The organism is Pontibacter silvestris (genome assembly GCF_020907275.1).
Taxonomy (GTDB): Bacteria; Bacteroidota; Bacteroidia; order Cytophagales; family Hymenobacteraceae; genus Pontibacter; species Pontibacter silvestris.
Map to the genome: position 1 here is coordinate 57,672 of NZ_JAJJWI010000011.1, position 115,343 is coordinate 173,014.

Sequence of the window (115,343 nt, forward strand, 5' to 3'; positions counted from 1 at the left end):
AAGACCTGAAACATATTCCTGGTCCTAAAATATTACACTGCCTTACTGTAAAAGGGAAAGGCTATGCACTGGCTGAGAAAGACCAGACCAAGTGGCATGCACCCGGTACTTTCGACAAGATAACAGGCGAGATTTACAAAAAGCACTACGACACGCCACAGCCTCCTAAATACCAGGATGTGTTTGGACATACGATTGTAGAGCTAGCCGAGCAGAATCCTAAAATAATGGGCGTAACACCCGCCATGCCTTCCGGTTGCTCGCTTAACATTATGATGAAAGCTATGCCCGACCGTGCATTTGACGTAGGCATTGCAGAGCAACATGCTGTTACTTTTTCCGCCGGCCTAGCTACACAAGGCCTTATTCCGTTCTGCAACATATACAGCACCTTTATGCAGCGCGGCTATGACCAGGTGGTGCATGATGTTTGCCTGCAGAACCTTCCGGTTATTTTCTGCTTAGACAGAGCAGGCTTTGCCGGTGCCGATGGTCCTACACATCACGGCGCTTACGACATAGCTTATATGCGTTGTATACCCAACATGGTAGTGTCTGCACCAATGAATGAGCAGGAACTGCGTAACCTGATGTACACAGCCACACAAGAAGGCGCTGGTCCGTTTACCATCCGCTACCCACGTGGGGAGGGTGTTATGCCTAAATGGCGTACTCCATTTGAAAAAATCGAGATTGGCAAAGGCCGCACAATACAGGAAGGAGAAGAAGTTGCTTTACTAACATTTGGCCATATCGGCAATTATGCGGTGGAGGTTTGCCAAAAGTTAGGCAAAAAAGGGATTACGCCCGGCCATTACGATATGCGCTTTGCCAAACCATTGGATGAAGAATTGCTCCACCACATCTTTCAGAAATACGAAAAAGTAATAACCGTGGAAGATGGTTGCCTGCAAGGCGGCTTTGGTAGTGCCGTATTAGAATTTATGGTTGATAATGGTTATACCTCACAGGTTAAACGCTTAGGTATTCCTGATAAGATTTTTGAACACGGCACTCAGCTGGAACTTCACCGCGAAGCAGGGCTTGATCCGGCAGCAATTGAAAGAACAGTTCGTGAAATGATTGGGGTGCCGGTGAAAATATAACTTAGATTCCAGAGTTTTAGATAACAGACAAAAGCCTCACAGCGTTTTCAGAACCTGTGAGGCTTTTCTTTTCTTTTTATAGTAGTAAAACAGTCACTCTCAGGCGCTGTGAATGCTACAAGTGCTTGAGACATTTCTATACTCCTGTTGCATCTTTTGAAAAAGACTGGCATCTTGTGCCGTTTACCTTACGTCCAACACAAAATGGCAAATACCACTTATATAGATGTCGGTTCTGGCGATGCATTGGTTTTCCTGCATGGCTTCTGCGAAAGCAAACAGGTGTGGGCAGCCTTTATGAAGCCGCTACAGCAGAAGTTCAGGACCATAGCTTTAGACCTACCTGGCCACGGCAACAACATTGCTAACATAAGCGAGTACAGCATGGAAAGCATGGCAGAAGATGTTAAGCTCCAGCTAGAGAAGTTGAATGTGAAGCGGTGTATAATGATCGGGCACTCGATGGGTGGCTATGTGAGTATGGCATTTGCTGAGAAATATGGACCAATGCTCAGCGGTCTTTGCCTGTTTCACTCTTCTGCTTTTGCAGACACCGACGAAAAGAAAGAGAATCGCAGCAAGAGCATTGGTTATGTAGAGCGTCACGGTGTCGATAACTTCATCAACCCTTTTGTAGAGCCTCTTTTCTATCGGGAAAACCGGGGAAGGCTAAAGGAGGAGATTAATATGATGAAAGATATTGGCACACAGACTCCTAAAGAAAGTGTAATAGGCGCATTGACTGCTATGCGGGATCGCCCAGACCGTTCTTATATACTAAAAGAGCTAAAGTGCCCGGTGCTTTTCATTTTTGGGAAGAATGATGGTGCAGTACCGTTAGATAAAGCCCTGGAGCAATGCCACTTACCATCTGATAGTATGGTTTACTTTATTGATGAGACAGGACACATGGGTATGTTTGAGCATCCTTTTAAAACAGGTAAAACACTGGAGAAGTTTGCCGAGACTATCTATGGCTGATAGAGTACCAACTGCTAAAGTTCATTTTGAGAGGTTATTAGTTGCCGTATCTTTACAGTTTCACCAGCAGAAACACTCATGAGCCAGGCGGCAACCTTAACAGTACCCAATCGGATTCTTCCAACGCTTGTCTTTTCCCAATTTGCGGGCACCTCCTTATGGTTTGCAGGCAATGCCGTGTTGCCAGAACTACAACGGTCGCTTCAGCTACAGGACCAGGCTTTAGGGCTGCTTACATCATCGGTTCAGTTAGGCTTTATTGTAGGAACTCTCTGCTTTGCGGTTCTTTCCCTGGCAGACAGGGTTTCCCCTCGCCTGCTGTTTCTGATTTGTGCTTTGCTTGGCGCAGGCTTAAATGCGTTAGTACCTCTATTTGCCCAAAGTATAACAGGTGTGCTCTCACTACGTGCTGCAACTGGTTTCCTGTTAGCTGGAATATATCCGGTAGGCATGAAAATAGCAGCTAGCTGGTATAGCAACAGACTGGGTAAAGCCATCGGTTATCTGGTAGGGGCATTAGTACTTGGCACTGCTTTTCCGCATTTTCTTCGGGGTTTGGGCACCTCTTTACAATGGCAAAGCATGCTGTTTGCCATAAGCTTACTGGCAGCGACAGGCGGCGTACTTCTCTACCTGTTTGTGCCTGACGGGCCTTACCTAAGCAAAGGCACTACTTTCGACGTACGAAACATAATCAAGGTATTCGGAAAAAAAGAATTCAGAGCAGCTGCCTTTGGGTATTTCGGGCACATGTGGGAGCTTTATACCTTCTGGGCCTTTGTGCCTTTTATACTGGTTTATGTACTCCCACAGCTTTCGGCACAGCAGGTGTCTGTTTACAGCTTTACAGTGATTTCAACAGGTGCTTTAGGTTGTGTTTTAGGTGGCTACTTCTCTCAATATGTCGGCAGTGGGCGTGTTGCCTTTATACAGTTATTATTTTCTGGCCTTTGCTGTTTGCTGTCAGTTGTTGTTTTTAAGTTTAGTTCCGTTTACACGTTGCTGCCTTTCCTGTTGTTCTGGGGCATAGTAGTGGCTGGCGATTCACCTCAGCTTTCGGCCCTTACTGCCCAAACGGCTCCCTCTCACTTAGTAGGTACTGCGCTTACAGTAGTTACCTCTATTGGCTTTGCTATTACCATTGTAAGCATACAACTTACGGGGTTTGTACTATCACTACTGCCACCATACAATACGTTTATATTACTGGCTGCGGGACCAGCACTCGGATTGCTTTCGCTAAAGAAACTCTTGAAAAAAACAAAGCCGGCACTATGACCGGCTTTAGTATGAATTTGTTTTCTCAGCTACTTTTTTCAATCTGCCTGTAGCAGCATCTCTGATCCGTCAGCAGCCTTCAGGCGCATTTCGTCGTTTGTTAGCTTCAGCACCTCAAAGTTAAGTGTCACGTCCTGGTCCTCAAGCTGTAGTGTCAGACGCCGGGCAGCCTGATCAAAAGACCATGTACCCGTTTGCAGAGTACCGCCACCGCCAAGGGCAAAACGACCATCGGCATAAAACTGCATCGTTTCCTGCTTTTCAGCATCCGTAAGTTTCTCTTTATTACCAACAGCATTTGTCTCTTTCTCAGCCCGCCAGGTTTTGTTACTTGGCCCGGTTAACATACTTTCAGAACCAACCTCATTGCTGTCTCCACAGCTTATAAGTACTATTGCCAGCAGTATGGCTGTTAATGTGCTCCAGGAGTGCATCCATAGCTTAACACTTACTTCCATTTTGTTTATAGCTTCATTCATATATTTTATTCCTGCCTTAAATACAGCAAGATCATGTGCATTTCTTACGGGGCTAACTCCTTTAAAGTTAGTTTGCTACTACTTTACCCACACAACAATGCGCCATAGTTAGCGTATCAATAGAAAGCGGCATGGTACAATTTTATTGCCGCAACTAAAAACGACGTTTTACTTAATAAACTATAAAACTATGGGATTACTTGATTTTTTAAAGAAGGGGAAGGAAGAGCCAGCTAAGCCGGCCAGCAACGTAAAGTCCAAAAACGCACAAACACCAAAGGGCACACAGCCAATAAGTAAAGGGACAGAAAAAGCCAGTATGGCAGCCGGCCATCAGGACCAGGCTTTTTATAGCGAAAAAGATAAGCAGCAGGTACAGGCAACTACAGGTCCTAACCAGGACATATATACAGTAGCAAGCGGTGACTCGCTTTCTAAAATAGCACAGAAGCTTTATGGCGATGCCGACTCCTGGACTAAAATATACAAAGCCAACAAAGATAAGATTGGCGAAAACCCGGATTTAATTCGTCCTGGACAACGATTTGTGATTCCGAGAGATTAAGGTAAGTCGCAAACAACAAGGGCCAGTTCTGTTATGGAACTGGCCCTTGTTGTTTTAGTCTAGCTAGCTAACTTAAATTGAGAGAAGGTAAAGCTTGGCCTGAAAAGGAAGCAACTCAGAAGCAATACTAGTAAATAGCCTTTAGTAGCTTCTGTTCCTTTATCAAAAACAAAAGCCCACTAAACTATAATAGCTTAGTAGGCTTTAAAATCAATAAGTATACTTTAAAACTTAAAAACGCTCTTCAGCAGAGAAAAAGAAGTCTCCTTCTATTTGTGCATTCTCGTCAGAGTCAGAACCGTGTACTGCATTTGCCTCAATTGACTTAGCATAAACTTTACGGATAGTTCCTTCTTCAGCCTGGGCAGGGTTAGTTGCACCAATCAGTTTACGGAAATCTTCTACGGCATTACCTTTCTCCAGAATCATAGCCACGATAGGTCCAGAAGACATGTATTTTACAAGATCGCCATAGAAAGGACGCTCTTTATGCACTTCATAAAATTTTCCGGCACGCTCCTCAGAAAGTTTTGTCTTCTTCATTGCCACAATACGGAAGCCACCTTCTTCAATCATTTTAGTAATGCCACCAATGTGGTTATCAGCCACCGCATCAGGCTTAATCATAGTAAATGTAGTATTTCCAGCCATGTCTCTTAAGCTTATAATTTATGTTTCTGGTTTCAGTATGCAAAAGTATAGCATTTCGGGCAATATTAGCACACTTTTTAGTTATACTTTCATTAAGATGTTGCTGTGGCAGTTACTAAAAAGAGCAGATCAGAGGCAGGCTAAAATTCTAATTTATTGCTTTAGAAGTTATTTCTTCTGAAATTTGCGCCTTATTTCCTTATTAATCAGAGGATTTATACTTATAGTATGCACGATATTAACGCTCTTAAAGAGCTACTTAAAGAACCTAAAGAGGTGATGATCACCACACACCATAAACCAGATGCTGATGCTTTGGGCTCCTCGTTAGGTTTAGCTGGTTATCTTAAAAAGAAGGGACACCGTGTTACGGTGATCACTCCTTCTGATTACCCTGACTTTCTGAGCTGGATGCATGGGAACGATGAGGTTCTAGTGTATTCAGAGCAGAATGATGAACTGGTACACCGTATTATCAATGAATCTCAGGTTATCTTCTGTCTCGATTTCTCGGTTCTTTCCCGCATTAACGAGATGGGAGAATATATACGAGAGGCAAAAGGCACCAAAGTGCTTGTAGACCACCATCTGCAGCCAGAAGACTTTGCCGATTTAGATTACTCCAACACATCTGCTGCTGCCACTGCCGAACTGGTTTACGACCTTATAAAGGCAATGGGCGAAACAGACCTGATTGATACAGCTATCGGTGAATGCCTTTACGCTGGTATAATGACAGATACAGGCTCTTTCCGCCACCCAAGTACTTCTAAAAATGTGCACCTTATTATTGCAGACCTGCTGCACATTGGTGTCGAGACGTCCAATATCCATCGCCTGATATACGATAGTTCTTCGGAACTACGCCTGCGGTTTTTAGGTTATGCACTAAAAGACAAACTGGTAGTGCTGCGGGAATACTCCACAGCTTATATAGCCATCACTGCTGATGAGTTAAAAGCCTATGACTCTAAAACAGGTGATACGGAAGGGTTGGTAAACTATGCACTGTCTATAGAAGGCATTGTTTTTGCAGCTTTGATCATAGACCGTGTCCAAGCAGTAAAAATGTCTTTCCGTTCGGTGGGAGATTTCTCTGTAAACGAGTTCGCACGAGAGCACTTTAGCGGAGGCGGACATAAGAATGCAGCCGGAGGCATCAGTATGGATACACTGGAAAATACCGTAACCAAATTTGAAAGCCTGCTACCCCTTTACAAGGAGAAACTCCACAACGCCATCAAAAAATAAAAATTCTATCAACTTATATCCAAATGCTATCTAAAACTAAATTTTTGCTACCCCTTGTAGCAGGTGCCATGTTGTTACAGTCTTGTAACAATAAAGCTAACGATGAATTTCATACCAGACCTGATGGCCTGAGCTATAAAATTTATGAAATGAATGAAGACGGCGAGTACGAAAACAAAGGCGAAGTAGCTGCCGACGACTCTACAGGTGCTAAAATAGGACAAGTGGTAACACTGAACATGTCTTACAAAAATGCTGATGACTCTTTGCTGTTCAACTCCCGCGACCAGAAGTTCCCGATTATGATTCCTGTGATGGAGCCTAGCTTTAAAGGTAGCTTAGAAGACGCCCTTACTATGCTTTCTGCCGGAGACAGTGCTGTTTTCAAAATAAATGCTGACTCTCTGTTTGCCAAAACTTTCGGCCAGCCAATGCCTCCTTTCATTAAGCCAGGCTCACACCTGACATTCTTTGTGAAAGCAGAAAAAGTACAGTCCAGAGAAGAGGCCATTGCTGACCAGCAGAAAATGATGGAAGAGCAAATGAAAGAAGCTCAGGCTCATGCTGAAAATCAAATTAAAGTAGACGACGAAAAAATTCAGGCTTACATTAAAGAGCAGAATCTACAGAACGTACAGAAAACTTCTTCAGGCGTGTATTACGCTGTAACGGAAGCAGGCAATGGACCGCAAGCTAGTGCCGGTGACCAAGTTTCGGTACATTATAAGCTTTCTTTCCTGGATGGTAAAGAGGTAGAGTCTTCCCGTGATAACCCTATGTCAGGAGGCGAACCATTTAAATTTACACTAGGCCAGGGCCAGGTAATTAAAGGCTGGGACGAAGGTATATCTCAACTTAAAGAAGGTAGCAAAGCTATCCTCCTGATTCCTTCTCCACTGGCTTACGGCGACCAAGACCGTGGCACTCAAATGCCTGCAAACTCTATTCTACGCTTCGATGTAGAGCTTCTTGATGTTAATAAATAGAGTACTTATTAACTTTACTTTAAACTTATGACCCTGCAATCCCTTATTCCCCAGTTAGCGAAAAGCAGCCATCTGCTTAAAGCTCTTCTTTTTTTAGCTGTTGCTGTTTCATTTGTATCATGCTCTTCAGATAGCGACCCTTATGCCGGGTATTATTACCCCACGAATGAAGAACTGGAGCAACAAAAAATTTATGATGATCAGGTAATACACCAATATTTTAAAGATAGTTATCAATTTTTTGTAGATAATAATGTAGATACTACTGATGTAGTAAAAACCAGCACGGGCTTATATTACCTGAAGCTGGAGGAAGGTACCGGGAACATGGTAGTGGCCGGTAACTCTGTAGATGTACATTATGTTGGTAAGCGAATTACTTCTGAAAACGGCAAAGTAGTAGCTAATCAAAAATTTGATTCTTCATATGACAGAGGAGAAGCTTTTAACGTTGTAGTAGGAGCAGGACAGGTTATCAAAGGGTGGGATGAAGGTTTACAGCTAATGCATGAAGGCGAACGAGGCGTGTTATTTATTCCTTCTCATTTAGGATACGGCTATTCAGGCAGTGGCACAATTCCTCCTTATGCCGTTCTTGCTTTTGATGTTGAAGTACTGGATATCAAATAATAGTTTTAAGCTAAACTTCAAAAGGCAATACTGCACTAACAGTATTGCCTTTTTTAATGCCCCTACTACTACTCTGACAGCACTTCTGAAAGTATTGCTAAAGACTTTATCTCTCCTAACTTATCAACATGCAGTTGGTAATAACGAATAAGAATAGCCAATAGCTCTCTGCGTACCTTGCCATTTGGTATGTTTGCCTCTGCTGGCTGCCGCAGCAGTGCATCGAAATATACTTCATAAGCCTGCAATGTAAGTACAGGAGGTGCACTGGTCATTGCCTGGGCATTAGCAGAGAAGGCTACCTGTTCCACAATTTCAGTTCCAGAGCTGGGGCCAAAACCTAAATGGTAGCTTAGTTGCAGGAGAAACATTAAATGGAAGTTCTCGAAGTAACTTTCCTGCTCATCAAAAGCAATAATAGCATTGTATAAGAAGTTAAACAATGGCTGGTTTTCTTCTTCTTCCTTCACGGTTCTGCTTACCATTTCTGACAGAAACAGCAGAATGCTACTTTTCCTGATATCAAAAGGAATAGTTGAGAAAGGATGTGCAGACTTATATTCTGATATGCGCGTAAGCCCTCCTCTGTGGGAGGTGTACACCACCATTTCGAGCAACGTAAATGGCTGGAATAACGCAATGCGGGAACCAGTGCCTTTCTTACGCACACCATTCACAATGTACGACTGGATCCCCAACTGCTCGGTATATACCTTCACAATTACAGATGACTCTCTGAACTTGATGTAGTTTAAGACGACACCTCTTGTTTTAACTAACATAATTGATTAGACGCAAGTATCAGGATACAAGATGTAAGACTTGTTCTTTTCATATAAATCAACAACTTTTAAGTCTTTAAATATACCACTGCTACCGTAAAAGAGCAGTTTAATGGGCTGCACATACGGCTACTAAACTTACTATTCCAGCACAGCTATTTTAGTAACACAGCTTTGCTCTCCGGCTTCATCAGCACTTAACACTAAATATACACCAGCTTTTACGCGCTTACCATTGTAATCCCGGGCATCCCAAGCTATTGTTCCGCCTGTCGCCTGTGTACTATAAACTAACGTGCCAGAAATATCAGTAATACGAACCTGAGCATTGTTAGGTAAACCCGACACTCCTATTAAGCCACTATAGTTAGGCCGTACCGGGTTCGGAAACACAACGGCGCATTCAGCTTTTCCCTCTGTAACAGTTGCTGTTCCTCTATAAGAAGCAATGCCTGCAGCTGTTGCCACAAATACTTCTCCGCTCTGATGCTCTACTGCCACTGAAAGCACTTTGTCAGAAGGCAATGGGCTATTTTGTGTTGTAAAATGATGAATCAACTCGTCTCCATCCCGCCCAAAAAGCCAGAGCCCGTTGTCGGTGCCTATCCATTTCCTGTTAGCTCCGTCTACAGCTATACTTCTTACCACCTGCCCATTCAGCAACGGCCTGCCATCTATTATCGGAATATGTGCATCATTTGCCTGAGATTCAAATATAAAACCCGGATTATAAAAAACGCCTACGCCACTTGCCGTACCTATCCAAACATCACCATTCAGGTCTTTCGCCATACTGTATACAGCATTACTTGGCAAGCCTCCTTTTCCCTCCCCTTCTGTTAAGTTATGCACAAAATTATTCTTATTGTTCCACACCACGATACCTGCCTGAGAACTTGCTGTTCTTGCTACAGAAAGCCACTTCTGGTCGTAATCATCTATCAGTATCTGCTCAAAGTTATTGCTGCTTAAGCCAGGCAGCATAAAGGACTGCCAAGTTTCATCCGGCTTCAGTACGTGAACTTCCGGCGCATTATACTGTTGGTTCCGATTCACGACCCACACGTTGCTTTCGGTGTCTACTGCCACATCCGAAACACGCACGCTTTCTGCTTTATCAGAAGCTGATGTTCCTGATAAGGTGCTGTTGGTACCATTGTATAAGGTTACCTTGCCCAGGCCAGCCCATGCTAATAAGCCACTGCCATAGCTGGCAATATACAGTTTCTTTGTTACAGGACTATAGGCTGCATCTACCACATCTTCTGTATAAGGCAACTGGTTCGTATTCGGATAAAGCTGGCTGTTATAGCTTTCCCACTCACCCTGGCTATACACATAAAAACCATTGGTATTGCCGCTGTTCTGATAGCTGCTTTCATCATAGCCTCCGCTAAAAGCATAAAGCTTACTATTTGCAGCGTACAACCTGAATGCCTCGCCGGCATATGGACCGTTGGGTGCAAAAACGGCTGCATCTGCTCCTGCTTGGTTCAGCCGCACCAGCCCTTGCTTTGCGTCAGCCACCCAAATAACACCCTGTACATCTACAGTGGCATCTTGAGGGCTTTGAAGCGCAACATGCTGAACACTACTAACACGACTCTGTTTGTCCAGCAGTGTTACTCCTGTGGAGGTAGCTAATACCAGATAATCTGCTGAAGTATTGATCGAGGTAATAGACAAGGACGCAGAAATATTACTGTTATCCCATGAAGCAGCAGCCAATTTATAAAGCTCCTCCGTACTTGCAGTGGCATATAATCTTTCATTAAATGCAGCCAATCCTGTAACAGCGCCATCAGGCAAACCTTCATTTATTATATGCCAGCTGTGGAAGTCTTTAAGGTTAGCCTGTACCCGATTTGCCACCAAAACACCTATATCTGTGGCAATATAAATGCTGTCATGCAGTATAGCTGTAGCATGCACATTTAGCTGTTCTCCATTTGGGCCGAGGTTGCTGTAAGTGTCTTTAACTTCTTGCTTTGAAAGGTCCAGTACCACTACTCCAAAAGAACAGGCCAGATAAGCAATTTTGTTATGAATATAAGTGTGGTGGATAACCTTTTCTCCGGAAATAGATTGCCGATAGACACCACTGATATTCGTGATCTTACGGCCACGCAACAAATCTATGCTTGAGCTCTGATAAGCTATAACTAAGGTTCCTGTACTTGTATCATAGCCTAGGCTACTGATTTGCTGCTCCCGTAAACCATCAATCTTAGTTATTGTCTCAGTATTGTTAAACTCCTTGTCGTAGTAAAAAAGCCCCTGCTCTGTAGCCGTATATATTAACTCGTTTGCATCGGCCACAGCCTTTCCCTGCTGATACGGCACATGTAATTGCCAGCTTCCTAAACTAAGGTTGCCTTGCCCATAGCTGCAAACATTACATAGCAATATTCCCAGCCCTGCAACAAACAGCAGCGGGTTTGGATATGGTCTTAGCCAAATTGAGTGTTTGCTTTGCATGGCTTTAATGAGCTGTACCTGTATTAGTCTAATCTGAGAGCAAACTCACTTCTTCAATTTTACTACCCACGGCTAGTTACCTCTTCTTTTTCATTCCTTCGGTAAAGCAATGCCGGCAACGGGCCTCATAAGAGTCTGTTTCCCCTAGAAGCACCTGCTCTTCAGATGCTGCATTTCTATAGGAGTAGTTGGCAATGTCTCCGCACCGCACACAAACGGCATGCACTTTGGTTACATACTCTGCAACAGCCATCAAGGCAGGCATTGGTCCGAAAGGCTTACCCAGGTAATCCATGTCTAAGCCAGCCGCAATTACACGCACACCACTGTTAGCCAGTTTCACGCACACTTCAGCTAAACCTTCGTCAAAAAACTGAGCCTCATCTATACCCACAACATCGCAGCTGCCACCCAATAACAGCATGTCCTGCGCAAAGCCAATAGGTGTGGAACGAATAGAGTTAGAATCATGCGACACAACGTCTAGTTCATGGTATCGTTTGTCTGTGGAAGGCTTAAAAATCTCTACTTTCTGCCTGGCAATCTTTGCTCTTTTTAATCTTCTGATCAGTTCCTCAGTTTTACCAGAGAACATAGATCCGCAGATCACCTCAATCCATCCTTTATGGGAGCTGTGATTATCGTTGCCTACGCGTGGTTCAATAAACATTGTTAATGTAAGTGTGCTAAGAAATTATTTTTTAATTTGTTCCTGATGATTAAAAACAGAACCTATTCATTTGTGAGTGCTCCATCTTATTATTTACAGATGTACTACTACGATCTCTCTAGTTGGTATATGTAAGGTGCGGCAATTTTGTCTGTTCAGGCACTTCCCCAACAATATCACCAGTTTCTAATATACACTGGCACGTTAATCGCTCATTTGCTCTAAGGCGGCCATTGTTACGATATTTGATTTCACTGGCCGTAAGAGGCCCTGTATTTTGCATCCCCTGCAACACAATTACGCGGCAGGAAGTACAACGACCTTTGCCTCCGCAGGCATGCATCCAGTCTATGTCGCCAGCCTGCAGGGCTTTTAACAACGTCTGGCCCTGCTCCACTGCAACTTTGCAGTTAGCAAGGTTTTGCACAGTAAACTTTGGCATATTATTTATAACTTTACAGAAGAAAGAGACTCCAAATGGAAGACAAATATAATCAATTACACCTTCAGCGTTACAGCAAAGAGCTGGCAAATCTACTTTGCGACCGTCACTTTGCCTCTCACGATGTAGTTAACGGGCCTCAGCTTATTGGTTTTACCCCTATAAAGCAAGTAAATCTTTTTGTGATAAAAGAGCTCCTGCTTAAGTGGCACCATGAAATGGCAAACCTCAGAAGCCCTTATTTTGATTATGAGAATGAGGACGTGAAAGAGGCTCTGTTGAACTTCATGAATGTGCTATCGCGCAAAATACTCATGAAACGCAATGCCTTTGAACCACTACTTCAAAAAGCCATTTACGACACCTTTATAGTTGTACTGGCCCCCGTAACCACTTTTGAGGAAATGTTTTTGCGCATTCAGGAAGAAATTACACTTCCGAAACTGCAGGAGAACCTCAGGTACATTGATCTTGATAAGTCTTTTTTTGCAGGTTTTATAGACACTCTGTCTCCCTCTAACCGTGACAGGGACTATATTCTGAGCCGCTTCAGACTGTATGTAAATGCAAATCAGAATAGCCGCACTTCTTTTAGTAGCCTGATTAACCAGTTTAGCAACCTGCTTCCCTTATCTGAGGAGGAGATAATACCAGGAGCAACTACAGCTCCCGCTGAAGCTAAGCCGGCTCCTGTTGCTCCCCAGGAAGAGAAAGAAATAGTTGCGCCTATTCATAATGCACAACGTGAAGCGCCAGTAGCGCCACGGCTGCCGTTTACACGAAAGTCAGAAGATACCGATGAGGATGAAAGGCCATCTGTTCGCCCTACACTAAACGATAATTTCCGTAAGGCAACCACCTCTGCTTCACTTGCTGATGCCCATAGCAACAGGAAAATTGAATCGCTTAAGAACTCTATTTCTATTAACCAACGCTTCAGCTTTATTAATGAGCTTTTTGGCGGTGACAACATAGCCTATTATCAAGCCATCCAAACATTGGACACTTTACCAGATGCAGCGCAGGCGAAAAGTTATGTAACGCAACAATTAGGCAGTAAGTACGACTGGAGCAGAAAGCAAGAGCATGTAGATAAACTACTCAGGTTAATAGAGCGCAAATTTGCTTAAGCAGCTCGCTTGTAACATTTAATGGTGCCCTGAAGCATCCATCTTATTCTATAAAAGAAGAAGCCCCTGCTAAAACAGGGGCTTCTTCTTTTATAGAATATAAACTTATTTCCAGAACAATATTACACGCAGATAACACACTTCTGTCAAAACTTCAGTAACAAGCTCCAAATTGAGCACGTAGGGATTTGTAAATAAGCCGGTGAAATATTAATTATGCACCCGCTTTACTTTTCATAGTTTTATGGATGCGAAAGTAAGCTCTGATTAATTTTATAGCACAAACTCAAAGAGCCTGTATACCCGTAATATCAACTTAAATAACCTTATTATCAGCCATGAGAGACGACTACGACTACGATGATGATTTATCATACAATGACTTCGACGACGAGGATGAGGACGATGACTTTGGGGTGACATTCGAGGAGGATTTGTATCTGATGATACGGGAAAAGCTCCGCGATACCATTCAGGAGTTCAAAGCTAGTTATCCAAGCCTGAAGAAGTTAGAAAGTTCTGTTAGCGCGTTTAGGGTAAACGCTAAAAATACAGATGATTCCAAATTTTATCCTTTAGCGGCCAAACTTCTGAGCGAGCACATTAAACCGCTTACGGATGACTCAGAGGAGATTCAGGAAATTTATGATAACATGCAAAAAGATATTGCTCGTTTTAAAAATCAACGTGCACACGGCTACGAAGGCGAGTTTTATTTATCTGCATAATAATTAAAAAAAACAGCTAAAACAGTCCTCTCCTGCCTTGCAGGAGAGGACTGTTTTTTTTACCTTGCCGGCCGATATACCCAGCCTCTTAAACGGAGGCTACTATTTTAGCCAAGTTTTAACCTTAAATAATTACCGAAAGTATGAAATGCTTTTATAAACACTCCTAATGCAACCCTTTTGTGGCTTTTAGAATCTTATATTTGATTCGAAATTCTAATATGTGGTTCTAACTCTAAAACTTGAAAGCTTTGATACTCGCAAACTTACGCCATCAGCAACTAATCAAACTTAATATATTATCCATTATGGCTGAAAATAAGCTATTTAATGGGGAGCGCTACCTTATTCAGACAGTAGATAAAAGGCTGGCTGTAACCACACATAGAGTAATCCAAAAGCGTATTCCCTGGACGTTGTTTGGCAATAAATCAATCATGCTGGAAGACATTACAGGCTGGGAGGAGAAGCAAACTGGCAAGCCTTTATACCTGTTATTGTGCATTGCTACGGCTTTTATGATCTTTTTTGATAACTCATTCGCCTTACTAAGTGTTTTCTTTGTCCTTCTTTATTTCATGACCAGGCATCGCCGGGTACATGTAATGTCTCCTGATACCACTATGGTACTTCCTTCAGAGATTGCGCAGACACACATAGATAGCTTACTCAATGTAGTGAAACAGGCACAGCAAAGCCGTGTGTCTCATCTAAAGAAAAAGTCACCCAAATCAGAAAAAGTTTCTCTTCAAGCAGCATAACTCTATCGATACAATTTTTTACATAAATTATCAGCATACTGTTTTATCATTATAGCCTTCCTGGTTTACCTTTTTGTTCTCCTGCAAGGCAATAATTTGCCATAAATAACGTATTATGGCTATCTTTAAGGGTTTTATATACCTGAAGTAGCATGGCAGCAGAAGAACTGATTTATCAAGATAATGTAAAGACACACCAGCTAAAGATTAAGCAGGTGTTTAGTGAAGTAGCCAAGGTAGTGGTGGGGCAGTCGTACATGGTAAACCGTTTGCTGATTGGCCTTTTTACAGGGGGCCATATTTTGCTGGAAGGTGTTCCGGGGCTGGCTAAAACACTTACTATCAATTCACTTTCCAAAGCACTTCACTTAGATTTTCAACGTATACAGTTTACACCTGATCTACTCCCCTCTGACCTGATCGGGACGATGATCTATAACCAGAATGCCTCTAAGTTTGAGGTAAAGAAAGGGCCTATTTTTGCCAACCTGATTCTTGCCGACGAAGTAAACCGCTCACCAGCCAAAGTACAGTCGGCTTTGCTCGAAGCAATGCAGGAAAAGCAGGTGACGATAGGCGAAACGACTTATAAGCTAGACCTGCCTTTTTTAGTACTCGCCACTCAAAACCCGGTTGAGCATGAAGGAACTTACCCATTGCCAGAGGCCCAGGTAGACCGTTTTATGATGAAGGTATATATTGACTACCCTAAAAAAGCTGATGAACTGGAAATTATGCGCCGCATGGCGAACATGTCTTTTAGTGGCTCAGTAACTAAAGTGCTTTCAAAAGAAGACATTTTTAACATTAGAAACGAAATAAACCAGGTACAGATTTCGGAAACGCTGGAGCGCTATATTATAGAACTAGTTTTTGCCACGCGCCGGCCTGCCGATTATGACCTGAGCGAGTTTGCCCCTTATATACAATTTGGTGTTTCTCCCCGTGCAAGCATTGCCTTGAACCGCGCTGCCAAAGCGGTAGCTTATTTTGATGATCGGGATTACGTACTTCCGGAGGATATAAAAGAAGTGGCTCATGATATTATGAACCACCGCATTATTCTTAACTACGAAGCTGAAGCCGACGGCGTCAGAACCAAAGACTTTATAGAGGCCATTCTTCGTAAGGTGCCCATCAGTTAAACCTCTGCATACTTTTGACTAAATAATTTCTATCAGCTCCAGTTTACATTATACCTCCTACAGCTGTTTTTAATATACCTTAAAACACTCTTTTAACACCTGCGTAACTCTTAGTCATCTTTGTTGCCATTCTACTTTAAGACATAGCAGCAGAAGTTGTTATCAAACAACCATTAAACTATAAAAGGTATGCTAAGAGGTTTATTTAAATTATATTTATTCAGAAAGTTGTTCGGCGGAGGTGGCGGAGGCTGCGGCGGAATGGGCTGCATTACACTTATTATTATACTTGTAGTAGCATTCTTCCTTTTCAGGTCCTGTGGCGGAGAGGTACCAGCCACTGATTTTTAACCCACACTTGTACTTATTACCACACATAAAAAAAGAAACCCGCCATAAAGGCGGGTTTCGTGTAAAGCGGGAGACTAGGCCGCTCTACGCATGATTGCCACGATGTTTCTCACCCATACATGTGCAATCACTATTTTTATGGAACTTTAATTTATCAGGTAAGTCAAGCCTACAGAAAAATCACGTCCTACTTTATAAGAGCTGTATATGTATTCTTCTCCTTTATACTCGTGGCTATGTTTGTAGGCAGGGTTTAAGATGTTATTTGCAGAAACTTTTGCGGAGAAATGCTCACTTATGCGCTTTGATACCACTAGGCCTGCAATAGGCCTCGATCGTTCGTAAATATTTGGAGTTCCTCCAATAGAGATAGCTGAAATTCTGTCACCAAACATATTAAAGCTGGCCGTTGCTACTAACCCTAATGGCTCACTTTGGTAACTCAAGGTTGCATTAGCCACAAAAGGAGACTGTCCGAACATAGGTCTTGTGGACTCAGCCTCTGGGTTTAGCGTACGAATCAGGGCTAGTTCAGACTCTGAGATATTTACCTGTGATTTGGTTAGTGATAAGTTTGCGCCAACTAAGAAGTTTTCCAGGCTAGGTGTTACAAAAGAGAGACGTTTATTTATCTCAAATTCTAAACCATATACTTTCGCGTTATCAACATTGTTAATGTCTATCTGTGGATTTTGGGCTAGTGTGTTGATGGTACGCTCAATAGGGTTCTGGAAGTTCTTATAATAAGCACTAACGCCAATGTACTCTGCTACAGCCGGATACCATTCCCATCTGGCATCAAAGTTGTCAATAAGCGTTCTTTTAAGATTTGCGTTCCCGACAAGGGCTGGCTCACCAACAAAGTCAAACGAAGTATATGGGGCTATTTCACGAAAGTTTGGCCTTGCCAATGTTCTGGAATACCCAAGCCTAAAGTTCATCTTTTCAGTAAGGCTGTAGGTTGTGTTAACAGACGGTAAAATATCAACCTGGTTCAGGTTCCCTGGCTCTAAAAGAGGGTTAAAGCTTTCTACATAAATATCTGTAGCCTCTAAACGCGCTCCAGCTACAACTCTCAACTTTTCTGTTACAGGTAAGTCAATCATTGCATAACCTGCATAAACAGACTCTTCGCCGTCATAGTTATTGGTCCGTTGCGACCCGTCCTGCAGGTAAACACCATAGTTATATATGCCACCACTTTCCGGATCACTAGGTTGCATAACAATACCAAGGTTCTCTGGCGCGAAAAATTCTTCTACATTTCCGTTGTAGTTGTAGGCATTCGAAAACCTGTACCTATAAATATTCTCGCGGAATGATCTATCTTTTAAAAGTGCAGCAACACCGAATTTTGTCTTGGCCTCTAAGCCATTCCATATAGTAAACGGAGTCTCCAGGTTTAACTTTAAATCAAGGTTGGTTTCATCAAGGTTTCTGAAGAACCTTGATGGAGGGCTATAGTTAGATACTCTAATACTATATGCTGTATCTGCTCCTGTTATAAAGTAATCGTTGGCAAAGAAACGAAGGTCTGGTTCATCTTGTTGTGAAAGCGTAAAGGATGCCAGCCAGTCTACTTTACTATTTTTAAAGCCCGGAAGCACATGCTCGCCTTTAAGCTGCCCGCTGGTAAGTGACCGCTGTATATAATGGAGTGCTCTTGACTCGAAAATGGCGCTTTCATCATACACGCCAAAGTTTTCAGGGTACGTTCCGGATAAGAACCTGCTGGAGTTTTGCCCATTCTGGTTTCTCATCAGGTTTAAGGATATTTTGTTATTGTTATTGAGTTTATAAGAGAAATTAGCCAGTAAGCCAAGCGTAACTTCTTCTACTCCTCTTTCGTCACTAAACAGTTTGTTGTTGTCTAGCTCTTCTGCAGAAGCGCTCTTCAACTTCCACACTCCAAAAGAGCCGTTATCGTAATAGGAGAAGTTTCTTTGGTAAGACAAGCCCACCACATATCCAAACTGCTTCCCGAAAAGCTCTGTTTGGTTACCTAATGAAAAGGTATGTGAATGGTTTACCGGAGCAGTCATTCTACTCGGAGCCATCTCTGTATTAAAAGCTTTTGTAGCTTTATCTATTTGTTCTGCTCTTTCCTGATTTGTGAAACTCTCAGACGGAATGGTATAATCTATTTCATCAGGTACAGCTCTTGTGTCATCGTCGAACCCAAGCCAGTCTAAGCCGCCTTTGTTTGAAGACAGAAAGTTACTGTTAAATGTAGCCTGGCTGTTATATCCAACAGAAGAAGATAACTGTAAAGTATATCGATCAGGAAAATCTTTTGTAGTTATATTTACATAGCCGCCAGAGAAACTACCTGGCAAGTCAGGTGTAAAAGTTTTGGACACTGTAAGGTTATCTAATAAGTTAGATGGGAACAAGTCCATCTGCACAGTGTTACGATTTGGGTCAAGGCCTGGTATTTCAGCACCGTTCAATGCTGTTTTTACGTACCTGTCGCCCAAGCCCCGTACATATACATATTTGCTTCCTTCTACAGAAATTCCTGTAACACGAGTAAGTGCCGACGCAGCATCACTGTCGCCACTTCTGGTGATTTGCTCAGCAGAGATACCATCCATTACCAATGCTGATTTTCTTTGGATGTTACGTAAAGTACCTTCTGAGCTTCGAATAGCTCTTGCCTCTACAACTACTTCTTTTAGTGCCGTAGTCGAAGACCCAAGTCTTATATCAACTACTGTTACTTCACCATCTTTTACAACCACACCAGCCACTGCTTTAGGCTCATAAGACACATAAGAAGCCTGTAGCTCATAAGTGCCAGGTTGCAAGTTATTGAAGCTGAACTTACCATCAAGGTCAGTAGCTGTACCAGAGTTTGTACCTTTTATTACTACTGTAGCCCCTATTAACTCTTCGCCAGTCTCGCTACTAGTAAGTTGCCCCCTAATTATACCGCTCTGTGCCACCGCAACAGATACAGTAAGACTTAGTAAGCCTATAAGGCTAAAAAACTTATTAAACATAAAAAAAGATAGATTGGGTGAGAAAATCTAAAAAAAGCTTCGCACAGCTTTATAAAAGTCTGAAGCTGTGCGAAGTAATAATTAAAACTAGTCTAAGTATCCGCGCTGGTCCAGGTAAGTCCAGCCTTTCAGCCAGTTAGTTGTACCGAAAGCACCTACGTAATCTGTACTCTGGAAGAAAGAGCCTGACGGTGCGGCACCACCAGACAGCGCAGAGCTACCAGTTGCAGGAACAGGATTCAAGCCTCCATTAGCTGTTCTACTAATACCACTTAAATTAGGATTGATGATTCTGTTGTTTTTAGCTGCATCTGAAAGAAGAGCAACTGTCCATGGCTCTGTAGTAGTGCCCACAGTACCTATGCCATTGAAAGTATTATCAGAAACATTCCAGAAGATATTATTTTGGAAATCTATCTGGCCTGCTTCCAGTCTTGTACGGCTGTCTTCACCACTGGCAAGGTCTTCAATAGTGATACCCTGTGCAAAGTCCATGAAGATGCTGTTATAGTACTTACCTCCTGCATTGTCGCGTATTACAAGGGTACCAGTAGTTGTCCTGCTCGCACCTGAACCAATATAAGTAGCGTTAGATATTACAGGCATTGCATAAGGCTGTCCATCTTCCGGGTCTGTACCGCCATCGTGCTCACCACCTGTACCACCATCGTTCTCTACATAAATACCAAACCAGAACTGGTTGTTGCCTCTCCAGCCTTCATCGTAGTCGAACATATCGTCGCCACAAAAAGCCGAAACAAGGTATTTAGTGTTTACTGTACCACCAAACCACTCAAAACCATCATCCTGGTTGGCAAATACCTCCACGTATTCTATAGTTGTGCCGCTACCTACAGCACCCATCGTCAGACCGTTTATCTCGTTGTCAGAAGCAATAGCAGTACCCGCGTGACGTATAGACACATATTTAAATACACCAGAGTTATCTGCATCATTCGTGCCACCGTACTGGCCTCTTGTATCTTCAGTAGGTATACCCTCGATAGCACCTACACCGCCACTGCCCCTGTTTGTAGTAGCATTACCTAATATAATCACACCGCCCCACAGGCCATTTTGTGTAGCAGGTATATCGTTAGGGTCGTTTACATCATCTTCTTCAGTTGTGAAAATAATTGGTTTGTCAGCTGTACCGTTGGCCATGATTTTACCGCCACGTGCTACAATAAGTGCACTTGAATTTTCACCTGTACCAGGTCTGCCTTTGATAACTGTACCAGGCTCAATGGTTAGTGTCTGTCCTTCGTTTACGAAAACAAACCCATCTAATATATAAGTATTGTCTGCAGTCCAGGTAACATTACCAGTTCCTGCCGTTGAAGCTGTTACAACAATCTCTTCACCTGTTTGCTCATCAATGTCTGTTCCATTGTCATCATCATCGCTACACGATGAAAAGGAGAGCACAGAACCTGTAAGCATTAGCGCAAGTAAAAATCTACTCGTTCTCTTCATGATTTTTTGGTTTTCTGGGTAAGTATTAAGTGTGGTTTTTATAATCCTTTAGCCTCTTTCTTTGAAGGAGAGGAAGGAACAATCCCTCCGTTAGCTTTAGCATTAAACTCACTACAAAAGTAGAGCAGCTATTTTAAGGCAACTTTAACAACTTGTTATGTTACCGTTAATCCTTTTCAGGAAATGTTAACCAAGCATTACCTTCAGGTTAATTTAAATTTAACCTGATGTTACATAATTATTAACTCAGCAAACTGCTCCAGCAAAATTTCAATCAATACAAACACAAAACGTTATATATCAACAACTTAAATAAATATAAAAAAGTAATTAAACATCCATAATGCTTAACATTTTGGTAACATTAGGATAACAGGTCAATAACATTCATAAGCTTACTTTGCATTGGGAATAGGGAAAAGCATCAGCAGCCTGACTAACTGTTAAAGAATTTTGCCAACTCTGTTGCCGCCTGAACAATTAGCCTGACTAACTATTTGTTCATTCGTATAATTTGATTGTTTACTAAGGTTTTAAAAGTTAATTCTCACCAAACTTTTACTTATTCGTGAATTTCAACCTTAAAGGAGCTGGCTTACTGCTCCTCACTCTACTAGCTTGGGGCTACAGCACACAAGCCCAAAGCGTTAATTACTCCAAGTTTGGCAAAGGCCTGCAGTTCATCGCAGCAGACTCCTCCTTCAGTCTTAAGTTCAGCACACGTTTTCAGTTTCTATATTCTGGCAGCCAGAACGAGGTTACTCAGGAATGGGAAGACCGTTTGCAAATTCGCCGGGCTCGTTTGAAATTCGATGGCTTTGTGTACTCTCCCAGATTAGTATATAAAATAGAATTGGGGCTTAGCAACAGCGACATTGGTAGTGGCCTGCTAAGGGTGCATAATCAAGCCGATAATATTATACTAGACGCTGTAGCTAAATGGGAAATGGCCCCAAAACTGTTTTTGTGGGTGGGCCAGACAAAGTTACCAGGTAACCGCGAACGTGTGATATCATCTCAACAGTTGCAGTTTGTAGACCGCAGTCTTTTAAACGCCAACTTCAACCTGGATCGTGATGCAGGATTACAGCTTCGCCACGAACACCAGGCAGGCCAGGTAGTACTGCGTGAAATAGCCTCTATTTCGATGGGAGAAGGCCGTAACATTACAGTTGATAACGCTGGCGGATATGATTATACTGCACGTCTTGAAGTATTACCACTAGGCCATTTTACAGGTGGGGGCGATTACTTTAACAGCGATCTGCTTCGTGAGAAAACACCTAAGCTTTCTGTTGCCGCCAGCTTTGACTATAACCACAACACATCAAAGTCACGAGGGCAGCTCGGCAGCTTCTTAAGCGACAACCGCAGCCTTCGTACTATTTTTATAGATGGTATGTTCAAGTACCAGGGCTTTTCAGCTATGGCTGAATATGCAGACAGAAAAGCTCCAGACGGGCCGGTAGTAGCCGTATCGGATACAGGAACTCCGACAGAAACTTTTGTAACAGGCACAGCTCTTAACGCACAGGCAGGCTACCTGTTTAAAACGAATTGGGAAGTGGCAGGCCGTTATACTACAGTAGACTTTGCGGAGGCAACGCAACTGCTCAATCAAAAGCAGTATACACTTGCACTTTCCAGATATGTTGTGGGGCACAGTTTAAAGGTGCAAAGTGATATGAGCCTGATTCAGACAGAACAGGAACACGATGCTTTCCAGTTTAGAATACAGATGGAACTATCCTTATAGTACAAACCAAAACTTAACAATAACTTAATATATGTGTAAGCAGAGTATGCTGTAACTGTTACAACTTTGTGGTTTTAAATTAACCTGATAATATAGCTTACACTCCGGCAACCATAGTTACTTAGTATTAATACTTGTCTAAAGCTATATAACGCTTCATACAAGTATTCCAAAAAGAAGTTAATCTACAAATCAATTTTAACAACAAACAACCAACCCAATGTTAAACCTAAGGCTTAACTATTCCAAATTAAACGCAGCCGTACTTTTAGGAGGCACCTTGTTATTCAGTGCCTGCGGTGGCTCTAACAACGAAGCAGCTGACAGTGACCTTTCCGGCAGTATCCAGATAGATGGTTCCTCTACTGTATACCCTGTTACAGAGGCTGTAGCTGAAGAATTTCGTACAGAGGCACCTGATGTAAAAGTAACAGTTGGTGTGTCTGGCTCCGGAGGAGGCTTTAAGAAGTTTACGCGTGGCGATATTGACATTGCTGATGCTTCCCGCTCTATTTCTGCTGCTGAAGACAGCATGGCTAAGGCGAACAATATTTCTTATATTGAGCTTCCGGTAGCTTATGATGGCCTGACGGTTGTAGTACATCCTGAAAACAATTGGGTAAAAGACATTACAGTAGCTGAGTTGAAGAAGATATGGGAGCCTGCCGCACAAGGTACTATTACTAGGTGGAACCAGATCCGTCCGGAATGGCCTGACCAGGAAATTCACTTGTACGGACCTGGCGTTGAGTCTGGCACATATGACTACTTTACAGAAGCGGTTGTTGGTAAAAGTCACTCCAGCCGGGGCGACTATACTGCCAGTGAAGATGATAATGTGCTGGTACAAGGCGTATCTACAGACCCCTATGCTCTGGGCTTCTTTGGATTCGCTTATTACGAGGAAAATCAAGGCAAGCTAAAAGCTGTACCTGTAGATGATCAGGATGACAGTAACGGACAAGGTGCCATTCTGCCATCACTGCAAACAGTAAAAGATGGTTCTTATACCCCTCTTTCCCGTCCGCTGTTTATCTATGTAAACTCTAAAGCTGCCCAAAGACCAGAAGTAGTAGAATTCGTGAACTTTTACTTAGATAACGCTCCTACCCTTAGCGAAGAAGTCGGCTACATTCAGCTTCCAGCGGAAATGTACAAAGAGCAAAAGCAGAAGTTCCAGGAATTTACCTCTGGTACAACTCAGCAGCAATAAGCTTAACTTATAAGTTCAACAGCCGCTATGCCCATTTTAACAGATGTTGCATGGCGGCTTAAACTAAAATAGCACCTTGAGAACATCAGAAAAAATAATCGAGGGCTTGTTGTGGTTATCTGCCGTAATCACAGTACTCATCACCATAAGCATTATCTGGGTTTTACTTTCAGAGTCTGTCAAGTTCTTTAGCGAAGTTTCTATCGTACAGTTCCTGACAGAGAAAGAATGGACCCCACTTTTCGCTGATAAGAAGTTTGGGATACTTCCTTTGGTAGCAGGCACTTTACTTACCACTACCATTGCCATAGCCGTAGCCCTCCCGATTGGTTTAACCATAGCTGTTTACTTAAATGAGTATGCGCATATCAGGTTCAGGCAGATTATAAAACCAATGTTGGAGGTACTGGCAACCATACCTACAGTAGTGTATGGTTTTTTTGCGCTTACAGTGGTAACACCTTTCCTGCAAAGTTTTATTCCGGGCCTGGCTGGTTTCAATGCGCTTTCTGCTGGTATAGTTATGGGTATCATGATCATTCCCATGATTTCATCGCTTAGTGAAGATGCCATTAGTTCAGTGCCACGCTCTTTACGGGAGGCTGCTTATGGCATGGGCTCTACCAGGTTACAAACAGCTTTTGGCGTAATGGTTCCGGCTGCCTCTTCTGGTATTGTAGTGTCGGTTATACTGGCTATTTCCAGGGCAGTTGGCGAGACTATGATTGTAGCCATTGCCGCAGGCCAGCAACCTCGCCTTACACTAAACCCCTTGGTACCCATCGAAACTATCACCACTTATATTGTGCAGGTAACCTTAGGCGATGTACCACATGGCTCACTAGAGTACAGAACTATTTTTGCAGCTGGTATAACCCTCTTCGTCTTTACGTTTGCCCTGAATAACATTAGCTTCTGGATCAAAAAGAAATACCAGGAAAAGTATGACTAACTCCGACAAGAACAGATTAAAAGATAAGGCCTTCCAAGTGTTTGGCATCTTTTGCACCTTTATCGGACTGGTAGTACTGGCCGTCCTTATCGTTAAAATTATTATGGAAGGGGCCAGCCGCATAGACTGGAGCTTTATTACCAGTCTGCCATCCAGAAGGGCCAGCAGAGCAGGTATTTACTCAGCCTGGACAGGCACCCTTTGGATTCTGGTATTGACTACCATTATTGCTTTTCCTTTAGGCGTGTCGGCAGGAGTTTACCTGGAGGAGTATGCGAAAAAGACCCGGCTTGCAAACTTTCTGGAGATTAACATTGCCAACCTGGCTGGTGTGCCCTCTATTATTTATGGTTTGCTTGGCCTCGAAATTTTTGTGCGCCAGATGAAGTTAGGGAACAGCTTGCTGGCAGGTGCATTAACATTATCGCTATTAATACTACCGATTATTATAGTTACTACTCGCGAAGCTATAAAAGCTGTTCCAAGAAGCATAAGAGATGGTTCTTACGCTTTGGGAGCTTCTAAGTGGCAAACAGTATGGCACCAGGTACTTCCGGCTTCTTTTGGAGGTATACTTACCGGTGTTATCCTGGCTCTTTCCAGAGCGGTGGGTGAAGCTGCCCCCTTGATTGTTGTTGGAGCATTGGCTTATGTGCCTTTTGCCCCCACATCTCCGCTGGATGAGTTTACGGTGCTCCCGATTCAGATCTTTAACTGGACATCAAGACCACAGGCAGCTTTCTTAGTTAATGCATCCGCAGCCATTATTATATTGTTATTGATCACATTCCTGCTGAATGGAATTGCCGTATACCTGCGCAACAGGCAGCAGAAGAAAATAAAGTGGTAACAAGCAGCAAAATCCAGACGCAAGACTTAAACTATACTCCTATTAAGTTCTGCAAAAAAGGTATCTGCTGGCTAAATGTTTTGTTACTACGCTTTGTGTCTTTTATCTATTGGCCTTAATTATGAGTAAAAAAGAATATAAGCTCGAAGCAAAAGAGCTTAATGCATATTATGGTGGCTTTCATGCGCTTAAAGGCATCAATATAGCCATGGAAGAAAAAACTGTAACAGCTTTTATCGGCCCCTCTGGCTGTGGTAAGTCTACGTTTCTGCGCACCTTTAACCGCATGAACGACTACATAGAAGGCTTTCGTGTAGAGGGAGAAATTCTGCTGGACAGCCGGGATATATATGACAAGAAAGTACGCGTTGATGAATTGCGCAAAGAGGTAGGTATGGTATTTCAGAAACCGAACCCTTTTCCGAAAAGCATTTTTGAGAACGTGGTATATGGTCTGAAAATACAGGGCATAAAAAAGAAATCGGTACTGGAGGAAGCCGCCGAAAGAACACTCCGACAGGCAGCTCTCTGGGACGAAGTAAAAGATAAGCTTCAGAAATCAGCGCTGGCCCTATCCGGAGGTCAGCAGCAAAGGCTTTGCATTGCAAGGGCACTGGCGAGCCAGCCAAGCGTGCTCCTGATGGATGAACCTGCTTCTGCCCTGGATCCTATCTCTACCGCAAAAGTAGAGGAACTGATTTACGAACTGAAAAAAGAATATACCATCGTAATTGTAACTCACAATATGCAGCAGGCTGGCCGCGTAAGTGATTACACAGCATTCTTTTATATTGGTGAGTTAGTAGAGTATTCTAAAACAAAAGCTATGTTTACCAGCCCTAAAGATACTCGTACACAAAATTACATAACGGGCCGTTTTGGATAATATGTTACTCGTGTTCGTTGTGCACTGTTTACTCTCACCCAAAATAGATAAAAGATAATGCCTCATATAGATATAGAATTAGAGAAACTACAAGAGAAGCTCCTGGAAATGTGGGACGTGGTTGACTACCAGCTTGTGAGTAGCCGCGAAGCCGTACTAAACCATGACCTGGAACTAACCAGAAAAGTTGTAAAGCTGGGGAAAAAAGTAAACCGCTTCGATGTAAAGATAGACCGCCAGTGCGAAAACTTTTTTGCACTGTTTAACCCGGTAGCCGTAGACCTTAGGCAGGTGCTGGCAACACTTAAAATAAATGCAAACCTGGAGCGTATCGGCGACACCGCAGAAGGCATCTGCCGTATTGTAGAAAAACTGAAGGAACCAGTTTCTAAAGAACTGGCAGAAGAAAGCCGCCTGCTGGAAATGTACGACAAAGCGCTGAGCATGTTTACGGCTGCTCGCAAGGTGTTCGTTACCTACGATGCCGAAGCTGCCCGCGAGGTACTGAAGCAGGACAAGCTCCTGAACAAGATTTACCGGAAATCGGATAAGGTTATAGCAAGCTACATGAGCGAAAACCCCGAAGGAGTAGAAACAGGCTTACACCTTTACAACATTATTAAGAAAATTGAACGTGTAGGCGACCAGGTAACAAACATTGCCGAAGAAATTATTTTCTACCACGACGCTAAAGTGATGAAACACAAATCACGCAAAAAGAAAGATAAAGAATAGTTACTCCAAAGCGAGGTAAAATATCAGTAAAAACAAGAGCACGGGCATGAAGGTCCGTGCTCTTGTTTTTACTGATATACAAGCCATAAAATATAGCATAAACTGTTTTGTACTTTAAAAACTACGTTTCCAATTATTTGTGTCGTAACTTTGCCACAAAATTGCATAACAGTGCTCTTAAAAGAAGTTTTGTACTTAATCAGAAAAGATGTGGTGCTGGAATGGCGGCAGAAATATGCCTTCAATGGCATGTTGCTGTACGTGAGCAGCACCGTGTTTGTCTGCTACCTTAGCTTTGGCTTGCGCTCCATTGAAGGCATGGTGCCGGTTTGGAATGCAGTGCTATGGATTATACTGCTGTTTACTTCAGTTAACGCCATTGCTAAAAGCTTTATGCAGGAAAACCGTGGCAGACTACTGTACTTCTACTCTATTGTGAGCCCGCAAGCTGTTATTCTGGCTAAAATAATGTACAACATGCTGCTCATGTTGGTGTTGGCATTACTCTGCTTTGCTTTTTATGCTCTGGTGTTAGGTAACCCGGTACAGGATGTGCCCATGTTTCTGCTCACAATTCTGCTAGGTGCTATTGGCTTTTCTACATCCCTTACCATGATTTCTGGTATTGCGTCTAAAGCATCTAACAACGGTACATTAATGGCTGTGCTCAGTTTTCCGGTTATTGTACCTATGCTGCTCATGCTGATTAAAATGTCTAAAAATGCTTTGGATGGATTAGACCGAGGCTTAAGCTTTGACGAACTGATTACATTGCTTGCTATAAACATGATCGTTGTCACTGTATCTTATATCTTATTCCCGTACCTTTGGCGAACATAATATTTAGCATGCTAAATGCTAATATTAGACGTTAGGACAATGTGCTAGTGAGTGAATTATTTTACACAAAGCAGACACTACTAAAGATTGGTAAATATTATAGCTATAAAACGAGTTTTATAGAATTAAATGAATTAAAAAAAGGTTTAGGTACAGCATCAAAATATGTTTAGGTTATTATGCCATTACTTCAACTATTGTGTGCCTAATATCTTGTGTTAAAAATAAGGAACATGAAAAACAACTGGTGGAAAATATTGGCCGTGCTGCTGCTGGTGTTTACTGTAGTGGCCGGAATGCTGGCGGAAGTTCCCCGCCTGGCCATCCTGAACGAAACAATACGCAACCTGTTCTTTCACGTACCGATGTGGTTTGGCATGATTCTGATCCTGCTAATATCGGTGGTATACTCTGTAAAGTACCTGCGCAACCCTACCATAAAGAATGATGTGATAGCTTACGAGGCAGCTAAAGTAGGTATTTTATTCGGTGTGTTGGGTATTATTACAGGAATGGAATGGGCACGCTTTACTTGGGGTGAGTACTGGAGTAACGATCCAAAACAGAACGCTTCGGCCATTGGCCTGCTTATTTACTTTGCATACTTGGTGCTGCGTAGTTCTTTTGCTGAGCAACAACAACGAGCCCGTATCAGCGCGGTGTATAATGTGTTTGCCTTTGCAGCCCTTATTCCGCTACTGTTTATCCTGCCACGCCTGACAGACTCGTTACACCCGGGCAACGGAGGCAACCCTGGCTTTAACTCTTACGATCTGGACAGCCGCTTGCGCATGGTCTTCTACCCTGCCGTTATCGGCTGGACGCTGCTAGGCATCTGGATTGTGAACATAAAATCAAGATTAGAATTACTGAGACAACGCTTATATGAAAATGTTTAGAATACTGGCAATATGGTGCCTCGTGCTTAGTGCCACCCTAGGAGGAGGTATCACCACTACGGCAAAAGCCCAGATGACAGACACTGAATTTTCTGTTCCGGCTGCACAGCCTGATGTTGAAATGGCCGACACCCTGCGTCAGGATGGTAAGATTTACGTGGTAGTAACAGTGCTACTATCAGTACTGGGCGGCCTGATTATCTATCTTGTAAGCATCGACCGAAAAGTAGGCAAGCTGGAAAGACAGCTAAAAGACGATTTAGTTAATCATTAATTGTACGCTAAAAAGCAGCAAACCTTAAAACCTGCTTTTTATCTAAAGTTTAAAATAAGCTGAATACAATGGATTTAAAATGTTAAGCCATGTGTTAAGCTTTCGGACCAAGAATACCATACTTGATTTATAGATGAAGAAGTCACACATCATCGGAATTCTAGTTATTGCTGTTGCAATCGTTATTATTATGACCACAGCAGGCGACGCAAGTACCTATGTTTCTTTTGGCGAAGCCATTGAGCGTGCCCAGGAAGGAAACGCTACAAAAGTGCATGTGGTAGGCCGCCTTAAGAAAGATCCACAGGGGCACATCGTGGGTATGAATTATAACCCTGTTGTTGATCCTAATTACTTCACATTTACACTAGTAGACACAAACCGTTTTGAGCAGCGTGTAATATACTATAACCCAAAGCCTCAGGACTTCGAACGCTCGGAGCAAGTAGTAATTACCGGCAATATGCAGAATGATGTGTTTGTAGCCGACAAAATATTGCTGAAGTGCCCGTCTAAGTACGTGGAAAAAGATATACAGCAGAATACAGCAAGCCTTTAAATTTTGTTAAGAGTTGAAGCGAAGAGTCTTTTATAAGGCTCTTCGCTTCAACTCTTAACCTTTAACTTTTAACTTTTAACTTTCTGAGATGATAAATACGCTAATTGGAGATATAGGCCATGCCAGTGTGATAGTAGCTTTTATAGCGGCCATTGTATCTTCTTACGCTTATTTTATGGCCTCACGTACATCGGTAGAGGTATCGGGCGACACTAGCTGGCGCAAGCTCGCACGTGGCGCTTTTTATGTACATGGGCTTGCCGTAATAAGCATTATCTTCTGCCTTTTCAATATTATATACGAGCACCGCTACGAGTATTACTACGCCTGGAGCCACTCTTCTAACCACCTGCCGGTGTATTACATGATCTCCTGCTTTTGGGAAGGTCAGGAAGGCTCGTTCCTACTGTGGATATTTTGGCACGTACTGCTGGGCGTAGCTCTGATTAATTTCGGCAAGAAAAATAAAGTTTGGGAAGCTCCTGTAATGGCGATGTTCTCGTTCGTGCAGTTGTTCCTGACTTCTATGATTCTGGGTGTAGTAATTGGCGATTTTAAGCTTGGCTCTTCCCCTTTTATACTGATGCGCGACTTTATGACAGACGCACCAGTGTTTAAAATGGACCCTAACTTTATACCTAAAGATGGCACTGGCCTGAACCCACTCCTGCAGAACTACTGGATGGTAATTCACCCTCCAACACTGTTCCTGGGTTTTGCTGCTACACTTGTTCCCTTTGCTTTTGCCATGGCTGGCCTTTGGAAAGGCAGGCTGACAGAATGGGTAAAACCTGCCCTGCCCTGGTCTCACTTTGCAGCAGTAGTGTTAGGCATTGGTACTGTTATGGGTGCCTACTGGGCTTACGAAACACTTAACTTTGGTGGCTACTGGAACTGGGACCCTGTTGAAAACGCTGTATATATTCCCTGGTTAGTGTTGGTTGGTGCCGTACATACCATGGTTGTTTACCGCAGAAGTAAGCATGGCCTTCGTGCAAGTTATGTTCTGGTTATTGCATCATTCCTGCTTATCCTGTATGCAACTTTCCTTACAAGAAGCGGTATTCTGGGCAATGCGTCTGTTCACTCTTTCACTGACTTAGGTTTGTCTGGTCAGTTGTTTGCTTACCTGGCTGTTTTTGCTGTCCTCGCCATAACATTATTAGTATACAACTGGCGCAAAATTCCTGCAACAGAGAAAGAACTTTCTACTTATAACGGCGAGTTCTGGGCCTTTGTGGGTTCAGCGGTATTATGCTTAGCCGCTTTTCAGGTACTAGCCACTACCTCTATTCCTGTCTACAACTCTTTTCTGGGCTTTATCGGAATAGAATCTAACGCAGCGTTACCGGCAGACCAGATTGCACACTATACTAAGTTCCAGTTATGGGCAGGTGTAGGCATTGCTTTACTTTCAGGCATTGCGCAGCTGTTATGGTGGCGCAAAGGTGATAAGAACAGCTTTATAGATGCCATCACAATACCAGCTATGCTGACGCTGTTGTTATCCAGCTTAATTATTATTGTGTCAAACAAGTTTGATGTTTTTAACTTTAAGCTAGATAATCCAGCCTACATTGTACTGTTAGTAACTTCCCTTTTTGCTATTTTCTCTAACCTGAGCATTACGCTGGGGCTAATCAGCAAGAAAGTAACCTTGTCTGGGGGGGCAGTTTCTCACATAGGTGTAGCCATGATGCTGATAGGCATTCTGTTCTCTTCAGGATACTCGACCATTATATCACAGAACACCTCTGGCATGTTGTACTCCCGAGAGTTTCCGGATGAGATTAACCGGGATAATGTACTGCTGTGGCGTAACTCACCTACCCAAATGGGCAAGTACGATGTTAGCTATCGTGGACAGTTCTTTGAAGTAAAAGGTGTGCCAGGCTATATAAATAAAGAAATACTGTTCCGCACTGCAGATGAGTACCAGGCAATTGCCCGTGCAGATATTAAAGTTGGAGATAAAGCTTATTATACCACTGGTGACACGTTAGAAATACTCTCTCCGGAAAATACTTATTATGAAGTAGAGTACAAAGAGCGTGAAGGAGATAATACATTTCTGCTTTACCCTCGTGCACAGCTTAATGAAAACATGGGTGGGCTGTTAGCCTCTCCTGATCTTCAGCACTTTGCTGATAAGGACCTTTACACACACGTATCAGGAGTTGCACCAGAAGAAAAAGAATGGGGTGAACTGAAAGAATATGAGGTTTCAGCAGGTGATACTATTATTCTGAATGATTATGTAGCAGTATTCAACGGAATAGAGGTAATTAATAAAGTTCCAGGTGTTGAGCTAAACCCAGGAGATGTAGCTGTACAGGCTGACATGAAACTGCTTGGAGAGAAGAAAAGCTACCACGCACACCCTGTGCTGATGATCAAAGATCAGATGATGGGCCGCTTCCCTGAAACCATAGAGGATTTAGGTTTGCGCATCACCTTCCTGAATATTGACACAGAGAATAACCGCTTCAAAATTGGTGTTAACTCCACTCAAAAAGACTGGATTATTCTAAAAGCAATGGAAAAACCTTTTGTTAACATCCTTTGGATAGGTACTATCATTATGTCTATTGGTTTTGTGATGGCTATTATAAGAAGGAGCCAGGAAGGCGAAACGAACAAGTCTGTAACACCTAAGCCTAAAAAAGCCCGAAAGGTACAGGCAGCGTAACTGACCTATATTGTATTTAAGCAAAAGAGGCTGTTCTGATTTCCAGGCAGCCTCTTTTGCTTAAATACAATTGTTATTTTGATCATACCTTGAAGATATCTTGCAAAGCCTTTTGTTACAAAGGATTTATAGGTGAAGAATTATTGGTATTAGCCAGATTATAGAAAACACATTGTAGCAAACCTGTTTAGGCTCTATAAGTGGTTAAAGTAAGCGTAAAAGGGATTTACTTATCATGTTAAAGCAACTGTTATATATTGTTTTTTGAGTAGCTTATTTTATTTTGAATTAAAGTAGTTCAAGAGTTAAATGAACATTTTCGTTGTACCGTCTTGGTATCCCTCCAAAGACCATCCAATCAATGGTAGTTTTATATATGAGCAGCTTGTAATGTTTTGTGGAATTTATCCTCATGTGAAGGTTGGGGTTTCGTTGTGGGGGCAAAAGAATGAAAGTAACTTACTTTATGTTAAAGATCATCTAAAAAACATAAAGAAGCTTGTTTCTGCAAACATGGCTGAATATAAAACAAGTGTTCTTCCAAACTTAGTTGAATATCATAAACCAACTTTTACCTGGACAAGGAAGATCAATAAAGGAAATATTCAGAATATTGTACGAGCATGTGTAACTAATTTAAAGCGATTCGAATCTGATTTTGGCAATGTAGATGTTATACATGCACATTGCGGTTATCCAGGGGGGTACATTGCAATGGAGATATCTAAGCAGTTAGCAATTCCTTATATCATCACAGAACATTTAGGGCTATTCCCAAGTTCTTTAGTAACAGATAAACGTGGTTGTATTCTTCCTCTCTATCTAAAGCCCTATTTATTTTCAGAAGCCAACATAGCGGTAAGCCCGTTTCATGCGACAGAGCTAGAGAAAGCTTCTATTCCTAAGGTACAAGTAATAGCAAACTTCATTGATGAATCCTCTTTTAAACTAGCTGAACCGCAAGACAAAAACGGTCAGGAGTTTTTGTTTTTCACATTATCAAAAATTGCCTCTTCTAAAGGTACAGACCAATTACTATATGCCATAAAAAATGTTGTACAGCAGAAAAAGCACGTAAAATTTAAGATTGGAGGAGATGGACCTCATAGTGATAGCTTTAAAAGGCTTGCCTCTTTCTTAAAAATAGAGAAACATGTTGAATGGTTAGGTGAAATACCAAGAGACCAGGCTGTGGCAGAGTTTCAGAAATGCGACGCTTTTGTTCTGCCAAGCATTTATGAATCAATGGGCATAGTTTATATAGAGGCATTAGCCTGTGGCAAACCAATTATAGCAACAAAATGTGGCGGCCCAGAGAGTACTGTAACACAGTTCAATGGTTTACTAGTTGATAAAAACAATGTAGAAGAACTTTCAAAGGCAATGCTTTACCTGCTGGATAATTACGGAAGGTTTAATACACAACAAATAAGAAATGACTTTCTTGAAAGGTTTTCCTCAAACGCTGTAGTGCCGAAACTATATGAGCTTTACAGTAAAATTAGCAGTAGCAGTCTTGAACATACACCATAATTTCAAACATGAAAATAGCCATAATAGGCGCTGGCAATGTAGCCTGCCACTTAGCACAGGCACTAGCCTCAGCGGGCCATCAGGTAAAAGCCATATACAGCAGAACAGAACAGAACCGGACAGCGCTGGCAAACATTTTACCACATGCACATGCTATTGATTCACTTAACCTGCAAGAACTTGATATTGACCTTGTAATTATTGCCGTGCCAGATAAAGCACTTGCTATAGTAGCCGTGCAACTACAGGTGCAACCAAACGCCATTGTAGCACATACTTCTGGCTCTCAGCCTATGGCTGCGCTACAAAAAGTGGCCGGTGCACGCACAGGCGTTTTTTACCCGCTACAGACCTTCTCTAAATCCAAACCGGTGGATTTTAAGCAGGTACCACTTTTGCTGGAGGCTCAGGATATGCAAACACTATCAGAACTGGAAGAGTTGGCACAGACAATAAGCGAGCAAGTGCAAACAGTAGACTCTTCAACAAGAAAGCAATTACACATTGCAGCAGTCTTTGCCTGTAACTTTACAAATCACCTGCTGGGCATCAGCCGTCAGTTATTACAAGAGGCAAGCCTGCCACCACAACTGCTGCAACCGCTCATCCAGGAAACTGTAGCCAAAGCCGCACAACAACATCCGTTTACAGTACAAACGGGCCCTGCAGCCCGAAACGACAGCAATGTAATAGAAGAGCATTTGCACATGCTGGAGCAGCACCCTGGCTATCAGTTGCTGTACAAAGAGCTAACAAAAAGCATTCAGGAAGCCCAACTGAATGAATGAATGAAACAACAAATAACCAATACTGAAGTCCTATTTTGATTCGGATACTTCACTTAGTAACTTTGCAGACTTCAAAATGTGGTCTATAAAATGAAAGTTGTAAATATAAATTTTAAGTTTTCCGATGGCTCACCAGATCAGTCCCATCCAGCCGTGGAGGGAGAGTCTGTACTGGATGTAGCTTTAAATAATAGCATTAAGCTACAGCACAACTGTGGCGGCGTATGTGGCTGCAGCACGTGCCATGTGTATGTAGAAGCCGGCATGGATGACTTACCTGAAATATCAGATAAAGAAGAAGATTACATTGACCGTGCTGTAGACCCCAGAATAAACTCGCGTTTAGCTTGCCAGTGTGTTATACAGGGTAACGAAGACGTAGTAGTAACCATTCCTGAACAAGACTTCCTAGGGCACTAACACGTTACTTTGTAAACATACACCTTAAGAGTTCTTCTGATAAGAGTTAAACGACTGATTGATAATTGAAAAGATATAAATATGAGTTACGAACCACCCATGACCTGGAGCGACTATGAGGATGTCGCGATGGCACTGTATGAAAAGTTCGGCGACGACTTTACAGAGTCTAAGATATACCGTATCCGTTTTACAGACTTGCTGGAGTGGGTACTAAGCCTGCCAAACTTTATTGGTAAGCGCGAGGAGGCTAATGAAGGCCATTTAGAGCAAATTCAGGCAGCCTGGGTGTACGAGTGGCGCGACAACCAAGACTAAGTCTTAAAATGGCTTACAAATATTAAATAAAATATATACTTTTAAAGGTTCTTTCCCGTAAAGAACCTTTTTCATTTTATAGCTATGTCAATCACTCAACCAGATCTTACCCGCATCAACACATTTGTTTTAGATGTAGATGGTGTGTTAACGGACGGGCTGTTGTACTGCTTTGCTGATGGAGAGCAGGTGCGCGCCTTCAATATTAAAGACGGTTTCGCTATAAAGCATGCGATTCGCCAAGGCTACCGGGTGGCTATTATATCAGGGAAAAACGAACCAGGAGTGCGTAAACGCCTGGAGGCACTCGATATAGAAGACATTTTCCTGGGGATTGAGGATAAAACAGAGGCTTTTGAAGATTACTTATACATGCAGGGAGTACACCCGGCTACAGTAGCATATATGGGCGACGATATGCCAGACATGGAAGTAATGCAACGCTGTGGATTTAGGGCTTGCCCTGCCGATGCAGCCGATGACATAAAGGAAATAGCAACTTTTATAGCTACAAAGGACGGTGGAAGAGGTGCTGTCCGTGAGTTGATAGAGAAAATTATGAAAGCTCAGGATACATGGTAAAAAGCATTCCACATCTAATTCTACAATTAATTATAAAAATTATTTTAAGTTAAAGTTGCATATATTTAAGTAACTTATATCTTTACAGTAAATTCTATTACCATTATTAATTATTTATTATTCATTTTTTATGAAAACAGGAAAAGTAAAGTTCTTTATTGAGTCAAAAGGCTTCGGTTTTATTACTGAAGACGAAACAAACGAAGATTTCTTTGTACATGTAACTGGTCTCAATGGTGTACAAATTCAACAGCATGACCATGTTGAGTTTGATACGCAGGAAGGTAAAAAAGGAATCAACGCTGTTAACGTGAAGAGAATCTAGTCAGACATACTTTACCGTTACAGAGAAGCCCCAACACCTGGGGCTTTTTTTATGTGCCAGGTAACTGTAATTTTACACCTGCTAGCTTATCCACCAAACCGTGAAAGCATTCTTAACCCTTATACGATTCCCCAACCTTGTACTTATAGTCCTGAGCCAGGCCTTAGCCCAGGCCTGTTTGCTTTCTGCCGGCGTAAGCTGGCAGAAGGTGCTGGAGCCCAGTTTCATTGTACTTACACTGTCTACAGTTTTTATAGCAGCTGCCGGTTACATTATTAACGACTACTATGACATTAAAATTGATGCGATAAACAAACCACAGCGCGTATTGGTTGGTAAGTCAATAAGACGTCGCCCTGCTATGGGGGCACACCTGTTACTGTCCTTTCTAGGTGTAGCTATGGGCCTTTGGCTATCTATACCCGTTGGCTTGATAAATTTAGGAGCAGTACTGTTATTGTGGGGCTACTCCGACAGGCTGAAAAGAATGATGCTGATAGGTAACGTAGTCATTTCGCTGCTTTCAGCATCTATGTTATTAGTAGTAGCTGTTTATGCCGACACATTAAACAAAACAACACTAGGCTACTCCCTCTTTGCTTTACTCATATCGCTGATTAGAGAGATTATCAAAGATGTAGAAGACATGAAAGGTGACGCCTCTTTTGATTGCCGTACCTTACCTATTGTAGTAGGGATGCGCAACACAAAATGGGTACTATATCCTCTTATGGCCACCTTTATAGTTCTTCTTATTATTGCTGCATGGCACCCCAGTACACCTGTACTATTTGATACTTACATGCTGCTGTTCGTGCTGGCCCCCAGTATCTGGATGCTGGTAAAACTTGCTCGCGCTGACCGTAAACAAGACTTTACTTACCTAAGCAATCTGAACAAGCTAATTATGCTGACGGGCATTTTATCTATGCTTTTTGTCTGACCAGTTAGTTTATTACAGGAAAGCAAGAGCTAAGCTAAACAAGAACTTGCTTTAGCTTGGAAATAGCGATTGACTTAAGCTATCAGTCAGGTTCTATTGGGGAACCTGTACAATGTGAGTATCTTTGCAGAAAGATGCAGAGCTAGTGTGTTATATCTATATAACAGAGCTAAACCCTAAAGTCTTTTTATTGCTGATTAAGATATTACATGAGTAAGGCGCAGGAATTATTATCAGAGTACGGGCTACGGAAGACTGGCTGCCGTTTAGATGTGTTGGAGTTGTTTCTTGCCAACCAGTATGCCTTAGCACACTCCGACATTGAACGTATGTTTGGCGATCGTTATGATCGTGTTACTATTTACAGAACACTCCATTCATTCGAGGAGAAAGGGCTACTTCACAGTATTAACGATGTGAGCGGCGCTATAAAATATGCGCTCTGCCAGGAGGCTTGCAGCCAACACCAACACCATGATAACCATATACATTTTAACTGCACCACCTGTGGGCAAACCTTTTGCCTAAACGAAGTACTTATTCCTCACTTAGCTTTACCAATAGGTTATCAGGTAAACGCCCTTCATTTTTCTGCCCAGGGTGTATGTAAGGCCTGTGCTACAGACGACAGCAAATAAACTGACTGCAATAATATTTGTACTGACAGATACCGATATGGCCTGGTAACTGCGTAACTAGTATATATTGCTTAAGTAAACTATTGCCATAACTCAAATGACCAACCCTGCAGAAGAATTCCGGTGTTTAGTTACCTCGCCTACTAAGTTTAAGCTGTTCATGCTGTCTAAACTTCCTATGGCTTATATGGCAGACCTGCGTGTAGCATCCCTCAACAGTACACAGGCAACTGTTACTGTGCCATATAAGTACCTTAATAAAAACCCTTTTAACTCCATCTATTTCGCCTGCCTAAGTATGGCGGCAGAGCTTTCGACAGGAGTACTTTGCATGATGCACGTGTACAAATCAGATCCAGCAGTATCAATGCTTGTAGTAAATATGGAGGCCGGTTTCACTAAAAAAGCCGTGGGCAAAATCACTTTTTCCTGTGATGATGGGAAGCAGATTTTAGAAGCAGTTCAGGAAACCAAAGCAACAGGTGAGGGAGTAACAGTAGTGGCCTCAAGTACAGGCGTGGATGCAACAGGTGACCAGGTGGCCTCATTTAAGTTTACATGGTCTTTTAAAGCAAAGAGAAAGCCATTGAGTTAAAATGAAAATTGTACCGGGCGCTGCTTTGTTGGTCTAAACCCACTATATTTGCACCTTCATTACAAGCACCTTTACTTTTGGCACCAGCTGATAAAAAAAATATAGTCATTTTTGCATCGGGGTCAGGCAGCAATGCACAGCGCCTGATGGAGTACTTCGAGCACCACCCACAAATTCGCGTGGCCGCTTTGTTCGCCAACAACCCGAAAGCGTATGCCCTAAAAAGAGCCGAGACCTTCCACGTCCCGGCTTTTTTATTTACCCGCGATGAGTTTTACAATTCAGATAAAGTGGTAAAACAGTTACAGCAGATTAAGCCCGATGTTATTGTACTGGCAGGCTTCCTGTGGCTCGTGCCCCAAAGCCTCCTGCAGGCCTACCCAAACAAAATTATCAACATACATCCAGCCCTGCTGCCTAAGTATGGTGGCAAAGGCATGCATGGCCTTCATGTACATTCAGCTGTAATAGAGGCTGGTGAAAAAGAATCCGGCATAACAATCCACCTTATAAATGAGGAATACGATAAAGGTGTGTTTGTGCTTCAGGAACGATGCCCGGTGCTCCCACAGGATACGCCTGAAGAGTTAGCTGCCCGTATACTACAGTTAGAGCACACACACCTGCCGTTGGTGGTAGAAAAGTTTTTAACAGATCAAGAATACTCTTCTAATAATAATTAACCCATGCAATCTATTAAAATTAAGTCCGCGCTTATTTCGGTATATTATAAAGACCGTTTGGAGCCACTTGTAGAGCTTCTGAAAGCTAATGGAGTTACAATTTATTCTACAGGAGGCACACAGGCTTTCTTAGAAGAACAGGGAGCTGAAGTAGTAGCCGTTGAAGACCTTACTGCTTATCCTTCTATTTTCGGAGGTCGCGTTAAAACCCTTCACCCGAAAGTGTTCGGTGGCATCCTGCATCGCCGCGACAACGAAAGCGACTTGGCTGAGCGGGAGAAGTTCGAGATTCCGCCGATTGATTTAGTAGTAGTAGACCTGTACCCGTTTGAAGAAACGGTAGCTTCAGGTGCCTCTGAAGCAGACATAATTGAGAAAATAGACATAGGTGGCATTTCCCTGATCAGGGCAGCCGCTAAGAATTTTAACGACGTACTTATTGTTTCTTCCCGTGATCAGTACGATGAGGTAGTAGAAGTGCTGAAGGCAAAAGATGGTGCCACTGACCTGGAAGACCGTAAGTGTTTTGCTGCCAAAGCATTTGATGTTTCTTCTCATTACGACACACACATCTTTAACTACCTGAACGGTGAGCAAGAGCAGGTGTTTAAACAAAGTGTGCGCGAGACAACCCCGTTACGCTATGGTGAAAACCCTCATCAGAAAGGCACTTTCTATGGTAAACTGGATGACCTTTTTGAGCAGTTAAATGGTAAGCAGCTATCTTATAACAACTTAGTAGACATAGATGCTGCTATAGCTTTAGGCGCTGAGTTTGAAGAAACTGCCGTGGCTATTTTGAAACATACGAATGCTTGCGGCTGTGCCACCGGCGACACCGTTAAAGATGCTTTCTTAAATGCTTTGTCTTCTGACCCTGTTTCTGCTTTTGGTGGTGTAATCATCACTAACAGAACTGTAGACTTAGCTGCTGCAGAAGAGTTAAACAAGCTGTTCTTCGAAGTGCTAATTGCTCCAGCTTTTGATGCGGAAGCCTTAGAACTGCTTCGCACGAAGAAAAACCGCATTTTGTTAAAGCAAAAGCCGGTAGAGCTGCCAACTAAGCTTTTCAAGACATTACTGAATGGCGTAATTGAGCAGGATAAAGATTTGGCAACAGAAACAGAAGCAGACTTTAAAACAGTCACGAAACGTGAACCAACTGCTGAAGAGAAGAAAGCGCTGGTATTTGCTGCCAAAGTTTGCAAGCACACTAAGTCTAACACCATTGTGCTGGCTACAGATAAAATGATGTTTTCCAGCGGCGTAGGCCAGACTTCCCGTGTAGATGCCCTACGCCAGGCAATAGAAAAAGCAAAGAGCTTTGGCTTTGATGTAAGTAAAACTGTAATGGCCTCCGATGCTTTCTTCCCTTTTCCGGACTGCGTAGAAATTGCCGATCAGGTAGGTATAAAAGCTGTGGTACAACCAGGCGGATCTATTAAAGATCAGGATTCCATTGCTTATTGTGACGCACACGACATGGCCATGGTTATGACTGGCGTACGTCATTTCAAACATTAAATTTATCTGGTTTGACTTTTACAGCCCCAGCTTTGCCTAGCGAAGCTGGGGCTTTTTCATTATCCGCACCTCTTCTTCTATACTATAAGCTCTAGATTTGCAGAGAGTGACTTACATGACATAAAAAGGGAAGAGGACTTACTTACTATATAATTTTCTCTACAAGTTGTGCTAGCAGATTCCCTGACTTGAACAAAACAGAAAAAAATTTGGCCCCATATAACAGAGTTATGATCACTAGGTTTATAATTATTCAGTAAAAACGACACAAGCATTATATGTTTTTCAATTAAGCTCCTCCCCCCACTTGCCTTAAAAAAAGCTCCATATTTCAATCTGACATACTTTAGGACGTTATCAAGTACGTTATTAGAGCGCACTATTCCGGCTGTTATATAAAAAGATTTGAAAACTTTGCTCAGAGAGGCTATAGCATTATTAATTCCGCTGAATTTCACTAATTTTGCCGCAAGTTTTTGACTAGAAATATTGTATATTAAAAATATAGGAGACTACCGCACCTCTTCAACTACTTCGAAATGGGATTATTTAATTTTTTAACCAGTGATATAGCAATAGATTTGGGTACTGCCAATACCCTTATCATTCATAACGATAAAATTGTGGTAGATGAGCCATCCATCATCGCCATCGATCGCACATCGGGCAGAGTAATTGCAGTAGGCCGTAATGCAATGCAGATGCATGAGAAAACTCACGAAAACATCCGCACCATTCGTCCGCTCAAAGATGGTGTAATTGCCGACTTCCACGCTGCAGAGGAAATGATCCGGGGCCTGATTAAGATGATTGACACAGGCCGTCGTTTGTTCCAGCCGTCACACCGCATGGTAATCTGTATCCCTTCTGGTATTACGGAAGTAGAAAAACGTGCCGTACGCGACTCTGCACAGCACGCCGGCGCTAAAGAAGTATGGATGATACAGGAGCCAATGGCAGCCGCTATCGGTATTGGTATTGATGTAGAACAACCGATTGGCTCTATGATAGTAGATATCGGAGGTGGTACAACTGAAATTGCTGTGGTGGCCCTTTCAGGCATTGTGTGCGATCAGTCTATCCGTATTGCCGGTGATGTGTTTACTAAAGATATACTGGATTACATGCGCCGCCAGCACAACCTGCTGATTGGAGAACGTTCCGCTGAGAAAATAAAAATTGAAGTAGGCGCCGCGCTTACAGAAATAGAAAACCCTCCTGCTGACTACGAAATCCGTGGCCGTGACCTGATGACTGGCATTCCTAAAGTAATTAAGGTAACGTACCAGGAAATAGCTATTGCACTCGACAAGTCTGTCTCTAAAATAGAAGAGGCTGTTCTAAAGGCACTGGAAATTGCCCCACCTGAGCTTTCGGCTGATATTTACGACAATGGTATTCACCTGACAGGTGGTGGTGCTTTGCTTCGTGGTTTAGACAAGCGTCTGGCTGCCAAAACAAAACTTCCGATTCACATTGCAGAAGATCCTTTAAGAGCAGTTGTAAGAGGCACTGGTGCCGCCATTAAAGATATTGAGGGCTTTAAAAACGTACTGCTGACGTAACAGACCCACATGCGGAATCTTTTTGCATTTATTTACCGGTTCCGTGCGTTCCTTGTATTTGTATTGCTGGAGGTGCTGTGCGTATACATGATTGTACGCTACAACACCTACCAGGGAGCAGCCTTTTTCAACTCTGCCAATAAGTATATAGGGCAGGTGCTGGAGTACCAGAGCAGTGTGACTGATTATTTCAGGCTAGCGTCTGTAAACACGACACTTGCAAGAGAAAATGCAGCGTTGCGGGAAGAAGTCATGAGGAACAGACTGGAAGAACAGGCTGACAGTACTGACCGCCTGGATACACTTTACTATGCCCCTTCTGATACGTCAAAGCTGTCTCCGTATGTTCTACATGCAGGCCGTGTAATTAATAACTCCGTGCGACGAACCAACAACTACCTGACACTTTCTATCGGTACAGCTGATGGAGTAATGCCAGGCATGGGCGTTATTTCTTCTCATGGAGCTGTAGGGCGTATCAAAACAGTTTCAGAACATTACTCCACTGCAACATCACTATTGCACTCCCAGCTCCTGATATCGGCCAAAATTAAGAGTAACAGTACTTTCGGAACCGTTAAGTGGAATGGCGGAAACTACCGCACAGCTTTACTTGATTATATTCCGCTGCACATAAAGCCTGCTAAAGGCGATACAATTGTAACAAGTGGGTTCAATACTGTTTTTCCGGAGGGCATCATGATTGGCACTATCAACTCCGTGGAAAAAGAGCAGGACAAGAGTTTTTACACCATTAAAGTAAAACTGGCCGTAGATTTTGCACAGCTTTCTTACGTGTATGTTGTAGAAAACACGCTGAAAGACGAGCGGGACTCCTTGGAAATAGAAACAGGCATACAACCCAATGAATAGTAGCTTTGGCATACGACATATCATACAGTTTATTCTGTTTGTAGTACTACAAGTTTTCCTAATGGACAACCTTGTGCTCTTCAGCATGGGGTTCTGTTTTATTTACACTGCCTTTATACTATTTCTACCTATTAATATAAGCCGGGTGTGGTTACTGATACTGGCTTTTGCTACAGGCTTTACGGTAGACATGTTCTATGACACTATGGGAATTCATGCAGCAGCCAGTGTGCTCCTGGCATTTTTAAGGCCACTCATTTTGAACCTTCTCACACCCCGTGATGGTTACGATACCAATGACTCAGTTAACATACACGTGATGGGCAAAAGCTGGTTTACGACCTATGCTCTTATTCTGATTCTGGTGCATCATGCAGCCGTGTTCTTTTTAGAAACAATCAGCTTTAACGACATATGGTACACACTGGCTAAGATACTGCTAAGTACCCTTTTCACGTTTGTAGTAATGGTAATTTTACAACTGCTGTTCTTCTCCGTTAAGAGAGCGAATAGATGAACTATTTGGAAAACAGAAAATACGTTATACAAGCCATTTTCCTCGTAGTAGGAATTGTCTTTGCCTGTCGGCTCTTCTACATACAAGTTATAGACAGCAGCTATAAGCAGGCTGCTGAGACTAACGCTATCAAAACGATCATTCAGTATCCATTCAGGGGGCTGATTTATGACCGTAATGGCAAGCTGCTGGTACAGAACACACCTGTGTACGACCTAATGGTGGTACCGAAGGAGGCCCGGAATATTGACACATTAAAGCTTTGCAAGTTAGTAGGTCTGCCCTTGGAGGATGTTCGGGAACGCCTTAAAAAAGCAAGAACTTACTCGTATGTTAAGCCTTCTATCTTTTATCAGAAACTCAGCACCCAGGAGTTTGCCCATATCCAGGACAATCTGATAGACTTCCCCGGCTTCTATATTAATGCACGTACTGCCCGTGGTTATCCGCACCAGAGTTTAGCGCATGCATTAGGTTATATTGCCGAAATAAGCCCTAAGCAACTGGAAGACAGCACGTACAGCGGCTACCGCTCAGGCGACTATATCGGCAAAAGCGGTATAGAGCTGGAGTACGAAAAGTACCTGATGGGTAAGCGTGGAGTAAAGTATAAGATGGTGAACGTGCGAGGTATTGAGAAAGGCGCTTTTAAGGAGGGCGCTTACGATACACTTTCTGTAGCCGGTCAAAACCTGGTGAGCACGATTGACCTTGACCTGCAAGCTTATGGCGAGTACCTGATGAATGGTGCCAAAGGCAGTGTAGTGGCTATAGAACCAGAAACAGGAGAAGTGCTGGCTTATATATCGTCTCCGTTTTACGACCCAAACCTGTTTACAGGTAAAGAATACGGTAAAAATTACATGGAGCTGCTGAACGAGCCTAACAAGACAATGTTCAACCGCCCTATTATGGCCAGCAGCAACCCTCCTGGGTCTATCTTTAAATTAGCACAGGCGCTTATAGCACTGCAAGATGGCATCATAACTCCGAATACAGGTTATCCATGTAATCAGAGCCTGATAAAGTGTTCTCACGCTCATGCAGCCCCAACTAACCTTTCCATTGCGATTCAAACTTCCTGCAACCCTTATTTCTACCAGGTGTTCAGGGCCATGCTTAACCGCGGCAAGTCTAAAAATACATTTAAAGATACTGCCCTTGGTTTAACTGATTGGCGTGACCAGGTTACCAGCTTTGGCTTTGGTACCAAACTAGGCATTGACCTGCCGAACGAGAAACAAGGCATTATAGCCTCTACCGCTATGTACGATCGTATTTATGGTCCGAACCGCTGGAAATTCTCTACCATTTACTCGCTTAGTATAGGGCAAGGTGAACTTGGCGTTACGCCACTACAAATGGCAAATTTTATGGCCACCATTGCAAACAGAGGTTATTATATTACACCTCACATTATCCGGTCTATTGGGGAGCATGGGGAACCGCTACCAGAATACCAGGAGCGTCATTATACAACGGTAGCATCTAAGCACTTTGAACCAGTTGTTGATGGTATGGCAGCTGTGGTGGCATCTGGAACAGGTAGAAATGCTAACTTATCAAAACTTGGAATAGAGGTCTGTGGAAAAACAGGAACAGCGGAGAACCCACAAGGCAAGGACCACGCCGTATTTGTTGCCTTTGCCCCTAAAGTAAACCCGAAGATTGCCATAGCAGTGTATGTAGAAAATGCAGGCTTTGGAGCTCAATCGGCAGCACCTATCGCCGGCCTGATGATAGAAAAGTACCTGACAGATTCTGTATCCAGGAAACCTATGGAAAAATGGGTGTTAAGCAGAGAGTACCTTAATATAGATTAGCACCATGGCTGTTGAGCAAACTATACCCAAATATAAAGTAGCTACACGTAGCAGCAGACGCAACTCTAATAAGGTGCTTCAGAACCTGGACTGGGTAACCATACTGCTCTATTTCACCCTAGTGGCCTTAGGCTGGATGAATATTTATGCAGCCGTATATAGCCCTGACAATGTGGTTAATATTTTCAGCTTCGATATTAACTCAGGTAAGCAACTTGTCTGGATATCTGCTTCGGTAGTACTGATTATTATTCTACTCGTTGTTGATTATAAAGTATACGAGCATCTGGCCTATCCTATCTATGGAGGTGTTATACTGTTGCTTTTAGTCACGCTGGTTATAGCCAAACCCATTGCAGGTTCCAGATCCTGGCTTGATTTAGGGGGAGGCATTCGTTTGCAGCCTGCTGAGCTAGCTAAATTTGCCACGGCCCTGGCTGTTTCCAAGTTCCTGAGCAATGTAAACCTGCGTCAGCAGAACCTAAAAGATCAAATGGTTTTAGCAGCCATTACCTTACTGCCTCCTGCTATCATCATTCTTCAGAATGAGACAGGCTCTGCCCTGGTTTTCGCAGCTTTCGTGCTGGCCTTCTTCCGGGAAGGCATGTCGCCTCTTATTCTGATTATAGGTGGTACTGCCGCAGCCATTTTTATCCTGACGCTACTGGTGCCAAAGCTGTACCTAATCATAGCTATCACAGCTCTTATGGGCGCAGCTGTCTGGCTAGACTACCGCCTGATGCGCCGCATTAAAACTATGGTAGCCTTGCTCTTGCTGGTAATAGCTATGATCTTTAGTGTAGATTACTTTGTAAATGACATCCTGCAGCCACACCAGCAGAACCGCATCAAGGCTTTAATAAATCCTGAGGCAGACCCGCTGGGCTTTGGCTGGAATGTAACCCAGTCTAAAATTGCAATTGGCTCTGGTGGCCTTTTGGGAAAGGGTTTTTTGGACGGCACTCAAACTAAATTTGACTTTGTACCAGAGCAGAGTACCGACTTTATTTTCTGCACTATTGGAGAGGAGCACGGCTGGATAGGCAGCACTGTTCTGATAGCATTGTTTATGTTGTTGCTTATTCGTATTGTGTCCATTGCAGAACGGCAGAAGTCGGTATTTGGCCGCACGTATGGTTATTGTGTCGCCTCTATCATCTTCTTTCACTTCCTGATAAATGTAGGCATGACGATAGGCCTTGCACCTGTGGTGGGCATTCCGTTGCCATTCTTCAGTTATGGGGGCTCTTCGTTGTGGTCGTTCACTATTCTGCTTTATATCCTTTTGGCTATTGATGCAAACCGTAGCCTGGATTTATCAAGGTAAGCTGTAAAAACCACAATTTACCTGCCTTAATATAATAAAAAGCCCTAGCCAAGTCTTCTACTTGGCTAGGGCTTTTTTAATTTACCTGTTTAGCTATAAGAAATTACAATCTTTCTTAAGGTTGATAAGCAACTCTGTAGATTACACCATTTGTATCGTCTGAGACTAACAGAGAGCCATCTGTATGTATTGCAACACCTGCCAGACGCGCAAAATGAGCGCGGTTATCATTGATAAGGAATCCTGTCAGGAAATCATCAAAGCGTACAGGCTGTCCGTTTTCAAAGTGTAGCCTTACCACTTTATAGCCAACCGGTGTACTTCGGTTCCAGGAGCCCCGCATAGCCACAAAGGCATCTCCCTGGTATTCTGCCGGGAACTGGTCTCCTGTATAGAAAGCCATGGCCATCGGAGCGGCATGAGCCGTGTAGGTCATTACAGGAAGTGTCGTCAGTTGCAGGTACTGCTCATAAGTAGTATCTCCCTGTGGCCGGTCACTTGGGTTGTATTTACCCTCTCCATAAATATAAGGCCAGCCATAATTCGCACCTTCCTCAATTTTATTTACTTCCTCTTTCTGCTCTGTGTCGCCCAACCAATCAATTCCATGATCTATTCCCCATAGTTCGCCTGTTTCCGGATGCCAGCCAAAACCAATGGTATTACGCAAGCCTTCGGCAAATATCTCCCGATCAGATCCATCAGAACTGAGGCGTAACATAGTGGCATTCTCCGGATTTGGCTCAGGGCAAGAGTTACAGGTACTTCCGACAGAAAGATACATCATACCATCCGGGCCAAAGGCAATTGTGCGGTTTGGGTGCTGGCCTGCATCGGGCAGGTCATTAACCAGCAACTGAGGCTGACCTAAAGTGCCATCCATGTTCATATCTGCAACATATAGCTCCCTGATAGCAACAATATACATTCTGCCATTATGGATAGAAAGCCCGTGTGCGTGCCTGATGTTTGCTACAGTTTCCTCACTTTCTGCTATGCCATCGCCATTTGTATCCTGCAACAGCATAACTTCTCCTGCTTCCCGGTCTGAAACATACACATGGCCTGTGCTGCTAACCACCATCATACGCGGATGGCCTAAGTCTTCGGCGAACTTTTGCACTGTAAAGCCTGCGGGTACTTCAAGCTGCTGCACATTAGCGTCAGTAGCAGGCATGGTGGCTGGCTTAAAAACATAACCGGCCACTTGGGAGGTAGTAGGGTCATCATCTGTTTCCGGAATCATAGAGTCCCAGAAATCATCGTCATCACTACAACTAAAGACAAAGATTGTTAATGCTGACAGCACAAGGGTAGATTTGATCCATGTTTTCATAGTTTATATAATTGTTTTGGTGTTTCTCACAGAACCTACCCCAAGCCTACCATTACCAGGTAAGGATTCTGGTACAGTAGTATTTAATGTTTAGATAGATTATGAGATTTATTAACGTGCTGACACCTCTTATAGTTTAGTCAGATTATCAACAAGATACAGATAGCAAGTACATGCTTACTTAAGCCAGCATGTTGATGAAGGTATAGTGTATACCCAGGATGTTCTCATGAGAAAAATGGAACAGACACCTTTGCTTCTCTTTATGAGGAATAAGTATTACTTGGCCAACGCCATGGTAATCCACCTCTGCCTGTAGTCCAAGCAGCACTTCAACTACAGAAGAATCTCTTTCCGGAAACAGCCGACACAGTTCATGGACATTTGTAATAAGCACTGTTTTATGCTCCATAAAAAGACTTTAAAGTAAGCTTCTGAGGACTTTTTTTTATACGAGCAAAAGCAGTTAAATGGACAAACCTGTACAGGAACAGGACCTTTGCTAAAGCAAATGTTAAAAACAGCTTGTAAAGCAAAAAGCCTCTGTCGCAATAGCAACAGAGGCTTTGAGGCTTTAATGTACCAGGAGCGGGAATCGAACCCGCACGGCCTAAGCGGCCACAAGATTTTAAGTCTTGCGTGTCTACCAGTTCCACCATCCCGGCAGCCATTCGGAGCAAGGTCCGAAGTGGTTTCTTCAAAAAACAAAGACGTTGCGTATAACAACGTCTTTGTTCCATTACTGAGCGGGAGACGGGATTCGAACCCGCGGCCTCGACCTTGGCAAGGTCGCGCTCTACCAACTGAGCTACTCCCGCTTTTTTTGTTTTTTCTAAACCGCCGTAGTGATTTAGTGATGCAAAGATATAGACAAAATTTGACTTGTCAATAGCTACTGTAAAAATTTTCCTCTATTTTTTCTTTTGATACTGATTATCAGGAAGAAAATTTTCAAAAACATTTACACCTATTTAAACAAGCTATTCCTGCTTTATTAAAAATGGTAGCAGAAGTTGTTGCTTCTGCTACCATTCTGACTACTTAGCAGTTTCTTTTTTATCCTGCAGCATCAGTTTCAGCTCATTTAGTTTCAAAAGAGCCTCTACAGGGGTAATGGTGTTGATATCTACCTTTTCAAAAGCTTCTTTTATACGCTCCATCTGCGGGTCGTGTATCTCAAACATGCTTAGCTGGTAATTACTTTTAGGCGCTGATTTCATTCGCTGCTGTGGTGCCTGCTCCGATACTTTCTCCTGCTCCAGGTGATGCATTATTTCATCAGCACGCAACACCACGCTATTGGGCATACCAGCCATCTGCGCCACATGTATACCAAAGCTATGTTCACTGCCACCCTCAACAAGTTTGCGCATAAACAAAATCTTTCCACCTGCTTCTTTTACCGAAACATTATAATTCTTCACGCGTGGCAGTTCTTCGGCCAGTTGGTTCAACTCGTGGTAATGCGTTGCGAAAAGTGTTTTGGCCCTGAACTTCGGGTGGTTGTGCAGGTGCTCTACAATGGCCCAGGCAATGGAAATACCATCGTAGGTGCTCGTACCACGGCCAATCTCATCCATTAACACCAGGCTACGGTCCGAGAGGTTATTCATAATGCTGGCTGTCTCAGTCATCTCCACCATAAAGGTAGATTCTCCTTTTGACAGATTATCCGATGCGCCTACACGGGTAAAGATCTTATCGATAATACCTACAGAAGCGGCCTCTGCAGGCACAAAACATCCAATCTGAGTCATCAGCACAATCAGTGCCGTCTGGCGTAGCAAAGCACTTTTGCCAGCCATGTTCGGCCCTGTAATAATAATAACCTGCTGCTGTTCATTGTCGAGAAAGATATCATTGGGTACGTAAGCTTCTCCTAATGGCAGTTGCTTCTCAATTACCGGATGGCGGCCTTTCTTAATATCCAGCACATGCCCCTCACTTACTTCAGGCTTTACATAACGGCTGCTAATTGCAATGTTGGCAAAAGAACTCAGGCAGTCGATAACCCCAATTACTTTGGCATTTTGCTGTACCTGTGCAACATAATCCATTGCATGCAGCACCAACTCATTAAAAAGCCTGAACTCGATGGTATAAATACGCTCTTCGGCATTCAGAATCTTCTCTTCATACGTTTTCAGCTCTTCTGTAATGTAGCGTTCTGCATTTACCAGCGTCTGCTTCCGAATCCAGGAAGAAGGCACTTTATCTTTGTGTGCATTACTTACCTCCAGATAATAACCAAATACTTTGTTGTAGGCTATTTTAAGTGAACTGATGCCTGTGTTCTGCACTTCACGCTGCTGTATCTGCGTCAGGTAATCTTTGCCCGAGAAAGCAATCTGGCGCAACTCATCTAACTCTTCCTGTACACCATCGTTGATCATATTGCCCTGGTTCGTGAGCAAAGGAGGCTCTGGCTTCAGCACCCTTTTTATTTCTTCCCGCAGGCCATCGCAGGGTGCTAACTGAGCAGCTAGCCGCTGCAGCGCAAGAATATCACTCAGCGCCAATAGTTGCTGAATCGGTTGTATGGCATCCAGCGCTTTTGCCAGCTGTATCAGCTCCCGCGGGTTTACCCGGCGTACGGCAACTTTCGAAATCAAGCGCTCCAGGTCGTTTATCTGCTTCAAATGCATCGTAAGCTCATCCAGTAACTCACGGTGCTGCGTAAGCGCCTCCACTGTATCCAGGCGGCGCCTGATCTGCGTGGCATCCTTTAGCGGCAATACCACCCATTTCTTCAGCAAACGGGCTCCCATTGGCGTTACTGTTTGGTCGAGCACCTGTATCAGCGGTACTCCCTCCTGATGCTGTGGAAACAGCAGCTCCAGGTTACGCACCGTAAACCTATCCAGCCACACATACTTATCTTCCTCCAAGCGGGAGATGGTGGCAATGTGACTGATCTCGTTATGTTGCGTTTCAGAAAGATAATGCAGAATAGCTCCGGCAGAAATAATACCTTCACTCATTCCCTCTATGCCAAAGCCTTTCAGTGAAGCTGTGTTAAATTGCCTTGTCAGCGACTCGTAAGCGAAATCATATTTAAAGACCCATTCTTCCAGCGCATAGTACCTGAAGTCCGGGCCATAGCGCTCGGTAAAGGTTTCTTTCTCATGTTTGCAGAATAGGACCTCCGCTGGTGCCAGGCTTTGCAATAGCTTGCCAATATAGTTCCTGTCTCCCTGCGCTGTGATGAACTCTCCGGTAGAAACATCCAAAAAAGAAATGCCCGTTTCGGTCTTGCCAAAATGTACCGCAGCCAAGTAATTGTTACTGTGCCTTTCCAGCACCTGGTCGTTAAAAGAAACACCCGGCGTTACCAACTCTGTTACGCCACGCTTTACAATACCTTTTACCGTTTTAGGGTCTTCTAACTGGTCGCAGATAGCCACGCGCTCCCCTGCCCTTACCAGCTTTGGCAGGTAAGTGTCCAAGGAGTGATGCGGAAAACCTGCCAGCGCTGTTTCAGAGGCAGAGCCATTGCCTCGCTTAGTTAGCACAATATCCAGTATCTTACTTGCTTTGATGGCATCTTCTCCAAAGGTTTCGTAAAAGTCCCCTACCCTGAAAAGCAACAGCGCCCCCGGGTGCTTCCCCTTAATAGCGTTGTACTGCTTCATGAGTGGGGTTACGGTGCCTTTATCTCCTCCTTTCATATATCTGTAAAATGCGTATCGTTATCGGATAAATGTATTAAAGTTTACTGGTAACAAGACAACTTACTTGCTTTGCTTACCTCTTGCGCGCTTTCCTCAATGTTGCCAAGCAACGTGTACAGAAACGCCTTCATGTTCTTTTTGTGTTCTTCCTGATTCAGCCAGCTAACGGCATCCTGTACATAAGGCCCCGCAGCCAGTTTCCCTTTGCTGTACTTCATCAGGTGGCTTATAATCTGCTCATCATACTCTGGGTGAAACTGTGCCCCCACCACATGCTCTCCGTACACAAACAACTGATTGGCACAAGCCTCATTACTTGCCGCTACCTTAGCTCCTTCCGGCAGCAAAAAAGTATCTCCATGAAACTGAAAAGCTGTAAAATTCTCCGGCAGCCCTTTCAGAAAAGGCACTGAAGCAGCCTGCTCGTTTAAGCTTATGTTACACCAGCCTATTTCCTGGTGCGCATGTGGATAAGCTTTACCTCCTAGGGCATCGGCAATCAACTGAGCTCCCAGGCAGATACCTAACACAAACTTTTTACGCTTCACGGCCTCCCGAATAAATTCCTTTTCTTTGATGAGCCAAGGGTAAGCATCTTCCTCATAAGCACCCATAATGCCACCTAATACTATCAACAAATCAAAATCGTCAACTGGCGGAAGCACCGCATCAGCATCCATTACTGTTCCTGTAACAGTATGATGGTGCTCTTCTATCCAGGTTTGGATCATTCCTAAACCAGACAGGCTATGATTTTGTATGTAGTGAATGTGCATAGTCAGCTTTGGTTAATGCAAACATAGCCTTAACGACCTTTACAAGGCGATAATGGTAAAATAAATTATGATTCCTGACATAACTCTCGGAGCTTTACAGTACCTATAGTAGAACTTAAACTATAGCATCATCATTCAATTTAAGCTTTTTTGTTTTGCGTAAACTTTCGATGGACGAACTCAACCGTGAATCGGTTGAAGAATTCAAAAATAAGAAAAAAATACCGTTAGTCTTGGTGCTGGACAATGTACGCAGCCTGAATAATGTCGGCTCTGTGTTTCGCACCGCCGATGCCTTTATGGCCGAAAAGATTTACCTCTGCGGCATTACCGGCACACCACCTCACCGCGATATTGAGAAAACAGCCCTGGGAGCAACCGAATCGGTAGACTGGGAGCATGTACCTAACACGTTGGAACTGGTGCAAGAGCTTAAAGCACAGGCCTATAAAATTGTTTCTGTAGAGCAGGCAGAAAACAGCACGAAGCTGAACGACTTCAAACCGGAGCCGGGGCAACAGTATGCTTTTGTGTTGGGGAACGAAGTATTTGGCGTAGAGCAGGAAGTTATTAGCATTTCTGATTTAGTACTGGAGATCCCCCAGTTTGGCACAAAGCATTCGCTGAATATATCTGTGGCTACCGGAGTAGTGGTATGGGACTTTTTAAGTAAGTCTTTATAAAGGGAACAATACTGCTTAATTAGCCTAAACTCTAGCTGCTGCTGTTTATACAACGGCAGCAGCCTTATGGGCTTATATTCTTTGTATAAAAGAACTACTGATACTACTAGTAGATGATTATAACAGCTTAGAAAAGATGCTTAAGTCCTTTGATCCTCTTTTGTCCTTAAGCATTACTGAACTATCTCAAAAGTTTAACATGAGAACAACATGAGAAGCTTGCTTATAAGAATGTTATGAATTTTATGGAGTGATTGTAGTTATATTCTTGCCCAAGGGTGCTGAAATATCAATCATCTTTCCTATATTTAAAGTAATTTGTTATATTTTGATATAACTACAATCGCTGAATACATTGGTTTCAGCGGCGCTTTACATAAGATGGTGCTCCTTACAGAAAGTGTGTTTACAACAGCTTAAAGTTAACTCACCATTATTATTTTACATAAACAGCCAATATTTATAATATTCATCGAATCAAAAGAGGATTATAGTCGTAGCAGAAATTATATCTTGTTTTAATCTAATACCAAAAACGGAATCTTCTTTTAATTATACGTAATGTCTTTATTAAGCTCTTTCAGCACCTGTAATGTCACAGGCTGTGGAAAGACTGGTAAGTTAAGCCCTAAAGCTATGGATGCGCTGGAGTACACCCCTAATTATATACAAGTAAATGAGCTATACATCGATACGGTGGTAATAGATGACACAGAATTTATCACCCTGTGGTGCTTTACTGTGCTTGATGATGAGTATAAGTTCATTTACCTAGGATGCGATTTCACGCAGTTTAACCAGATACTGATCGGTGCCGGAGAAAAGGGAAAAGAGATCGCATTACACATGGCGGATGTGCTCAACCAGCCTTATGATGCGCCTACCATTATTCCGGTAAAAGAGCGTTTTGACGAGTACCTGGAACTGGTTGACTTTGATATTATTATGTATGAACCTCTCTCTGTAGAAGATGATTTTGATGAAGATGAGATTGAGGAAGATGATGAGTTACCTATTGAGCAGCTTTTTGGCGGCAGCCAGAACAATACGCAGCAAAAATATCTTATTTATCAGTTAGACAGACTGTATCCTTCTAAATTGTTTGAGCCGGAAAAAATAGCCCACGAAGACCTGGCCGAATGCTTTGAAGGTGATTCTCTTGAATTGGCGCAGCTTTACTATGACTATCTGAATGCTGTGGAGAATGGTTATTCTGATAAAGAAGCCCGACAGGTAGCAGGTCTGGAGAGAGAGCTTTTTTTCCGGATGGCTCGCAAGGCAGCTAATCTCTGGAAGTAATATCTAAGTTACTTTATATAGATTTATAAATTGTTAGTTTCTTTTGAGCTGTCAAAGCTTAAAAAGAAACTGCTTTGCCTGTTGTTCTGCTCCGGCCACATTACTAACGTAGCACCGGAACCTTTCTCATAAATTTTGCTTCTTTACAATACCAATCATCAATAAAGTTGGTCAGAATAAACTTATGCTACTGTTCCCCCTCCTTTAATAAATAGCACCTCCCACAGATTTTATTTATCTTTATAGAATCTAACTAACCTAAACTACCTGATTATTTTATGAACAAGCGATTGATTTTCCTGCTGTCTGCGGCTTTAACCTGCGGCACGGCAACAGCGCAAAAACAACCCATGACCACAGACGATGGTCTTAACATGGTTTCACTTGGTAATGCTATTATCTCTCCGGATGGGAAAACCGTTATATATGGCAAGTCTGACCTGAACTGGAGCAAGAACAAGCGCGAAACGACTTACCACCATGTTTCAGCAAGCGGAGGCGAAGCTTATCAATACCTAGGCGATGATGGAGGGTCTGCTCTCTCTTACTCTCCTGATGGTAAATACATTGCCTTGAAGCGTAAAGCTGACGATCATCAACAGCTTTTCCTGATGCCTACGGCAGGTGGTGAGGCTGTACAGCTAACAAAGCACGACAATAGCATAGAAAAATATATTTGGAGCAAAGACAGCCAGAAACTGTATTTTATTTCTTCTGTCCCTCGCACCAAAGAAGAACAAAAGTTATACAAAGATGGCAACGATGCTGTATTTATAGACGAAGGCCCTAATGGACAGCAAGAAGATTCCTGGAACAACATCTGGGTGTTTGACATCAATACCAAAAAGGCAAAGAAGCTAACCAAGGGAGAGCAGATTATTAAAGATTTTGATGTGGCACCAGATGGTAAACGCCTCATCTTTACTTCCCGCACCGAAAACCGACGCAACCAGAGTAACCTGTCAGAGATATACCTGCTGCAATTAGCATCAGACACTACAACCACCCGCCTTACAGATAACAAAGCGCCTGAAAGTGATTTGGCATGGGCTCCGGATGGTAAAACGTTTGCCTACTCAGCCGCAGATGACAATAACTGGGAACTAAGAAATGACAAAATATGGGTGATGGACCCTAATACACAGCAGTACCGCATGGTGTCCGGCAAGTTTGAAGGCAACATCGGCAATTACTATTGGGCACCGGATGCTAAGTCTATCCTGTTTACGGGTTTGCATGGCACTAACTCAAACCTCTACCGCTTACATGTAGCCAAAGGCGATATCAAAAACTTAAGTAATCGCACCGGCACCTGGCGCGTGGTAGACATGACACCCGATAGAAGCAAGGCTGTTCTTAGCTATAGTGACTATAAAACACCAACGGATTTGTATGTATCTTCGGTAGATAAATTTAACCCGACTAAACTTACAAACCTTAATCCTCGCATTACAGACACACTGCAGCTGGCATCTGCAGAAGTAATACGCTGGAAGAGCAAAGACGGCTTAGAAGTAGAAGGCATTTTGTACCTGCCACCAAACTACCAGAAAGGCAAGCAGTACCCGTTCCTGCTGCACATACATGGTGGTCCGGCTGGCGTGTTTACGAACAGCTTTAACCCTTCTTACCATGTTTGGGCGAACCTGGGGTATGTACAACTTGCCCCTAACGTGCGTGGTAGCAGTGGGTACACAGACGAGTTGCTGCGCGGCAATATGGGAGACATTGGTGGTGGCGATTATGAAGATCTGATGAGCGGTGTTGATAAACTCATTGCCGATGGCCTGGTGGATAAGAACAAGATGGCTGTGCGTGGATGGAGCTACGGCGGTATTCTGGGTGGCACTACCATCACCAAAACAAATCGCTTTAAAGCAGCCTCACTTGGCGCTATGGTATCTGATTGGACCTCTGAGTATGGCATCGGCTTTAACCACGATGTGCGTCTGTGGTATATTAAAGGCACTCCCTGGGAGAACCCGGAAGGCTACCGCCAGAAATCTGTACTGACCAATGCAAAGAATATTGAAACGCCAACTATTATTCTGCATGGCTCCAGCGACGTAACCGACACGGAGGTACAAAGCATGATGTTGTTCACAGCCCTGAAAGATATGGGTAAAACAGTACGCTATATCCAGTTCCCTCGTGAGCCACATGGTTTCCGTGAGCCTCGTCACCAGCGTATCCGGGATATTGAGGAAATAAAATGGATACATAAATACACGCTAGGTATTGACTGGAAGGCTCCGGAACGTAAGGAGGATGTAAAGAAGAAGCCTGAAGAAACGGTTACTGCAAAAGCAGAGTAAGCCTATGAAAGAAAAAGAGGAAGCTGAATCAGTAGCTTCCTCTTTTTTATAAATTGATTTAAGAACTGCTAATGTTTATTCTACAACTTTCAGCAACCTCACTCAGAGACTTGTACCTGTGTGCTATCGGTTTTTGCTATTTCTTGTAGCTGCTCCCGTAAATGTTCCTGCATACCGTAAACCCAGCGCCGTAGTGCAGGATCTTTAAAATCACGAAGTGCATCTTCATACCACGCCAGTTGTGACTCATGCGAAGATACAAGGAAGCTTCTGTAGCGGCTGTTAAATTCAGTATCTTGTAAAGACCTGAATTCATACACAATTTCCTGATCGGCTCCTCCCAAACTGTCAGGCAGCTGAATATGAGGTTGCTTTCGCACTAACCTTTTAAGCTTCTGTAAAGCTTTATTATTAAAGTCCTCCTCTTCCTCTCCTATTTTCCTCAACGGCTTACTCTGTGCCTTTTCAGAAGCTATTTGCCCCAGCTGTGCCTGCAGCATATTGGTGCTGGCAGCATAATCCCAAAAAGCAAGATTAGCTGTACTTGCAGGCGGTTCTTCCCCTGAAGTGCTTTGCTTTTCTGAAGGACCACTACAAGCCACAGCCAGCATCAGTAAAAGAATAGCTCCAAAGGCAGAAGTTAATTGTTTATGATACATCATTACTTAATTTCAGTAGTTGTTAAGTATACTTAATACTACTACCGTTTATAATTTTGTTCTGTATCTAATACGATTCCTTAAAAAATGCAGTGGTCCCTTTACTGGCTCCACTTTTCAGAACCTGTATGTTTTCCGGACTACCGTCGTATTGCTATACCAGCCTGGCGCCGGGATAATGTTTTTGGGCCGAGGGTTATTCTGCAACAGTTCCAGGGGCAGCCCGATACTCTGGTCATAGACTATCAGGTTGAAACTACTCCCTTCTGATGTTTGCAGGTTTAGCGTTGCGGCTTTAGACTGAGGCAGGCCTAACAATCGGGTGTAATAAATATCTCCTTCCGGGGTTTGCAAAGGCTCCAGTGAAACAGGCATATTGTTTAACGCTACTGCCGATATAATACTACCTTGCTCCGGCTTTAAAATAAGCTCCAGGTGCTGTGCCTGACGTGGGGATGACAGCTGTATTTTTATAAACCGTCTACCTCCCGCTACTGAGTCCTGCAGTACTTCTGCTTCCGGCGCTTTTAGCTCCAGCAATCGGGCGGGTGCCTGTAAATAAGAGAGCGAGGCATGTGGATAAATACTGGTTAAGGGTCCTTCTAAAGCATCAGCTCCTAAGTACTGCATTGACCAAGTATCCGGGGTTTTATCTAAGGAAGCCCAGAAGGCATCTCTGGTATCTGCATTAAAGAAATAGCTCAACTGGGTTTTAGCTGGCTGTGCTGCACTTGGCTTTTCTTTATCAACAGAAATAAATACTACTACTACTCCTGCCCCTAACAGCACCAGCGACAGCACAGGAACTTTTAGTAACCTGAAACCACTATCTATCAACAATAGCAACGGTAGCAGAATACCAGCCAGCAAACCTAACAACAGCACCATAGCAACAGGTAATGCCAGGTCGAATATAACGAAGAGCAGGTATACGATAGGGCCCATCATAAATAAGCCTGGAACTGCAGCTACTAATAATACTATACCATACCCCCAGTTACCCGGTTTTTCATACAGCCTGAACTTTAACACCAGCAACAGCCCTACCATACTAAACAGTAATGGGAATAGTAAAATGTAGGCAGCATTCATTACGGTAAACAAAACTACCCCTAACAGTACCAACCAAACCAGGTGAGCCCCCATAGCCAATGAGAAAACCTTCATCCAGCGAGTGACAAGCCAACTAAGGAACAGGTATGCTCCCAATGCCAGCAGCAGGTAAGCTGCAAAAAAACTATCTGTATTATATGTACCCCCAGCTGTATAATAGGGCATTGTCTCCAACACCAACGGATTTATAAACCAGCAAAGAGCGCCTATTACCGCCAGCATTAACAGATACAGCAATCCTCCTAACAGTACCTGGCCTATTTTGAATACTTTTCGTTTTGTGCCTAATTTCCAGGTAACTACAAAAAGCAGTGTCAGGATACCCACCCAAAGCAGATTGTTTCCCACAGGATACTGTACCAGCCATTTACCAACTGGGTTAAAGAACACGCGATCACGTGACTTCGCGTTTTCCAGCGATAGGTTTCCAAAATGCCTCGCCAGCGCCAACGTGTTGCGGCCGTGGTGCTGCAGACTGTTCTGATCAAGGTTATCGGGCGTGTCTGTCATGCTGTGGTAGTTCACAAAGCCATTTACTAAGGCACTGTTTACGCCCACTATGCCTGCCTCACGTGTAATACTAAAGTCGGTGTCGTTGGGCATGCGCTTGTACACTTCATACATAACAGATCCCGCAATAGGGTATGGTGCTGCTTTAGCAAACTCCTGCATCAGCCATCCATTTTCAGGGCTTACCTCAAAAGTAAAGCTAGGACCACGGTTCCCGCGTCCCTCCAGGTTTATAACCAGTCCAACATCTTTCAGCCAGGGGTGCTGCATAAAGGCACGGGCACCGTTCAGACCATATTCCTCTCCGTCTGTCAACAAAAAAATCACATCATTCTGTAAAGGATCGCTTTGTTGCAAGACTCGCGCTGTTTCCAGTAAAGCTGCCACCCCGGCTGCATCGTCGCCGGCACCAGGTGTGCTCGGCTGAGAATCGTAATGCGCCATGAGCAGCAGTGCTTTTCCACTACCAGTACCTTTAAGCCTGCCAATTACGTTCTGCACATAAGCAGCAAAAGCGGCTTTGCCTGCCTGCCTTACCACAGTAGCCTCCTGCACCTGTGGGCTTAACCTTAACTGCTCCATTTGGCTTACCAGGTAATCTCGTACACGGTCGTGTGCAGGTGTGCCCATAGCATGCGGCTCTGCTGCTATCTGCCGTACATAGTCCATAGCTCGACCTGATGAAAATTCCTGTGCAGGCGCATCTGCTGGTAATGCCTGCGGGGGCTGTAGCAAATAAACGCTTAGCAGCGATATAGCTGTGACAGCAAATAACAGAAAGACAGAAAGTAAGATGTTGCGGAGGCGCATAGACATGTAAAGAGGAGCAAGTTTGTTTTAGTATCTCTAAGATATAGCTTTTTACTATATCTTGGTTACTTATGACCGGCTATAAAAAAAGCGGCTTCGTTGAACGGAGCCGCTTCTGTGGTTTTTATTTTATATTCCAAGTTCGTTCTTATGCCATTGGGTTACCTTCTTCACGCACTTCGCTTTGGCGCAGCTTAACAGGGTCTCCCTTTTTACGCAACCGCATGTTCAGTATTTCAACCAATAATGAGAAGAACATGGCAAAGTAAATATACCCTTTTGGAACATGCATATGCAGGGCCTCAATTACCAACATAAAGCCGATCAGGATCAGGAACGACAGGGCCAGCATTTTAACTGTAGGATGCTTGTTCACAAAGTCGCTTACATATTTAGAGAATGCCAGCATAATACCCATTGCCAGAATAACAGCCACAATCATAATCTCGACATGCTGTGCCAACCCTACGGCTGTCAGAATAGAATCGAATGAGAAGACAATATCTACCAAACTAATCTGAATGATTACCTGCGTTAGAGAACTATACACCTTTCCCCCTTCTGATTCTTCTTCTCCTTCAAGCTTATTATGGATTTCTGTTGTACTCTTGGCAATCAGGAACAGACCACCAGCAAACAGAATAATGTCTCGCCAGGATACATCAAACATGTTCTCAGTAAGAGGCAGGTTTATAGTGACAAGTGCCGTATTGGCCCCCACAATCCAGGAGATAAAGAGTAGTAGAATTACCCTGAACACCAATGCCAGCATTAATCCTATAGTACGTCCTTTGCCCTGCTGGTCTACAGGCAGGCGGCCTACTATAATTGAGATAAACACAATGTTATCTATACCAAGCACCACCTCCATAAAGGTTAGTGTCAGCAAGCTTATCCAGGTATCAGGATTAGCAAAAATCTCCATAGTTTTACAAATTAGTTTTGGCTGTAACAGGCAAATGTAAGTAGTTCGATAATTGATTGCTACTTGTCTATCCTGAAAACTTTCACACGCTTTAGCTATTACATTACCACTCAACAGCAGGCTACGACTTCATATTCATAAACTGCAAAGGCATACCTATTTCTTCGCTGTTGCCTCGCATAAGAGCAATTACCTCCTGCAGATCATCAATCTTCTTGCCTGTTACGCGAATTTGCTCATCCATGATGGCAGCAGACACTTTTAATTTGCTGTCTTTGATGATTTTCATAATTCTTTTTGAGGTTTCTTTATCAATACCGGCCTTTACTTTGATGTCTTTCTTCACCATTGCACCCGACTGATAATGATCTTTGGAGAAATCAAGTGCGGTGGCATCCAAGCCCTGCTTAACCATTTTACCAATCAACACATCCTCTGTGTGTTGCAGGCGCATTTCATTCTCCATAGTAATATGCACCTCGCTTGCCTTCTTGTCGTATTCCAGGGAGCCTTTGGTGTCGCGGAAGTCATACCGATTCATAATCTCCTTACGGGCTGTGTTCACAGCATTGTCCATTGTTTGCGGATCAACCTTGCTTACGATGTCAAAAGATGCCATATTGTTCTTCTGTGATTACTTTATAAAATTGATTTACACGATTTAGAGCCGACAAAGTTATTTTATTTGGCGGTAAGATTCAGACCAGAAGACATGATTCTTTGTTTGCATGCTTTCCCGATGCAGCTTTTCAAAACAGGCAGGCAGGGCTAAGCGAAGGTTTATCAGAGAAAAGTCTATGCTTTACAATCTTGCACCAAATATCCTTTAAAACAGAAAGATGAAAATAATAGAACCTGCCACTCCCGACCAGTTTAAACAATATTACCACCTGCGCTACCTGACGCTTCGCCAGCCCTGGAACCAGCCTGAAGGCAGCGAGCGTGTGGAAGATGATGATAAAGCCATACATGCCATGCTGCTGGATGACAACAAGGAGCCAATAGGTGTGTGCCGCCTGCACCTGAACACTCCGCAGGAGGGCCAGTTGCGCTTTATGGGCATACGTGCAGACCGCCAGGGCAAAGGCATAGGCAACATGCTTATAGCTTACCTAGAAGATAGAGCCAGGGATTTAGGAGTTGACACCATGATGCTCCATGCACGCGATTATGCTGTAAACTTTTACCGCCGCAATGGGTATGAAATAGTAGAAGAATCGTATTTACTGTTTGGTAGCATTCAACATTACAAAATGGCCAAGCAGTTGTAACATATTCCGCCTGATCTAATGAACAGAAAAACTAAACTACTTTTAGGCGCCGGCAGCTTAATGCTTGGTGCTTTTGTTATAAACAGTTGCAGCAACAGCCATCCTCCATTAGAAACTGTCCCTCATGTGGACCTGGATCGTTATATGGGCATATGGTATGAGATTGCCGCCTTACCGCAACGCTATGAGAAAGGCTGCCACTGTGTTATCGCTGAGTATAAGCTGAACCCGGAAGGGTATGTAAATGTTATAAACTCCTGCCGTAAAGGTGGCCCTAATAAGAAGTTAGATCAGGCAGAAGGTAAAGCTTTTCTGGTAGAAGGAAGTAATAACAGCAAACTGAAGGTGCAGTTCTTCTGGCCCTTTAAAGGTGACTATTGGATTTTAGAGTTAGCCCCTGATTATAGTTATGCCATGGTTGGTTCCCCAGATCGGGAAAGCCTTTGGTTCCTGTCACGGTCTCCGGCTATAAGTGAAGAACTTTATAACCGTTTGGTAAAGCAGGCCAAAAGCAAAGGTTTTCCAGTAGAAAAGCTAAGGATGACAGACCAGAGCTGTTTTAAGTAGCATGGGGTTTTAACGCTGGTGCAGGTACAGAGAAATATGTTTTTAAAATATTAAGTATTTATGATTGTAAATATTATTATTACATTGTTACAACATGGAACCTACTCACATTTACACAACATGAAAACACTGTTGCCCTTATTTCTCACTTTCCTGTTGCTTTCAGGCTGTGCTACCTCCTCAACCTATAGCGCTAAGGTTCAGAAACCAGAGAAACATTATGTTGGCATCTTTACTCTCGTAGCAGACATTGATGCTGATTTCAGCAGACTGGACTCTGCCACTTATGAAGATTATATCAGAGGTAAGTTTAATAATCTAGAACAGTCGAGATTCCGAAACCAATTAGAGAAAACATTAAAGAACAGCCTTGAGAAAGCTCAGACTCGTATTGTAAACACTTCTGACATTTTTAATCTGAATACTGATGTAAGCTATCCAGAATTTCTGAGTCAGATAAAGATGACGGGCGTAGACGGAATTTTATTTGTAAACCTCCGTAACTACTGGCATGATGCAACTCTTGTAAGCTCCTATGGAAAAACAGTAATTGATGACACCGAACCTAATGCGCTGTTTCATTCTTATCTGATAGACACACAAACATTACAGCCGGTCTGGTATGCAAAGTCAGTGGTAAATGGCATTTATGCTGGTTATAACACATTAAATAACACACTAGCCCGCCAACTGACCAGAAAACTGCGGAAAGATAAATATATTATAGGAGCCCCATTAGGCTATATAGCTAAGCAAGAACCATAACATTCTCTGCAAGAGCCGTATTTACTTAATAAACCTGTTAAAGAAGTAAGTATGAGCCAGTACCAGTACAAGATATACTTCCCAGCCTCTTATGAGGATCAGCCCGAAAAGAAGTGGCCTTTAATATTGTTCCTGCATGGTGCAGGAGAGCGTGGCAATAACCTGGAGCTACTAAAGCGTCAGGGCTTGCCGCAGTACCTGCAAGATAAGAAGGAGTTTCCGTTTGTAGTTGCTTACCCGCAATGCCCGGCCCGCTCCTACTGGCAGGTACCTGCTTTAAATGAATGGCTGCAGGAGATATTAACCAAAGTACGTGCCGATGAATCCAGAATATACCTGACAGGCATTAGTATGGGGGGTACGGCACCTGGCATTGGGCAGCAGCTAACCCGGAAAAATTTGCTGCCATACTCCCAATATGCGGTGGCGGAGAACCATCAGACGGCCTAAAACTGGTGCGTATGCCGATCTGGGCTTTTCATGGAGCCAAAGACGACATAGTGCCTGTAGAAGAAACGCTGGATATGGCAGAGGCTCTAAAAGCACTTGGAGGCAACGTTGAAGTTACCATTTACCCTGATTTAAAACATGACTCCTGGACAAAGACATATAACAACATAAAGATTTATGACTGGTTTATGGAACACCAAAAGGAGACATCCTCTTGATTGACTTTTTAGCTAAGAGTTGTTTAAACAGTTTCAGCCCTAATATGCTCGCCACATATCTGTTGTATCCAGCTCTGCTTCATTGTCGAAAAGCGACTCATGCAACCTGCCGGCATTTCTGTTGTTAAACTTAGCAATGTCTATCACCAAAGAGGCAACACCCAAAGCCAATACGAAAAGGTATGGCACAAGCAAGTTACGAGACAGAAAGCTATGGTGTGGCGGGGCCAACTCCCGGCGCTTGTACAGAAACCTAATTATAAAAAAGCTATCAGTAGAAAAAGAGGCAGCGCGATAAAATATATTATCTCCCAGCCAAACCAATTCTGAAAACGAAACAACAGCGCTAAGTATCCCAGCACAAGCGCCACGCTACTTAGAGCTCCTAGCAGCGCCAGCCGCACCTTGGCTATCACGTAGAAAAAAGAAAGACCAATCTGTATCAAAAAGAATAAAGATAGAACAGCCACCGCAAAAACAAACACAAAGCTTCCACCCGTTACAGCCAGGTACTTCATTACCAAGCCAACCAGCACCATCAGCATACCCACATATAACACCAATGTAAAAGAATGTATAAAAGAAGCAATACGTGCATTTGCACCAGCGCCTAATGAGCGCTCTCCTTCAGGTTTGTGTGGAGATAGGTTATAGGTCATTGTCTTTTCTCTTGTATAAACTTTATGACTTTAAGCAACAAAGGGCGAGGCACCAGATAGACCATATGTGGAGTCAGTTTGCTTCTAAGCCCGACCAATACGACAGGCTTACCTTTCATTAGTCCCTCAAAACCAGCCTTCGCAACTTTTCTGGCATCAGTAGAAAACAGCTTGCTAAACAACCTTGAGCCTTCAAGATTAGCCCGATCTTTGAAGTTTGTAGCAGTTGGGCCAGGGCAAAGTGCCGTAACTGTTACACCTATATCTCCCAGTTCAGCAGTAAGCGCTTCCGAAAAAGAAAGCACATAAGCTTTACTGGCATAGTAAATGGCCATTAGTGGCCCCGGCGGAAAAGCAGCTACAGAAGATACATTTAATATCTTTCCCCCTTGTCCCTCGGGCAACTGCCATAGAAATAGCTTACACAGGTATGTTAAAGCCACCATGTTTACCTGCATCATATCCAGCTCTGCTTGCAAAGCAGTTTCCCTGAAGTGCCCGTAGTTTCCGAAACCAGCATTATTGACCAGTATGGCCACTACAATACCTGCCTGCTTTAGCTCATTAAAGATTTTCTGTGGAGCATCATGCTCAGCCAAATCCTGTGCAATTACTTTACTGTACACTTTATGTTTTACTGCAAACCGGAACGCCAGTTGCTCTAGCTTTTCTCCGGAACGTGCCACCAATACAAGATTATAGCCATGCTGTGCGAAAATATCAGCCAACTCTAATCCTATGCCACTGCTGGCTCCTGTTATCAAGGCTGTACCTTTAGGGGTTGTTTTATCTGCCATGCTTTATAGTTTTTAGATAATGTACCTGCTCCGTTTATTCCGTCTGAGCACCTTTTTGTCCATGTGTTATGCTTATACGAAGCATTGTTTAACCTGTCAGACAAGAGTACTTTTGTATACGAGTTAAGGTAAGACTGTTTCTGAAGCTTCCATGCCGATAAAGCTGTATCTTCTGGTTAAATAATGCCTTAAAGTCAATGATTAGGACATACGCAATCAATTGGAAAGAAACGTTCTGCCACCCCATTCATCTATAGCAAAAGTTGTAGACCATGAAAAAGATCAAGTCAAAAGCAATGTTCTTTAGTTATTGCTGAATAGCCATTAAAATATAGCTAAAATCACATATTAGTTAGGTACTATTAAAAGAAAAGCTGTACCTTGCTCCCTGAATTATTACATTTATTAGCAGGAAACTATAATTGTCCTTTAGCAGATGGGTGGTGGAAATCGCCTCTGTATAGTTTATCTGACCAACTATACAGAGGCGACAGCAAAGCCTTCAAATTTTATTTAGTGGGAAGCTTCGAATGTAAACCAGCACAAAACGCCAAGGCTGCTTGTTCGCAAGCTATATTTTTCGTGTTCGAACTACTTGAACAGCAGACATCATATCCTTTAGAATGGAAATCCCGAAGTCGCTACGCAGACACACATCTTCTCAAAAATTTATTCCTGAAATAGACTCCCTTCGTTTTATTGCTGTTCTAAGTGTTGTGCTTGTGCACATAAATGCTTTCATAAAACTGAAGACTACAGATGACTATGTAGATAAGAAACACTACTATTCATTTGTCTCTTATTTTATTGAAAACATGGGAACATCAGGTGTAGAAATATTCTTTGTTATTAGTGGCTTTATATTAAGTCTCCCGTTTGCTAATCATTATTTAAACAATTCTTCCAAGCCAAGTCTTAAAAGGTTTTATCTTAAAAGATTGACAAGGCTGGAACCTCCGTACTTTATAATCATGCTTGTGCTTTTTATGGCTTACATTTTTATAAAGCATAAGTTCTCTTTTGATCAGCTTTTTCCGCACTTAGTTGCTTCACTTACTTACTCACATAATGTAATTTACGGTAGGTCAATGCTACCAGTAATCAACTCAGTTGCGTGGAGCCTGGAGGTAGAAATACAGTTTTATCTGTTAGCCCCATTAATTGCAAAAGTATTTGTGTTCAGGAAATCCTTCCGGCGCTTTTCTTTGGTTACGGTTATTCTTGCTTTTATAGCAATGCACAATGTGTTTACTGCGCCATTTATCTCAATATATGATTTTATTCAGTACTTTTTGATGGGTGTTCTATTAGCTGATTTGTATGCATCAGGAGAAAGCATTTTTGGCTATTTACATACTAAAACAGTTGCAATAGCAGGCTTCCTTTGTATCTGCTTCATTTGGTCTTTTCCTGAAGAACACAGTAACTTCTTTTTCAGAACTCTATGGGGGTTCATCTTACCATCCTTGATCTTTTTACTTTTTTATCTTGTGTTGTTTGCTGGCTTATGGAAGAAAGCTTTGAACAATAAATACATCATTACTATTGGAGGGATGTGTTACTCTATTTATTTACTTCAGAACCCAGTTATCTCGATGCTTCAAAACATATTCTTTAAGAACAAAATAACGAATTATTATATCATAGACTATATGATTCAGGCTATAAGCATGTTGATACTTATTCTTTTGGTTAGTACTTTATTTTTTGTTTTGATTGAAAGGCCTTTCATGAAAAGTAACTGGTCAATAAGCCTAACCAAAAAAACAAAGGGATCTGCTGCAAGCATAAAATACAGAACTCTTATTAAATAGATAGCTTATCAAAATGACCGTGTGTCGTGATGCCGGACTAACTATTTCGATTTCACCTGATCATTCAAGCATGCTTACTTAACTGCTTCTCCCCACCCGCCTCCATAATAAGAAACAGGCACAGGTTAACATCGCAACTGCTATCTTAGCGTATAGCAAGAAGCATTTTAAACTTTTGATTGATGAAATACCTAACCCAATCTATATTCTGCTTAAGCATAGCAACATTAGCAGCCTGTAGCAACGAAACCACATCTGAAAGAAACTCAACTGTGGCCACAGAAGAACCTGTTACCACTACAGATAAAGCAGAAACAACTATACAAGAAACAACAGCCGCTAACACAGAGACCACTTCTATACAAAGTACTAGTTACAGCATGAGCCTGAACGCAGACAGCGACGTCAGTTTCGATGTAAAAACCACTGGTCAGGGTACTATGCGCGACATGACAGTAGTGGCACAGAAAGACGGGAAAGAATTGGCCCGCATCACTGAGCCTGTAGAAGGAACCGTAGCCAACACTGTAACAACTGACCTGAACAAAAACCAGAAGCCGGAGCTACTGATCTTTATCAGCGGCGGAGGCAGTGGCAACTATGGTACTGTGTACGGCTATGAACTTGCCAGGCAGGACTGGATGCAACTTGACCTGCCGCCTCTAACCGAAGAGCAGCGTGAGGATTACATGGGCCACGACGAGTTTCAGGTACAGGGCAACCAGTTACTGCGCATTTTCCCGCTTTATCGCGACATCGATACAAACAGTAACCCTACAGGTGGCACCCGCACTATTACGTATAGCTTAGAAGGCACTACATTTAAAGCAACATCCTCTAAAGATTCATCTAAATAAAGATCTTGCATAACAGAAAAACACCTCCTAAAACCATGAGTCAGCCTGCTTCCTTAGAACAACTTCGCTATCCCATCGGCCATTTTGATGCCACACAACCTATAGCAGATGATCGCTTGAGTCAGCTTATTCTTTCTATTGCTAACCTGCCTGCAAAGGTGCGGGAGGCTATAACAGACCTGACCGAAGAGCAGTTAGACACTCCTTATCGCCCTGGCGGCTGGAGCATACGGCAAGTAGTACACCACCTGCCTGACAGCCACCTTAATGGCTATACCCGTCAAAAGTTGGCTCTTACCGAAGATAACCCTACTATACGCCCTTATGATGAAGAAGCATGGTCAAAACTAAACGATGCGAAGCATGGTGCCCCGGATGTTTCGCTGGCACTGCTGGAGGCTTTGCACAAGCGCTGGGTACTCCTGCTGCTGAGCCTTACACCAGAAGAATTAAAGCGGACTTTCATGCATCCTGTTTCGGGTCAGCAAACAATACGGCAGCATATTGGTCTGTATGCCTGGCATGGTGAACACCACCTTGCACACATAACGGAACTAAAGAAAAGAATGGGGTGGTAAAGAGCTGTAGTATTTACTGCCTCAGCCAAACTTTCCAGCTAATACTGATACATTTCTGAACCAAGCTTAACTTTTTTTGCTCTTTCTAAAGATTCTGGTAATTAGAAGGCGAACGACATATAGGATAACAAGCTCAGACCTTTCGAAGCTGAAACAACTGTTACTTTTCCGGCTTAACTACGTGAACTATTTTAAATTCAGCTGATGTTCGTATCTTCAGCTAATTTTTATCATACTTAACAATTTACCTATGAGAGCAACTCTGCTGATGGCAATTCTCTTAAGCACTTTACTTTTCTCCTGCGGTGATGAAGATGTTTCTCCATATGATGTTCCTGTAGCGGTAGCAAATGCTTTTTTGGAGCAGTACCCGGACGCCACCCAACTAAATTGGGAAAAGGTAGGGAACGATTATGAGGCCGGCTTTAATATTATCTCCACTATTACTACTGCCACAGACACCACCGTTGACACAACTGCTTACAAAGTTTTATTCAGTCCTTCCACAGAGTTGCTTAAATACAAATATGCAACCGATACAACAGATCTTCCTACAGCTGCACAAACTTACATTGAAAATAATTATAGTGGCTATAAGACAACTGTTGCAGAGTACATAAAAGACTACACGAGCAGCCCTGATACAATTTTCTATCAGGCAAGGGTATCACGCGTAACGCAACAGCGTACACTAACTTCTCAGTTAATTTTCTCAGAAGATGGACAGGTACAAGACCAGGAGGTTCGCTCTTACTGGGAGTAAAAATGTTAAGAACCTTAGCTACAGAAGCCTGGGGGGCAGCTATTAACAGCTGGCAATCAGGCTTCTGCTTTTATAGCAGGCCATAGAGATGTTTGCTTAAACCAGCCTTATTTCAGCTTATCAAACTCTGCTTTAGTAACAGTAAAAATAGAGCCGTGGCGCATGCCCTGTGGAAAAGAAATCTGATCAGAGATATCTGTCCAGTTTTGCAGATCTGTAGACTGCACAGCTCCCATAGCATGGTCTCTGTACTTATCGAAATACACAATCCAGGTATCGTTTAGCTTAAGAGTGGTAGGTCCTTCGGCCCAGTAATTTCCTGTTATAGGTGTACCGGCAGAGCTGTAAGGTCCGGCAAGGTTCTCACTGTAGGCAACCTTAATGTTCTTTTGGGCTGGCTCACGTGTTTCGTCTTTCAGAAACATAACATACTGATTATCGTCTTTCACGATGGTAGCGTCAATTACGTTAAAGCCAGGCTCGTAGAGTAGCTTTGTATCGCTGAAAGTCTTAAAATCTTTGGTAGTTACATAATACATGCGGTGGTTATAAGCACTTTCTTCCGCCGATTGTGTTTCTGGATAAAGACCCGTAATAGTAGTCGCCCAATAAATCATGTACTCTTTGTTCTTGTCGTCGTACGTTATTTCCGGAGCCCAGGTATTACGTGCATTAGCCTCATGCTCCATCACCGGAATAAACTGCTGCTCCGACCAGTCTATTAGATCTTCAGAACTGGCATATCCAATGCCTTTCTCGTTCCAGCTCACCGTCCAGACCATGTGAAACTTACCGTCGCCACCACAAATAATACAGGGGTCACGCATCAGTTTATCATTTCCGGCAGTAGGTCTTAAAAATATGGAGTCATTCTTCAACGCCATCCAGTTATAGCCATCCATACTGTAGGCAAGATGCAAGCCATCGCCGTTTCCTTTGAAATAAGAAAACAAGTACACCTCCTCATCTGTAGCATTATTTTTAGTTGTAGCACATGAGCAACATAAGGCAAGCAGCAGGTACAGACACAGTAATTTCTTCATGATCTATATATGTAAGATAATAGTTTCACAACTAAAACTAACAGTAGTTATTTAAATTAAAATATTATATCTGAAAATACCTATAGAGCTCTTCAAATTCTTTCCAGAATCAGGTTTTAGATTTGAGCATAAATCAATATATCACTTAAAACCAATAGCTATGAACCTAAGTATGAGATTGCTCTTTATATTGAGCTTCTTTATGTTTTCCTGCAATGATGATGACAATGACGTTGCACCTAACAGCGTGCCAGAAGCAGTAACAAACGCACTGGCTACAGCTTTTCCTGATGCCACTGATGTAGAGTGGGAAATGTCGGGAGAAAACTACGAAGCAGATTTTGATGTTAACACAGTAGACTATAAAGCCCTGCTTACCGCAGATGGCAGTATGCTCATGTATAAGCATGACATAGCACAAGCTAATCTCCCGGAAGCTGTCAGAACCTCTATAAGCCAAAACTACAATAGCTTACAAGTAGACGACACAGAACTACTTAGCCTTAGCGGCACCACATATTACCAGATCGATTTTGACCAGGAGGGCCAGGATACAAAGGTAGTTTTCACTGAAGATGGACAGGTACAGGAGCAATTAACTTACTGGGACTAGGCAACTATTCTTCCTGTATTTAAATAGCGTCTGGAGTAAGTAAACTTCAGGCGCTATTTCTGCTTAAGGAGATACGGTTCTAGTATACCAGTCCATAGTTTGTAGCCTTCGCGGGTCATGTGCAGGCCATCTTCCACAAAAAGCTCAGGCATGGGCTTGCCATCAGCTCCCAACATAGGTGAGGCCACATCAACATACTTTATCCAATTTCGCCCAGAGGCATACTTCTCTATTTTCCGGTTTGCTTCCTGCATCTTATCATACATATCCCAACGGGCAAGGCTTGGCTTTATCGACAGGAATACAAGCTCGGCATCTGGCAGCTTTTGTTTTACTTGTTCGGCAAATTTTTTAAAATCTTTCAGTACGACATCAGGGCTCTTTCCACTGGCAATGTCATTATCACCGGAATACAGCACCACCTGGCGGGGCTGGTATTTGGCCACTATACGATCAAAATATTCGACAGCATCCTCTATTTGCGAGCCTCCAAAGCCACGGTTCAGCACAGGCCGGTTAGGATAGTCCTGGTTTAGTGTTTCCCATTTACGAATAGAGGAACTACCGGTAAACACAATACCGCCAGGTGCAGGCATGCTCAGGCTATCTTTTTTCTCAAACTCCCTGATCTCGCTTTCCCAACCATTATTTTGTGCAAAGCCTTGCCTTGCCAGCAAAATAAAAGCAATAAATGAAAGCGAGTACAATATTTTGCGAAAGGTCATAATTCAAAGATTGTTTTTTGTAAAGATAAAGAAAAGGCTAAAACAAAGAGGCATTGTTTTGTGTAGTGTCTAGGCTCTTGTATTTTGCTAGTGCAGCTTCATTTACCAAGCCATAATACTTCGTATCAATTAAGTCTCCTAATCCTGTTTTATAATCTGCCTTTAATGTACCCTCCAGTTCGAAGCCCAACTTCTGAACTAGCCGAATGCTTCGGGAGTTATCGGGAATTATTCTAGCGCATATTTTTAATATCTTTAATTCACTAAAGCAATAAAAACACACTTTTTTCAGTGCTTCAGAAGCTAGCCCCTGCCCTTCATATTCCTCAGCAACAAAATAGCTTACCTCACACTTTGGCACCTGCCAGGATATATCTTTTATAGTAACCATTCCTGCTAAGGCACCTTTATACCATAGGCCATACAAAGCCAGTTTACCGTACCGTAACTCATTATAAGCCTTCTTTAAGAAGGCTTTAGTAGACTTTATGTCTGACACTTTAGAAACTGTTACCTGAAAACTTTCCTGCAAACGCTCTCTGTTCTTTGCTACTAAAGCCAAATACACCTCTGCATTATCTTCTCTAAGAATTTTTAAGCGAAGCCTCTCTGTCTCTAATTCTTCTCTAAACGCTACGTCCATCATTATAGCTTTAGGTTGACTGATATGTACTCGTTAATTCCAGAATGGATTTAGGTTACTTATAATGACTGCCACAAACACAGGTGCCTCAGAAACAAAAATGCCCGTTCTGTTGGTTTTCAAGCTCACAGAACGGGCATTTTAGCAGCTAAGCAGCATATTAGCTTTTAGGTTTAACTGAAACCGGCAACTCCAGATTCTCCCAGCGCAGCACAAAACCATTATCTGTCACCTCATAAGCCAGACGCTCATTAAAAGATAGCGCTTTTTCAGGTTTAGCTGTTACGCGCAGGGCATCCTGCTTTTCGTCGTACTGTGTTCCCCACTGTTCTGCCACTTTGTTGAAGATAACTGTCCATTGGTCTTTTCCAGGAATAGCATAAACGCTATATTTACCAGCAGGCAACTCCTTTCCTTCCACCGTTACATCTTTATCAACTTCAAAAGTAGTGGCTTCGTTAGCACCAGCACGCCACACTTTACCGGCAGGCGCAAGTTCTTCCCACACCTTACGACCTTTAACAGACGGGCTGCTATAGTCTATAGTAACTGTGGCATCACCTATTTTACCAGATGCAGTAGCAGGAGGACTTGGGCGGTTTGCCTTAGAGTCTTGTGCCCAGGTAACTGTCGACATTAGCATGCAGACAAACAGCAAGGCAAGAAAATTTAGATGCGTGTTTTTCATAGTTGATTGATTTTTAATTTGATAGAAAGATAGAAGAAAGTGCGGAGATTACCAATAGCTTAGCGTGCTATATCACCGGAATTTAAAGCTGATAAACTTGCAGCAAAAGACCTAAACAGATTACTGTTGCTCTTTTGGTTGCTCGTTTTGCCTGCTTACCAGTTTAGCAAGCGTTTTGTCGTAACCAGCATGCGTAGTACCCATCACCTCGTCCCACAACCTTAAATAAAGGCCATAGTTACCACGAAAATACTTATGGTGCATGTTATGGTTAGTTGAGGTATTAAGCCATTTCCCCAAAGCACTGTTCACGAGCCAACTTGGATAAATTTCGTAGCCTAAGTGGCCATATACATTATAAGCTGTCATGAACAACAGGAAAAGCAAAATAGCGAACTGGTGTATCGGTATCAGGAAAACAATGGCAAATATAACACCTCCCTCGACCAGAGCCTCTAAAGGACTGAAGGAAAAGGCTGCCCACGGCGATGGATTTGTAGACCGATGATGCGTTAAATGAAAAAGCTTAAACAAGCGCGGGTCGTGCATCAGCCGGTGTGTCCAGTAGAAGTACGTATCATGTATCAGCAAAGCCAGCACAACACTTACTGCAAAGTAACCCCAACCATAATCTGAAATATCGCTGTAGATTTTGGTGTAGGGCCTGATTGCCGGAGTAGAGAGGATAATAGCTATAGCTGCAAATATAAAGAACGTAATAAAAGAGTAAACCACCTCCCGCACATAGTCATTCTGCTTCGGAAACAACGCCTGAATTTTAACTTTTGAGAACTTTGACGGTAAAAAGATGTAAAACACCAGAAATGCAATGCCTGCTATAAAAATGTAACGGGCAGACAATAATGCATAAAATAACCAAAACTGAGAATTCATAAATAAACTACTTTTAAACTGCTACAGAAACGCCTAAAGGCAGCCTTTTAGTTTAAAAACAGTAAGAGGAAAGTTTGTTGTTACTCCTTGAAAGCAAGGCACAACTCTTCGTTAACAATACGTAGTGCCTCTCTGGACTCTTTCAGAAACTTTGGCATCATCAGTACAAAGTCATGTATCATATCTTTGTACTCCTTATGTACCACATGTATTCCCGCATCTTCCAACTTCCGGGCATATAAGTTGCCTTCGTCGCGCAAGGGGTCATGTTCTGCCGTTATTATTACGGCAGGTGGCAAGCCAGCCGGATCGGCAAAAATAGGAGAGCAATAAGGATCCTTCCTATCCTGGCCTTCTGGAAGGTATGCCTTTCCAAACTGCTGCAGCATTTCTGAAGTAAGCAGGTACTCATCACTAACTTCTTGCCGTGACGGCAAAGAGCCGCTGCAATCCAGGGACGGGTACAATAATGTCTGGTGCAGGATCTTAGGGCCTCTCTTGTCTCTGGCCATTAATGAAACGACAGCAGCCATGTTGCCGCCAGCACTTTCGCCACCAACAGCCAGCCTACTTCCATCTCCGCCAAAGGTATGCGCGTTTTCAGACAGCCATGCTGTTGCCTCAAAGCAGTCATTCAGCCCTTGAGGAAAAGGGTGCTCCGGAGCTAGGCGATATTGTACAGACACTACCATGCAATAAGACTGGTCGGCTATCTTTTTGCAGAAGTTGTCTCTTACATCAAAGCTCCCGATCGTAAACCCTCCGCCATGGAAGTACACCCACACAGGCAGTGGTCCTTCTGACTTCACTGGTTTAAAAACTCTTAACGCAATGGTATGACCTGCTTTAGAAGTAAAGCTGATGTTCTCTCCATCCTGAACGGCAGGCGACTGCAGGCCTGCAAAGCTATCCATAAACTTCATGAACCAGTCCGACTCTATACGTCTTTCAGCTAACGGTTTAGAAGTGCGTTTGCCGCCTAACTTTGTAACGCCAAGAAACACCTTCAGAGGTAGTGGTAGTTTTGCCATACTAATTTTATCTCTTGATTCCTTTATTCTAAATACTTTACGTGCGAATGGAAAAGTGTCTGTGTTTATCCATTCCGTTCCTAGTATTTTTCCCTTACCCTTTACTCCAGATCAGGAAAAGCAAGGCTACATAGAAACTCAAGTACCAATCTTTCTACCATTTTAAAAGTTAACCCCTTCCGCACTAAAACATACCCAATAAACCTGCCGGGCAATAACTTTATGGACTTCTCAAGTTTAACATCCAGAGCAAGTCTATTTCACTAACAACTGTTCGTAAATAACAGATTATCAACCGATTGCATGGTTAATATTTAGTTAACAAAAACATAATATAATTGCCATAAAAATAAATTTAAATAAAAATGTTTGAAATATTTTGAATAAATAAATCCTTGTTCTACCTTTGAAACATCAACAAACAATGTAGGGTGTTGAAACTGGCAGACAAGCCCTCCTATCTCGGGGGTGGAGGTTCTGGAATAAAGCAGCTTTTTGACCTAGTTTATAGTACAAAGACATTTGCCTAACCACTCCGTGGAGGTTCGACTCCTTCCCCTACAGCTACAAAGCCTCACTTTCCCAAGTGAGGCTTTCTTTTTTTCATCCGTGATAGTTTAGCCTTGATCCCCAGGAAGCTGTATCATTTTGCTTAATGCCCTCTCTGTTTACAAAGCACGCATAACTGCCTAATTCTTTAAAGCTTTCGAATAAAGAGAAACTGCCTACATTCCTAAAAGAGGACAGTAAAGCAAGCGTTTGGCACCATAGCACCGTACACACATTATTTAAGGCTCATTTTACCTAGAGATATAAAGCTTACAAAATGGATTTACAGCAAAAACAAACAGCACTGATAGTAGGAGGTAACGGTATTATAGGCCGTAACCTTGCCCGCTACTTAGAATCGACAGGCAACTGGAACATTATTGTAACCTCCCAATCACCACTTGCTTACAAAACGGGGGCTACTTATGTTCAACTAAACCTGCTCGATGACCAGGCAGTAAGTCAGCAGGCTGCGGCACTTAAAAATGTTACCCATGTCTTCTTTGCTGCTTACATAGAGCGCAAACTACTTGCAGAACAAACTTCGTACAACCTGGCCCTGATCAAAAACCTGATGGACGGACTTGAAGTCGTTGCACCAAATCTGGAGCACGTTACTTTTATTCAGGGTGGTAAAGCTTATGGAGCTCACTTAGGACTTTATAAAACGCCGGCTAAGGAAACTGACGGCAGGCACATGCCTCCTAACTTTTACTACAGCCAGGAAGATTACCTGAGAGCAAAGTCTGCTGGAAAGAAGTGGAGTTGGACTGCCGTACGCCCTGATATTGTAATGGGCTTCGCGATAGGCAACCCAATGAACCTCTCTAACCTGATAGCCGTTTATGCCAGCCTTTGTAAAGAACTTCAGGTGCCTTTTCGGTTTCCGGGTACGCCAAAGGCTTACCAGGTATTGGTTAATGTAACCGGTGTAGAAGTATTATCTAAAAGTATGGAGTGGGCTGCTTTAAATGAGAAGTGCCATAACGAGATATTCAATGTTACCAATGGCGACATTTTCAGATGGAGCCAGGCGTGGCCTAAAATTGCGGGGTTCTTTGATGTAGAGTACGCTGAGCCACAAACTTTTTCTCTGGCCGAGTATATGGCTGATAAGAAACCGCTATGGGATGAGATGATTGAGAAGTATAACCTGGAGAACAATAGTATTGAGAAACTGGTGCAGTGGCCTTTCGGAGACTTTATCTTCAACACCGAATACGATGCTTTTTTTGATGTAAACAAGGCCAGGCGCTTTGGCTTTCATGAAATGCATATCGACAGCATTGACTATATGCTGGAGACTTTTCAGAGCTTAAAGGATGCCAGGATTATTCCATAAACCTAAGGACTGAAACTGGTTAAGTTCAAAGAAGCTGCTGACTTTTAGAGCGTGATCTATAAGCAGCAGCTTTTATTCCACTCTTAAAAAAAGGTATTGCGATTTTATCCGTTGGTTATCTTTTATGGACATGGTCTTCCAGTTCAACTAACAATTGTAAGCATCAGATTAACAAGCATTTGCATATTATTAATAAATTAAAATATAGAATGTATTATTATCATAAGATTAATATCTATTAAATTTTGTTAAAATATTTGCAAACAAAATTAAAGCTTTGTACGTTTGTATCATCAGTAACGACAAACAATGTAGGGTGTTGAAACTGGCAGACAAGCCCTCCTATCTCGGGGGTGGAGATGAAAGGATAAAGCAGCGACTTACCTTAATCAATAGTAAAGACATTTGCCTAACTACTCCGTGGAGGTTCGACTCCTCCCCCTACAGCAAAGAAGCCTCACTTTTTCAAGTGAGGCTTTGTTATTTTACAGACAGCACATCATACATTACCATCTTGTATTCTGCTATTGGCATTATAATTAAGGACAAAAAAGAGCCGCAACAAATTAACAATTGTTGCGGCTCTTTTTTGTCCTTAATTAATGTTATCCTTACTATACAGTCAGTATCTTCTCTGAACTATTGGCATCAGATTGTGATGCTAGTTCTTTCTGAAGTTGCTTAGATGTTTTTGTGCTGCCGTCCGGGCTCCATCCTGGCGGATAAAAAACATACTTAAACTTGTCCTTCCAGCTTTTTGCTCTCTTCACATCATTCCAGATATCAATAAACTCATGGAAATTCAGCTTAACAGGGTTATTAGAGTTTGGTGGGTGTATAACACCAAACTTAGGTGGAATGTGCTCTTCTCTGCTCTGGAAAGTACCAAAAAGCTTATCCCAGATAATCAGTATGCCACCGTGGTTACGGTCCAGGTACTCTACATTGCTGGCATGGTGCACCTGATGTACCCGCGGGGTATTAAACACCTTGCCAAACCACCCTAAATCCGGCACCAGCGTAGAGTGCAGGAAAAACTGATAAATAGAGTTGAAAGACATACACAAGGCCAGCATAATCGGGTTGAACCCTAGAGCAGGAAGCCAGATCCAGTAAATGGGCTTATAAAGGAAAATGGTCCAGCCGTTTCGAAAGGCAGTGCCTAAATTAAACTTTTCGGAAGAATGATGCACAATATGCGCCGCCCAAAACAACCTTACTGTATGGCAAAAACGATGATGCCAGTAAAAATTAAAATCATCTCCTATCAGACACAGTGCCCACACCCACCAGGCCCACCCTAAACTACTGTAACCTAAAAACTCTTCTCTTAACGGCTCAAATAGCTTATAGAAAAGAAAGAAGAAGCCTATTTGATACATCTTTGTAAGGGTATTCAAGATGGCAGCCCCTATTCCCACCCAGCCACTGGCGAAGGAGTCTTTCAGGTCGTACAGTTCTTTGTCTTCACGGTAACTAATGTAGACTTCTGCCAAAATGAGGATAAAAAAGATTGGCACGAAATAGACAAAGGGATTGGGCAAGTTTTCCAGCAGTATTTCCATAGCAACAATAAACAACTAGTTTTAGCAGGAATTGGTAATATTTTCCAGATTCAGCCTAAATTAAGGAGATACTTTAAAAATTCCTACAAATACGCGGCTCTTTAACTTTGTCGTCCATTTTTTTAATGTTTAGACAATATTAAAGTAATAGCTACTATTACTTTAGCTATACATAACAATAATACTCTTGTTTTTATGAAGCATAAATAACAGAAGAAGTTATCTATTATCTGGTCAGCTGCGTTGTATTTATTCTGAACAGGGAGTATTCTCTAAGGATGATTGTATAAAACAGCCAATGCAAAAGATAAAGAGTAGAATCAGGAAGAACATGTGGGGCTTGTGCCTTTTTATATTGGTTATTTCGATTAACACAGTTTATGGGCAGCAGATAAGCAGAGATTCGGTAAACCGTATTCTGAGAACAACTCCGCCATTTACTATATACAAAGACAACTACATTATTACTGGCAGCACCATAGGAGAAAAGCCTACAAGCTCAAACTCAGATGTAAAGTACCAGATAAGCTTTAAGCACAGGTTAACCAATGCATCGCTCCCCCTGAACTCATACCTGTTTCTTACTTATACACAGCTGGCATTTTGGGATATTTACCATTGGTCAAGTCCATTTAATGAAATAAACTTTAACCCTGGCCTTGGTTTAGGAAAGCTCCTTTTCAAAGACGGTAAACTGATAGGCTCTCTGGCGTTGCAGGTAGAACATGAATCGAATGGGTGGGACAGCACCATGTCCAGAAGCTGGAACTATGCCTCTTTTAGCTATACTACGGCAATTTCTTCTAAATCTATATTGCAGCTAAAGGCATGGGTACCATTTTTCTATAAACAGGATAATCCCGATATAATAGATTATGTTGGCTACGGGCAGGCAACTTATATCTGGGAAATTAAGAAAGATAAGCTCCTGTTGGACGTTACAGGTCGGAAAGGTACTTCTGGCTGGAAAGGAAACATTCAGACACAGCTTAGCTTTAAACCTTTTAAATCCGGTAATGCCTTTGTCACGTTACAATGGTACCAGGGTTATGCCGAAAGCTTAAGCCAGTATCAACAGTCAACCAGCATGCTCCGGCTGGGGATAGCTATAAAACCGCCAACTTACTTGTTTTACTAAAACTGGTAGGTAAGTTGGTAAGATATGCTTCCAGTTAAGCTTATCATTTCACTCTTACTATAGCTACCACTTCCGTTACTCTTCTATCCACCAAAAGCGAGTATGTTCGAAAAATAAGGCAGCAAAACCAGCTTGTATCACACCTGGTGCGTAAGAAAATCTCTAGTTAATTCTATTAAATAAAGCTTAATAAGATGTTAGATAATATTCTGAATACCTCTAAAATCCGTCCGGCTTTACTGCTCTTTGATGTAAATGAGACATTATTGGACATGTCAGCCATGCAAAAAGCCATAAACGAAACATTTCACAATGAGCTGGCTTTCAAACTTTGGTTCTCGCATCTTATACAATATGCTCTTGTAGAAAACGTAACAGATACGTACCATAACTTTAGCGAAGTAGGCCAAGCTGCCATGCACATGATTTCAGAAATTACAGGGCAGCATGTTTCAGAAGCGAAGCAAAAGGAGTTGGTAGAGATGGTAAAGAGCACACAGCCACACCCGGATGTAATACCTGGTCTGGAGAAACTGCGCGAAGCCGGCTTTCGCATGGCTACACTTACTAACTCCCCTGCAAAATCGAGTGTACCGCATTTAGATGCAGTAGGCCTGAAAAGTTTCTTCGAGGAAACCTTCAGCGTGGATAGCGTAGAAAAATTTAAACCTCACAGCAACCCTTACCAGTATGTGGCAGAGCAAATGGAGGTGAAAATAGAAGATGTGATGATGGTAGCCGCACACGGCTGGGATATGGCTGGCGCCTTACGCACAGGAGCACGCGCCGCCTTTATCTCCCGCCCAGGCCAAACGCTGTACCCTTTGGCTCCTGAACCAGAACTTACAGTACCTACACTCACAGAACTAGCCGAGAAGCTGATTAAAATGGAATAGGCTCTTTCGTGTTATCCGTATTATTAAAGGCTGCCACGCTTGCAGAACCTGTACATGCAGCGAGGTTTCCCGAACAGCTATTCTTTGCCGTTGTTGTGTCTTCTGAACGACTACCGTGTCTGCTCCTGCAAACGTTGTAGTTCTCGTGCCATTGGAGCAGGATCTAGGCTATTGCATAAAGAACTTGAGCAAGGTGCTACCAAAACATACCGCCAGTTTGAGCGCAGCAGTAACTGGTGGAAGGAAATGGCAGCCAGTTTGTAGCTGGCGAGGGTACAGAAATGAGTATAAATCCAGTTACAAACTGGATCTAAGTAAAGCTACAAGTTACGCTGACGCTAAACTTGCGGCATGGGGGCCTATTGGAAAATCAACAACTATAATTGTAACAGTTGATTCTCAAGTAAATCTTTAGAAAGAGTTTTAAGTGTAATATTATTAAATTCATATACCTCTGGAATACCATTGAAGCTGAATCTACTGTTCTCAAGTTTCACAATTTGTACTCTATCTTTATTATTTAAAGAGTTAGAGCTATCTATTAGAGCAATGGCTAACTTATCAGTTGGAGTAGACATATCTTGTCCAACAATTGAGAGTGTTAATCCAGGCATTTGATCATTTGCAAGAGCAGACGCTGGAGTTACAGTTATAATCCAATGTACATTTGGTCTAAAGGTAATTTTAGCTTCATATCTATCCGTTGAAGCATCAAATATATTCTCCGGCAGTTTTCCTATGGCATATGAGATTGTATCACCTGTGTTCTTGTTATAAACATCAATCATACTCTATAAACATCAATCATACTCTTTAAACTAGAAAAAAAGGAGTCCAGTTGAGGCTTCCATTTTGAGCTTAATACAATTCTGTTGCTCTTTACATCTAGCCCTTTCTTTTCTAAGTCAAGCTTCTTTAAATCTTTAGTTTTTATGAAGTCGTTTGCCCACTCATTGAACTCATCTTCAATCTTTGCTATTTCTTTACTATTTGTATTGGGGGAGCTTTTAAGTGCATCAATTTTATGTTGGGTTTCTTCAAATTTTTCTAATATCTCTTTTTGTGATTTGTCACTGCTCTTCCCAGAGCCAACATACATAATGAATGTACCGATAGCGATAATCAAAATACCAATCACTATATAAATATTCATTCTCATACCTTAATTAAATATCCTAACTTATCTCATTACAAATGTATTAAACATTCTAAGTATCTTCTTTGAAAAGAAAAAAATTAAGACGGAATAATTACTTCCGCAACCTTCTCCCTCTCCTTCCTGTTCTGATAAAACATTAACTTATAGTATCTTTGTAGAGAAGGACTATAAAAGACGAAATCCGTAGTTCAAGCGCTTTAGGCAATAGCTAACGTTGTAGTTATCGCCTAAAGCTGTTTTGCGTGTTTTGTCCTGACACTGGTGTTTATAAAACCGAACATACTTTGAAAGTTACAGATTTCTTAGAGCTGTACCGCCTCGACAGCGTGGTGCAAACCATAGCCGAACGGCTGAAGGCAAACAAGGCATACCGCCTGCAACTCAAGGGCCTCGCTGGCAGCTTAGATGCTGTGCTGGCCTCGGCAGTTTATACCATAAACCCACAGCACCAACTCTTTGTGCTGCACGACAGAGAGGAGGCGGCTTATTTTTTTACTGATCTGAAAAACCTGCTGGGCGATACAAAGGAGATCTTGCTTTTCCCGACCTCCTACAAACGCCCTTATAGTTTCGACGATACCGAAAACGCCAACATACTTATGCGGGCCGAGGTGCTCAACCGCCTCAACCAGAAAACAGGCAAGGGCGAACTGATCGTAACCTACCCTGAGGCGCTGACGGAGAAGGTAATCAACAAAAAATCGTTGGTCGAAAATACGCTAGGAGCTAAGGTGGGCGAAAAGCTGGATACGGCTTTCCTGAGTGAGATGCTGACCGAGTACGGCTTTGAGCGCACCGAGTTTGTGTACGAGGCGGGCCAGTATGCCGTACGAGGTGGCATTGTAGACGTTTACTCTTACGCCAACGACCTGCCGTACCGCATCGAGCTTTTCGGCGACGAAATTGAAAGTATACGTACCTTCGACCCCGACACACAGCTGAGCGTGGAGACGAAGAAGGCGATCTCGATTATACCGAACGTACAGACAAAGCTACTGCAGGAAACTCGTGAGGCTTTTCTGGACTTCCTGCCCGAAAACACCAACATCTGGTTCAAAGATGTACGCCTGACGCTGGATGTGATTGAGGAGTACTTCGATAAGGCTTCGCATGCATTTGAAAATATGCTGGCAGGCAGCGGCGGCACACAGATCGTGTCGGACCCGGAGCAGTTGTTCCAGACGCAGAAGCAGTTTAAGGAGCTACTCAAAAACTTTACCGTTATCGAGATTGGCAAGCGCTTCCATTTCCGCGATACCGAGGTACTGCAGTTTCAGGCCAAACCACAGCCCTCTTTTAACAAAGACTTTAAACGGCTGGTAAAAGACCTGCACGAGCAGCAAGGGGCAGGCTTCGTAAACGTTATCGCCACAGATTCACCGCGCCAGATCAACCGCCTTACCATGATCTTCGATGAATTAGACCACGACGTGCGCTTCCAGCACCTCCCTGTCTCCCTGCGTGAGGGCTTCATCGACCAGACGCTGAAAGTTACCTGCTATACCGATCACCAACTGTTCGACAGGTTCTACCAGCACAAGGCCAGGGAGGGGCATTCCAAAACCAAGGCCATGACACTGAAAGAGCTGCGCTCGCTGCAGCCCGGCGACTATGTAACACATGTGGACTACGGCATTGGCCGCTTTGCAGGGCTGGAGAAAGTTGAGGTTGGCGGACGCATGCAGGAGGCGATTCGCTTGGTGTATCGTGATGATGATTTACTGTATGTGAGCATTCATGCCTTGCACAAAATATGCAAGTATAGCGGTAAAGAAGGCGGCCCGCCAAGCATGAGCAAACTGGGCTCTCCTGAGTGGGAAAACAAGAAGAAGAAGGTAAAGAGTAAGGTAAAAGACATTGCAGCCGAACTCATCAACCTGTATGCAAAGCGTAAAGCCGCCCCAGGTTTTGCCTTCAGCCGCGATGGTTTCTTGCAGGCCGAGCTGGAATCGTCGTTTATTTACGAGGATACCCCAGACCAGGGCAAGGCCACCGAAGACGTGAAAGCCGACATGGAGCAGCCGCACCCGATGGACCGTCTGGTGTGTGGCGACGTAGGTTTCGGTAAAACCGAAGTAGCCATACGTGCTGCTTTTAAAGCGGCCTGCGATGGCAAGCAGGTGGCGGTGCTCGTGCCAACAACAATACTGGCTATGCAACATTACCGCACCTTCCGCGATAGGCTGGAGCAGTTCCCTGTTACCGTAGACTATATCAACCGCTTTAAAACCACCAAGGACACCAAAGACACCTTGAAGCGTGTAGCCGAAGGTAAAGTAGACATACTTATCGGGACGCACCGCATCGTGAGCAAAGATGTGAAGTTTAAAGACCTCGGCCTGATGATAATTGACGAAGAACAGAAGTTCGGGGTAAAGACAAAGGAGAAGTTGAAAGAGATGAAGGTGAATGTAGATACCCTCACCCTGACCGCCACCCCTATTCCGCGCACGCTGCACTTTTCGCTGATGGGTGCCCGCGACCTGAGCGTAATTGCCACGCCACCGCCCAACCGCCAGCCTGTAAAAACGGAGCTGCACGTTTTTGATGAAGCTTTAATTCGGGATGCCATCGTGTACGAGATGAAGCGCGGCGGGCAAGTGTTCTTTGTGCACAACCGTGTGAAGGATATTGAGGAAATAGCCTCCTTGATTCTGCGCCTCGTGCCTGATGCCAAGATTACTTATGCCCACGGGCAGATGGAGCCTGAGAAGCTGGAGAAGCGCATGATGAAGTTCGTGAACGGCGAATACGATGTGCTGGTATCCACCAACATTATCGAGTCTGGCCTGGATATCGAGAACGCTAACACCATCATCATCAACCGTGCACACATGTTCGGCCTGTCAGACCTGCACCAGATGCGTGGCCGCGTGGGCCGTTCTAACAAAAAGGCTTTCTGCTACATGCTAACGCCACCTGTGTCTGGCTTGCCTTCCGATTCCCGTAAACGCTTGAGTACCTTGGAAGAATTCTCCGATCTGGGCGAAGGCTTTAAAATAGCTATGCGCGATTTAGATATACGCGGAGCGGGGAACCTGCTGGGCGGTGAGCAAAGCGGCTTTATCACCGACCTTGGCTTTGAGATGTACCACCAGGTTTTAGATGATGCCATTAAAGAACTGAAAGAAACGGAATTCAAAGATCTGTTTCTGAAAGATAACCTGGAGCAGTTTATAGAGCCTGTGCTGGAGTGCAACATCGAAACAGACATGGAGGTGCTCATACCAGACTGGTACGTGAGCAACATTTCGGAGCGACTGAACCTCTACAGCAAACTCGACAGCACAAAGGATTTACAGGAGTTGGAGAAGCTCCGGGAAAGTATTGTAGACCGCTTTGGCCCAATGCCTGAGGAGGTGCAGAAGCTGGTGGACATCGTAAAGCTGCGCTGGCAGGCACAGCAACTTGGCTTCGAAAAACTAACCATCAAAAAAGAGGTCATGAAAGGTTATTTACCATCTGAGAACAATGATGCTTATTTCCAGTCAGAAACGTTTGGCAACATATTAAAATATGTACAGCAGCACCCGCGCCGGTCTCGTTTGAAAGACTCTAAGAATAAACTGATCGTAATTGTAGAAGACATCCAGAGTATAAGTAGTGCAAAAGAAGTGTTTGAAGGATTTGGCATACGAGAGGCAGCATCAGCCTAAACTTTTATAAGAATCAATACCATAAAGCCCGGGCTACACGTTTGTAGTCCGGGCTTTTGCACTTAATTGCATTTACTTTAAGTAAAGCTGGTAACAGATTCTTTCAAAACAAGTATAGGGAACGGAAGTATCAGCCATAGTAAAGAATAAACTTCTGACACTAGCTCTGCTTTCTTCTGGTGTTCCAGTACGTTTGAAGCGTATTATATTTAGTACCCTCACCACATGCAGCATCTTAACTAATTTGTGTTACATTTATGGCCCAATCTGTATTGGGCTAACCTGAGCCACTTCTAACCTTATGGAAGATGTACCTGTTTCTCTTACTGAGATAGATTTCAAAAATCTCTTCAAAGCTTTACCAGGCCTTTACCTGGTGCTGTCTCCTGAACTCTTTATTATTGAAGCCAGCAATAGTTACCAAAAAGCGACACACGCTACTGATAAAGACATAAAAGGGAAATACCTTTTTGATGTGTTTCCTGAAAACCCCAATTTAAAAGGCCTGAAATCAAGTGAAATTTTAGAGGCATCTATTCTGCAGGTTATAGAATCCAAAAAACCTCATGTCCTTCCTGTGCTACGCTACGATGTTGAAAACGCTACTGGTGAATATGAGGAGCACTACTGGCACATGCACACAGTACCCATTCTGGATACAGCAGGTAACCTTAAGCAGGTACTGCACGAAGTGCGAAACATTACAGGTAAGGTAAAAGCTGAAAAAGAAGCAGAAGCTGTACAACAGAACCTTAAGCTAATGTCTAAAGCAGCCGGAGGCATAGTGTGGGAATGTGATTTGATAGCGAACAAAATAAACTGGAGCGAATCTTATAAAGAAGTATTGGGCTACAGCGACAGCAGCCTGAAAGCTGAAGCCCAGGTGTGGGACGAGTTGGTTCACCCTGATGATTATCCGAAAGTTCGTGACAGTATTGAGGCCGTAATAGCTAATAAGCAAAAGTTCTGGACCGGAGAGTATCGTTACCGTAATGCTAATGGCACTTATACAGACATAGTAGATCATGGCTACGTTATTTACGACCACTTGGGCAAGCCTGAGCGCCTGCTGGGTTCTATGGTAGATGTTAGCCGTCAAAAAACACACGAGCAGGAACTGCAAAAAAGCCAGGAGCGCTTTATGCGCATTGCCATGGCCACCAATGATGTTATCTGGGACTGGGACCTGGAGGACGATTCCATCTGGTGGAATGAAGGATTTAAGACGCTCTTCGGTTACACAGAAAAGGATATAGAGCCAACTAGTATATCCTGGACAAACCGCGTACATCCTGATGATTTACCCCATGTTAACGAAACCATTTATGATGTTATTAACAGTGGAAATACAAATTGGGAACATGAGTACCGCTTTCGTTGCGCCGATGGCAGTTATAAGCTGGTAATAGACAGAGGCTATGTGATACACAGTAGCAATGGCAAGGCTATACGTATGGTGGGTGCTATGGTAGACATAACGGAGAAAAAGCAGTTTGAACAGCAATTACAGGAAACCACAAACTGGTCTGTAAAAATTATGGAGTCTCTTCCGCTCATGGTCTGGACTGCTGCTTCTGACGGAGCTATTAACTATATTAACCAACGCTGGACGGAATACACAGGGTCTACCTTACAGGAAATGAAAGACTGGAGGTGGGAAAACTTTACCCACCCGGAAGACTTTAAAAGATCAAGCACACTATGGTCTCAATGTCTTAAAACAGGAGAGCCTTACGTTAACCAGAGCCGTTGGAAGTCTGGTAAAGACGGTACCTATCGTTGGTTCCTGGCTCGTGCCGTGCCCATTCGTAACAGCCTCGGTGAAGTTACTTTGTGGGTAGGTTCCCATACCGATATAGAAGACCAGAAACAACTGCAGATAGAGCTCCAGAGAGCTACGCATCGGTTTCAGTTTCTGGCCGAGTCCATCCCCCAGATGGTGTGGACAACACTCTCCGATGGTTTTCACGATTACTTTAATCAGCACTGGGTAAATTATACCGGCCTGACACTTGAAGAAAGCCTAGGAATGAAGTGGATTGAACTGTTGCACCCTGATGACCGCCAACATTCCTGGAACCGCTGGCAATACTCCCTTCGCACCGGAGATTTCTACGAAGTTGAATACCGGCTCAGAAATGGTAGTAACGGGCCGTACCGATGGTTTTTAGGGCGGGCCATGGCTATGCGTGATGAGAAAGGTAACATTGTAAAATGGTTTGGCACCTGCACTGATATAGAAGACCATAAGAGAGCAGAAGAGGAACTCGTAGCTAAGAACCTGGAACTGGAGCGCATTAACCAGGACCTCGATAGCTTTGTATACACAGCTTCCCATGACCTTAAACTGCCGATTATAAACATGGCAGGTATTTTTGAGGCCCTCAACGACACGGCTACCTATAATGACCCGGATGCACCTCGTATGATCGAGATGTTCAACAAGTCGCTCCAGCAAATTCATAACACCATACACGACCTGGCGGAAGTAGTAAAGATACAGAAGTCTCAGGACAGTGAGGTAGAGACTGTTGACCTGACTGGTATCAGCAACGATGTAATAGTTAGCCTACAAGATTTTCTGGCTGACTCCGGAGCACAGGTCATAACTGACTTTTCTGCAGCACCTACTGTACCTTTTACACGTGCCAATATGAAGAGCATCTTGTACAACCTCATCAGTAATGCTTTAAAATACCGCGCTCATGACAGAACGCCACAGGTATCTCTGAGCACTGAACAAAAAGGCAATTATATTGAGCTGAAAGTTCAGGACAATGGGCTTGGCATTGACATGAACAAGCACCAAAGTAAACTGTTTCAGATGTTTAAGCGATTCCATAACCACGTGCCAGGTTCCGGGTTAGGCTTATATATTGTAAACAGGCTTCTTACAAACCAGGGCGGCTACATTAATATTGAAAGTAAGCTTGACGAGGGCACTACTTTTTACTTATATTTCAGGCTGAAAAAAACATAACCGGATTAGGTTTATTAACAGACACGAGCACATGAAGTCGGTAAATACGATTCTTTTGATTGATGATGATGATACTACCAATTACCTTAACCACCGCTTGCTAACCCGCCTGCAGGCCTCCCCTGACATACGTGTAGTAACAAACGGAGATGAGGCACTGGACTATCTGGAGAAAGCCTTTGCGGGTGTGGCAGATTATCCTCAGCCCGATCTGATTTTTGTGGACATTAAAATGTCAGTAATGGATGGCTTTGAGTTTCTGGAAGAATACCAGAAGTTTAACAATATCCACAAAAGTAAAACAGTCATGCTGATGCTTACATCATCTGCCAGTTTCTATGATCTGGAGAAACTTAAAGGCTTTCCGGATGTGCGCAAACATTATTCTAAACCTTTGGCTGAAGCAGATGTACGCGAGATTATGAATGAGTACTTTTGATGCCTGTAACTAATATTTTTTCAGGCTGCTAAATTAAGACAAAACGAAGTTGATATATAAGCAACAACAGTTAGTGGTGTTGTTAATTAATTTATTCTCCAAAAGAAGCTTTGTACCTAACGCTGCTGTTTGTGTTCTTTTACTTACAACAGCATAAGTAAGCAGCTTTAACTTATTCTTTCATGGCGGCTTTACCCGATTTGGTAAAGCTTGAAGAGTCGATTATCATTATTCTTTTACATTCTTCAGCTACTTCCAGGCATCTCTTCCTGAAAATAATCTACCAAGTTATCTTGCCTTAACTGGCTGCAGCCTCCTACAACCACAATTCTTCTGCTTAGGCTAATTTGAATTCTAACAATACGCCTCCTGTTCCCGTAAATTAAAGTGTACCGCATCAGGCGGTCTGATTTTGAATCTATTAAAGGAATTACAGCTATGGCAAATAAACCAATGAATCTTAACGGCAGCGAAGGTGAAAACCATAAAATAGGCCGTGACTTATATAAAAAAGACAAACAGTTTGACCAGGATAACAAGCAGCAACGTGGTGGCTATCGTGGCGATGAAACAAGGGACTGGGGAGAGAACACATTCTTCCACACCGGCCCTAACAGGCAAGGTGCTCAGGACTATGACCACAACGACTACGGGTATCGTAGAAATAATAACGAGGATTACCCCAGAGGAGGTGCCAGCCACAGTTCTTATAACCAAGGGCAAAATGCACACCTCAATGACCATTATGGCAGCCGCTCTGACAGTAACTACCGCAACGAGCGTTCTTTCATAAATCACGGAGACGGTTATAGTAATAACAGAAACCAAGGGCATAACTTTAATGGAAACGCTGGAGGCTCTCAGCCAGGCAACTTTAACGAACCACCTAGAGACAGAGAATCCTCATGGAGAGACACTCCGGGAGGAAGAAGCCGGTACAAAGAAACTGATTACCGTTATGGCAGTGGCTCTCACAACTGGTACCGTGAAAACCGCTATTCACCAGATGATGACAGAGACAGAAATAACCATGACGACAGAGGCTTTTTTGATCGTGTAAAAGATGGCTGGAATGACATTATGCATTCAGATGATCCGGGATACACAGATCATAGCCGCAACCAACCATCTAACCGCTTGGATCGTGAGCGTAATAGCTCAGAACCTTACCGTGACCGAAACTTTAACCGTGGTTATGAAGGCGGGCCGCGTTGGGCAGACGAAACAGACTCTGGCCACGACAACTATTACGATGGAATAGACAGAAGCCAACGTATGAGACGTTAATCACGTATAGAAAACCAGATTAGGTAGATTTGGTAGTAGATTAGTTTTAGTTAATGAAAGAAAAGCCAGCCTTTAAATTTTATTAGGCTGGCTTTTCTTTTTTTATTAATTTAACAGAATAACAGGTTCTAACTTACAAGTTAATGAACCGTACACAAAAGTGTAAACTTACGAGAAGTATATTTGTACCATCAATAAAGACATACACCATGCGCTACGAAGATAATGAACCTATAAACCCTCGCGATCGTGAGCAATATCTGCGCAGAAGGGAGCAACATGGCTTCGACAGAAACAGAGAAGATAACTTCCATGACTTTAGCAGCCGCTGGGGGCACCCGGAAACACCGTTTGAGCCACGTCCCAGAGACTGGCATCCTCAGGATGACCGTCGTTTTAGAAGCAAGTCTGAACAGTATAAAGATGATTGGCGCCCTTTTGAGCGGAAGATAAATCAGCAGGAACAGCAGTATTCTAGTAACAGCCCCGAAGACATTAACGAGCACTACGAACCTCGTTGGCGTCAGCGGGATGTATATTTCGACAGAGACAATCAACATGCAAACGATCGCTGGCAGCGTCAGCATTTCTCGCCGCCACCGCATTATCGTCACAGAATTCTCAGACAGAATCCACCACCAGAGGATTTCAGAGATGATGAGCGTAATCGTTAAAAGAATTATAAAACAAGAGCCGGGTAACTTCCGGCTTTTGTTTTTAAAAGCTTTTTCTTATACCTACTCCAAAAGAGACCAGCTCCGGTATGCCAGGCACTAGCGTAGCAGAAAACTCCAGCCGCTCTTTCAGTTTATAATTATACTCCAGCTCACCACCATACCAGTAGAACTTGTACTGCCACCTGCCACTTCGGTTAAAGTAGCCATCATCTTCATAACCTTCAATCTCATTCCAATCACGCCGGTATACTAATGTAGGGCCTATACCACCATTCAGCGAATGGCGCCCTTTCCGGAAGATAAGCCCCCGCCAACCAATATGGGAAAAGCCTGCCAGCACCGAGGCACAATCAGTATAAAGTCCCTGTTCTACACGAATACTAATCACATCGCGCACTACAAAGCGTTCGTACCCTACTATACCACCTAAATTCAGCACCAAATAACCTTTGTTATCCAACCGGTGCGGAAAAATTTCCGGGTAAGGGCTCTCTTTCAGGTGCAGCGAAAGACCAAAAAACTTGACAGTAAAAGCATTTTTATAGAGTATTTGTTCCTGCGCCTGCGCTTCCTGTAAAGACATTGTACAATATAATAAAATCCAAAAAGCTGTACTTTTGGCAACGCCATACATGAGGTAAGAATTTGAAGTGGTTACTAGAAACTTTCATTTACACGATACAATTTCTCAAGAACTATACTGTAATTAACAGTAGCTGGTTTATACTTTGTACCTTTGCGGCTAGCTATGCTGCAAAGTATGGAAACACTAGAAACATTATTACAACAAATAAGAGCCTGCCGCATCTGCGAAGAACACCTCCCACTAGGGCCAAACCCTGTGCTTCGTGCCACCACATCAGCCAGACTTCTGATAGTAGGACAGGCACCCGGCACTAAAGTACATGCCAGTGGCAAACCCTGGGACGACCAAAGCGGAAAGCGGCTTCGCCAGTGGATGGGCATAGCACCTGATGTCTTTTATGACGAGCATAAAGTAGCTATTGTTCCGATGGGGTTCTGCTATCCAGGCAAAGGCAAAAGCGGTGACTTGCCGCCCCGCCCTGAATGTAAGCAGCACTGGCACCAGCAGTTACTCACGCTGCTTCCTAATATTCAGCTTACCTTACTTGTCGGAAAGTATGCCCAGGATGCTTTTTTAGGCAGTAGTGCTAAAGCAAATTTAACACAGACAGTTACGGCATGGCAGGAATACCTGCCTCATTGCATGCCTCTGCCCCACCCTTCGCCACGCAATCAGTTCTGGTTGAAGTACCACCCGTGGTTTGAAACAGACGCCGTGCCAGTACTACAAGGTATGGTAAGCAGCTTATTTTTATAAACCCAAACACTACTTTTTCGTTGCTAGGTATTACCTTCATATATTCTCTTTTTTCACCTGATGATAAGTTACCCGTCCAGTAAGCTGCCCGATATAGGCACCAGCATTTTCACGACCATGTCAGCTTTAGCAAACGAGCTACAGGCTATTAACCTGTCTCAGGGCTTTCCTGACTTTAACTGCCCGGAGCCGCTTATACAGTTAGTTAATAAGTATATGCTTGCCGGCCATAACCAATATGCACCAACAGCCGGTGTGCCTCAGCTACGGGATAAGATCAGCATTAAAACAGAGAAGATATATGGTTACAGGCCCGACCCTAACACAGAGGTAACTGTAACAACAGGTGCAACCGAGGCGCTCTTTGCCGCCGTTACGGCCATTGTAAAGCCCGGTGATGAAGTGGTTGTACTGGAGCCTTGCTATGATAGCTATGCCCCTGCTATCAGGTTAAGCGGCGGGGTGCCTATTTATGTACCTCTTGCTTTACCAGATTTTCATGTTGACTGGGATGCAGTACGCCGCAGAGTTTCTTCCCGCACCAAGGCTATCATCATAAACACACCTCATAACCCTACTGGTGCCGTTATGACTATGCAGGATCTGGAAGCATTGGCTAGCTTAACAGATGGCACCGACATAGTGGTGATTAGTGATGAAGTATATGAACACATGGTGTTTGACGGAAAGAAACACGTAAGTGCTTTACAGTTACACGCCTTGCGTGAGCGCAGCTTTGTTATTTCTTCTTTCGGCAAGACCTATCACACTACCGGCTGGAAACTAGGCTATGCCATAGCACCTGCTGCACTTACAAATGAACTCCGTAAGATGCACCAGTTCCTCACCTTCTGCTCTGTTACACCGCTGCAACTGGCAGTTGCTGAGTTTATGGAAGAGGAACACCACTACCGTACACTACCAGACTTTTACCAGCAGAAGCGGGATTATTTCTGCCAGCTGTTGCAGCCTTCTCGTTTTGAGTTTACTCCTTCTTCAGGTACTTATTTTCAGTTAGTAAAGTATGAGGCAATCTCCCAGGAAAACGACGTAGAATTTGCCAAACGGTTGACAGCGGAAATAGGCGTTGCAGCCATACCTGTCTCCGTTTTTTACCATGACAAGGCAGATAATAAGTACCTGCGCCTGTGTTTTGCCAAAAGCAACAATACTTTGGAAGCAGCAGCTAAACGACTGGTAAAATTATAGAGAGAACTTTTTGTCCGCTCAGTTTAAGCGCAATTATCAACATGCAAAACCTTACACTTACCATAGTTCAGACAGCACTGCACTGGCACGATGCAAAAGCAAACCGTGAGATGTTTTCAGAGAAATTAACTGCCACTGCGCCAAGAACCGACCTGATCATACTGCCTGAGATGTTCACCACTGGCTTTAGCATGAATGCTGTTGAATTGGCAGAGGAACCAGAAGGCAGTACCTTACAGTGGATGCAACAGGAGGCAGCTAAACATAAGGCAGTAATTACAGGCAGCATTATTGTCCGGGAAAACAATAAGTATTTTAATCGTTTGCTGTGGGTGCGGCCAGATGGCAGCTTTGTTAAGTATGATAAGCGGCATCTTTTCAGAATGGCAAAAGAACACCATACGTACACAGCTGGCAATAAGCGATTGGTAGTAGAGTTAAACGGCTGGAAAGTCTGTCCGCTGGTATGCTACGATCTGCGCTTTCCGGTATGGAGCAGGAACACAGGCAATGATTATGATTTGTTAATTTATGTAGCCAACTGGCCTAAGCCCCGCAACCAAGCCTGGAGAACTTTATTACAAGGCCGCGCCATTGAAAACCTGGCTTATGTAGCTGGTGTAAACCGTGTAGGAACAGATGGCAACGGGTATCCTTATTCAGGCGATTCTGCCGTTATTCACCCTAAAGGTTATCATCTGTTAGAGGCTACGGAAGCAGAAGGCATCAACACCATCACGTTAGATAAGAAAGAACTAGAGGATTTCAGAGCAGCTTTTCCGGCACACCTGGATGCCGATGCTTTTAGTCTTTTCTAAGGAACTGTTCTGTCTCTTCCAATACCCTGTCCTCATCCTCCACTTGTTTAAACTGTAGCAAAGGGCGCGCCTGTAACATACGCTGCAGGCGCGAATGCCAGCCAAGCAGCAGTACTAATCGGCCTTTTTCAGGCCGTAGTAACTCCTCCAAGATAGGCGTAAGCTTTCCGAAGCCAATGTTCAGCCTGTCTCCTTTTATGCAAATGATGCTTTGCTCTGCTTCCTGCAAAAGCTTTTTGGCGTAATGCTGCATCAACTCGTCAGACTGTGTATCCAGATCCAGTATGGACAGCTCCGGGTACTGTTCCGTTACTTGCTCCAGTAACGGCTGCTGAAAAGTTACGCCAGCTGTTGATGATAAATCCACATATAAAAAAGCCCGCATTACCTGACAATAAATTTAACTGTAGTATGCTCACCTGCCTGAGAGGTAGCACGAAGCATGTAAAGTCCGGCAGCAAAATGATGCAGCGGAATATTATAGTTGCTAACATACTGTTCGCCTGTACTGTATATTTTCCTTCCTGTTACACCATACACGTCTAATCTTACAAGTGCATCGGCCTCTACACATATACTTTCCCGTATGTTTTTATCGGCCGGATTAGGAAATACTACAAGTCCAGGCTTTTGGTTTTCTTCGCCCGAATTTTCTACATAGCCTGCTACCTGCTCCAGTAAATATAAGCCTCCTCCCCTGGCTCCTACCACAGCATAAAGTTTATTTTGCCCGCCTAAAGGAGCAACGGCTATACTTAGGCCCCGACCAAAGCGGGTAGTCTGCAACTGGTTTGTTAGCGTATTCTCCAGTACATCTTCTCCCTCTGCAGTAAAGTTATCATCAAGGTTTTTAGAGAAATCACGATAAATGCGCAGTTTACCGCTGTCATCTACTGTAAGCAAGTCTGGTTGATTGTCACCGTCAACATCTACTACCACCGGATAAATGTTTTGAAGGTCATAGCTTGAGTTGATTCCTCCAACGTTATTTTTTACAAGCTCATATTTTGGTTGTGTTGCACTACCTGCATTCCGGTAGAACTGGAGGGTTCCGTTTGCTTTACCCAACACCATATCCAAATCTCCATCCTGATCGGCATCAAAAAAGGCTGGCGTATCCCCATCCGTTACTTTCAATAAAGTTTGAGCTGCCGAAAAATCGAACGCTGCCGGCTGGTTTGCGGCAACCTGATTAGGAATATAGTAAATTTGGTTTGTGCCGGCACTCTGCCCTCTGTAGGTTAGCACCAGGTCAAGCGCACCATCAGCATTTATATCGGCAAAGGCAGGTTTCAGGCTGCGCAACTGCCTCTGAGACAGGTTTAAGTAATCGTCTGTAACCAGTGTAAAGGCTGGTGCTGTAGCAGTGCCAGTGTTTTGGTAATAACTGATGGAAGCGCTGTAAAGTCCATCTCGAAAAGTAACTTCGTTACCTACAAGCATGTCTAACAGCCCATCGCCATTAAGGTCAGCAAAGGCCGGATAAGCGCTTTCTCCAACATCAATCATCTGGCTTTGCAGAAAATCGTCCTGCACAAACTGAAAATCAGGCTGATTTTCCATTCCCTTGTTTTCATATAACCAAACGGACTGTTCTAAGTTGATATTGAGCAAATCCTGTGTAACACTAGGGGCAACCAGCATATCCGGCACCCCATCAAATGTCACATCCTCGTAATACGCAGAAGGAAAATAATTGAAAGTTGCAGGCTTCTCAGCCGGGAAACCCTGCTCAAAGCCTGTCATCAACGCTGTGTTTCTGTCTCCATGGTTCTCCATTAGCACCAGGTTCTCACATTGCACGCCTCCCATGATCAAATCTTTGTCTCCGTCTGCATTCAGGTCCAGCAGCAGTATGGAAGAACCGTCATGCCCGCTATGCAAAGGTGCGGCTACACGTCCGTTACCCATATCAGAGCAGGTAGTACCAAACCTGAAGTTATTACAGCCTTCACACTCTGTTATGCCGCCCCACCAGTTGCTTGCTTTTACAAAAGTAAGGGAGCCGCATTCCAGTCCATCCTCTGCCTGCACATTGCGGTAATACTCCAGGTTATAGCCTGCCGAAAACTCAGCAATCAGCACATCCAGATCCCCGTCCCCGTCCATGTCTACTATAGAGGGAACATCAGCGGCGTTCATCTGTAGGTTTACTTCATTCGTGTTATAGGTTAAGAAGCTCTTGCTCTCGGTGAACTTTAACTGCCCCTGTGCTGCTGCCTCCTGTTTAAACACTCTTATCCCTAGCGGGCTACTTGTAAAAATGTCTTTCAGTCCGTCGCAGTTGTAATCGCGCAGCAGTACCCATGCATCCAGGTCTGCCGGAAAAAACACTTCATACTCCGGAACATACTTATAGCTCCAGGTTCCACTCTCCTGCACTGCCAGCCATGTATATACTTTGCGCAACATTCTATCAAACGCAAACAAGTCCTGCTGTCCATCTTTATTTAGGTCGATGGTAGAGAACTGCGGTGTATTCAACCCGCCACTCCAGGGAGATGCCAGTTCGCCGTCCGACGCCATAACAGGCACATCGGTGCGGAGACGGAACTGCAGTCGTTCCTGCGCCACACATACACGCACGGCTAAAAGTATAGTAATCAGGGTAAGTAGTTTCTTCATAATGCTATCGGGTAAGCTCATATTTTATTTATCAGCAGTACCTGCGTGCTTTGTCGCTTTTCCGGAATAGAGTGTATATTGCCGCCTGAGAGATAATGTTAGCTTATAACGGCATCTACTTATAAAACAGCATCCGGACAAGATAAAATTAAGCATTTCATGCAGAACAATATTGAATTTCTGTATCAAAAGTACCTGGAGTGCCTTCATGTAAGCACAGACTCCCGTGCCACGCAAGACCAGAGCATGTTCTTTGCCCTGAATGGGCCGAACTTTAAGGGAGCTAAGTTTGCTGTACAGGCACTTGAAAAAGGAGCAAAGTACGCTGTAGTAGACGATCCTGCTATGGCATCAGATAACTGCTTTGTAGTAGAGGATACCCTACAGGCTTTACAGGAGCTGGCAAGACATCACCGGCGGCAATTGAGCATCCCAGTGATAGGCATTACGGGCAGCAACGGCAAAACCACTACCAAGGAGCTTATTTATTCGGTGCTAAGCCAGAAACACAACACACTATACACGCAAGGCAACCTAAACAACCATATTGGTGTGCCGCTTACGCTGCTTCGTATTACACAGCAGCACGAAATGGCGATTATTGAAATGGGAGCCAACCATATAGGCGAGATTGCTTTGCTCTGCAGCATTGCACTGCCTACTCATGGCATGATCACTAACATTGGCAAAGCGCATTTAGAGGGTTTTGGAAGTTTAGAAGGTGTTGCACGTGGAAAAAGCGAACTTTACGTACACCTGCATAACACTGGCGGCACTGTTTTCATAAACACAAACAATGAACACCTGGTACGCATGAGCCGCCTCATTGAAAACAAAGTTACCTACCATGCCCCATCTGATTTTTACCACAGCACCTTGCTGGAAGCCTCGCCTTATGTCGTGTATCAGGATGAAGAAGAGCATGTAGTGCATACGCAACTGGTAGGCAGCTATAACTACGAAAATATGGCTGCAGCGGCCTGTATAGGCAAGTTCTTTAATGTACCGTTGGAACTAGCTAATAAAGCCATTGCCAGCTATAGTCCGGTTAACAACCGTTCACAGGTGCTGCAGAAAGGCAGTAACACCATTATTCTGGATGCTTATAATGCCAATCCTACTTCTATGGCTGCCGCTATCCGCAATTTTGGCAGCATGAAAGCAAGCCCTAAAGTAATTATATTGGGTGATATGTTTGAAATGGGAGCAGAAAGTGAAACTGAGCACCGCCTACTGGGCCAGACAATAACTGAACAAAGTTTTGATGAGGTGTTGCTTTGCGGTAAGGAGATGAGTTTTGCCGCTGAGGCCAATGATTCTTTCAGGTACTTTGAGACTAAGCCTGAGTTGCAAAAATGGTTGCAGGAACACCCAGTATTAGAGAGTTATATATTGGTAAAAGGTTCAAGAGGTATGGGGCTGGAGACACTGGTAGAGGTGCTGTAGATTTATTCGGGTATGGGGCTAAACTTCGCTAGGTTAATGTTTCTATATATTAGCCTGGCGAAGTACCAAAATCCTGCACTTAATTGAAAGAAATACCCCTTCAGTAATTATTAGATGAGACCTTGTTTCAGGCAAGGCTCTTGCATAAGGACATCACTATATATTTTATTTCAACTTAAAAATTTTTATGAAAACAAAAGTTACTTTATTTGTTCTACTGTTGTGCCTTTGCCAACTTGCTAAGGCACAAACTACAGACACCGCCTCCTATAAGCACCACTTTGGCATTATTGCCAGCCCAACTTTAGACAAAATTTTTAAAGAATAATAGCGAGCTTCCTATAGGGCTACTATATAAACACCAAACAAAAGCTAATACTGCCTTCAGAGCTTCTCTGATGGGTACCTTTACCAGTTCGAGCTCCTCCTCTCCAACATCAAACGCAGATCTTTATTTCGAAAATGAAAATAGCACTTATAGTGTTCAGCTTACCGGAGGATATGAGTGGCAGGTTCCTTTCAGCAACCGATGGAAGTTATATTATGGTGCAGAAGCCGGGCCATTTTATGAAAGGGCAGCATCGAAGGTTAGAACCCAACAACCCGTTAACAGTTATCAAGAGCAATGGTACTATACTAACACAACAAAAAACACAAATTACCAATACGGAATAATGCTACGTCCGTCAGCTGGTGTAGCTTTCCAAATAAACAAAAAGATCTACGTAGCCACAGAAACAGCAATTATTGCAAGTTTCCACCGTGGAAAAAATAGAACAACCCATTCATACTATAGTGGTTATGAGGAGCGAGGCTATAAATTTACCGGAGGTAATATAAGCTATAAGCCGCTTTCAAATATTTCACTTCTGCTACAGTTCTAGTTTAACCGAAAAACGACCACTACCCACCAAAGTGTAAAAGCAAACCTTATACTTTGGTGGGTAGTGGTCGTTTTTCGTTTGAAGAGACTCTCCCTAAAACGGAGAATCAAAATCTTTTAGCTGTGGCAGAATAGCATCCTTCGGAGACACCAAAGGTTCGTCTATTCCCCAGTCTATTCCAAGATCAGGGTCGCTCCACAGAATACCTCCTTCAGAATCCTTATGGTAATAGTTAGTACATTTATAGAGGAAGGTAGTGTTATCTTCCAAAGCCACAAAGCCATGGGCAAATCCTTCCGGAATGTAAAACATGTTAAGCTTTTCTGCATCTAACAAACAGGTGGCGTGCTGCCCGTACGTAGGTGATTCTTTTCTTAAATCTACTGCCACATCCAAAGCTCTGCCTGACGATACTCTTACTAGCTTTCCCTGCGCATATGGCTGCTTCTGAAAATGCAACCCTCGTAACACACCTTTTGAGGAAACAGACTGATTATCCTGCACAAAGTTAGGCTGAATGCCAAGCGACTCAAACCATTTCAGGCTGAATGTCTCCAGGAAAAAGCCTCTGTCATCTTTAAAAATGCGTGGTATAAATTCTACCAATCCCTCAATGTGGAAAAGTTTCTGTTCCATTAAATATGTCTTTTATTGTTGATTAAGCCAGCGGCTCCTTACATAGGAAAGCTGGTTATAATTTAAGATCAAGAGTTAAACTTGATTTTATGTATGTTTTTTTCTTGCTACCTCCTTTATGGCTTGCAAGTACCTGTCTATCACAAAACGATCATCAAACCTAGTGACGGCAATTTTACGGCTGGCATTACCCATCTTCTCTAACTCCTCTTCGCTCAACTGTAGTATCTGCTGCATCTTGTCTGCTAGGTCAGCACCGCTGCGCGCACGACATAACAGGCCGTTGACTCCATGCTGCACCACCTCCCGGCAACCAGGCACATTTGTGGCAATAAGAGGTTTAGCCATAGCAGCCGCTTCCAAAAGTGTCCGTGGTGTTCCCTCCCGGTAAGATGGCAGCACTACACAATCCGCCTCTGCAATAAAGTCCGCCACATCATCTGTGTAACCTGCATACTCTACCACACCAGTAGCCAGCCACTCCTCCAATTGCTGCCTTTTAATGCCACTACGGCTCAGCTCATCTACAGCTCCCAGCAACTGACACTTTACCTTCGGGTACTTTTGTTTTACCAACTGGCTTGCCTCCACAAACTCTACTACTCCTTTATCATACAGCACACGTGCCACCATCAGGAAAGTAAAGCACTTCACTTTACGGAAACCACCCGCAGGCTGAAACTGCTGCAGGTTAATACCAGAGCCGGGAAGCACTTCGGTTATGCCTGCTCTCACTAAATTATTCCGCAAAAACAGTCTTCTGTCATCCTGGTTCTGAAAAAATACTTTTGCCGGATACTGAAAGGCTAAACGATATAGCTTGATTGCTATACTTGAAATATAATCTTTTGTTATAAAAACTGTACCGAGGCCAGAGACATTATTGATAGCAGGGATGCCAGCCATATGTGCAGCCACCGACCCATAGATATTCGGCTTAATGGTATAATGCAACACCACATCTGGCTTCACCTGCCTGTAAGCCTGGTAAAGGCGCCAGGTCAGCAGTATATCTTTGAAAGGGTTCGTGCCCTTTTCCATCATGACAGGCACAAAACGCGCCCCAGCTTCAATCAGCTTATCAGCATAAGCATCATGCGGTGCAACTGCCACTACTTCATGCCCTTCTGTCAGCAAGGCCTTGATAAGGCTCATCCGGAAATTATATATGTTCCACGAAGTATTTATTACGATGGCAATGCGCATACAGACTCAGTCACAGGTAACCCTTACATGATACAGCTACTAAGGGTTTAGAGCAGCGAAGTTAGCATTTTACCAAACCATCAGAAAAAATAAAGTAAATTGCAGCAAATCAGCCGAACCACCTGATCTCTGATAAAAAGATATAAGCATGCCCATTACAGCATTTTTACACGCGCATGTGCTGATAGTTATTTCATTCCTGATGTTGTTTATCACAAAGGCGATACTGTTGCTACTTAATAAGTGGACCGCATTAACCAAAATCAGAAGCAAGACCAACATACCGGATATAGTTTTCGGTACACTTATTGTGATTACAGGTAGTTATCTGGTGTTTCAGTACAACGGTAGCCTGCCAACCTGGCTTATAGTTAAATTTGTGCTGGTGCTGGCAGCTGTTCCGTTTGGCATAGTAGGTATTAAGCGCAACGACAAGATACTAACAGTGCTTGCTTTGCTGACATTCCTGTATGTATATGGCATTACTGAAACCCAAAGCCTTGCTCTAACAAAGCCAGGCTCAGAGGCTAATGCAACCTCCACTCCAGATAAAATAGGTTCACCAGCAACTGAAGCTACTGATGCGGCCGAAACAGGCAAACCTATACCAAATTATTATCAAGCAACAGAAGAAGAAATACTTTCGTCTGTAAGTGAAAAAACACTTGCCAATGCTAAAGCTATTTACGTACAAGCATGCGCTAATTGCCACGGCGAAAACGGCACCAAAGGCTTAGGAGGCGCAGCTGACCTTTCTATTAGCCAGTTAAGCCTTAACAGCCGCAAGAACGTAATACAAAAAGGCTGTGGCTTAATGCCAGCCTTTGGCAGCAAGCTTCGCGAGCAGGAAATAGAAGCGCTGGCTGCTTATACATTGACTCTTAAAAAATAATTAATGGGTAAAAAACAGTTTTATGAAACCGCCAAACCGCAGGAAACTGCCATTTTGGTGTCTGTACCTAACTACCGCCAATCTGATGAGCAAACCCAAGAGTACCTCGATGAGCTTGCCTTTTTAACGGAAACGGCCGGAGCAAAAACTATAAAACGCTTTGTGCAGAAGCTAGAGAAACCGGATATTCGTACCTATGTCGGTAGCGGTAAACTAAATGATATAAAAGCTTTTATAGTGGAGCACGATGTGGACAATGTCATTTTTGATGATGACCTTAGCCCTTCTCAAGTGCGAAACCTGGAGCGTGAGCTTCAGGTTAAAATTGTAGACCGAAGCTTACTGATATTAGATATCTTCGCACTTCGGGCTAAGTCAGCCCAAGCCCGGACGCAGGTGGAAATGGCTCAGTACCAGTACCTGCTTCCCCGCCTGACCAACCTATGGACGCACTTGTCCAAGCAAAAGGGTGGTATTGGTATGAAAGGCCCGGGTGAAACAGAAATTGAAACGGACCGTCGTATTGTGCGCGATAAGATATCTTTACTGCGTGAGCGCCTTAACAAGTTCGAAAAGCAGAGCTTTGAGCAGCGCAAGTCTCGCTCCGGCATGGTGCGTGTAGCCTTAGTAGGTTATACCAACGTGGGTAAGTCTACGCTCATGAACCTGCTTTCTAAATCAGAAGTGTTTGCCGAGAATAAATTGTTTGCTACCGTAGATGCCACCGTACGTAAAGTAGTGCTGGAAAATATTCCGTTCCTACTTTCAGACACTGTTGGGTTCATCCGTAAGTTGCCAACTAAGCTTATTGAGTCCTTCAAATCAACATTGGATGAAATACGTGAATCAGATTTACTCGTGCATGTCGTAGATATTTCTCATCCTTCTTTTGAAGACCATATAGCCATTGTAAACAATACGCTTAAAGATATTGAGTCGGCAGAAAAGCCTGTCCTGCTGGTCTTCAATAAAATTGACCAGTACTTAGAAAAGCGGGAACAGGAGTTAGCCAGCGAAGGCGAGGAAGTACGTCCATCTTTAGATGATCTGAAAACCACTTATATGGCGAAGGAACATGCTCCTTCACTGTTTATCTCGGCCACCAATAAAATTAATATTGAGGAGCTACGGGAAGAACTGCTGCGGCGTGTATCTGAAATTCATTTTGAGCGATATCCTAACAATGTCTAAACCAGAAAATAAGAAACGTACAAAAAAAGGAGCCAGACATGTCTGGCTCCTTTTTTTGTGGCATAACCTGTGGCTCCCTAACAAATAGAAAAAAGTAAGGGCTGTACTTAATGCAACTCTTTACAAGAGCTGAACCATCTGTTACTTTTGTTCTTTTTTACCTGCCAAAGCTTAAGCAGACTAATCTGCCTCAACACCCGTATGAAAGTAGATCAGTAGTAAGCATTTGCCACAACCATTTGCCATTAGTTTCAGTAATTAGCAAAGCCGCAGCTTTATTGTTGTGGCTTCTGTTTTTTTACCTGAATTATATGAAAACGCTATATATCCTGCGGCATGCCAAATCGAGCTGGAAGTTTGAAGGCCTAAGTGACCAAGACAGGCCTCTGAACAAGCGGGGCCGGAGCGATGCGCCACTTATGGGGCTAGAGCTGGCATCCCGCGGTGTTAAACCCGATCTAATTGTTTCCAGCCCTGCTGTAAGAGCCTTAACAACAGCCACACTGATAGGAAAGGAAATGGACTATGACCCGGATGACATTATAGTAGATGAACGTATTTACGGTGCCGACAAAAATGACTTACTGGAGGTGGTACAGAAAACACCAGCCGAAGCAAATTCGCTTATTTTGGTAGGTCATAATGAATCTCTTTCTGAGTTCGCTAACATGCTTTCTCCTGAGCCTGTTGCCAGCCTGCCAACAGCCGGCATTGTTGGGCTGCTGTTTGACTGCGAGAGCTGGTACGAAGTGAAGAGAGAAAACGCCGAACTGTTATTCTACGACTTTCCCAAAAACTATAAATAGCTTTGTGCTTAACTGGCAACGCCCTGCGCCACGTATATGTACCTGAGCACAGGGTACTATTTATCCTGTTAAGCTAAATAAGATATGAAACCAGTGACTGAGACTGAACATAAAAAAGCACAAGAACCATTTATCAACCGGGAACTGAGCTGGCTGGCCTTTAACTATAGAGTACTGCAGGAAGCCAAAGACAAGCGCGTGCCACTGCTGGAACGCGTTAAATTTATGGCTATTTTCTCTTCTAACCTCGACGAATACTTTAAAGTGCGCGTAGCCACGCTTAAGCGCCTGATTAAACTAAAGAAGAAAACGCGCCAAAAGCTTTCTGACGACCCTACTGATACTTTTGAGCAGGTAATACAGGAGGTGAAGCGCCAGCAGGAAGAATTTGGAAAGGTTTTCAGGGAAGGTATACTACCCGATCTACACCAGGCAAACATTCATCTGCTAACAGAGCATGACCTGAATGCTGAGCAAGGCAAGTGGGTGCAACAGTACTTTGAAGAAACGCTGCAGCCTCTATTGTTGCCTATCATTCTGGACGATACTGAGACCCATCTCTTTCTGCACGACCAGACAGTTTACTTAGCCATCTGCCTTTCGGAACCTACAGATGAAAACACCAAACCTGCCAAGGTGGCCATGCTTGAAATTCCGACAAAAAAGCTCGGTAGCCGTTTTGTAAAACTACCTACCGTAGATGGGCAGCGTTATGTCATGTTTATTGATGACGTGATCCGGTACTGCCTACCGCATTTGTTTCCGGCTTATAATAAGTTTGAGGCACATGCCGTAAAGGTTTCACGTGATGCAGAACTGGACATTGAAGAAGAGGTATCTGGTAACATGATGGCGAAGATAATGCGCAGTTTAAAGAAAAGGGAAAATGGCTATCCGGCCCGACTGCTTTATGACCCTGAGACACCACAAGCTTTACTTGGTGCTATTATGGCACATACAGGTGTAACAGAAGAGGAACTGGTAGAAGGTAGTAAATACCATAACTTCCGAGACTTCTTTGGCTTTCCTGATTTTAACATGCCGGACTTTAAGTACAAACCACAGCCAACACTCGTACACCCCTGGCTGGAGCAGGAGCCCAACATGCTGGAAGCTATAAAGAAACGCGATGCCCTGGTGCACTACCCTTACCAATCGTTCGACTACGTGTTGCGGTTGTTTAGAGAAGCTGCCGATGACCCGAAGGTTACTGCCATGAGTGCCACGCTATATCGTGTGGCAAACAATTCAGCCATTGCCAAAGCACTTGTAAAGGCTGCTAAACGCGGTAAACTGGTCACAGTAGTTGTCGAGTTGAAAGCTCGTTTTGATGAAGAGTCTAATATTTTCTGGGCGGGTAAACTACAGAAAGCTGGTGCTACTGTCATTTTTGATATTCCTGACCTAAAGGTGCATTCAAAGCTTGGACTGATTACCCGTAATGAAAACGGCAAGCTTATAAACTACGCCTACCTGAGCACCGGAAACTATAACGAGGACACAGCCACCACATATGCTGACCATGCCCTTTTTACCTCCGACACCCGCCTAACTAAGGATGTAGAGCAGGTATTTAACTTCTTTATCGACAGACAGACAAACAAAGAGTTTAAGCATTTGCTGGTAGCACCGTTCAACATGCGGGAGCGTTTCGTGGAACTTATTGACCGGGAAATAAAGAACGCAAAGAAAGGGTTACCTGCCAGCATGACCTTAAAAATGAATGCGTTGCAGGACGGCCGCATGATTAAGAAGCTGTACAAGGCGAGCCAGGCAGGTGTAAAAGTTCAGCTGCTGGTGCGCGGTATCTGCTGCCTAGTACCAGGTGTAGAAGGGCTTAGCGAAAATATTACGGTTCGCAGCATCGTTGACCGTTACCTGGAACACGCTCGTGTGTACATCTTTCATAATAATGGAAAAGAGGAATACTATATTGCCTCAGCCGACTGGATGACACGTAACCTGAACCGGCGCATTGAAGTAGGCTTTCCGCTGCTGCAACCTGAACTGGTAGAAGAAGTACAACATATTATAGATTTGCAGCTAACCGACGATACTAAAACCCGAAATATAGACAACAGTTATGTGCAGCCACCTGCTCCTACCAACATTCGTGCACAGTATGAGACTTATAATTATCTCCGTAGTTTGATACCCGAAGGAATAAATCCGGAGAGGAAACAGGAGTAGCCGCAATATAACATAAGTGGCTATAAGCCAATCACCTTGCCACACAGCCACTTTGGGAAGAATGGTAGCTGACTTTGTCAAAGAAAATGTTTAAGTTTATAATTCACCCTGGCAGGTTTACCCTGTCAGGCATCTAACTAACCTAAACTTACCTTAGACAAATTCTAACCATGACAAAACCTTCTACCCATTTCACTAAAGTATTAATATCTGGGTTCTTATCTATCGGTGTAACCTGCTACACAGCCAACTCACTTTATGCACAGAGCCCATCGGCTTCTGCTTCGTCCGGCACAGAAACAGCTAAAATTGAAAAACGTTATCAGAACGAGGTTAAATCGATCACCAAAAAGCCCGCAGTAAAAAAAGCCTTTCAGACTATTGTAAACTTAGAGCCGCAGACCCGGCAGGACCATATTACTCTGACAGAGATACCGGCTCCACCATTTAAGGAAGAAGCCCGGGCAAAGAAATATGCCGAGATGCTGAAAGAGGCAGGTGCTGATTCTGCCTGGATAGATGAGGTAGGCAACGCTATTGCCAGGCGCAAAGGGCGATCCGGCAAAAAAACTGTTGTGTTGGAGGCTCACTTAGACACTGTGTTTCCGGAAGGAACAGACGTAACCGTGAAACAGCACGGTGATACACTATTTGCTCCCGGCGTTGCAGATGATACTCGAGGCCTTGCCATGGTACTAACAGTATTGCGGGCACTGGAACAAAACAACATAGAAACAGAAGCCGATGTACTGTTTATAGGTACTGTAGGCGAAGAAGGCCTGGGCGATTTACGCGGCGTAAAGCATCTGTTCAGCGAGAATGGCCCTGACATTGATTCTTACATTGCCATAGATGGAGGAGGATTAGACCGCATTACGCATGCTGGTTTAGGCTCTCACCGTTACCGCATTACTTACAAAGGCCCTGGTGGCCACTCCTGGGGCTCGTTCGGTTTGGCAAATCCTCATAGTGCCCTTGGTAAAGCCATCTATTACTTTACTACCGAAGCAGATAAATTTACGAGCGAAGGCCCACGAACCAGTTATAATGTCGGCATTGTGGGTGGCGGCACCTCTATAAACGCTATTCCTTTTGAGTCGTGGATGGAAGTGGATATGCGCTCCATTAGCCCTGAGCGTCTGAATGGCATTGATCAACTGCTGCAGGCGGCTGTACAAAAAGCACTAAAAGAAGAAAATCTGACAAAGCGCCGTGGGGCAGACCTGGAGGTAGAGGTTAAACTTGTAGGAGATCGTCCATCCGGAGAACTTCCCGTTACCACTCCCCTGGTACAAAGAACTATGGCTGCCATCAAGTACTTTAATGTAGAGCCTAAATCAAGTACAGGCTCTACTAACTCTAACACACCTATCGCTAAAGGTGTACCGGCTGTTACTATTGGCGGTGGCGGTACAGGAAGCGGTGCGCATTCTCTTGATGAATGGTGGCTGAATGAAGATGGGCACCTAGCTATCCAAAGGGCTTTACTTGTTCTGTTAACTGAAGCTAACGCAGCAAATTAATTGTTCTTTTTGCTGAACCAGGTAAAGCTCTCCTTACCAGAGAATATCACTATTAAGTCACCTAACACACCTGCTCTATGAGATCTAAGTTTATTTATTCACTAACTACCTTTCTGGTGCTTAGCATTAGTATATGTTGGGCACAAATGCTTCCATCACCAAAGGAGCATTTCGGTTTCAATATTGGTGACGATTATCACCTTGCCACTTATACACAAACAGAAGCATACTTTAAGAAACTAGCTGTTGCTTCTGATCGTGTTAAGCTTGTTGATATCGGGGTTACGGAGGAAGGCCGCCACCAGTACATGCTTATTGTATCTTCTCCAGAAAACATCCGGAACCTGAACCGTTACAAGGAAATTTCTCAAAAACTTGCCCGGGCCGAAGACCTTACCGAGGAGCAGGCACAGCAACTTGCCAGCGAAGGCAAATCTGTTATCTGGATAGATGGAGGATTACATGCCACTGAAACAGTTGGTGCCCATCAGCTGATAGAAACAATCTGGCAACTTGTAAGCCGCAACGACCCGGAAACGCTCCGCATTCTGGATCATGATATTGTGCTGCTGGCACATGCAAACCCTGACGGGCAGGAACTAGTGTCTAGCTGGTACATGCGGGAGTCGAAGCCGGAAAAGCGATCTTTTGAGCACCTGCCACGCCTTTACCAGAAGTACGTCGGGCACGACAACAACCGTGATTTCTATATGATGAACATGAAGGAGTCTCAGAACATCAGCCGCCAGTTATTTGTCGAATGGATTCCGCAAATCATGTACAACCACCACCAACGAGGACCTGCTGGCTCTGTACTTGCCGGACCTCCATACCGCGACCCGTTCAACTATGTATATGACCCTTTATTGGTAACAAGCATTGATGCCGTTGGTGCTGCCATGAATAACCGCCTCAATGTAGAGGGCAAGCCAGGCTATACACAAAGAACAGGTTCCAGCTTCTCTACCTGGTGGAACGGCGGTTTACGCACCACACCTTATTTTCATAATATAATTGGTTTGCTTACAGAAATTATAGGTGGACCAAATCCTGAAGAGGTTCCGCTTATTCCGCAACGGCTTTTGCCTAATGGCGCAACACCAAACCCGATTACACCGCAGGAGTGGCATTTCCGCCAATCTATTGATTACTCAGTTTCTCTTAATTATGCTGTGCTGGACTATGCTGCACGCTATAGCGACGAGCTGCTTTATAATATTTACCGCATGGGCAAAAACTCTATACAGCGTGGCAGCAGCGACTACTGGGCACTTTCTCCTAAACATGTTGATGCTATCAGCCTGGCATACAAGAACGATCAATCCAAAGACTCAAGAGAAAAGAAGTCGGAAAGCAATGGCCGCAGAAGCCCGGGCAATCTTCCTGCCAAGCATTACGATGAAGTACTTAAAAACCCGGACCTGCGCTCCCCTCGTGGATACATTTTACCAGCCAATCAGGGCGATTTCCCTACAGCCGTAAGGTTTATCAATGCACTTGTTCAATCTGGTGTGCTTGTACATAAGGCAACAGCTGAGTTTACGGTAGCGGATAAAACTTACCCTGCAGGATCTTATATTGTTAAAACGGATCAGGCTTTCCGCCCACACGTAATAGATATGTTTGAGCCACAGGAACACCCTAATGACTTCCAGCATGAAGGAGGTCCTCCTATTCGACCTTATGATGCTGCCGGCTGGACATTGGCTTACCAGATGGGTGTAGCGTTTGATCGTATGCTGGATGCTTTTGATGGACCTTTTCAACGTGTGCCTTACGGCCAGCTGCAATCACCGGCAAAACAAAAAATTGCATCATCTTCTAGTGCTGCAGGTTACCTGCTAAGGGCAAGCAGCAACAACTCGTTTATTGCCGTTAATGATCTGCTTCACGCAGAGGTAGACGTTTATCGCTTACAGAGCAAAATAGCTGGCACACCAGCTGCTGATGCGGGTACTTTCTTTGTACCTGCCACAGACAAGGCTACAACACTGCTTACAAAATCTGCTGCAGAGTTAGGTATAGAGGTAACAGGTATTGAACAAACTCCCGCTAACAACGCCATGATAAAAGTATCGCCAATGCGCATTGCGCTTTGGGATACTTACGGTGGCTCTATCCCTTCCGGATGGGTGCGTTGGCTGATGGAGCAGTATCATTTTCCGGTACAGATAGTTTACCCACAGGATATAGATGCCGGTGACCTGCGCAAAAAGTTCGATGTGATCGTGTTTGTTAACAGAGCAATTCCTTCTGTTAACCGCCAGAACCAGAGCTACTACGACAATGAACCTAAACCAAAGGAGATTCCGACTGAATACCGCTCTCAATTAGGCAGCATTACGACTGAAAAGTCTGTTCCACAGCTGAAGCAATTTATGGAAGCAGGAGGCACCGTAGTAACAATGGGCAGCAGCACTGACCTTGCTTATCACCTTGGCCTGCCAGTAAGAGATGCTATTGTAGAAATGAAAAGCGATGGCGTTGAGTATCCTCTGCCAGGCACTAAATACTATATACCAGGAAGCATACTGCGTGTAAATTTTGATTCTACCCAGCCAGCAGCATGGGGTATGCCATCAGAAGGTGATATTTACTTTAACAATAGCCCGGTGTTTAAAATAGCGCCTGACGCCATTGCCAAAGGTAAGGTAGAGCCGCTGGTATGGTTCTCTTCCAGTAAACCGCTCCGTAGTGGGTGGGCATGGGGAGAAGCCTATTTAAAGGATGGCGTTACTGCATTTGTAGCCTCTGTAGGTTCTGGTAAGTTGTATGCCTTTGGCCCGGAAATTACTTTCCGTGGTCAGTCACATGGAACGTTTAAACTTCTCTTTAACCAGCTTTACGCATGTCGCCCAGGCTCAACTGCCATAAGGTAGCAAAGAACAAACGTTGTTATTACAAAGAGCCAGCATAGTGTTAGTTGGCTCTTTGCTTTGTGTTCCACATGTAACATAAATATTTTGGGTGACTGTGTTAACTACTACCTGTTCCTGCTTTTCTCTAAAAGCTTCCTTGGCGGAACAGCGTAAAGCTCTACTCTGATATAACCGGCTCCTGCCAAGTCATTATCAATGAGTTCATTTGTGGAGCCAATATCTTCATACACCCTGTTGCGGTAGTACTGCCGAAAGCCACCTTCTACGGCAAACCATAAAAAGTCATGGATTTCCTGCTCCACGCGCACTAAACCTTTTACATCAGTACGCCGAAGCTCTACTTTCCCAAACTGTGACAGAGGCGGCTCGTTTACGAAGAGGTTATAACTGGCTCCCTCCAGCCTATAGCCAGCGTACAACAATGTTTTTTCAGAAACGTTATAGCGTACCCGTGCATTAGCCGGAAAGATAGACTCCACCCCCCATTTATCATTGAACGTGCGGTTGTACAATACGCCCGGGTAAACCCGTCTGCGCCCGAACGTATACCCGAACTGTGCCCCTATTCCCCAGGCAAAGTATGGACTCTTTTTCCAGCCATAGGCTACATCAACTGTAGTTTTCAGGTAGTCTCCAATACTTATATTGTCACGTGTATAGTCGCCGTTCAGTTCTCCCTTTACCCGAACCAGATAAAATTTCTCTTCATCTATGGAATGTAAATAAGCCAGCTGTGCTCCTATACTTTTCAGGTTTTTATCCTCAAGGTTATTGTAAAGGCTATAGGTCGCAGGGTTTATATTTTCAAAATTAAACTCTTCAAACTCATAGTTAAAGCCAAAGATGAGTTTCGTTTGGGGCTTATTCAGGATAGGGGCAAAAGCTCTTACTTCAAACTTATTATTACGCCGCACCTGACCGTTTCCGTTACCAACTCTAGCGTCATCAGAATTAGAGTCTATAGCAAACTGAGGCAGGCGCTCATAAGCAACTATTATTCCTCTGCTACGGCCTTGGCCTTCTACAGAAGGACTAGCATATTCTATTATTTCTCTTACTTCCTTCACCTCGGGTTCCTGTGCTTTTGCCTGGTAACAAAAGAACAACGGCAACCCTATCAACAGCAGGTAAAATTTAATCATGGTTACATTTAAGTTTGTGTTGTTGCTGATAAACGAGAACTACTATTACACAGTTTTTCATTATCGGCCAAACATTTTAGAACAAAAAGCCAAAGTTTAAGGCCCACAGCCTGTCATACTCGCCTATAGCATAGGTTAATGTTACTACGTTACGGTTGAGCAGGTCTATCCAAACTCCACCGCCATAACCATTATGCAGGCTATGGAAAAAGTTATGCCTCTGATCATTGTCATCATAAACACGGCCTGCGTCAAAAAAGCCAAGAACACCTATCTTACCGGGGCTTAGGTACAGATTGTAGTCAAACAATTGCATACGGGCCTCTGCATTGGCAAAAATGGCACTACGGCCTGAATAGCGGGTGCGGCGATAGCCTCTCAGGTTCTCCATACCACCCAATGTGTTTGCCTGGTAAAAACGGAAATCACCAAAGTTATGCGCGGCACCTACACGACCTGCCCATGTTAACTGAAAAGGAAAACTAGGGCTAATGTAAAAGCTGAATGCTGAACTGATATTGGTGTAGGTAAGGTTTTCATCATCCAACTGATAATTATAGCTGATTTGGTTATGCCAGCGCATTCCAATCCTGGGGTTTGCCTCGGTGCCACCACCTATTATATTCATGTTTGCGTAGGCCACAACCCCAGCGTAGTGCTGTACATCAAAAGTACCGGTTGCAGTATCATATGTTCCCGGTTTTAGCCGACCCGCTCTCGCTTCATTCAGCAAAAAAGTCTCGTTTTCACTATTTGTAACCTTAAACCGGTCATAAGTGGGCCCAACGCCGATCTTTAGAAAATGTGTCAGATCTTTGTAAAGCGATGCATTTGCTCCCATCCGTTCAAACCTGACCCGGTAAAAGCTTCTGTCCAGCTCTGTATTTTGTTCAGACAGGTTACCAAAACCATAAAAATTACGCTGGAACTGTGGCCCTTGTACCAAGCCGTTTAATAGTAAGCTCCAGTCTCCCAGCACCTGATGCACATCTCCTATGTAGTGAATATTGTACGACTTAGTCAGGAAAGCGAAGTTTGCCTGCAGTAAATGCTCAGAGGCATATGGCGTTTTACGGAATTTATGTGTGCGGACTAACATACCAGCTCCCAAAAACAAACCATCGTCTACGTTATATTCTACAGAAAGCCGAGGGCCCACATAAGGCAGTTGGTAATTGTCCCGGTCGTACCGGTTTACGTCAGGTAAGGGAGATGTTTTATCTTTTGTCTCAGGCCCAAACTCAAAAGTATTGCCTATTTCTGTATCGTATACAATAGTATGTTTCTTCAGGCCGCTTACTTTTGAGCTATCCATAATAACATCTTCATCACCTCCACCTATAATCCGTATCAGAATACCATCGTCCACGTTGCCTGTTACTTTAAACTCATCTTGTCCGTCTCGTCCGTAAAGGCGTAACTCATCTGTTTCATTAGTATAAAAGGTGCGGTTGTATAGCTGCTTTCGCACTTCTCCTTCCTTAGAGGTTTTAAGAACAGTAAGCTCCGTCCGGTTGTTGTCTACACGATCAACTATGAACAACTCATGTTTATCGCTACCGGATACATCTACCTTTTTAGCTAAAAACTCATAATACTCTTCTGCAGCCTGAGGCAGTTTATCTCTTCTGGACTTTAGCTTGGCAGCTATCTCTGCTCCTGACAGGGCTTGTATACTTTCTGGCAACTGACTTACGGCATCTTCTATTATGGCATCCGTTACATTAGCCTTAATGTCCCGGGCTATGCGGAGCCAATCTTCCCGGGTAACACTTGCTGTAAAGGTACGGTCTGATGTAAGAGCACTGAGGTTAAGGCCAATAATGTCGTTAAACTCGTAATCAAAGTTCTGCACACTACGCGCTCCCCATTTACGTGTGGCTAACCACGGCGATATACCATCCACCTTAATAAAAGCCTGATCCCTGTCCTCAGGTACTGGTATGTATATATCACCTTTACCGGGTTTCTCCCGCTCCACCCAACGCCACTGCCCTTCATGCCGGTCCCAGTCCCCGATAAGCATATCCAGCAACCTTGCCCGAACCCACTCCTGCTCATCTACTTCGTTATCGTTATCATCTTCCAACTCTTCCAGTACTTTTTCTGTACCCACTAGATTCTCGGCGTTCCCAAGGCTGGCTGTTTCTTCATGGTTTTCGTCAGCATCTTCTTCCAGAAAAGCTAAAGTATTTCCAAACTCATCCATATACCGGCGCAGATAAGGTGTGTTCGGAATGTAAACCAACCTGGGGTTCGTATGAAACACACCAGCGGCATCGGCTAGCTTAGGCACCACTAAAGCACCATAAGGATGTTGTGCTGATATCTGGTCCTGCAACAGCGCACGCGCAGCGGTTTCTTTCAGGTAGTCTGGCAAAGCCGCAGACGGATCTTTATTAACACTCCGTAAGGTGTACTCTTTGGCATCAGGAGTACGCACTTTAAGTGATGCTGTCTGTTTACCTCCTCCTTTCTGATAAGGTGTCAAGCCTCCAAGCTCATTCTTCATATCCAGGAGAGGCACTTCTACTGGTGTAGCCCACTCCTCCCTGTAATGTTCTCCCAATACAGTGGTACGTAGTCCTTCTGCCTGATACTCTGTGTTGGCAGCCAACATAACGGTACTGTCTGCGTAGTTATTTGTATCTTCTACCAGGGGTTCCTCTTTGCGCGGCTTTTTGGCATAAAGCGGAGTTCTGAACGAAACTTTACCCGTAGCCCCATCTCCCTCCGGCACCCAGAACTCCGTCCATACTTCCCCGTTCTCATAATACAGTACTTTAGAAAAACCTTTTATTTTATGCAGATAAACAGCATCGCCACCTGTGTTGATATATTGGGTTTTACAGCCAGACCCACTTACAATAAGTGGAAGGTTGTTTAGCTTAAAGTATTCCAGAGCATGCTCATGCCCTGCGGCATATATTATGTTATCATATTTTTCAAATATGTTCGTCAGACCTTCTATATAAGCCTGGTAGCGAGGGTGAGGGATGTCCTGTAATATCCCCCCGTACTTTCTGGCAAACGGGTAAATAGAACCTATAACAGGCAAGGGTAAAAACATCCAGTCGCGCAGCATAGTAAGCGGAAAGAGATGATCCTTAAGAGAGAAAAAACCACCGTGTGCTCCTCTGGTCATTAAAGGGTGATGGCCAACAACCAGAATATCGCTGCCACTGTTCTTTTCTATTATGTCTTCCAACTGCACCAGAAAGTCTATTTCGTTAGCAGCTCCGCAATGGCTGTTTTCGCCGTAAGGCCTGTCGAAAGGGTGCAGCCACCACTCAGAGTCTATAGCAACAAGAACCAGATCGTCGCTTATCTTTACTTCATAAGGACCAGGGCAACCTTCACCCGGCACATAGAAATCGCCACCTGTAACTATATT

At 43.5% G+C, this 115,343-nt stretch carries 108 protein-coding genes and 2 tRNA genes (2 of these 110 cut by a window edge); 73 read left to right on the forward strand and 37 right to left on the reverse strand.

Annotated elements, in window-relative coordinates; genetic code table 11:
• The 3 genes from dxs to LN995_RS11595 form a co-directional block, all read left to right on the forward strand.
• Nucleotides 1–1,106: the 3' portion of a 1-deoxy-D-xylulose-5-phosphate synthase gene (gene dxs / locus LN995_RS11585; RefSeq protein ID WP_229961235.1), read on the forward strand. 811 nt of this gene lie to the left of the window's left edge; 1,106 of the gene's 1,917 nt are visible here — the last part of the coding sequence; its start codon lies beyond the left edge, outside the window; it ends in the stop codon at nucleotides 1,104–1,106.
• Between the two features lie 204 nt (nucleotides 1,107–1,310).
• Entirely contained in the window at nucleotides 1,311–2,087 is a 777-nt protein-coding gene (locus tag LN995_RS11590; protein WP_229961236.1) for an alpha/beta fold hydrolase, read from the forward strand.
• Between the two features lie 78 nt (nucleotides 2,088–2,165).
• A complete protein-coding gene (locus tag LN995_RS11595; protein ID WP_229961237.1) occupies nucleotides 2,166–3,365 on the forward strand; it encodes an MFS transporter in 1,200 nt (399 codons plus the stop codon).
• A gap of 38 nt (nucleotides 3,366–3,403) precedes the next feature.
• On the opposite strand, the gene LN995_RS11600 is transcribed toward LN995_RS11595, so the two are convergent.
• Nucleotides 3,404–3,844: a lipocalin family protein gene (locus tag LN995_RS11600; RefSeq protein WP_229961238.1), complete on the reverse strand. Its 441-nt coding sequence runs from the start codon at nucleotides 3,842–3,844 to the stop codon at nucleotides 3,404–3,406.
• A gap of 190 nt (nucleotides 3,845–4,034) precedes the next feature.
• On the opposite strand from LN995_RS11600, the gene LN995_RS11605 reads away from it, so the two are divergent.
• On the forward strand, nucleotides 4,035–4,409 hold the full coding sequence (locus tag LN995_RS11605) for a LysM peptidoglycan-binding domain-containing protein (protein ID WP_229961239.1): 375 nt from the start codon (nucleotides 4,035–4,037) through the stop codon (nucleotides 4,407–4,409).
• Nucleotides 4,410–4,640: 231 nt separating this feature from the next.
• Here the strand turns inward: LN995_RS11605 and LN995_RS11610 are convergent, their stop codons facing one another.
• The gene (locus LN995_RS11610) at nucleotides 4,641–5,060 is read right to left on the reverse strand and encodes a nucleoside-diphosphate kinase (protein WP_229961240.1); all 420 of its coding nucleotides are present in this window, start codon (nucleotides 5,058–5,060) and stop codon (nucleotides 4,641–4,643) included.
• A 228-nt stretch (nucleotides 5,061–5,288) separates the two neighbouring features.
• On the opposite strand from LN995_RS11610, the gene LN995_RS11615 reads away from it, so the two are divergent.
• The 3 genes from LN995_RS11615 to LN995_RS22040 are packed head-to-tail and all read left to right on the forward strand — an operon-like array spanning nucleotide 5,289 to nucleotide 7,927.
• A complete protein-coding gene (locus tag LN995_RS11615; RefSeq protein WP_229961241.1) occupies nucleotides 5,289–6,311 on the forward strand; it encodes a DHH family phosphoesterase in 1,023 nt (340 codons plus the stop codon).
• Nucleotides 6,312–6,334: 23 nt separating this feature from the next.
• Complete coding sequence (locus LN995_RS11620) at nucleotides 6,335–7,297, forward strand: FKBP-type peptidyl-prolyl cis-trans isomerase (RefSeq protein WP_229961242.1); 963 nt, start codon at nucleotides 6,335–6,337, stop codon at nucleotides 7,295–7,297.
• A 27-nt stretch (nucleotides 7,298–7,324) separates the two neighbouring features.
• The gene (locus LN995_RS22040; RefSeq protein WP_317206948.1) at nucleotides 7,325–7,927 is read left to right on the forward strand and encodes an FKBP-type peptidyl-prolyl cis-trans isomerase; all 603 of its coding nucleotides are present in this window, start codon (nucleotides 7,325–7,327) and stop codon (nucleotides 7,925–7,927) included.
• A 68-nt stretch (nucleotides 7,928–7,995) separates the two neighbouring features.
• Here LN995_RS22040 and recO read toward each other — a convergent pair whose 3' ends face one another.
• The 4 genes from recO to LN995_RS11645 all read right to left on the reverse strand — a co-directional run bounded on the left by recO (nucleotide 7,996) and on the right by LN995_RS11645 (nucleotide 12,299).
• Entirely contained in the window at nucleotides 7,996–8,709 is a 714-nt protein-coding gene (recO, locus tag LN995_RS11630) for a DNA repair protein RecO (RefSeq protein ID WP_229961243.1), read from the reverse strand.
• A 141-nt stretch (nucleotides 8,710–8,850) separates the two neighbouring features.
• A complete protein-coding gene (gene porZ, locus LN995_RS11635) occupies nucleotides 8,851–11,187 on the reverse strand; it encodes a type IX secretion system anionic LPS delivery protein PorZ (protein ID WP_229961244.1) in 2,337 nt (778 codons plus the stop codon).
• A gap of 76 nt (nucleotides 11,188–11,263) precedes the next feature.
• Nucleotides 11,264–11,857, reverse strand: coding sequence for a thymidine kinase (locus LN995_RS11640; protein ID WP_229961245.1), 594 nt, complete (start codon nucleotides 11,855–11,857; stop codon nucleotides 11,264–11,266).
• Between the two features lie 118 nt (nucleotides 11,858–11,975).
• Nucleotides 11,976–12,299, reverse strand: coding sequence for a 2Fe-2S iron-sulfur cluster-binding protein (locus tag LN995_RS11645; protein ID WP_229961246.1), 324 nt, complete (start codon nucleotides 12,297–12,299; stop codon nucleotides 11,976–11,978).
• Between the two features lie 35 nt (nucleotides 12,300–12,334).
• On the opposite strand from LN995_RS11645, the gene LN995_RS11650 reads away from it, so the two are divergent.
• The 5 genes from LN995_RS11650 (at nucleotide 12,335) to LN995_RS11670 (ending at nucleotide 16,414) form a co-directional block, all read left to right on the forward strand.
• Nucleotides 12,335–13,429, forward strand: a complete 1,095-nt coding sequence (locus tag LN995_RS11650) for a hypothetical protein (protein ID WP_229961247.1) — start codon at nucleotides 12,335–12,337, stop codon at nucleotides 13,427–13,429.
• Between the two features lie 338 nt (nucleotides 13,430–13,767).
• Nucleotides 13,768–14,157: a hypothetical protein gene (locus LN995_RS11655; RefSeq protein ID WP_229961248.1), complete on the forward strand. Its 390-nt coding sequence runs from the start codon at nucleotides 13,768–13,770 to the stop codon at nucleotides 14,155–14,157.
• Between the two features lie 251 nt (nucleotides 14,158–14,408).
• Nucleotides 14,409–14,918 carry a hypothetical protein gene (locus LN995_RS11660; RefSeq protein ID WP_229961249.1) on the forward strand — a complete coding sequence of 170 codons (510 nt, stop codon included), beginning with the start codon at nucleotides 14,409–14,411 and terminating at the stop codon, nucleotides 14,916–14,918.
• Nucleotides 14,919–15,070: 152 nt separating this feature from the next.
• Entirely contained in the window at nucleotides 15,071–16,063 is a 993-nt protein-coding gene (locus LN995_RS11665) for an AAA family ATPase (protein WP_229961250.1), read from the forward strand.
• A 189-nt stretch (nucleotides 16,064–16,252) separates the two neighbouring features.
• Nucleotides 16,253–16,414, forward strand: coding sequence for a hypothetical protein (locus LN995_RS11670; RefSeq protein WP_229961251.1), 162 nt, complete (start codon nucleotides 16,253–16,255; stop codon nucleotides 16,412–16,414).
• 146 nt (nucleotides 16,415–16,560) lie between these two features.
• On the opposite strand, the gene LN995_RS11675 is transcribed toward LN995_RS11670, so the two are convergent.
• Both LN995_RS11675 and LN995_RS11680 read right to left on the reverse strand, forming a co-directional pair.
• On the reverse strand, nucleotides 16,561–19,416 hold the full coding sequence (locus LN995_RS11675) for a TonB-dependent receptor (protein WP_229961252.1): 2,856 nt from the start codon (nucleotides 19,414–19,416) through the stop codon (nucleotides 16,561–16,563).
• An 87-nt stretch (nucleotides 19,417–19,503) separates the two neighbouring features.
• Nucleotides 19,504–20,892, reverse strand: a complete 1,389-nt coding sequence (locus LN995_RS11680; protein ID WP_229961253.1) for a hypothetical protein — start codon at nucleotides 20,890–20,892, stop codon at nucleotides 19,504–19,506.
• A 568-nt stretch (nucleotides 20,893–21,460) separates the two neighbouring features.
• Here LN995_RS11680 and LN995_RS11685 point away from each other — a divergent pair.
• From LN995_RS11685 to rodA, 27 genes are all read left to right on the forward strand, one after another.
• Complete coding sequence (locus LN995_RS11685; RefSeq protein ID WP_229961254.1) at nucleotides 21,461–22,648, forward strand: porin; 1,188 nt, start codon at nucleotides 21,461–21,463, stop codon at nucleotides 22,646–22,648.
• Nucleotides 22,649–22,868: 220 nt separating this feature from the next.
• A complete protein-coding gene (locus LN995_RS11690) occupies nucleotides 22,869–23,861 on the forward strand; it encodes a PstS family phosphate ABC transporter substrate-binding protein (protein WP_229961255.1) in 993 nt (330 codons plus the stop codon).
• Nucleotides 23,862–23,937: 76 nt separating this feature from the next.
• Nucleotides 23,938–24,813 carry a phosphate ABC transporter permease subunit PstC gene (gene pstC, locus LN995_RS11695; RefSeq protein WP_229961256.1) on the forward strand — a complete coding sequence of 292 codons (876 nt, stop codon included), beginning with the start codon at nucleotides 23,938–23,940 and terminating at the stop codon, nucleotides 24,811–24,813.
• The gene (gene pstA, locus LN995_RS11700; protein ID WP_229961257.1) at nucleotides 24,806–25,663 is read left to right on the forward strand and encodes a phosphate ABC transporter permease PstA; all 858 of its coding nucleotides are present in this window, start codon (nucleotides 24,806–24,808) and stop codon (nucleotides 25,661–25,663) included. Before pstC ends, pstA begins: the two co-directional genes overlap by 8 nt.
• 121 nt (nucleotides 25,664–25,784) lie before the next feature.
• Nucleotides 25,785–26,549, forward strand: coding sequence for a phosphate ABC transporter ATP-binding protein PstB (pstB, locus tag LN995_RS11705; RefSeq protein ID WP_229961258.1), 765 nt, complete (start codon nucleotides 25,785–25,787; stop codon nucleotides 26,547–26,549).
• 57 nt (nucleotides 26,550–26,606) lie between these two features.
• Nucleotides 26,607–27,284 (forward strand): phosphate signaling complex protein PhoU, encoded by a 678-nt coding sequence (gene phoU / locus LN995_RS11710; protein WP_229961259.1) that lies wholly within the window; start codon nucleotides 26,607–26,609, stop codon nucleotides 27,282–27,284.
• Nucleotides 27,285–27,482: 198 nt separating this feature from the next.
• Nucleotides 27,483–28,124 (forward strand): heme exporter protein CcmB, encoded by a 642-nt coding sequence (locus LN995_RS11715; protein ID WP_229961341.1) that lies wholly within the window; start codon nucleotides 27,483–27,485, stop codon nucleotides 28,122–28,124.
• Nucleotides 28,125–28,357: 233 nt separating this feature from the next.
• On the forward strand, nucleotides 28,358–29,023 hold the full coding sequence (gene ccsA / locus LN995_RS11720) for a cytochrome c biogenesis protein CcsA (RefSeq protein WP_229961260.1): 666 nt from the start codon (nucleotides 28,358–28,360) through the stop codon (nucleotides 29,021–29,023).
• Entirely contained in the window at nucleotides 29,010–29,297 is a 288-nt protein-coding gene (locus LN995_RS11725) for a CcmD family protein (RefSeq protein ID WP_229961261.1), read from the forward strand. Before ccsA (LN995_RS11720) ends, LN995_RS11725 begins: the two co-directional genes overlap by 14 nt.
• 133 nt (nucleotides 29,298–29,430) lie before the next feature.
• Nucleotides 29,431–29,856, forward strand: coding sequence for a cytochrome c maturation protein CcmE domain-containing protein (locus tag LN995_RS11730; RefSeq protein ID WP_229961262.1), 426 nt, complete (start codon nucleotides 29,431–29,433; stop codon nucleotides 29,854–29,856).
• Between the two features lie 88 nt (nucleotides 29,857–29,944).
• On the forward strand, nucleotides 29,945–32,545 hold the full coding sequence (gene ccsA, locus LN995_RS11735; protein ID WP_229961263.1) for a cytochrome c biogenesis protein CcsA: 2,601 nt from the start codon (nucleotides 29,945–29,947) through the stop codon (nucleotides 32,543–32,545).
• Nucleotides 32,546–32,854: 309 nt separating this feature from the next.
• Complete coding sequence (locus LN995_RS11740) at nucleotides 32,855–34,078, forward strand: glycosyltransferase (protein ID WP_229961264.1); 1,224 nt, start codon at nucleotides 32,855–32,857, stop codon at nucleotides 34,076–34,078.
• 8 nt (nucleotides 34,079–34,086) lie between these two features.
• On the forward strand, nucleotides 34,087–34,866 hold the full coding sequence (locus LN995_RS11745) for a Rossmann-like and DUF2520 domain-containing protein (RefSeq protein ID WP_229961265.1): 780 nt from the start codon (nucleotides 34,087–34,089) through the stop codon (nucleotides 34,864–34,866).
• Nucleotides 34,867–34,956: 90 nt separating this feature from the next.
• Nucleotides 34,957–35,286 carry a 2Fe-2S iron-sulfur cluster-binding protein gene (locus tag LN995_RS11750; RefSeq protein WP_229961266.1) on the forward strand — a complete coding sequence of 110 codons (330 nt, stop codon included), beginning with the start codon at nucleotides 34,957–34,959 and terminating at the stop codon, nucleotides 35,284–35,286.
• Between the two features lie 81 nt (nucleotides 35,287–35,367).
• On the forward strand, nucleotides 35,368–35,604 hold the full coding sequence (iscX, locus tag LN995_RS11755; protein ID WP_229961267.1) for a Fe-S cluster assembly protein IscX: 237 nt from the start codon (nucleotides 35,368–35,370) through the stop codon (nucleotides 35,602–35,604).
• 84 nt (nucleotides 35,605–35,688) lie between these two features.
• Nucleotides 35,689–36,186 carry a KdsC family phosphatase gene (locus LN995_RS11760; RefSeq protein WP_229961268.1) on the forward strand — a complete coding sequence of 166 codons (498 nt, stop codon included), beginning with the start codon at nucleotides 35,689–35,691 and terminating at the stop codon, nucleotides 36,184–36,186.
• A gap of 130 nt (nucleotides 36,187–36,316) precedes the next feature.
• A complete protein-coding gene (locus LN995_RS11765; RefSeq protein ID WP_229961269.1) occupies nucleotides 36,317–36,511 on the forward strand; it encodes a cold-shock protein in 195 nt (64 codons plus the stop codon).
• Nucleotides 36,512–36,611: 100 nt separating this feature from the next.
• Nucleotides 36,612–37,454, forward strand: coding sequence for a geranylgeranylglycerol-phosphate geranylgeranyltransferase (locus tag LN995_RS11770; protein ID WP_229961270.1), 843 nt, complete (start codon nucleotides 36,612–36,614; stop codon nucleotides 37,452–37,454).
• A gap of 209 nt (nucleotides 37,455–37,663) precedes the next feature.
• Nucleotides 37,664–38,092: a Fur family transcriptional regulator gene (locus LN995_RS11775; RefSeq protein ID WP_229961271.1), complete on the forward strand. Its 429-nt coding sequence runs from the start codon at nucleotides 37,664–37,666 to the stop codon at nucleotides 38,090–38,092.
• Nucleotides 38,093–38,189: 97 nt separating this feature from the next.
• Entirely contained in the window at nucleotides 38,190–38,687 is a 498-nt protein-coding gene (locus LN995_RS11780) for a DUF4442 domain-containing protein (protein ID WP_229961272.1), read from the forward strand.
• Between the two features lie 77 nt (nucleotides 38,688–38,764).
• A complete protein-coding gene (purN, locus tag LN995_RS11785; RefSeq protein WP_229961273.1) occupies nucleotides 38,765–39,370 on the forward strand; it encodes a phosphoribosylglycinamide formyltransferase in 606 nt (201 codons plus the stop codon).
• 3 nt (nucleotides 39,371–39,373) lie between these two features.
• A complete protein-coding gene (gene purH / locus LN995_RS11790; protein WP_229961274.1) occupies nucleotides 39,374–40,894 on the forward strand; it encodes a bifunctional phosphoribosylaminoimidazolecarboxamide formyltransferase/IMP cyclohydrolase in 1,521 nt (506 codons plus the stop codon).
• 539 nt (nucleotides 40,895–41,433) lie between these two features.
• A complete protein-coding gene (locus tag LN995_RS11795; RefSeq protein WP_229961275.1) occupies nucleotides 41,434–42,459 on the forward strand; it encodes a rod shape-determining protein in 1,026 nt (341 codons plus the stop codon).
• 9 nt (nucleotides 42,460–42,468) lie between these two features.
• Nucleotides 42,469–43,332 carry a rod shape-determining protein MreC gene (gene mreC / locus LN995_RS11800; protein WP_229961276.1) on the forward strand — a complete coding sequence of 288 codons (864 nt, stop codon included), beginning with the start codon at nucleotides 42,469–42,471 and terminating at the stop codon, nucleotides 43,330–43,332.
• Complete coding sequence (locus LN995_RS11805) at nucleotides 43,325–43,849, forward strand: hypothetical protein (RefSeq protein WP_229961277.1); 525 nt, start codon at nucleotides 43,325–43,327, stop codon at nucleotides 43,847–43,849. Before mreC ends, LN995_RS11805 begins: the two co-directional genes overlap by 8 nt.
• Nucleotides 43,846–45,672 carry a penicillin-binding protein 2 gene (gene mrdA / locus LN995_RS11810; RefSeq protein ID WP_229961278.1) on the forward strand — a complete coding sequence of 609 codons (1,827 nt, stop codon included), beginning with the start codon at nucleotides 43,846–43,848 and terminating at the stop codon, nucleotides 45,670–45,672. Before LN995_RS11805 ends, mrdA begins: the two co-directional genes overlap by 4 nt.
• A 4-nt stretch (nucleotides 45,673–45,676) precedes the next feature.
• Nucleotides 45,677–46,999: a rod shape-determining protein RodA gene (gene rodA / locus LN995_RS11815; protein WP_229961279.1), complete on the forward strand. Its 1,323-nt coding sequence runs from the start codon at nucleotides 45,677–45,679 to the stop codon at nucleotides 46,997–46,999.
• 115 nt (nucleotides 47,000–47,114) lie between these two features.
• On the opposite strand, the gene LN995_RS11820 is transcribed toward rodA, so the two are convergent.
• The 6 genes from LN995_RS11820 to LN995_RS11845 all read right to left on the reverse strand — a co-directional run bounded on the left by LN995_RS11820 (nucleotide 47,115) and on the right by LN995_RS11845 (nucleotide 52,782).
• Nucleotides 47,115–48,335, reverse strand: a complete 1,221-nt coding sequence (locus LN995_RS11820; RefSeq protein ID WP_229961280.1) for a PQQ-dependent sugar dehydrogenase — start codon at nucleotides 48,333–48,335, stop codon at nucleotides 47,115–47,117.
• A gap of 181 nt (nucleotides 48,336–48,516) precedes the next feature.
• Nucleotides 48,517–48,747 carry a hypothetical protein gene (locus LN995_RS11825; RefSeq protein WP_229961281.1) on the reverse strand — a complete coding sequence of 77 codons (231 nt, stop codon included), beginning with the start codon at nucleotides 48,745–48,747 and terminating at the stop codon, nucleotides 48,517–48,519.
• A gap of 168 nt (nucleotides 48,748–48,915) precedes the next feature.
• Nucleotides 48,916–49,000, reverse strand: a tRNA-Leu gene (locus LN995_RS11830).
• An 80-nt stretch (nucleotides 49,001–49,080) separates the two neighbouring features.
• Nucleotides 49,081–49,153 (reverse strand) — tRNA-Gly (locus LN995_RS11835).
• A gap of 219 nt (nucleotides 49,154–49,372) precedes the next feature.
• Entirely contained in the window at nucleotides 49,373–52,003 is a 2,631-nt protein-coding gene (gene mutS / locus LN995_RS11840; protein ID WP_229961282.1) for a DNA mismatch repair protein MutS, read from the reverse strand.
• Between the two features lie 44 nt (nucleotides 52,004–52,047).
• Nucleotides 52,048–52,782 carry a type 1 glutamine amidotransferase gene (locus tag LN995_RS11845; RefSeq protein WP_229961283.1) on the reverse strand — a complete coding sequence of 245 codons (735 nt, stop codon included), beginning with the start codon at nucleotides 52,780–52,782 and terminating at the stop codon, nucleotides 52,048–52,050.
• Nucleotides 52,783–52,952: 170 nt separating this feature from the next.
• Here LN995_RS11845 and LN995_RS11850 point away from each other — a divergent pair, with 170 nt between their 5' ends.
• The 3 genes from LN995_RS11850 (at nucleotide 52,953) to LN995_RS11860 (ending at nucleotide 57,079) form a co-directional block, all read left to right on the forward strand.
• Nucleotides 52,953–53,465 carry an RNA methyltransferase gene (locus tag LN995_RS11850; protein WP_229961342.1) on the forward strand — a complete coding sequence of 171 codons (513 nt, stop codon included), beginning with the start codon at nucleotides 52,953–52,955 and terminating at the stop codon, nucleotides 53,463–53,465.
• Between the two features lie 561 nt (nucleotides 53,466–54,026).
• The gene (locus LN995_RS11855; protein WP_229961284.1) at nucleotides 54,027–54,764 is read left to right on the forward strand and encodes a hypothetical protein; all 738 of its coding nucleotides are present in this window, start codon (nucleotides 54,027–54,029) and stop codon (nucleotides 54,762–54,764) included.
• A 278-nt stretch (nucleotides 54,765–55,042) separates the two neighbouring features.
• Nucleotides 55,043–57,079, forward strand: a complete 2,037-nt coding sequence (locus LN995_RS11860; protein WP_229961285.1) for a S9 family peptidase — start codon at nucleotides 55,043–55,045, stop codon at nucleotides 57,077–57,079.
• Between the two features lie 98 nt (nucleotides 57,080–57,177).
• Here the strand turns inward: LN995_RS11860 and LN995_RS11865 are convergent, their stop codons facing one another.
• The 4 genes from LN995_RS11865 to LN995_RS11880 form a co-directional block, all read right to left on the reverse strand.
• Nucleotides 57,178–57,741, reverse strand: a complete 564-nt coding sequence (locus tag LN995_RS11865; RefSeq protein WP_229961286.1) for a DUF4142 domain-containing protein — start codon at nucleotides 57,739–57,741, stop codon at nucleotides 57,178–57,180.
• A 114-nt stretch (nucleotides 57,742–57,855) separates the two neighbouring features.
• Nucleotides 57,856–60,177 carry a M20/M25/M40 family metallo-hydrolase gene (locus LN995_RS11870; protein WP_229961287.1) on the reverse strand — a complete coding sequence of 774 codons (2,322 nt, stop codon included), beginning with the start codon at nucleotides 60,175–60,177 and terminating at the stop codon, nucleotides 57,856–57,858.
• Between the two features lie 142 nt (nucleotides 60,178–60,319).
• Nucleotides 60,320–61,096, reverse strand: a complete 777-nt coding sequence (locus LN995_RS11875) for a TerC family protein (protein ID WP_229961288.1) — start codon at nucleotides 61,094–61,096, stop codon at nucleotides 60,320–60,322.
• Nucleotides 61,097–61,217: 121 nt separating this feature from the next.
• Nucleotides 61,218–61,715, reverse strand: coding sequence for a YajQ family cyclic di-GMP-binding protein (locus LN995_RS11880; protein WP_229961289.1), 498 nt, complete (start codon nucleotides 61,713–61,715; stop codon nucleotides 61,218–61,220).
• Between the two features lie 220 nt (nucleotides 61,716–61,935).
• On the opposite strand from LN995_RS11880, the gene LN995_RS11885 reads away from it, so the two are divergent.
• From LN995_RS11885 to LN995_RS11905, 5 genes are all read left to right on the forward strand, one after another.
• Nucleotides 61,936–62,367 carry a GNAT family N-acetyltransferase gene (locus LN995_RS11885; RefSeq protein ID WP_229961290.1) on the forward strand — a complete coding sequence of 144 codons (432 nt, stop codon included), beginning with the start codon at nucleotides 61,936–61,938 and terminating at the stop codon, nucleotides 62,365–62,367.
• Nucleotides 62,368–62,385: 18 nt separating this feature from the next.
• On the forward strand, nucleotides 62,386–62,934 hold the full coding sequence (locus tag LN995_RS11890) for a lipocalin family protein (RefSeq protein ID WP_229961291.1): 549 nt from the start codon (nucleotides 62,386–62,388) through the stop codon (nucleotides 62,932–62,934).
• A 120-nt stretch (nucleotides 62,935–63,054) separates the two neighbouring features.
• The gene (locus LN995_RS11895) at nucleotides 63,055–63,699 is read left to right on the forward strand and encodes a hypothetical protein (RefSeq protein ID WP_229961292.1); all 645 of its coding nucleotides are present in this window, start codon (nucleotides 63,055–63,057) and stop codon (nucleotides 63,697–63,699) included.
• Nucleotides 63,700–63,750: 51 nt separating this feature from the next.
• The gene (locus LN995_RS11900; protein ID WP_229961293.1) at nucleotides 63,751–64,149 is read left to right on the forward strand and encodes a carboxylesterase family protein; all 399 of its coding nucleotides are present in this window, start codon (nucleotides 63,751–63,753) and stop codon (nucleotides 64,147–64,149) included.
• Entirely contained in the window at nucleotides 64,107–64,367 is a 261-nt protein-coding gene (locus tag LN995_RS11905; RefSeq protein WP_317206950.1) for a carboxylesterase family protein, read from the forward strand. The genes LN995_RS11900 and LN995_RS11905 overlap by 43 nt, the downstream gene beginning before the upstream one ends.
• A 39-nt stretch (nucleotides 64,368–64,406) precedes the next feature.
• Here the strand turns inward: LN995_RS11905 and LN995_RS11910 are convergent, their stop codons facing one another.
• From LN995_RS11910 to LN995_RS11920, 3 genes are all read right to left on the reverse strand, one after another.
• On the reverse strand, nucleotides 64,407–64,556 hold the full coding sequence (locus LN995_RS11910; RefSeq protein WP_229961294.1) for a hypothetical protein: 150 nt from the start codon (nucleotides 64,554–64,556) through the stop codon (nucleotides 64,407–64,409).
• A 68-nt stretch (nucleotides 64,557–64,624) separates the two neighbouring features.
• Nucleotides 64,625–65,026 (reverse strand): hypothetical protein, encoded by a 402-nt coding sequence (locus LN995_RS11915; RefSeq protein WP_229961295.1) that lies wholly within the window; start codon nucleotides 65,024–65,026, stop codon nucleotides 64,625–64,627.
• Complete coding sequence (locus tag LN995_RS11920; RefSeq protein WP_229961296.1) at nucleotides 65,023–65,823, reverse strand: SDR family NAD(P)-dependent oxidoreductase; 801 nt, start codon at nucleotides 65,821–65,823, stop codon at nucleotides 65,023–65,025. Before LN995_RS11920 ends, LN995_RS11915 begins: the two co-directional genes overlap by 4 nt.
• 623 nt (nucleotides 65,824–66,446) lie before the next feature.
• Between LN995_RS11920 and LN995_RS11925 the strand changes: the two genes are divergently transcribed.
• The 4 genes from LN995_RS11925 to LN995_RS11940 all read left to right on the forward strand — a co-directional run bounded on the left by LN995_RS11925 (nucleotide 66,447) and on the right by LN995_RS11940 (nucleotide 69,835).
• On the forward strand, nucleotides 66,447–67,637 hold the full coding sequence (locus LN995_RS11925) for an acyltransferase family protein (RefSeq protein ID WP_229961297.1): 1,191 nt from the start codon (nucleotides 66,447–66,449) through the stop codon (nucleotides 67,635–67,637).
• A 182-nt stretch (nucleotides 67,638–67,819) separates the two neighbouring features.
• Nucleotides 67,820–68,494, forward strand: coding sequence for a hypothetical protein (locus LN995_RS11930; RefSeq protein WP_229961298.1), 675 nt, complete (start codon nucleotides 67,820–67,822; stop codon nucleotides 68,492–68,494).
• A gap of 5 nt (nucleotides 68,495–68,499) precedes the next feature.
• Complete coding sequence (locus LN995_RS11935) at nucleotides 68,500–69,072, forward strand: YfiT family bacillithiol transferase (protein ID WP_317206949.1); 573 nt, start codon at nucleotides 68,500–68,502, stop codon at nucleotides 69,070–69,072.
• A 250-nt stretch (nucleotides 69,073–69,322) separates the two neighbouring features.
• A complete protein-coding gene (locus tag LN995_RS11940; RefSeq protein WP_229961299.1) occupies nucleotides 69,323–69,835 on the forward strand; it encodes a hypothetical protein in 513 nt (170 codons plus the stop codon).
• 107 nt (nucleotides 69,836–69,942) lie between these two features.
• On the opposite strand, the gene LN995_RS11945 is transcribed toward LN995_RS11940, so the two are convergent.
• The gene (locus LN995_RS11945; RefSeq protein WP_229961300.1) at nucleotides 69,943–70,878 is read right to left on the reverse strand and encodes a glycoside hydrolase family 43 protein; all 936 of its coding nucleotides are present in this window, start codon (nucleotides 70,876–70,878) and stop codon (nucleotides 69,943–69,945) included.
• 172 nt (nucleotides 70,879–71,050) lie between these two features.
• Here LN995_RS11945 and LN995_RS11950 point away from each other — a divergent pair, with 172 nt between their 5' ends.
• The gene (locus LN995_RS11950) at nucleotides 71,051–71,491 is read left to right on the forward strand and encodes a PepSY-like domain-containing protein (protein WP_229961301.1); all 441 of its coding nucleotides are present in this window, start codon (nucleotides 71,051–71,053) and stop codon (nucleotides 71,489–71,491) included.
• A 53-nt stretch (nucleotides 71,492–71,544) separates the two neighbouring features.
• Here LN995_RS11950 and LN995_RS11955 read toward each other — a convergent pair whose 3' ends face one another.
• The 5 genes from LN995_RS11955 to LN995_RS11975 form a co-directional block, all read right to left on the reverse strand.
• Nucleotides 71,545–72,216 (reverse strand): SGNH/GDSL hydrolase family protein, encoded by a 672-nt coding sequence (locus LN995_RS11955; protein WP_229961302.1) that lies wholly within the window; start codon nucleotides 72,214–72,216, stop codon nucleotides 71,545–71,547.
• Nucleotides 72,217–72,253: 37 nt separating this feature from the next.
• Complete coding sequence (locus tag LN995_RS11960; RefSeq protein ID WP_229961303.1) at nucleotides 72,254–72,862, reverse strand: GNAT family N-acetyltransferase; 609 nt, start codon at nucleotides 72,860–72,862, stop codon at nucleotides 72,254–72,256.
• 157 nt (nucleotides 72,863–73,019) lie between these two features.
• The gene (locus tag LN995_RS11965) at nucleotides 73,020–73,547 is read right to left on the reverse strand and encodes a DUF2911 domain-containing protein (protein WP_229961304.1); all 528 of its coding nucleotides are present in this window, start codon (nucleotides 73,545–73,547) and stop codon (nucleotides 73,020–73,022) included.
• 120 nt (nucleotides 73,548–73,667) lie between these two features.
• Nucleotides 73,668–74,441 (reverse strand): sterol desaturase family protein, encoded by a 774-nt coding sequence (locus LN995_RS11970; RefSeq protein WP_229961305.1) that lies wholly within the window; start codon nucleotides 74,439–74,441, stop codon nucleotides 73,668–73,670.
• 80 nt (nucleotides 74,442–74,521) lie between these two features.
• Nucleotides 74,522–75,472: an alpha/beta hydrolase gene (locus tag LN995_RS11975; protein ID WP_229961306.1), complete on the reverse strand. Its 951-nt coding sequence runs from the start codon at nucleotides 75,470–75,472 to the stop codon at nucleotides 74,522–74,524.
• An 826-nt stretch (nucleotides 75,473–76,298) separates the two neighbouring features.
• Here LN995_RS11975 and LN995_RS11980 point away from each other — a divergent pair.
• A complete protein-coding gene (locus LN995_RS11980) occupies nucleotides 76,299–77,363 on the forward strand; it encodes an SDR family oxidoreductase (protein ID WP_229961307.1) in 1,065 nt (354 codons plus the stop codon).
• Between the two features lie 614 nt (nucleotides 77,364–77,977).
• On the opposite strand, the gene LN995_RS11985 is transcribed toward LN995_RS11980, so the two are convergent.
• A complete protein-coding gene (locus LN995_RS11985; RefSeq protein WP_229961308.1) occupies nucleotides 77,978–78,928 on the reverse strand; it encodes a sterol desaturase family protein in 951 nt (316 codons plus the stop codon).
• Between the two features lie 298 nt (nucleotides 78,929–79,226).
• On the opposite strand from LN995_RS11985, the gene LN995_RS11990 reads away from it, so the two are divergent.
• The 3 genes from LN995_RS11990 to LN995_RS12000 all read left to right on the forward strand — a co-directional run bounded on the left by LN995_RS11990 (nucleotide 79,227) and on the right by LN995_RS12000 (nucleotide 81,226).
• Complete coding sequence (locus tag LN995_RS11990; protein ID WP_229961309.1) at nucleotides 79,227–80,066, forward strand: phospholipase A; 840 nt, start codon at nucleotides 79,227–79,229, stop codon at nucleotides 80,064–80,066.
• Nucleotides 80,067–80,260: 194 nt separating this feature from the next.
• The gene (locus LN995_RS11995) at nucleotides 80,261–80,962 is read left to right on the forward strand and encodes a haloacid dehalogenase type II (RefSeq protein WP_229961310.1); all 702 of its coding nucleotides are present in this window, start codon (nucleotides 80,261–80,263) and stop codon (nucleotides 80,960–80,962) included.
• 39 nt (nucleotides 80,963–81,001) lie between these two features.
• On the forward strand, nucleotides 81,002–81,226 hold the full coding sequence (locus tag LN995_RS12000; RefSeq protein WP_229961311.1) for a hypothetical protein: 225 nt from the start codon (nucleotides 81,002–81,004) through the stop codon (nucleotides 81,224–81,226).
• Between the two features lie 113 nt (nucleotides 81,227–81,339).
• Here LN995_RS12000 and LN995_RS12005 read toward each other — a convergent pair whose 3' ends face one another.
• Complete coding sequence (locus tag LN995_RS12005) at nucleotides 81,340–81,750, reverse strand: hypothetical protein (protein ID WP_229961312.1); 411 nt, start codon at nucleotides 81,748–81,750, stop codon at nucleotides 81,340–81,342.
• Entirely contained in the window at nucleotides 81,747–82,121 is a 375-nt protein-coding gene (locus LN995_RS12010) for a hypothetical protein (protein ID WP_229961313.1), read from the reverse strand. The genes LN995_RS12005 and LN995_RS12010 overlap by 4 nt, the downstream gene beginning before the upstream one ends.
• A 284-nt stretch (nucleotides 82,122–82,405) precedes the next feature.
• Between LN995_RS12010 and mfd the strand changes: the two genes are divergently transcribed.
• From mfd to LN995_RS12035, 5 genes are all read left to right on the forward strand, one after another.
• Complete coding sequence (gene mfd, locus LN995_RS12015; RefSeq protein WP_229961314.1) at nucleotides 82,406–85,777, forward strand: transcription-repair coupling factor; 3,372 nt, start codon at nucleotides 82,406–82,408, stop codon at nucleotides 85,775–85,777.
• A 301-nt stretch (nucleotides 85,778–86,078) separates the two neighbouring features.
• Nucleotides 86,079–88,757, forward strand: coding sequence for a PAS domain-containing sensor histidine kinase (locus LN995_RS12020; RefSeq protein ID WP_229961315.1), 2,679 nt, complete (start codon nucleotides 86,079–86,081; stop codon nucleotides 88,755–88,757).
• Nucleotides 88,758–88,788: 31 nt separating this feature from the next.
• Nucleotides 88,789–89,196 (forward strand): response regulator, encoded by a 408-nt coding sequence (locus LN995_RS12025; protein WP_229961316.1) that lies wholly within the window; start codon nucleotides 88,789–88,791, stop codon nucleotides 89,194–89,196.
• Between the two features lie 438 nt (nucleotides 89,197–89,634).
• Nucleotides 89,635–90,483: a hypothetical protein gene (locus tag LN995_RS12030; RefSeq protein WP_229961317.1), complete on the forward strand. Its 849-nt coding sequence runs from the start codon at nucleotides 89,635–89,637 to the stop codon at nucleotides 90,481–90,483.
• Nucleotides 90,484–90,692: 209 nt separating this feature from the next.
• A complete protein-coding gene (locus tag LN995_RS12035) occupies nucleotides 90,693–91,157 on the forward strand; it encodes a hypothetical protein (RefSeq protein ID WP_229961318.1) in 465 nt (154 codons plus the stop codon).
• Nucleotides 91,158–91,200: 43 nt separating this feature from the next.
• Here the strand turns inward: LN995_RS12035 and LN995_RS12040 are convergent, their stop codons facing one another.
• The gene (locus LN995_RS12040) at nucleotides 91,201–91,743 is read right to left on the reverse strand and encodes a hypothetical protein (RefSeq protein WP_229961319.1); all 543 of its coding nucleotides are present in this window, start codon (nucleotides 91,741–91,743) and stop codon (nucleotides 91,201–91,203) included.
• Between the two features lie 177 nt (nucleotides 91,744–91,920).
• On the opposite strand from LN995_RS12040, the gene LN995_RS12045 reads away from it, so the two are divergent.
• The 3 genes from LN995_RS12045 to LN995_RS12055 are packed head-to-tail and all read left to right on the forward strand — an operon-like array spanning nucleotide 91,921 to nucleotide 94,529.
• Nucleotides 91,921–92,502, forward strand: a complete 582-nt coding sequence (locus LN995_RS12045) for a uracil-DNA glycosylase family protein (protein ID WP_229961320.1) — start codon at nucleotides 91,921–91,923, stop codon at nucleotides 92,500–92,502.
• Between the two features lie 60 nt (nucleotides 92,503–92,562).
• Entirely contained in the window at nucleotides 92,563–93,711 is a 1,149-nt protein-coding gene (locus LN995_RS12050; protein WP_229961321.1) for a methionine aminotransferase, read from the forward strand.
• Between the two features lie 41 nt (nucleotides 93,712–93,752).
• Nucleotides 93,753–94,529: an amidohydrolase gene (locus LN995_RS12055; protein ID WP_229961322.1), complete on the forward strand. Its 777-nt coding sequence runs from the start codon at nucleotides 93,753–93,755 to the stop codon at nucleotides 94,527–94,529.
• Here the strand turns inward: LN995_RS12055 and LN995_RS12060 are convergent.
• Complete coding sequence (locus LN995_RS12060; RefSeq protein ID WP_229961323.1) at nucleotides 94,516–94,914, reverse strand: hypothetical protein; 399 nt, start codon at nucleotides 94,912–94,914, stop codon at nucleotides 94,516–94,518. The genes LN995_RS12055 and LN995_RS12060 overlap by 14 nt on opposite strands.
• Nucleotides 94,914–97,175, reverse strand: coding sequence for an FG-GAP-like repeat-containing protein (locus LN995_RS12065; RefSeq protein ID WP_229961324.1), 2,262 nt, complete (start codon nucleotides 97,173–97,175; stop codon nucleotides 94,914–94,916). Before LN995_RS12065 ends, LN995_RS12060 begins: the two co-directional genes overlap by 1 nt.
• Nucleotides 97,176–97,313: 138 nt before the next feature.
• Here LN995_RS12065 and LN995_RS12070 point away from each other — a divergent pair, with 138 nt between their 5' ends.
• The 3 genes from LN995_RS12070 to LN995_RS12080 all read left to right on the forward strand — a co-directional run bounded on the left by LN995_RS12070 (nucleotide 97,314) and on the right by LN995_RS12080 (nucleotide 99,484).
• Nucleotides 97,314–98,600 carry a UDP-N-acetylmuramoyl-tripeptide--D-alanyl-D-alanine ligase gene (locus LN995_RS12070; protein ID WP_229961325.1) on the forward strand — a complete coding sequence of 429 codons (1,287 nt, stop codon included), beginning with the start codon at nucleotides 97,314–97,316 and terminating at the stop codon, nucleotides 98,598–98,600.
• A 187-nt stretch (nucleotides 98,601–98,787) separates the two neighbouring features.
• The gene (locus LN995_RS12075; RefSeq protein WP_229961326.1) at nucleotides 98,788–98,928 is read left to right on the forward strand and encodes a hypothetical protein; all 141 of its coding nucleotides are present in this window, start codon (nucleotides 98,788–98,790) and stop codon (nucleotides 98,926–98,928) included.
• A gap of 70 nt (nucleotides 98,929–98,998) precedes the next feature.
• Nucleotides 98,999–99,484 (forward strand): hypothetical protein, encoded by a 486-nt coding sequence (locus LN995_RS12080; RefSeq protein WP_229961327.1) that lies wholly within the window; start codon nucleotides 98,999–99,001, stop codon nucleotides 99,482–99,484.
• Nucleotides 99,485–99,577: 93 nt separating this feature from the next.
• Here the strand turns inward: LN995_RS12080 and rfbC are convergent, their stop codons facing one another.
• Together rfbC and LN995_RS12090 are read right to left on the reverse strand one after the other, a co-directional pair.
• Nucleotides 99,578–100,120, reverse strand: a complete 543-nt coding sequence (gene rfbC / locus LN995_RS12085; protein WP_229961328.1) for a dTDP-4-dehydrorhamnose 3,5-epimerase — start codon at nucleotides 100,118–100,120, stop codon at nucleotides 99,578–99,580.
• Between the two features lie 87 nt (nucleotides 100,121–100,207).
• A complete protein-coding gene (locus LN995_RS12090) occupies nucleotides 100,208–101,326 on the reverse strand; it encodes a glycosyltransferase family 4 protein (RefSeq protein WP_229961329.1) in 1,119 nt (372 codons plus the stop codon).
• Between the two features lie 148 nt (nucleotides 101,327–101,474).
• Between LN995_RS12090 and LN995_RS12095 the strand changes: the two genes are divergently transcribed.
• The 6 genes from LN995_RS12095 to LN995_RS12120 all read left to right on the forward strand — a co-directional run bounded on the left by LN995_RS12095 (nucleotide 101,475) and on the right by LN995_RS12120 (nucleotide 110,807).
• Nucleotides 101,475–102,218: a c-type cytochrome gene (locus tag LN995_RS12095; protein WP_229961330.1), complete on the forward strand. Its 744-nt coding sequence runs from the start codon at nucleotides 101,475–101,477 to the stop codon at nucleotides 102,216–102,218.
• A gap of 3 nt (nucleotides 102,219–102,221) precedes the next feature.
• Nucleotides 102,222–103,409 (forward strand): GTPase HflX, encoded by a 1,188-nt coding sequence (gene hflX, locus LN995_RS12100; RefSeq protein WP_229961331.1) that lies wholly within the window; start codon nucleotides 102,222–102,224, stop codon nucleotides 103,407–103,409.
• Nucleotides 103,410–103,720: 311 nt separating this feature from the next.
• Nucleotides 103,721–104,215: a SixA phosphatase family protein gene (locus LN995_RS12105; protein ID WP_229961332.1), complete on the forward strand. Its 495-nt coding sequence runs from the start codon at nucleotides 103,721–103,723 to the stop codon at nucleotides 104,213–104,215.
• An 84-nt stretch (nucleotides 104,216–104,299) separates the two neighbouring features.
• Nucleotides 104,300–106,405: a polyphosphate kinase 1 gene (gene ppk1, locus LN995_RS12110; RefSeq protein ID WP_229961333.1), complete on the forward strand. Its 2,106-nt coding sequence runs from the start codon at nucleotides 104,300–104,302 to the stop codon at nucleotides 106,403–106,405.
• A 170-nt stretch (nucleotides 106,406–106,575) separates the two neighbouring features.
• Nucleotides 106,576–107,928: a M20/M25/M40 family metallo-hydrolase gene (locus LN995_RS12115; protein WP_229961334.1), complete on the forward strand. Its 1,353-nt coding sequence runs from the start codon at nucleotides 106,576–106,578 to the stop codon at nucleotides 107,926–107,928.
• Between the two features lie 77 nt (nucleotides 107,929–108,005).
• The gene (locus LN995_RS12120; protein ID WP_229961335.1) at nucleotides 108,006–110,807 is read left to right on the forward strand and encodes a M14 family metallopeptidase; all 2,802 of its coding nucleotides are present in this window, start codon (nucleotides 108,006–108,008) and stop codon (nucleotides 110,805–110,807) included.
• A 104-nt stretch (nucleotides 110,808–110,911) separates the two neighbouring features.
• Here the strand turns inward: LN995_RS12120 and LN995_RS12125 are convergent, their stop codons facing one another.
• Entirely contained in the window at nucleotides 110,912–111,949 is a 1,038-nt protein-coding gene (locus LN995_RS12125) for a DUF6268 family outer membrane beta-barrel protein (RefSeq protein ID WP_229961336.1), read from the reverse strand.
• A gap of 76 nt (nucleotides 111,950–112,025) precedes the next feature.
• On the reverse strand, nucleotides 112,026–115,343 hold the 3' portion of the coding sequence (locus LN995_RS12130) for a BamA/TamA family outer membrane protein (protein WP_229961337.1). 498 nt of this gene lie beyond the right edge of the window; only the last 3,318 of its 3,816 coding nucleotides appear in the window; its start codon lies off the right edge, out of view; its stop codon occupies nucleotides 112,026–112,028.

Excerpts from the sequence above, each read along its gene's own strand:
- LN995_RS11590 (WP_229961236.1), top strand. The coding sequence starts at position 1,311 with ATGGCAAATACCACTTATATAGATGTCGGTTCTGGCGATGCATTGGTT.
- LN995_RS11595 (WP_229961237.1), top strand. The coding sequence starts at position 2,166 with ATGAGCCAGGCGGCAACCTTAACAGTACCCAATCGGATTCTTCCAACG.
- LN995_RS11600 (WP_229961238.1), bottom strand. The coding sequence starts at position 3,844 with ATGAATGAAGCTATAAACAAAATGGAAGTAAGTGTTAAGCTATGGATG.
- LN995_RS11605 (WP_229961239.1), top strand. The coding sequence starts at position 4,035 with ATGGGATTACTTGATTTTTTAAAGAAGGGGAAGGAAGAGCCAGCTAAG.
- LN995_RS11610 (WP_229961240.1), bottom strand. The coding sequence starts at position 5,060 with ATGGCTGGAAATACTACATTTACTATGATTAAGCCTGATGCGGTGGCT.
- LN995_RS11615 (WP_229961241.1), top strand. The coding sequence starts at position 5,289 with ATGCACGATATTAACGCTCTTAAAGAGCTACTTAAAGAACCTAAAGAG.
- LN995_RS11620 (WP_229961242.1), top strand. The coding sequence starts at position 6,335 with ATGCTATCTAAAACTAAATTTTTGCTACCCCTTGTAGCAGGTGCCATG.
- LN995_RS22040 (WP_317206948.1), top strand. The coding sequence starts at position 7,325 with ATGACCCTGCAATCCCTTATTCCCCAGTTAGCGAAAAGCAGCCATCTG.
- recO (WP_229961243.1), bottom strand. The coding sequence starts at position 8,709 with ATGTTAGTTAAAACAAGAGGTGTCGTCTTAAACTACATCAAGTTCAGA.
- porZ (WP_229961244.1), bottom strand. The coding sequence starts at position 11,187 with ATGCAAAGCAAACACTCAATTTGGCTAAGACCATATCCAAACCCGCTG.
- LN995_RS11640 (WP_229961245.1), bottom strand. The coding sequence starts at position 11,857 with ATGTTTATTGAACCACGCGTAGGCAACGATAATCACAGCTCCCATAAA.
- LN995_RS11645 (WP_229961246.1), bottom strand. The coding sequence starts at position 12,299 with ATGCCAAAGTTTACTGTGCAAAACCTTGCTAACTGCAAAGTTGCAGTG.
- LN995_RS11650 (WP_229961247.1), top strand. The coding sequence starts at position 12,335 with ATGGAAGACAAATATAATCAATTACACCTTCAGCGTTACAGCAAAGAG.
- LN995_RS11655 (WP_229961248.1), top strand. The coding sequence starts at position 13,768 with ATGAGAGACGACTACGACTACGATGATGATTTATCATACAATGACTTC.
- LN995_RS11665 (WP_229961250.1), top strand. The coding sequence starts at position 15,071 with ATGGCAGCAGAAGAACTGATTTATCAAGATAATGTAAAGACACACCAG.
- LN995_RS11670 (WP_229961251.1), top strand. The coding sequence starts at position 16,253 with ATGCTAAGAGGTTTATTTAAATTATATTTATTCAGAAAGTTGTTCGGC.
- LN995_RS11675 (WP_229961252.1), bottom strand. The coding sequence starts at position 19,416 with ATGTTTAATAAGTTTTTTAGCCTTATAGGCTTACTAAGTCTTACTGTA.
- LN995_RS11680 (WP_229961253.1), bottom strand. The coding sequence starts at position 20,892 with ATGAAGAGAACGAGTAGATTTTTACTTGCGCTAATGCTTACAGGTTCT.
- LN995_RS11690 (WP_229961255.1), top strand. The coding sequence starts at position 22,869 with ATGTTAAACCTAAGGCTTAACTATTCCAAATTAAACGCAGCCGTACTT.
- pstA (WP_229961257.1), top strand. The coding sequence starts at position 24,806 with ATGACTAACTCCGACAAGAACAGATTAAAAGATAAGGCCTTCCAAGTG.
- pstB (WP_229961258.1), top strand. The coding sequence starts at position 25,785 with ATGAGTAAAAAAGAATATAAGCTCGAAGCAAAAGAGCTTAATGCATAT.
- phoU (WP_229961259.1), top strand. The coding sequence starts at position 26,607 with ATGCCTCATATAGATATAGAATTAGAGAAACTACAAGAGAAGCTCCTG.
- ccsA (WP_229961260.1), top strand. The coding sequence starts at position 28,358 with ATGAAAAACAACTGGTGGAAAATATTGGCCGTGCTGCTGCTGGTGTTT.
- LN995_RS11725 (WP_229961261.1), top strand. The coding sequence starts at position 29,010 with ATGAAAATGTTTAGAATACTGGCAATATGGTGCCTCGTGCTTAGTGCC.
- LN995_RS11730 (WP_229961262.1), top strand. The coding sequence starts at position 29,431 with ATGAAGAAGTCACACATCATCGGAATTCTAGTTATTGCTGTTGCAATC.
- ccsA (WP_229961263.1), top strand. The coding sequence starts at position 29,945 with ATGATAAATACGCTAATTGGAGATATAGGCCATGCCAGTGTGATAGTA.
- LN995_RS11740 (WP_229961264.1), top strand. The coding sequence starts at position 32,855 with ATGAACATTTTCGTTGTACCGTCTTGGTATCCCTCCAAAGACCATCCA.
- LN995_RS11745 (WP_229961265.1), top strand. The coding sequence starts at position 34,087 with ATGAAAATAGCCATAATAGGCGCTGGCAATGTAGCCTGCCACTTAGCA.
- LN995_RS11750 (WP_229961266.1), top strand. The coding sequence starts at position 34,957 with ATGAAAGTTGTAAATATAAATTTTAAGTTTTCCGATGGCTCACCAGAT.
- iscX (WP_229961267.1), top strand. The coding sequence starts at position 35,368 with ATGAGTTACGAACCACCCATGACCTGGAGCGACTATGAGGATGTCGCG.
- LN995_RS11760 (WP_229961268.1), top strand. The coding sequence starts at position 35,689 with ATGTCAATCACTCAACCAGATCTTACCCGCATCAACACATTTGTTTTA.
- LN995_RS11765 (WP_229961269.1), top strand. The coding sequence starts at position 36,317 with ATGAAAACAGGAAAAGTAAAGTTCTTTATTGAGTCAAAAGGCTTCGGT.
- LN995_RS11775 (WP_229961271.1), top strand. The coding sequence starts at position 37,664 with ATGAGTAAGGCGCAGGAATTATTATCAGAGTACGGGCTACGGAAGACT.
- LN995_RS11780 (WP_229961272.1), top strand. The coding sequence starts at position 38,190 with ATGACCAACCCTGCAGAAGAATTCCGGTGTTTAGTTACCTCGCCTACT.
- purH (WP_229961274.1), top strand. The coding sequence starts at position 39,374 with ATGCAATCTATTAAAATTAAGTCCGCGCTTATTTCGGTATATTATAAA.
- LN995_RS11795 (WP_229961275.1), top strand. The coding sequence starts at position 41,434 with ATGGGATTATTTAATTTTTTAACCAGTGATATAGCAATAGATTTGGGT.
- mreC (WP_229961276.1), top strand. The coding sequence starts at position 42,469 with ATGCGGAATCTTTTTGCATTTATTTACCGGTTCCGTGCGTTCCTTGTA.
- LN995_RS11805 (WP_229961277.1), top strand. The coding sequence starts at position 43,325 with ATGAATAGTAGCTTTGGCATACGACATATCATACAGTTTATTCTGTTT.
- mrdA (WP_229961278.1), top strand. The coding sequence starts at position 43,846 with ATGAACTATTTGGAAAACAGAAAATACGTTATACAAGCCATTTTCCTC.
- rodA (WP_229961279.1), top strand. The coding sequence starts at position 45,677 with ATGGCTGTTGAGCAAACTATACCCAAATATAAAGTAGCTACACGTAGC.
- LN995_RS11820 (WP_229961280.1), bottom strand. The coding sequence starts at position 48,335 with ATGAAAACATGGATCAAATCTACCCTTGTGCTGTCAGCATTAACAATC.
- LN995_RS11825 (WP_229961281.1), bottom strand. The coding sequence starts at position 48,747 with ATGGAGCATAAAACAGTGCTTATTACAAATGTCCATGAACTGTGTCGG.
- mutS (WP_229961282.1), bottom strand. The coding sequence starts at position 52,003 with ATGAAAGGAGGAGATAAAGGCACCGTAACCCCACTCATGAAGCAGTAC.
- LN995_RS11845 (WP_229961283.1), bottom strand. The coding sequence starts at position 52,782 with ATGCACATTCACTACATACAAAATCATAGCCTGTCTGGTTTAGGAATG.
- LN995_RS11850 (WP_229961342.1), top strand. The coding sequence starts at position 52,953 with ATGGACGAACTCAACCGTGAATCGGTTGAAGAATTCAAAAATAAGAAA.
- LN995_RS11855 (WP_229961284.1), top strand. The coding sequence starts at position 54,027 with ATGTCTTTATTAAGCTCTTTCAGCACCTGTAATGTCACAGGCTGTGGA.
- LN995_RS11860 (WP_229961285.1), top strand. The coding sequence starts at position 55,043 with ATGAACAAGCGATTGATTTTCCTGCTGTCTGCGGCTTTAACCTGCGGC.
- LN995_RS11865 (WP_229961286.1), bottom strand. The coding sequence starts at position 57,741 with ATGATGTATCATAAACAATTAACTTCTGCCTTTGGAGCTATTCTTTTA.
- LN995_RS11870 (WP_229961287.1), bottom strand. The coding sequence starts at position 60,177 with ATGTCTATGCGCCTCCGCAACATCTTACTTTCTGTCTTTCTGTTATTT.
- LN995_RS11875 (WP_229961288.1), bottom strand. The coding sequence starts at position 61,096 with ATGGAGATTTTTGCTAATCCTGATACCTGGATAAGCTTGCTGACACTA.
- LN995_RS11880 (WP_229961289.1), bottom strand. The coding sequence starts at position 61,715 with ATGGCATCTTTTGACATCGTAAGCAAGGTTGATCCGCAAACAATGGAC.
- LN995_RS11885 (WP_229961290.1), top strand. The coding sequence starts at position 61,936 with ATGAAAATAATAGAACCTGCCACTCCCGACCAGTTTAAACAATATTAC.
- LN995_RS11890 (WP_229961291.1), top strand. The coding sequence starts at position 62,386 with ATGAACAGAAAAACTAAACTACTTTTAGGCGCCGGCAGCTTAATGCTT.
- LN995_RS11895 (WP_229961292.1), top strand. The coding sequence starts at position 63,055 with ATGAAAACACTGTTGCCCTTATTTCTCACTTTCCTGTTGCTTTCAGGC.
- LN995_RS11900 (WP_229961293.1), top strand. The coding sequence starts at position 63,751 with ATGAGCCAGTACCAGTACAAGATATACTTCCCAGCCTCTTATGAGGAT.
- LN995_RS11915 (WP_229961295.1), bottom strand. The coding sequence starts at position 65,026 with ATGACCTATAACCTATCTCCACACAAACCTGAAGGAGAGCGCTCATTA.
- LN995_RS11920 (WP_229961296.1), bottom strand. The coding sequence starts at position 65,823 with ATGGCAGATAAAACAACCCCTAAAGGTACAGCCTTGATAACAGGAGCC.
- LN995_RS11925 (WP_229961297.1), top strand. The coding sequence starts at position 66,447 with ATGGAAATCCCGAAGTCGCTACGCAGACACACATCTTCTCAAAAATTT.
- LN995_RS11930 (WP_229961298.1), top strand. The coding sequence starts at position 67,820 with ATGAAATACCTAACCCAATCTATATTCTGCTTAAGCATAGCAACATTA.
- LN995_RS11940 (WP_229961299.1), top strand. The coding sequence starts at position 69,323 with ATGAGAGCAACTCTGCTGATGGCAATTCTCTTAAGCACTTTACTTTTC.
- LN995_RS11945 (WP_229961300.1), bottom strand. The coding sequence starts at position 70,878 with ATGAAGAAATTACTGTGTCTGTACCTGCTGCTTGCCTTATGTTGCTCA.
- LN995_RS11950 (WP_229961301.1), top strand. The coding sequence starts at position 71,051 with ATGAGATTGCTCTTTATATTGAGCTTCTTTATGTTTTCCTGCAATGAT.
- LN995_RS11955 (WP_229961302.1), bottom strand. The coding sequence starts at position 72,216 with ATGACCTTTCGCAAAATATTGTACTCGCTTTCATTTATTGCTTTTATT.
- LN995_RS11960 (WP_229961303.1), bottom strand. The coding sequence starts at position 72,862 with ATGATGGACGTAGCGTTTAGAGAAGAATTAGAGACAGAGAGGCTTCGC.
- LN995_RS11965 (WP_229961304.1), bottom strand. The coding sequence starts at position 73,547 with ATGAAAAACACGCATCTAAATTTTCTTGCCTTGCTGTTTGTCTGCATG.
- LN995_RS11970 (WP_229961305.1), bottom strand. The coding sequence starts at position 74,441 with ATGAATTCTCAGTTTTGGTTATTTTATGCATTATTGTCTGCCCGTTAC.
- LN995_RS11975 (WP_229961306.1), bottom strand. The coding sequence starts at position 75,472 with ATGGCAAAACTACCACTACCTCTGAAGGTGTTTCTTGGCGTTACAAAG.
- LN995_RS11980 (WP_229961307.1), top strand. The coding sequence starts at position 76,299 with ATGGATTTACAGCAAAAACAAACAGCACTGATAGTAGGAGGTAACGGT.
- LN995_RS11985 (WP_229961308.1), bottom strand. The coding sequence starts at position 78,928 with ATGGAAATACTGCTGGAAAACTTGCCCAATCCCTTTGTCTATTTCGTG.
- LN995_RS11990 (WP_229961309.1), top strand. The coding sequence starts at position 79,227 with ATGCAAAAGATAAAGAGTAGAATCAGGAAGAACATGTGGGGCTTGTGC.
- LN995_RS11995 (WP_229961310.1), top strand. The coding sequence starts at position 80,261 with ATGTTAGATAATATTCTGAATACCTCTAAAATCCGTCCGGCTTTACTG.
- LN995_RS12005 (WP_229961312.1), bottom strand. The coding sequence starts at position 81,750 with ATGATTGATGTTTATAACAAGAACACAGGTGATACAATCTCATATGCC.
- LN995_RS12010 (WP_229961313.1), bottom strand. The coding sequence starts at position 82,121 with ATGAGAATGAATATTTATATAGTGATTGGTATTTTGATTATCGCTATC.
- LN995_RS12020 (WP_229961315.1), top strand. The coding sequence starts at position 86,079 with ATGGAAGATGTACCTGTTTCTCTTACTGAGATAGATTTCAAAAATCTC.
- LN995_RS12025 (WP_229961316.1), top strand. The coding sequence starts at position 88,789 with ATGAAGTCGGTAAATACGATTCTTTTGATTGATGATGATGATACTACC.
- LN995_RS12030 (WP_229961317.1), top strand. The coding sequence starts at position 89,635 with ATGGCAAATAAACCAATGAATCTTAACGGCAGCGAAGGTGAAAACCAT.
- LN995_RS12035 (WP_229961318.1), top strand. The coding sequence starts at position 90,693 with ATGCGCTACGAAGATAATGAACCTATAAACCCTCGCGATCGTGAGCAA.
- LN995_RS12040 (WP_229961319.1), bottom strand. The coding sequence starts at position 91,743 with ATGTCTTTACAGGAAGCGCAGGCGCAGGAACAAATACTCTATAAAAAT.
- LN995_RS12045 (WP_229961320.1), top strand. The coding sequence starts at position 91,921 with ATGGAAACACTAGAAACATTATTACAACAAATAAGAGCCTGCCGCATC.
- LN995_RS12050 (WP_229961321.1), top strand. The coding sequence starts at position 92,563 with ATGATAAGTTACCCGTCCAGTAAGCTGCCCGATATAGGCACCAGCATT.
- LN995_RS12055 (WP_229961322.1), top strand. The coding sequence starts at position 93,753 with ATGCAAAACCTTACACTTACCATAGTTCAGACAGCACTGCACTGGCAC.
- LN995_RS12060 (WP_229961323.1), bottom strand. The coding sequence starts at position 94,914 with ATGCGGGCTTTTTTATATGTGGATTTATCATCAACAGCTGGCGTAACT.
- LN995_RS12065 (WP_229961324.1), bottom strand. The coding sequence starts at position 97,175 with ATGAGCTTACCCGATAGCATTATGAAGAAACTACTTACCCTGATTACT.
- LN995_RS12070 (WP_229961325.1), top strand. The coding sequence starts at position 97,314 with ATGCAGAACAATATTGAATTTCTGTATCAAAAGTACCTGGAGTGCCTT.
- LN995_RS12075 (WP_229961326.1), top strand. The coding sequence starts at position 98,788 with ATGAAAACAAAAGTTACTTTATTTGTTCTACTGTTGTGCCTTTGCCAA.
- LN995_RS12080 (WP_229961327.1), top strand. The coding sequence starts at position 98,999 with ATGGGTACCTTTACCAGTTCGAGCTCCTCCTCTCCAACATCAAACGCA.
- rfbC (WP_229961328.1), bottom strand. The coding sequence starts at position 100,120 with ATGGAACAGAAACTTTTCCACATTGAGGGATTGGTAGAATTTATACCA.
- LN995_RS12090 (WP_229961329.1), bottom strand. The coding sequence starts at position 101,326 with ATGCGCATTGCCATCGTAATAAATACTTCGTGGAACATATATAATTTC.
- LN995_RS12095 (WP_229961330.1), top strand. The coding sequence starts at position 101,475 with ATGCCCATTACAGCATTTTTACACGCGCATGTGCTGATAGTTATTTCA.
- hflX (WP_229961331.1), top strand. The coding sequence starts at position 102,222 with ATGGGTAAAAAACAGTTTTATGAAACCGCCAAACCGCAGGAAACTGCC.
- LN995_RS12105 (WP_229961332.1), top strand. The coding sequence starts at position 103,721 with ATGAAAACGCTATATATCCTGCGGCATGCCAAATCGAGCTGGAAGTTT.
- ppk1 (WP_229961333.1), top strand. The coding sequence starts at position 104,300 with ATGAAACCAGTGACTGAGACTGAACATAAAAAAGCACAAGAACCATTT.
- LN995_RS12115 (WP_229961334.1), top strand. The coding sequence starts at position 106,576 with ATGACAAAACCTTCTACCCATTTCACTAAAGTATTAATATCTGGGTTC.
- LN995_RS12120 (WP_229961335.1), top strand. The coding sequence starts at position 108,006 with ATGAGATCTAAGTTTATTTATTCACTAACTACCTTTCTGGTGCTTAGC.
- LN995_RS12125 (WP_229961336.1), bottom strand. The coding sequence starts at position 111,949 with ATGATTAAATTTTACCTGCTGTTGATAGGGTTGCCGTTGTTCTTTTGT.